At 61.8% G+C, this 111,355-nt stretch carries 113 protein-coding genes, 2 tRNA genes and 1 pseudogene (1 of these 116 cut by a window edge); 68 read left to right on the forward strand and 48 right to left on the reverse strand.

Annotated elements, in window-relative coordinates; all coding sequences use genetic code 11:
- The first annotated feature begins 235 nt into the window (after window positions 1–235).
- A complete protein-coding gene (gene dinB / locus HU736_RS19995) occupies window positions 236–1,294 on the forward strand; it encodes a DNA polymerase IV (RefSeq protein WP_186697884.1) in 1,059 nt (352 codons plus the stop codon).
- A 43-nt stretch (window positions 1,295–1,337) separates the two neighbouring features.
- Here dinB and HU736_RS20000 read toward each other — a convergent pair whose 3' ends face one another.
- From HU736_RS20000 to HU736_RS20010, 3 genes are all read right to left on the reverse strand, one after another.
- Window positions 1,338–2,291: a hypothetical protein gene (locus HU736_RS20000; RefSeq protein WP_186697738.1), complete on the reverse strand. Its 954-nt coding sequence runs from the start codon at window positions 2,289–2,291 to the stop codon at window positions 1,338–1,340.
- A 21-nt stretch (window positions 2,292–2,312) separates the two neighbouring features.
- Window positions 2,313–4,028 (reverse strand): proline--tRNA ligase, encoded by a 1,716-nt coding sequence (locus HU736_RS20005; RefSeq protein WP_101317387.1) that lies wholly within the window; start codon window positions 4,026–4,028, stop codon window positions 2,313–2,315.
- Between the two features lie 159 nt (window positions 4,029–4,187).
- Window positions 4,188–5,468 carry an OprD family porin gene (locus tag HU736_RS20010; RefSeq protein ID WP_186697740.1) on the reverse strand — a complete coding sequence of 427 codons (1,281 nt, stop codon included), beginning with the start codon at window positions 5,466–5,468 and terminating at the stop codon, window positions 4,188–4,190.
- 733 nt (window positions 5,469–6,201) lie between these two features.
- Here HU736_RS20010 and HU736_RS20015 point away from each other — a divergent pair.
- Window positions 6,202–6,624, forward strand: coding sequence for an HIT family protein (locus HU736_RS20015; protein WP_103436364.1), 423 nt, complete (start codon window positions 6,202–6,204; stop codon window positions 6,622–6,624).
- A 4-nt stretch (window positions 6,625–6,628) separates the two neighbouring features.
- A complete protein-coding gene (locus tag HU736_RS20020) occupies window positions 6,629–6,835 on the forward strand; it encodes a SlyX family protein (protein ID WP_101317393.1) in 207 nt (68 codons plus the stop codon).
- Between the two features lie 45 nt (window positions 6,836–6,880).
- Here HU736_RS20020 and HU736_RS21980 read toward each other — a convergent pair whose 3' ends face one another.
- Complete coding sequence (locus tag HU736_RS21980) at window positions 6,881–7,474, reverse strand: cold shock domain-containing protein (RefSeq protein ID WP_189691566.1); 594 nt, start codon at window positions 7,472–7,474, stop codon at window positions 6,881–6,883.
- A gap of 283 nt (window positions 7,475–7,757) precedes the next feature.
- Here HU736_RS21980 and HU736_RS20030 point away from each other — a divergent pair, with 283 nt between their 5' ends.
- The 18 genes from HU736_RS20030 (at window position 7,758) to HU736_RS20115 (ending at window position 21,260) form a co-directional block, all read left to right on the forward strand.
- Window positions 7,758–8,231: a Dps family protein gene (locus HU736_RS20030; RefSeq protein ID WP_103436366.1), complete on the forward strand. Its 474-nt coding sequence runs from the start codon at window positions 7,758–7,760 to the stop codon at window positions 8,229–8,231.
- Between the two features lie 176 nt (window positions 8,232–8,407).
- Complete coding sequence (locus HU736_RS20035; protein WP_411564968.1) at window positions 8,408–8,734, forward strand: ribbon-helix-helix domain-containing protein; 327 nt, start codon at window positions 8,408–8,410, stop codon at window positions 8,732–8,734.
- Window positions 8,735–8,826: 92 nt separating this feature from the next.
- A complete protein-coding gene (locus HU736_RS20040) occupies window positions 8,827–9,048 on the forward strand; it encodes an FmdB family zinc ribbon protein (RefSeq protein ID WP_101317401.1) in 222 nt (73 codons plus the stop codon).
- A gap of 93 nt (window positions 9,049–9,141) precedes the next feature.
- Window positions 9,142–10,917, forward strand: a complete 1,776-nt coding sequence (aspS, locus tag HU736_RS20045; protein ID WP_103436368.1) for an aspartate--tRNA ligase — start codon at window positions 9,142–9,144, stop codon at window positions 10,915–10,917.
- Between the two features lie 98 nt (window positions 10,918–11,015).
- On the forward strand, window positions 11,016–11,762 hold the full coding sequence (locus HU736_RS20050; RefSeq protein WP_101317405.1) for a YebC/PmpR family DNA-binding transcriptional regulator: 747 nt from the start codon (window positions 11,016–11,018) through the stop codon (window positions 11,760–11,762).
- 68 nt (window positions 11,763–11,830) lie between these two features.
- Window positions 11,831–12,355, forward strand: a complete 525-nt coding sequence (gene ruvC / locus HU736_RS20055) for a crossover junction endodeoxyribonuclease RuvC (RefSeq protein ID WP_101317407.1) — start codon at window positions 11,831–11,833, stop codon at window positions 12,353–12,355.
- A gap of 108 nt (window positions 12,356–12,463) precedes the next feature.
- The gene (gene ruvA, locus HU736_RS20060) at window positions 12,464–13,081 is read left to right on the forward strand and encodes a Holliday junction branch migration protein RuvA (protein ID WP_101317410.1); all 618 of its coding nucleotides are present in this window, start codon (window positions 12,464–12,466) and stop codon (window positions 13,079–13,081) included.
- Window positions 13,078–14,124 (forward strand): Holliday junction branch migration DNA helicase RuvB, encoded by a 1,047-nt coding sequence (ruvB, locus tag HU736_RS20065; protein ID WP_103436370.1) that lies wholly within the window; start codon window positions 13,078–13,080, stop codon window positions 14,122–14,124. Before ruvA ends, ruvB begins: the two co-directional genes overlap by 4 nt.
- Before the next feature lie 125 nt (window positions 14,125–14,249).
- Window positions 14,250–14,702 carry a tol-pal system-associated acyl-CoA thioesterase gene (gene ybgC, locus HU736_RS20070; RefSeq protein ID WP_101317414.1) on the forward strand — a complete coding sequence of 151 codons (453 nt, stop codon included), beginning with the start codon at window positions 14,250–14,252 and terminating at the stop codon, window positions 14,700–14,702.
- 2 nt (window positions 14,703–14,704) lie between these two features.
- On the forward strand, window positions 14,705–15,400 hold the full coding sequence (gene tolQ / locus HU736_RS20075; protein ID WP_103436371.1) for a protein TolQ: 696 nt from the start codon (window positions 14,705–14,707) through the stop codon (window positions 15,398–15,400).
- A gap of 14 nt (window positions 15,401–15,414) precedes the next feature.
- Entirely contained in the window at window positions 15,415–15,867 is a 453-nt protein-coding gene (gene tolR / locus HU736_RS20080) for a protein TolR (protein ID WP_186697744.1), read from the forward strand.
- Window positions 15,867–16,943: a cell envelope integrity protein TolA gene (gene tolA / locus HU736_RS20085; protein WP_103436372.1), complete on the forward strand. Its 1,077-nt coding sequence runs from the start codon at window positions 15,867–15,869 to the stop codon at window positions 16,941–16,943. The genes tolR and tolA overlap by 1 nt, the downstream gene beginning before the upstream one ends.
- Before the next feature lie 26 nt (window positions 16,944–16,969).
- On the forward strand, window positions 16,970–18,241 hold the full coding sequence (gene tolB / locus HU736_RS20090) for a Tol-Pal system beta propeller repeat protein TolB (protein WP_189691595.1): 1,272 nt from the start codon (window positions 16,970–16,972) through the stop codon (window positions 18,239–18,241).
- 54 nt (window positions 18,242–18,295) lie between these two features.
- Entirely contained in the window at window positions 18,296–18,796 is a 501-nt protein-coding gene (gene pal / locus HU736_RS20095; protein WP_043201913.1) for a peptidoglycan-associated lipoprotein Pal, read from the forward strand.
- Between the two features lie 5 nt (window positions 18,797–18,801).
- A complete protein-coding gene (ybgF, locus tag HU736_RS20100) occupies window positions 18,802–19,617 on the forward strand; it encodes a tol-pal system protein YbgF (RefSeq protein WP_101317426.1) in 816 nt (271 codons plus the stop codon).
- A 159-nt stretch (window positions 19,618–19,776) separates the two neighbouring features.
- Complete coding sequence (gene queE / locus HU736_RS20105) at window positions 19,777–20,424, forward strand: 7-carboxy-7-deazaguanine synthase QueE (protein WP_103438711.1); 648 nt, start codon at window positions 19,777–19,779, stop codon at window positions 20,422–20,424.
- 23 nt (window positions 20,425–20,447) lie between these two features.
- Window positions 20,448–21,122, forward strand: a complete 675-nt coding sequence (gene queC, locus HU736_RS20110; RefSeq protein ID WP_186697746.1) for a 7-cyano-7-deazaguanine synthase QueC — start codon at window positions 20,448–20,450, stop codon at window positions 21,120–21,122.
- Window positions 21,123–21,184: 62 nt separating this feature from the next.
- A tRNA-Lys gene (locus HU736_RS20115) sits at window positions 21,185–21,260 on the forward strand.
- A gap of 177 nt (window positions 21,261–21,437) precedes the next feature.
- On the opposite strand, the gene HU736_RS20120 is transcribed toward HU736_RS20115, so the two are convergent.
- Genes HU736_RS20120 through HU736_RS20130 form a run of 3 tightly spaced genes read right to left on the reverse strand, consistent with a single transcriptional unit; the run spans window position 21,438 to window position 23,762 of the window.
- Window positions 21,438–22,001, reverse strand: a complete 564-nt coding sequence (locus tag HU736_RS20120) for a methylated-DNA--[protein]-cysteine S-methyltransferase (RefSeq protein ID WP_186697749.1) — start codon at window positions 21,999–22,001, stop codon at window positions 21,438–21,440.
- Window positions 22,002–22,061: 60 nt separating this feature from the next.
- Window positions 22,062–23,108 carry an LLM class oxidoreductase gene (locus tag HU736_RS20125; RefSeq protein WP_186697751.1) on the reverse strand — a complete coding sequence of 349 codons (1,047 nt, stop codon included), beginning with the start codon at window positions 23,106–23,108 and terminating at the stop codon, window positions 22,062–22,064.
- A gap of 24 nt (window positions 23,109–23,132) precedes the next feature.
- Window positions 23,133–23,762: a glutathione S-transferase family protein gene (locus HU736_RS20130; protein WP_367615301.1), complete on the reverse strand. Its 630-nt coding sequence runs from the start codon at window positions 23,760–23,762 to the stop codon at window positions 23,133–23,135.
- A gap of 134 nt (window positions 23,763–23,896) precedes the next feature.
- On the opposite strand from HU736_RS20130, the gene gcvA reads away from it, so the two are divergent.
- Window positions 23,897–24,799: a transcriptional regulator GcvA gene (gene gcvA, locus HU736_RS20135; protein WP_186697755.1), complete on the forward strand. Its 903-nt coding sequence runs from the start codon at window positions 23,897–23,899 to the stop codon at window positions 24,797–24,799.
- A 32-nt stretch (window positions 24,800–24,831) separates the two neighbouring features.
- Here the strand turns inward: gcvA and HU736_RS20140 are convergent, their stop codons facing one another.
- Window positions 24,832–26,337 (reverse strand): efflux transporter outer membrane subunit, encoded by a 1,506-nt coding sequence (locus HU736_RS20140; protein ID WP_186697757.1) that lies wholly within the window; start codon window positions 26,335–26,337, stop codon window positions 24,832–24,834.
- Window positions 26,338–26,356: 19 nt separating this feature from the next.
- On the reverse strand, window positions 26,357–28,027 hold the full coding sequence (locus HU736_RS20145; RefSeq protein WP_202883878.1) for an efflux RND transporter permease subunit: 1,671 nt from the start codon (window positions 28,025–28,027) through the stop codon (window positions 26,357–26,359).
- Window positions 28,028–28,087: 60 nt separating this feature from the next.
- On the opposite strand from HU736_RS20145, the gene HU736_RS20150 reads away from it, so the two are divergent.
- Window positions 28,088–28,390 carry a LysR substrate-binding domain-containing protein gene (locus HU736_RS20150; RefSeq protein WP_367615302.1) on the forward strand — a complete coding sequence of 101 codons (303 nt, stop codon included), beginning with the start codon at window positions 28,088–28,090 and terminating at the stop codon, window positions 28,388–28,390.
- A gap of 27 nt (window positions 28,391–28,417) precedes the next feature.
- Here the strand turns inward: HU736_RS20150 and HU736_RS20155 are convergent, their stop codons facing one another.
- The 4 genes and pseudogenes from HU736_RS20155 to HU736_RS20165 form a co-directional block, all read right to left on the reverse strand.
- Window positions 28,418–29,377: a cation diffusion facilitator family transporter gene (locus HU736_RS20155; RefSeq protein WP_103436375.1), complete on the reverse strand. Its 960-nt coding sequence runs from the start codon at window positions 29,375–29,377 to the stop codon at window positions 28,418–28,420.
- Between the two features lie 69 nt (window positions 29,378–29,446).
- Entirely contained in the window at window positions 29,447–30,202 is a 756-nt protein-coding gene (locus HU736_RS22295; protein WP_427117824.1) for a methyl-accepting chemotaxis protein, read from the reverse strand.
- A gap of 102 nt (window positions 30,203–30,304) precedes the next feature.
- Window positions 30,305–31,573: pseudogene (locus tag HU736_RS22300) on the reverse strand (methyl-accepting chemotaxis protein); the annotation flags it as partial.
- 58 nt (window positions 31,574–31,631) lie between these two features.
- Entirely contained in the window at window positions 31,632–32,978 is a 1,347-nt protein-coding gene (locus HU736_RS20165; RefSeq protein ID WP_186697761.1) for an APC family permease, read from the reverse strand.
- A gap of 526 nt (window positions 32,979–33,504) precedes the next feature.
- Here HU736_RS20165 and HU736_RS20170 point away from each other — a divergent pair.
- Complete coding sequence (locus HU736_RS20170; RefSeq protein ID WP_186697763.1) at window positions 33,505–35,022, forward strand: YdgA family protein; 1,518 nt, start codon at window positions 33,505–33,507, stop codon at window positions 35,020–35,022.
- A 284-nt stretch (window positions 35,023–35,306) separates the two neighbouring features.
- Window positions 35,307–36,365 carry a quinolinate synthase NadA gene (nadA, locus tag HU736_RS20175; RefSeq protein ID WP_103436379.1) on the forward strand — a complete coding sequence of 353 codons (1,059 nt, stop codon included), beginning with the start codon at window positions 35,307–35,309 and terminating at the stop codon, window positions 36,363–36,365.
- 48 nt (window positions 36,366–36,413) lie between these two features.
- Here the strand turns inward: nadA and HU736_RS20180 are convergent, their stop codons facing one another.
- Window positions 36,414–37,847 (reverse strand): M48 family metalloprotease, encoded by a 1,434-nt coding sequence (locus HU736_RS20180; protein WP_101317440.1) that lies wholly within the window; start codon window positions 37,845–37,847, stop codon window positions 36,414–36,416.
- 121 nt (window positions 37,848–37,968) lie between these two features.
- On the opposite strand from HU736_RS20180, the gene HU736_RS20185 reads away from it, so the two are divergent.
- Window positions 37,969–38,208, forward strand: coding sequence for a sulfurtransferase TusA family protein (locus HU736_RS20185; RefSeq protein WP_103436380.1), 240 nt, complete (start codon window positions 37,969–37,971; stop codon window positions 38,206–38,208).
- Between the two features lie 22 nt (window positions 38,209–38,230).
- Window positions 38,231–39,301, forward strand: a complete 1,071-nt coding sequence (locus HU736_RS20190; protein WP_186697765.1) for an AI-2E family transporter — start codon at window positions 38,231–38,233, stop codon at window positions 39,299–39,301.
- 35 nt (window positions 39,302–39,336) lie between these two features.
- Here the strand turns inward: HU736_RS20190 and HU736_RS20195 are convergent, their stop codons facing one another.
- Complete coding sequence (locus tag HU736_RS20195; protein ID WP_103436382.1) at window positions 39,337–39,810, reverse strand: peroxiredoxin; 474 nt, start codon at window positions 39,808–39,810, stop codon at window positions 39,337–39,339.
- 10 nt (window positions 39,811–39,820) lie between these two features.
- Window positions 39,821–40,381 (reverse strand): glycine cleavage system transcriptional repressor, encoded by a 561-nt coding sequence (locus HU736_RS20200; protein WP_101317448.1) that lies wholly within the window; start codon window positions 40,379–40,381, stop codon window positions 39,821–39,823.
- Window positions 40,382–40,640: 259 nt separating this feature from the next.
- Here HU736_RS20200 and dapA point away from each other — a divergent pair, with 259 nt between their 5' ends.
- From dapA to HU736_RS20225, 5 genes are all read left to right on the forward strand, one after another.
- Window positions 40,641–41,519: a 4-hydroxy-tetrahydrodipicolinate synthase gene (gene dapA / locus HU736_RS20205; protein ID WP_101317450.1), complete on the forward strand. Its 879-nt coding sequence runs from the start codon at window positions 40,641–40,643 to the stop codon at window positions 41,517–41,519.
- Window positions 41,520–41,536: 17 nt separating this feature from the next.
- Window positions 41,537–42,652, forward strand: coding sequence for an NlpB/DapX family lipoprotein (gene bamC / locus HU736_RS20210; RefSeq protein WP_186697767.1), 1,116 nt, complete (start codon window positions 41,537–41,539; stop codon window positions 42,650–42,652).
- Complete coding sequence (locus tag HU736_RS20215) at window positions 42,653–43,411, forward strand: MBL fold metallo-hydrolase (RefSeq protein ID WP_186697769.1); 759 nt, start codon at window positions 42,653–42,655, stop codon at window positions 43,409–43,411. It begins immediately after the preceding gene.
- 29 nt (window positions 43,412–43,440) lie between these two features.
- Window positions 43,441–44,151: a phosphoribosylaminoimidazolesuccinocarboxamide synthase gene (gene purC, locus HU736_RS20220; protein WP_103436385.1), complete on the forward strand. Its 711-nt coding sequence runs from the start codon at window positions 43,441–43,443 to the stop codon at window positions 44,149–44,151.
- A gap of 92 nt (window positions 44,152–44,243) precedes the next feature.
- A tRNA-Ser gene (locus HU736_RS20225) sits at window positions 44,244–44,333 on the forward strand.
- A gap of 103 nt (window positions 44,334–44,436) precedes the next feature.
- On the opposite strand, the gene HU736_RS20230 is transcribed toward HU736_RS20225, so the two are convergent.
- The gene (locus tag HU736_RS20230) at window positions 44,437–44,889 is read right to left on the reverse strand and encodes a hypothetical protein (RefSeq protein ID WP_186697771.1); all 453 of its coding nucleotides are present in this window, start codon (window positions 44,887–44,889) and stop codon (window positions 44,437–44,439) included.
- A gap of 14 nt (window positions 44,890–44,903) precedes the next feature.
- Here HU736_RS20230 and HU736_RS20235 point away from each other — a divergent pair, with 14 nt between their 5' ends.
- Both HU736_RS20235 and mqo read left to right on the forward strand, forming a co-directional pair.
- Window positions 44,904–45,095, forward strand: coding sequence for a DUF4223 family protein (locus tag HU736_RS20235; RefSeq protein WP_101317458.1), 192 nt, complete (start codon window positions 44,904–44,906; stop codon window positions 45,093–45,095).
- A gap of 347 nt (window positions 45,096–45,442) precedes the next feature.
- A complete protein-coding gene (mqo, locus tag HU736_RS20240; protein ID WP_186697773.1) occupies window positions 45,443–47,080 on the forward strand; it encodes a malate dehydrogenase (quinone) in 1,638 nt (545 codons plus the stop codon).
- A 105-nt stretch (window positions 47,081–47,185) separates the two neighbouring features.
- Here mqo and HU736_RS20245 read toward each other — a convergent pair whose 3' ends face one another.
- The 4 genes from HU736_RS20245 to HU736_RS20260 all read right to left on the reverse strand — a co-directional run bounded on the left by HU736_RS20245 (window position 47,186) and on the right by HU736_RS20260 (window position 51,179).
- Window positions 47,186–48,307, reverse strand: coding sequence for a beta-glucosidase (locus tag HU736_RS20245; RefSeq protein ID WP_186697775.1), 1,122 nt, complete (start codon window positions 48,305–48,307; stop codon window positions 47,186–47,188).
- Complete coding sequence (glf, locus tag HU736_RS20250; RefSeq protein ID WP_103436462.1) at window positions 48,304–49,476, reverse strand: UDP-galactopyranose mutase; 1,173 nt, start codon at window positions 49,474–49,476, stop codon at window positions 48,304–48,306. Before glf ends, HU736_RS20245 begins: the two co-directional genes overlap by 4 nt.
- Window positions 49,464–50,642 (reverse strand): glycosyltransferase family 1 protein, encoded by a 1,179-nt coding sequence (locus HU736_RS20255; protein ID WP_186697777.1) that lies wholly within the window; start codon window positions 50,640–50,642, stop codon window positions 49,464–49,466. The genes glf and HU736_RS20255 overlap by 13 nt, the downstream gene beginning before the upstream one ends.
- 201 nt (window positions 50,643–50,843) lie before the next feature.
- On the reverse strand, window positions 50,844–51,179 hold the full coding sequence (locus HU736_RS20260) for an ArsR/SmtB family transcription factor (protein ID WP_101317462.1): 336 nt from the start codon (window positions 51,177–51,179) through the stop codon (window positions 50,844–50,846).
- 50 nt (window positions 51,180–51,229) lie between these two features.
- On the opposite strand from HU736_RS20260, the gene xenA reads away from it, so the two are divergent.
- Window positions 51,230–52,321 carry a xenobiotic reductase XenA gene (gene xenA, locus HU736_RS20265; RefSeq protein WP_186697778.1) on the forward strand — a complete coding sequence of 364 codons (1,092 nt, stop codon included), beginning with the start codon at window positions 51,230–51,232 and terminating at the stop codon, window positions 52,319–52,321.
- Between the two features lie 97 nt (window positions 52,322–52,418).
- On the opposite strand, the gene HU736_RS20270 is transcribed toward xenA, so the two are convergent.
- The 4 genes from HU736_RS20270 to HU736_RS20285 form a co-directional block, all read right to left on the reverse strand.
- Window positions 52,419–53,303 (reverse strand): LysR family transcriptional regulator, encoded by an 885-nt coding sequence (locus HU736_RS20270; protein ID WP_103436465.1) that lies wholly within the window; start codon window positions 53,301–53,303, stop codon window positions 52,419–52,421.
- 81 nt (window positions 53,304–53,384) lie between these two features.
- Window positions 53,385–54,284 (reverse strand): bestrophin family protein, encoded by a 900-nt coding sequence (locus HU736_RS20275; RefSeq protein WP_186697780.1) that lies wholly within the window; start codon window positions 54,282–54,284, stop codon window positions 53,385–53,387.
- A 21-nt stretch (window positions 54,285–54,305) separates the two neighbouring features.
- Window positions 54,306–55,310 carry a GTP 3',8-cyclase MoaA gene (gene moaA, locus HU736_RS20280; RefSeq protein ID WP_186697782.1) on the reverse strand — a complete coding sequence of 335 codons (1,005 nt, stop codon included), beginning with the start codon at window positions 55,308–55,310 and terminating at the stop codon, window positions 54,306–54,308.
- 146 nt (window positions 55,311–55,456) lie between these two features.
- Window positions 55,457–55,915, reverse strand: a complete 459-nt coding sequence (locus HU736_RS20285; protein WP_101317474.1) for an Lrp/AsnC family transcriptional regulator — start codon at window positions 55,913–55,915, stop codon at window positions 55,457–55,459.
- Between the two features lie 157 nt (window positions 55,916–56,072).
- On the opposite strand from HU736_RS20285, the gene HU736_RS20290 reads away from it, so the two are divergent.
- Window positions 56,073–57,254 (forward strand): trans-sulfuration enzyme family protein, encoded by a 1,182-nt coding sequence (locus tag HU736_RS20290; RefSeq protein WP_186697893.1) that lies wholly within the window; start codon window positions 56,073–56,075, stop codon window positions 57,252–57,254.
- Between the two features lie 64 nt (window positions 57,255–57,318).
- Here the strand turns inward: HU736_RS20290 and HU736_RS20295 are convergent, their stop codons facing one another.
- Window positions 57,319–57,555, reverse strand: coding sequence for an HP1242/YdcH family protein (locus tag HU736_RS20295; RefSeq protein ID WP_186697784.1), 237 nt, complete (start codon window positions 57,553–57,555; stop codon window positions 57,319–57,321).
- A gap of 262 nt (window positions 57,556–57,817) precedes the next feature.
- Here HU736_RS20295 and HU736_RS20300 point away from each other — a divergent pair, with 262 nt between their 5' ends.
- The 4 genes from HU736_RS20300 (at window position 57,818) to HU736_RS20315 (ending at window position 61,981) form a co-directional block, all read left to right on the forward strand.
- Window positions 57,818–59,458, forward strand: coding sequence for a phosphoethanolamine transferase (locus tag HU736_RS20300; protein WP_186697786.1), 1,641 nt, complete (start codon window positions 57,818–57,820; stop codon window positions 59,456–59,458).
- 85 nt (window positions 59,459–59,543) lie between these two features.
- Entirely contained in the window at window positions 59,544–60,677 is a 1,134-nt protein-coding gene (gene rnd / locus HU736_RS20305) for a ribonuclease D (RefSeq protein WP_150571481.1), read from the forward strand.
- Window positions 60,674–60,967, forward strand: coding sequence for a YcgL domain-containing protein (locus HU736_RS20310; RefSeq protein WP_103436472.1), 294 nt, complete (start codon window positions 60,674–60,676; stop codon window positions 60,965–60,967). Before rnd ends, HU736_RS20310 begins: the two co-directional genes overlap by 4 nt.
- A gap of 81 nt (window positions 60,968–61,048) precedes the next feature.
- The gene (locus HU736_RS20315; protein WP_186697789.1) at window positions 61,049–61,981 is read left to right on the forward strand and encodes a D-2-hydroxyacid dehydrogenase; all 933 of its coding nucleotides are present in this window, start codon (window positions 61,049–61,051) and stop codon (window positions 61,979–61,981) included.
- 49 nt (window positions 61,982–62,030) lie between these two features.
- On the opposite strand, the gene HU736_RS20320 is transcribed toward HU736_RS20315, so the two are convergent.
- Window positions 62,031–62,624, reverse strand: a complete 594-nt coding sequence (locus HU736_RS20320) for a nitroreductase family protein (RefSeq protein WP_186697791.1) — start codon at window positions 62,622–62,624, stop codon at window positions 62,031–62,033.
- Window positions 62,625–62,769: 145 nt separating this feature from the next.
- Between HU736_RS20320 and HU736_RS20325 the strand changes: the two genes are divergently transcribed.
- On the forward strand, window positions 62,770–63,219 hold the full coding sequence (locus HU736_RS20325; protein ID WP_103436475.1) for a YcgN family cysteine cluster protein: 450 nt from the start codon (window positions 62,770–62,772) through the stop codon (window positions 63,217–63,219).
- Between the two features lie 41 nt (window positions 63,220–63,260).
- Window positions 63,261–64,469: a M61 metallopeptidase family protein gene (locus HU736_RS20330; RefSeq protein WP_186697793.1), complete on the forward strand. Its 1,209-nt coding sequence runs from the start codon at window positions 63,261–63,263 to the stop codon at window positions 64,467–64,469.
- Between the two features lie 144 nt (window positions 64,470–64,613).
- On the opposite strand, the gene HU736_RS20335 is transcribed toward HU736_RS20330, so the two are convergent.
- The 3 genes from HU736_RS20335 to HU736_RS20345 all read right to left on the reverse strand — a co-directional run bounded on the left by HU736_RS20335 (window position 64,614) and on the right by HU736_RS20345 (window position 65,941).
- Complete coding sequence (locus HU736_RS20335; protein ID WP_103436477.1) at window positions 64,614–64,961, reverse strand: DUF2892 domain-containing protein; 348 nt, start codon at window positions 64,959–64,961, stop codon at window positions 64,614–64,616.
- A gap of 84 nt (window positions 64,962–65,045) precedes the next feature.
- A complete protein-coding gene (locus HU736_RS20340; RefSeq protein ID WP_103436478.1) occupies window positions 65,046–65,516 on the reverse strand; it encodes an RNA methyltransferase in 471 nt (156 codons plus the stop codon).
- 59 nt (window positions 65,517–65,575) lie between these two features.
- Window positions 65,576–65,941 (reverse strand): YajD family HNH nuclease, encoded by a 366-nt coding sequence (locus HU736_RS20345; protein ID WP_101317496.1) that lies wholly within the window; start codon window positions 65,939–65,941, stop codon window positions 65,576–65,578.
- A gap of 132 nt (window positions 65,942–66,073) precedes the next feature.
- On the opposite strand from HU736_RS20345, the gene HU736_RS20350 reads away from it, so the two are divergent.
- Window positions 66,074–66,352, forward strand: coding sequence for a hypothetical protein (locus HU736_RS20350; RefSeq protein WP_103436479.1), 279 nt, complete (start codon window positions 66,074–66,076; stop codon window positions 66,350–66,352).
- Here HU736_RS20350 and HU736_RS20355 read toward each other — a convergent pair.
- Together HU736_RS20355 and HU736_RS20360 are read right to left on the reverse strand one after the other, a co-directional pair.
- On the reverse strand, window positions 66,349–66,816 hold the full coding sequence (locus tag HU736_RS20355) for a cyclic nucleotide-binding domain-containing protein (RefSeq protein ID WP_103438717.1): 468 nt from the start codon (window positions 66,814–66,816) through the stop codon (window positions 66,349–66,351). The two genes, HU736_RS20350 and HU736_RS20355, sit on opposite strands and share 4 nt — an antisense overlap.
- A gap of 91 nt (window positions 66,817–66,907) precedes the next feature.
- The gene (locus HU736_RS20360; RefSeq protein WP_186697795.1) at window positions 66,908–68,947 is read right to left on the reverse strand and encodes a S9 family peptidase; all 2,040 of its coding nucleotides are present in this window, start codon (window positions 68,945–68,947) and stop codon (window positions 66,908–66,910) included.
- Window positions 68,948–69,071: 124 nt separating this feature from the next.
- On the opposite strand from HU736_RS20360, the gene HU736_RS20365 reads away from it, so the two are divergent.
- From HU736_RS20365 to HU736_RS20390, 6 genes are read left to right on the forward strand one after another with little or no spacing between them, the layout of a single operon-like run.
- A complete protein-coding gene (locus HU736_RS20365) occupies window positions 69,072–69,569 on the forward strand; it encodes an MFS transporter (protein WP_186697797.1) in 498 nt (165 codons plus the stop codon).
- Between the two features lie 15 nt (window positions 69,570–69,584).
- Window positions 69,585–70,358, forward strand: coding sequence for a class II glutamine amidotransferase (locus HU736_RS20370; protein ID WP_101317504.1), 774 nt, complete (start codon window positions 69,585–69,587; stop codon window positions 70,356–70,358).
- A 9-nt stretch (window positions 70,359–70,367) separates the two neighbouring features.
- The gene (locus HU736_RS20375; RefSeq protein ID WP_101317506.1) at window positions 70,368–70,889 is read left to right on the forward strand and encodes a DUF2937 family protein; all 522 of its coding nucleotides are present in this window, start codon (window positions 70,368–70,370) and stop codon (window positions 70,887–70,889) included.
- Between the two features lie 59 nt (window positions 70,890–70,948).
- Window positions 70,949–71,701, forward strand: coding sequence for a 5-oxoprolinase subunit PxpA (locus tag HU736_RS20380; RefSeq protein WP_186697799.1), 753 nt, complete (start codon window positions 70,949–70,951; stop codon window positions 71,699–71,701).
- Window positions 71,698–72,393, forward strand: coding sequence for a 5-oxoprolinase subunit PxpB (gene pxpB, locus HU736_RS20385; RefSeq protein WP_186697801.1), 696 nt, complete (start codon window positions 71,698–71,700; stop codon window positions 72,391–72,393). The genes HU736_RS20380 and pxpB overlap by 4 nt, the downstream gene beginning before the upstream one ends.
- Window positions 72,390–73,304 (forward strand): 5-oxoprolinase subunit C family protein, encoded by a 915-nt coding sequence (locus HU736_RS20390; protein WP_186697803.1) that lies wholly within the window; start codon window positions 72,390–72,392, stop codon window positions 73,302–73,304. The genes pxpB and HU736_RS20390 overlap by 4 nt, the downstream gene beginning before the upstream one ends.
- A 15-nt stretch (window positions 73,305–73,319) precedes the next feature.
- On the opposite strand, the gene HU736_RS20395 is transcribed toward HU736_RS20390, so the two are convergent.
- The 3 genes from HU736_RS20395 to HU736_RS20405 all read right to left on the reverse strand — a co-directional run bounded on the left by HU736_RS20395 (window position 73,320) and on the right by HU736_RS20405 (window position 76,564).
- Window positions 73,320–74,498 carry a vWA domain-containing protein gene (locus tag HU736_RS20395; protein WP_186697805.1) on the reverse strand — a complete coding sequence of 393 codons (1,179 nt, stop codon included), beginning with the start codon at window positions 74,496–74,498 and terminating at the stop codon, window positions 73,320–73,322.
- A gap of 12 nt (window positions 74,499–74,510) precedes the next feature.
- The gene (locus tag HU736_RS20400; RefSeq protein ID WP_101317515.1) at window positions 74,511–75,356 is read right to left on the reverse strand and encodes an AAA family ATPase; all 846 of its coding nucleotides are present in this window, start codon (window positions 75,354–75,356) and stop codon (window positions 74,511–74,513) included.
- 134 nt (window positions 75,357–75,490) lie between these two features.
- The gene (locus HU736_RS20405; RefSeq protein ID WP_103436486.1) at window positions 75,491–76,564 is read right to left on the reverse strand and encodes a DUF748 domain-containing protein; all 1,074 of its coding nucleotides are present in this window, start codon (window positions 76,562–76,564) and stop codon (window positions 75,491–75,493) included.
- 125 nt (window positions 76,565–76,689) lie between these two features.
- On the opposite strand from HU736_RS20405, the gene cysK reads away from it, so the two are divergent.
- Window positions 76,690–77,664, forward strand: a complete 975-nt coding sequence (gene cysK, locus HU736_RS20410; RefSeq protein ID WP_103436487.1) for a cysteine synthase A — start codon at window positions 76,690–76,692, stop codon at window positions 77,662–77,664.
- 229 nt (window positions 77,665–77,893) lie between these two features.
- On the forward strand, window positions 77,894–78,829 hold the full coding sequence (locus tag HU736_RS20415; RefSeq protein WP_103436488.1) for an aspartyl/asparaginyl beta-hydroxylase domain-containing protein: 936 nt from the start codon (window positions 77,894–77,896) through the stop codon (window positions 78,827–78,829).
- 1 nt (window position 78,830) lies between these two features.
- On the opposite strand, the gene HU736_RS20420 is transcribed toward HU736_RS20415, so the two are convergent.
- Window positions 78,831–79,301 (reverse strand): DUF4265 domain-containing protein, encoded by a 471-nt coding sequence (locus HU736_RS20420; RefSeq protein ID WP_103436489.1) that lies wholly within the window; start codon window positions 79,299–79,301, stop codon window positions 78,831–78,833.
- Window positions 79,298–80,194: a DMT family transporter gene (locus HU736_RS20425; protein ID WP_186697807.1), complete on the reverse strand. Its 897-nt coding sequence runs from the start codon at window positions 80,192–80,194 to the stop codon at window positions 79,298–79,300. Before HU736_RS20425 ends, HU736_RS20420 begins: the two co-directional genes overlap by 4 nt.
- A gap of 114 nt (window positions 80,195–80,308) precedes the next feature.
- On the opposite strand from HU736_RS20425, the gene aceK reads away from it, so the two are divergent.
- Window positions 80,309–82,027 carry a bifunctional isocitrate dehydrogenase kinase/phosphatase gene (gene aceK, locus HU736_RS20430; RefSeq protein WP_186697809.1) on the forward strand — a complete coding sequence of 573 codons (1,719 nt, stop codon included), beginning with the start codon at window positions 80,309–80,311 and terminating at the stop codon, window positions 82,025–82,027.
- Between the two features lie 3 nt (window positions 82,028–82,030).
- Here the strand turns inward: aceK and HU736_RS20435 are convergent, their stop codons facing one another.
- Complete coding sequence (locus HU736_RS20435; protein ID WP_103436492.1) at window positions 82,031–82,900, reverse strand: DUF6279 family lipoprotein; 870 nt, start codon at window positions 82,898–82,900, stop codon at window positions 82,031–82,033.
- 129 nt (window positions 82,901–83,029) lie between these two features.
- Between HU736_RS20435 and HU736_RS20440 the strand changes: the two genes are divergently transcribed.
- Window positions 83,030–83,866: a CvfB family protein gene (locus HU736_RS20440; protein ID WP_103436493.1), complete on the forward strand. Its 837-nt coding sequence runs from the start codon at window positions 83,030–83,032 to the stop codon at window positions 83,864–83,866.
- Here the strand turns inward: HU736_RS20440 and HU736_RS20445 are convergent, their stop codons facing one another.
- Entirely contained in the window at window positions 83,867–84,247 is a 381-nt protein-coding gene (locus HU736_RS20445) for a hypothetical protein (RefSeq protein WP_103436494.1), read from the reverse strand.
- A gap of 255 nt (window positions 84,248–84,502) precedes the next feature.
- On the opposite strand from HU736_RS20445, the gene HU736_RS20450 reads away from it, so the two are divergent.
- From HU736_RS20450 to def, 3 genes are all read left to right on the forward strand, one after another.
- Window positions 84,503–84,682 (forward strand): CsbD family protein, encoded by a 180-nt coding sequence (locus HU736_RS20450; protein ID WP_101317536.1) that lies wholly within the window; start codon window positions 84,503–84,505, stop codon window positions 84,680–84,682.
- A 165-nt stretch (window positions 84,683–84,847) separates the two neighbouring features.
- Entirely contained in the window at window positions 84,848–85,804 is a 957-nt protein-coding gene (locus tag HU736_RS20455; RefSeq protein WP_186697811.1) for a YihY/virulence factor BrkB family protein, read from the forward strand.
- On the forward strand, window positions 85,804–86,340 hold the full coding sequence (def, locus tag HU736_RS20460) for a peptide deformylase (RefSeq protein WP_101317540.1): 537 nt from the start codon (window positions 85,804–85,806) through the stop codon (window positions 86,338–86,340). Before HU736_RS20455 ends, def begins: the two co-directional genes overlap by 1 nt.
- Here def and HU736_RS20465 read toward each other — a convergent pair.
- Window positions 86,295–86,744 (reverse strand): GNAT family N-acetyltransferase, encoded by a 450-nt coding sequence (locus HU736_RS20465; RefSeq protein ID WP_367615300.1) that lies wholly within the window; start codon window positions 86,742–86,744, stop codon window positions 86,295–86,297. The genes def and HU736_RS20465 overlap by 46 nt on opposite strands.
- 252 nt (window positions 86,745–86,996) lie before the next feature.
- Between HU736_RS20465 and HU736_RS20470 the strand changes: the two genes are divergently transcribed.
- Window positions 86,997–87,254 (forward strand): DUF2790 domain-containing protein, encoded by a 258-nt coding sequence (locus tag HU736_RS20470; protein ID WP_103436496.1) that lies wholly within the window; start codon window positions 86,997–86,999, stop codon window positions 87,252–87,254.
- On the opposite strand, the gene HU736_RS20475 is transcribed toward HU736_RS20470, so the two are convergent.
- On the reverse strand, window positions 87,255–88,616 hold the full coding sequence (locus tag HU736_RS20475) for an aminotransferase-like domain-containing protein (RefSeq protein ID WP_225913102.1): 1,362 nt from the start codon (window positions 88,614–88,616) through the stop codon (window positions 87,255–87,257).
- A gap of 74 nt (window positions 88,617–88,690) precedes the next feature.
- On the opposite strand from HU736_RS20475, the gene HU736_RS20480 reads away from it, so the two are divergent.
- Together HU736_RS20480 and HU736_RS20485 are read left to right on the forward strand one after the other, a co-directional pair.
- Entirely contained in the window at window positions 88,691–89,644 is a 954-nt protein-coding gene (locus HU736_RS20480; RefSeq protein ID WP_186697814.1) for a threonine dehydratase, read from the forward strand.
- Window positions 89,645–89,784: 140 nt separating this feature from the next.
- Window positions 89,785–90,423: a LysE family translocator gene (locus tag HU736_RS20485; RefSeq protein WP_186697816.1), complete on the forward strand. Its 639-nt coding sequence runs from the start codon at window positions 89,785–89,787 to the stop codon at window positions 90,421–90,423.
- Here the strand turns inward: HU736_RS20485 and HU736_RS20490 are convergent.
- The gene (locus HU736_RS20490) at window positions 90,393–91,184 is read right to left on the reverse strand and encodes an AraC family transcriptional regulator (protein WP_186697818.1); all 792 of its coding nucleotides are present in this window, start codon (window positions 91,182–91,184) and stop codon (window positions 90,393–90,395) included. The two genes, HU736_RS20485 and HU736_RS20490, sit on opposite strands and share 31 nt — an antisense overlap.
- Window positions 91,185–91,343: 159 nt before the next feature.
- Here HU736_RS20490 and HU736_RS20495 point away from each other — a divergent pair, with 159 nt between their 5' ends.
- The 4 genes from HU736_RS20495 to HU736_RS20510 are packed head-to-tail and all read left to right on the forward strand — an operon-like array spanning window position 91,344 to window position 93,919.
- On the forward strand, window positions 91,344–91,769 hold the full coding sequence (locus tag HU736_RS20495) for a YybH family protein (protein ID WP_181088226.1): 426 nt from the start codon (window positions 91,344–91,346) through the stop codon (window positions 91,767–91,769).
- A gap of 57 nt (window positions 91,770–91,826) precedes the next feature.
- Window positions 91,827–92,171, forward strand: coding sequence for a YciI family protein (locus tag HU736_RS20500; protein WP_186697820.1), 345 nt, complete (start codon window positions 91,827–91,829; stop codon window positions 92,169–92,171).
- 18 nt (window positions 92,172–92,189) lie between these two features.
- Window positions 92,190–92,681: an SRPBCC family protein gene (locus tag HU736_RS20505; protein ID WP_186697822.1), complete on the forward strand. Its 492-nt coding sequence runs from the start codon at window positions 92,190–92,192 to the stop codon at window positions 92,679–92,681.
- Entirely contained in the window at window positions 92,681–93,919 is a 1,239-nt protein-coding gene (locus HU736_RS20510) for an RNA polymerase sigma factor (protein WP_186697824.1), read from the forward strand. Before HU736_RS20505 ends, HU736_RS20510 begins: the two co-directional genes overlap by 1 nt.
- A 3-nt stretch (window positions 93,920–93,922) precedes the next feature.
- On the opposite strand, the gene HU736_RS20515 is transcribed toward HU736_RS20510, so the two are convergent.
- Together HU736_RS20515 and HU736_RS20520 are read right to left on the reverse strand one after the other, a co-directional pair.
- Complete coding sequence (locus HU736_RS20515) at window positions 93,923–94,408, reverse strand: MaoC family dehydratase (RefSeq protein ID WP_103436503.1); 486 nt, start codon at window positions 94,406–94,408, stop codon at window positions 93,923–93,925.
- A gap of 34 nt (window positions 94,409–94,442) precedes the next feature.
- On the reverse strand, window positions 94,443–95,387 hold the full coding sequence (locus HU736_RS20520; protein ID WP_103436504.1) for an alpha/beta hydrolase: 945 nt from the start codon (window positions 95,385–95,387) through the stop codon (window positions 94,443–94,445).
- A gap of 202 nt (window positions 95,388–95,589) precedes the next feature.
- Between HU736_RS20520 and fadD2 the strand changes: the two genes are divergently transcribed.
- Together fadD2 and fadD1 are read left to right on the forward strand one after the other, a co-directional pair.
- Complete coding sequence (gene fadD2, locus HU736_RS20525) at window positions 95,590–97,278, forward strand: long-chain-fatty-acid--CoA ligase FadD2 (RefSeq protein WP_186697826.1); 1,689 nt, start codon at window positions 95,590–95,592, stop codon at window positions 97,276–97,278.
- 314 nt (window positions 97,279–97,592) lie between these two features.
- Window positions 97,593–99,290, forward strand: a complete 1,698-nt coding sequence (gene fadD1 / locus HU736_RS20530) for a long-chain-fatty-acid--CoA ligase FadD1 (protein ID WP_186697828.1) — start codon at window positions 97,593–97,595, stop codon at window positions 99,288–99,290.
- Between the two features lie 52 nt (window positions 99,291–99,342).
- On the opposite strand, the gene HU736_RS20535 is transcribed toward fadD1, so the two are convergent.
- The gene (locus tag HU736_RS20535) at window positions 99,343–100,650 is read right to left on the reverse strand and encodes an NAD(P)/FAD-dependent oxidoreductase (protein WP_186697829.1); all 1,308 of its coding nucleotides are present in this window, start codon (window positions 100,648–100,650) and stop codon (window positions 99,343–99,345) included.
- A gap of 30 nt (window positions 100,651–100,680) precedes the next feature.
- Entirely contained in the window at window positions 100,681–102,045 is a 1,365-nt protein-coding gene (locus HU736_RS20540) for a glutamine synthetase family protein (RefSeq protein ID WP_103436508.1), read from the reverse strand.
- A gap of 478 nt (window positions 102,046–102,523) precedes the next feature.
- On the opposite strand from HU736_RS20540, the gene hrpA reads away from it, so the two are divergent.
- Complete coding sequence (gene hrpA, locus HU736_RS20545; protein ID WP_186697831.1) at window positions 102,524–106,429, forward strand: ATP-dependent RNA helicase HrpA; 3,906 nt, start codon at window positions 102,524–102,526, stop codon at window positions 106,427–106,429.
- 228 nt (window positions 106,430–106,657) lie between these two features.
- Window positions 106,658–107,779 (forward strand): beta-ketoacyl-ACP synthase III, encoded by a 1,122-nt coding sequence (locus tag HU736_RS20550; RefSeq protein ID WP_101317571.1) that lies wholly within the window; start codon window positions 106,658–106,660, stop codon window positions 107,777–107,779.
- A gap of 128 nt (window positions 107,780–107,907) precedes the next feature.
- Here the strand turns inward: HU736_RS20550 and HU736_RS20555 are convergent, their stop codons facing one another.
- Window positions 107,908–109,152 (reverse strand): putative porin, encoded by a 1,245-nt coding sequence (locus HU736_RS20555; protein ID WP_103436510.1) that lies wholly within the window; start codon window positions 109,150–109,152, stop codon window positions 107,908–107,910.
- A 240-nt stretch (window positions 109,153–109,392) separates the two neighbouring features.
- On the opposite strand from HU736_RS20555, the gene HU736_RS20560 reads away from it, so the two are divergent.
- Window positions 109,393–110,520, forward strand: a complete 1,128-nt coding sequence (locus tag HU736_RS20560; protein ID WP_186697834.1) for a GNAT family N-acetyltransferase — start codon at window positions 109,393–109,395, stop codon at window positions 110,518–110,520.
- 51 nt (window positions 110,521–110,571) lie between these two features.
- Here the strand turns inward: HU736_RS20560 and HU736_RS20565 are convergent, their stop codons facing one another.
- Window positions 110,572–111,355 carry the 3' portion of an ABC transporter ATP-binding protein gene (locus tag HU736_RS20565; protein WP_186697899.1) on the reverse strand. 1,049 nt of this gene lie beyond the right edge of the window, so only the last 784 of its 1,833 coding nucleotides appear in the window; its start codon lies beyond the right edge, outside the window; the stop codon is at window positions 110,572–110,574.

Consider the following 111,355-nt stretch of genomic DNA (forward strand, 5'->3'; position numbering starts at 1 on the left):
GACTGCTCCATCCCGCGTCTGTGGGGTGGATTCTACTCCCTGGCGCTGCGCAGTCAAGCTATTTCTCAGGGAAATCCTTTTCTGTTCAATCTGTTAGCGTGTCAATTAAGTGCCGGGCTCAGCAACGGCGGGCATTCCAGGCCAATTATCGAATAGCGCGGTGTGCACGGTGTCAGCGCGTGGCGGTTACGGTAATATCTGTATGAATTTACAGTACTGACGGTCATCCATGTCCTTGCGCAAGATCATCCATGTCGACTGCGACTGCTTCTACGCTGCGATCGAAATGCGTGACGACCCGAGCCTGGCTGGCCGGCCGATGGCGGTGGGTGGCTCGGCGGAGCGGCGCGGGGTGATTGCCACCTGCAACTATGAAGCGCGCGCCTATGGGGTACGCTCGGCAATGTCCTCGCGCCACGCGCTTAAACTCTGCCCTGACCTGTTGATCGTCAAGCCGCGTTTCGAGGCCTACCGCGAAGCCTCGCGCGAGATCCAGGCGATCTTTCGCGACTACACCGAGCTGATCGAGCCGCTGTCACTGGATGAAGCCTATCTGGATGTCAGCGACAGCTCCTGGTACGGCGGTAGCGCCACGCGGATTGCTGAGGATATCCGCCAGCGCGTCGCCAAGTCCTTGCACATCACGGTTTCAGCAGGGGTTGCGCCAAACAAGTTCCTGGCCAAGATCGCCAGCGACTGGCGCAAACCCAATGGATTGTTTGTGATAACCCCGGGCGAGGTGGAGGCGTTTGTTGCCGCGCTGCCGGTGGCTCGCCTGCATGGCGTGGGCAAGGTCACAGCCGACAAGCTGACCCGGCTGGGTATCGAGACCTGCATGGACATGCGCGAATGGTCAAAGCTGGCGCTGGTGCGCGAGTTTGGCAGTTTTGGCGAGCGTTTGTGGGGGCTGGCTCGTGGCGTGGATGAGCGGGCTGTACAGAATGACAGCCGGCGTCAGTCAGTCAGTGTCGAAAACACCTACGATACCGATCTGCCTGACCTGAACAGTTGCCTGGCCAAATTGCCTGAGTTGCTTGATAGCCTTAATGAGCGGGTCGCGCGGATGGACAGCAGCTATAAAGCCGACAAGCCATTCGTCAAGGTCAAGTTCCATGACTTTAGCCAGACGACCATGGAGCAGGCGGGTGCCGGGCGCGATCTGGAGAGTTACCGACAGTTGCTGAGTCAGGCGTTTGCCCGTGGCGGCAAGCCGGTGCGCTTGCTTGGGGTGGGGGTGCGCTTGCGCGATCTGCGCGGGGCGCATGAGCAGCTGGAGTTGTTTGCGCCAACGTGACGGTGCGTCAGCAAGGCCGCCAGGCGGCCTGTGACGAAGGCGGTTATTGTCCGCCTGGATCTGCTACCAGTCGCCCGGTCTGCTTGGTCAGTGCCTGCAAGAATTCCTGCTGCAATTCAGGATCATTGCGGGTCAGTTCAATCAGGCTCTGCTCAAGCTCACTGGCTTCTTCTTCCAGCCCCAGCTCGGACAGCCGCTTGACCCGGTGAACCCACTGGCTGACATCGTCGTCTTCAAGGTCATCGAAGATCAGGTGCCGTGCTTCGACCAGTTTGTTGCGCAGCGTGCCGCTGACCAGCAGGCTGGCGTCGCCGCGAATGCCGTTGTCCTCGTCGACCACCTGCAGGTGCAGGGTGCCTACGCGGCCGAGATTCTGCTCGGAAAACGGCACATCCAGCAGGTTCAGCCGCAGTACGCCATTACGGTCGGTGGTCAGCTCATGGTTGAGCTTGCCAGCCTTGACCTCGACCAGGCGCTCGCTCCAGGGCAGGTTGGTGGATTCTTCGCGCTTGGCTTTCTCCACCTCGCTGATGCCCGCCAGGTTCTGCTGGGCACGGCCGTTGGATTGCACGTTCATGAATGGATTGAGCCCGGCAACGCCATAGCTCAGCCAGTCATGAGTGATGCTCTGCGGCAGGTTGCCCAAGGCGAACACATTGACCACATTGGCACCGACTCCAGCCACCACCGCGACCGCGCCCAGCGGGATCTCGTAGATCTCCCGCCAGGGCTGGTAGGGGGTGTAGCGGTCGTAGCGGCGGGTCACTTCGAACTCGGTGACTTCGAAGCGCTGCTGCTCGTGGACGCGCACGCGCCGTTGCGGAAGCTCCATTACCTTGGGCTCGCCAACGTCGATCTGCAGACTGTGCTCGAGCAACTTGCGCTCGACGCGTTCTTCATGCTCGCTGCGCTGGGACATCTGATTGGCGCAGCCGCTGACGAACAGGGCGCCGCAGAGTGCGGCGCCCCCCAGGGTAAAGGTACTTCGCTTGTACATGTTCACTCGCGCATTGAGCTATCAGCGACGGATGCGGGCTTGCAGGAAGGTCAGCACTTCATTGACCGGCAGCGCCTGGGCGTCCTGCTCGGTGCGGTGCTTGTATTCCAGATTGCCATCGGCCAGGCCGCGGTCACTGACCACGATCCGGTGCGGGATGCCGATCAGTTCCATATCGGCAAACTTGTTGCCTGGGCTGGTCTTCTTGTCACGGTCATCGAGCAGCACTTCGAAGCCTGCAGCGGTCAGTTCGGCGTAGAGCTTGTCGGTCGCCTCACGCACCACCTCGGTTTCGTAGCGCAGCGGTACCAGAGCGATCTGGAACGGCGCCAGGGCATCATTCCAGATGATCCCTTTGTCGTCGTAGCTCTGCTCGATGGCAGCAGCAACCACGCGCGAAACGCCGATGCCGTAGCAACCCATCGACAGTACTACTGGCTTGCCGTTCTCGCCGAGTACCTGGCACTTGAGCGCCTCGCTGTACTTGGTGCCGAGCTGGAAGATATGCCCGACTTCGATGCCGCGCTTGATCACCAGGGTGCCTTGGCCATCTGGGCTTGGGTCACCGGCAACCACGTTGCGAAGGTCAGCTACTTCAGGCACTGGCAGGTCACGCTCCCAGTTGACGCCGAAGTAGTGCTTGTCGTCGATGTTGGCGCCGATGCCAAAGTCGCTCATCAGGGCCACCGAGCGGTCGATGATGATCTCCAGCGGCAGGTTCAGCGGGCCCAGCGAGCCTGCACCGGCGCCAATTGCGTCACGCAGCTCGGCGTCGCTGGCCATGACCAGCGGTTCGGCAACCTGAGGGAGCTTGGCGGCCTTGATTTCGTTGAGTTCGTGATCGCCGCGCACGATCAGGGCAATCAGCTTGCCTTCTTCAGCGCCGCGCACGATCAGGGTCTTGACCGTCTTCTCGATTGGCAGGCCATGGTTTTCGACCAGTTGGGCGATGGTCTTGGCGTGCGGAGTATCGACCAGGCGCAACTCTTCGGTTGGCGCCGGGCGCACGCTTTCGCGTGGGATGGCTTCGGCTTTTTCGATGTTGGCGGCGTAGTCGGAGCTGTCGCTGAAGATCACGTCGTCTTCACCGGTAGCGGCCAGGACGTGGAATTCGTGCGAGTAGTTGCCACCGATCGAGCCGGTATCAGCCTGCACTGGGCGGAAGTTCAAGCCCAGGCGGGTAAAGATGTTGCTGTACGCCTGATGCATGCGGTCGTAGGTTTCCTGCAGGGAAGCCTGATCGGCATGGAACGAGTAGGCGTCCTTCATGATGAACTCGCGGCCGCGCATCAAACCGAAGCGTGGGCGGATCTCATCGCGGAATTTGGTCTGGATCTGGTACAGATTGAGCGGCAGCTGTTTATAGCTGGACAGCTCGTTGCGAACCATGTCGGTGATCACTTCTTCGTGAGTCGGGCCAACACAGAAATCGCGGTTGTGCCGGTCTTTCAGGCGCAGCAGCTCTGGGCCGTACTGTTCCCAGCGGCCAGATTCCTGCCACAGCTCGGCTGGCTGGATGCTCGGCATCAGCACTTCAAGCGCGCCGGCGGCGTTCATTTCTTCGCGGACCACGGCTTCGACCTTGCGCATTACCCGCAGGCCCATCGGCAGCCAGGTGTACAGGCCGGAGGCCAGCTTGCGGATCATGCCGGCGCGCAGCATGAGCTGATGGCTGATGACCACTGCATCGGCAGGGGTTTCTTTTTGGGTGGCGAGCAAATATTGACTGGTGCGCATGGGGGGCCGTGTCGATTGCCTAAGACGTTGAAATGACCCCGCATTCTACGGGGGCGAAACGAAAGCGTACAGGATGCCGCAGCGCAGGCCAGTTGTCAGCCAAGAAAAAGCCCGGCGTGGTCGCCGGGCTTTTCAAGTGCGGGGCACTGCAAGCCAGGCTTACAGGATGCTCAGCGGGTACTCGACGATCAGACGCAGTTCGTCCAGAGAGTTGGAGTAAACGGCGTCGGACGAGCGATAAGTTGCCTGACGAACACGGAAGCTCAGGTCCTTGGCGGGGCCCTCCTGAAGCACGTATTTGACGTCGATGTCACGTTCCCACTCGGTTCCGTTGTTGGTGCCTTCCACTTTCGCATCCGTACCGCGTACGTAGCGAGTCATGAAGGTCAGGCCAGGAATACCGAACTCGGCAAAGTTCAGGTCATAACGTGCTTGCCAAGACTTCTCGCCTTCAGCATTGAAGTCGGAGCGGGCAATGGAGTTTGCCAGGAAAATGGTGCCATTGCCGTCGACGCCATACTGATAGCCACCGTCGCCGGTCATCTTCTGATACGCGACGGTGAAAGTGTGCGCGCCAATGCTATAGGCGCCGGACAAGCTGAATGCGCGGCTGTCAATCTTGTCACCATCATAGGCTCGAGCTTCGCCGCTGCCACTGCTCTTGGTGTCGTACACGTTGAAGTCGAACACCAGGCCTTGAGTGTCAGAGATCGGCAGAGCCCAGTTGACGTTGGCGTAGTATTTGCGCCAGTAGTCTTCAACCTTGGAGTAGTAAAGGCTGGTGCTGAGGCTGTCGGTGAAGGCATACGTGCCGCCGGCAACGTCGGCTTTTTTCAGGCGGAAGTTGTCACGGTTGGTCTGTTCCTGACCGGTCAGGCTGGTGAAGCGACCCGCATTCAGGGTGAGGCCTTTGATTTCGCTACTGGTGATCAATGTGCCTTGGGCCATCTCAGGCAGCAAGCGGCTGTCGTCGGTGGCGAATACAGGCAGCGATACGAATTGGTCGCCAGCCTTGAGTACGGTGTCGGAAATGCGGAACTTGACCGCCGCGCCACCCTTGGAGTAGTCGTCCTGGGAACGGCCATCTGAACCGGTGGGGAACAGGCCCGTGCCGGAGAAGCCACGACCGCTGTCCAGCTTGAGGCCGAGCATGCCGATGGCGTCGACACCTACACCGACGGTGCCTTGGGTGAAGCCCGATTCAAAGGTACCGATGAAGCCTTGGCCCCATTCACGCTGGTCATGACGCAGGCCGGCTGTGCGGTTAGCGGCCGACTCCTGGTTACGATAGTCACGGCTGAAGTACAGGTTGCGCAACTTGACTGACAGCTGGCTGTCTTCAATAAAGCCTTTGGAATCATCCTGCGAAGAGGCGATGGCCATTTGCGAGGTGCCTGCCGCAACGGCCAGGGCGATCATGCTCCACTTCATCACGCGCATCGTGATTTGCTCCTTTGGTTTTTAGGAAGAGTACCGCTGCGCCCGGGGTTTTAATTATATGGGGCAGCTCTTTCTTGTTGTGTCGGCGCGAAGGTATATCACGCTGACTCTTTATTTGGCGATATGCATAAAGCAACTTTTCACAAACTTTATAGCGTGTCGCTTATAACTAATTCGATGTCGCAAATTACGCGACGAACAGCGGACATATATCCCAGCATTTTGCTCCGTCATCCGTTAACCCAGCGACGGTACCCCTCGGTAGTGCCTCAGCGCTGTGGTCCATCGACAGCTTCCGCTCACTGCAGGTGTCGTGCCGACTTGGCGTTGAGGCAATGCAACAAGCGTGCTCATTTTCACATTGAGTTGATGAATTTTTCACATCTGCCTGATCGCTTGCTGGCAAACCTCCGAAAATAAAGGGTTCGGTCTGTCTGATGGTGTGCCAAAATTCTACGGTCGATGCAACTGTAAGGTTGCTAACTAAACCAATGTGTTACCGCCGATTGTTCATCTTGAGTAGTTTTACTGGGAACCGCCGTCAGCACCGTGACGGACGGCTCTATTTTGGTGCGAAAAGTAGCGCTCTGTTACCGTGGCGGTGCAGGGCAGGCGTGCAAGCCAGCTAAAGTGTAGCTGGAGCGCCCGATTTCATGCCTGTTGCGGCTAGGCAGGGTATCCTCCGCGCACCATGCCTGCGTTGCGCAGGCGATCTGATTGAAGGAGATTTGCCGTGTTTGTCCTGGATCCGCGTTTGCAGCAGGATTGCCTGGTGTTGGGAGATTTCCCGCTGTGTCGGCTGCTGTTGAGCAAAGACGCCAATTATCCGTGGTTCATTCTGGTGCCGCGGCAAGCCGACGTTAGTGAGCTGTTCGACCTCACGGCAGCCGACCAGCAGCAGCTGTGGCAAGAAACCACCTGCCTGGCCAATTCGCTCAAACAGGAATTTGCTGCCGACAAGATGAACGTGGCGACCTTGGGCAACGTGGTCAGCCAACTGCACATGCACGTGATCGTGCGCCACCGCAACGATGCTGCCTGGCCTGCGCCAGTGTGGGGCAAGGTGGCGGCTGCCGAGTACCGCGAGGAGCAACTCGCACAGCTTCGCCAGCGCCTGCGCTCGGCGTTGAACAACAATGACTTCAAGGAGGCGTGAGCTGATGTCTCTGGAATCGCAAATCATCGATCTGGAAACCCGTCAGGCGTTTCAGGATGACGCGCTGCAGGAGCTCAATGATGTGGTGGTCGAGCAGGGGAGGGTGATCAATCGTCTGCAACTGCAGATGGCCGAGCTGATCAAGCGTTACGAGGAGATGGTCGGGCAGTACGGCAGCGAAGGTGAAGAAGCGCCGCCGCCTCATTACTGAGGGTGGGTACCTTGCGGGTGCATAGCGCCCGCAAGGCCTTTGCTGTCAGCGGCGCGAGACCGCGATCACGTCTTCTGCCTGCAGGCCCTTGTCGCGGTGCATGACCGAGAACTCCACGCGTTGGCCTTCGACCAGCACGCGGTGGCCGTCGCCACGGATGGCGCGAAAGTGTACGAAGATATCGTCGCCGGAGTCGCGCGAGATAAAGCCGAAGCCTTTCGAGGTGTTGAACCACTTGACGGTGCCGGTATCGCGCTTGCTGCCTTCCTGGGCAGCGCCGCCAATATTGCGCGAGCGGCCGCTGCTGCGGCTGAAGCCGGCAACCAGGTGTGCCAGAACTGCCAGAGCAGCGCACAGCAGTGCAGGCAGGTTGCCCAGCTCAGGCCGTACCAGCACGGTTACTGTCTGCAGGACAACCGCCAGCACCAGCAAAGCGCTGGCCAGGTATTGCAGTTGCAGGCGCGCACCGCGGTAATAAAGCGGCACGACCGGCGCCAGCAGGAGGTTGAGCAGGCCGAGCAAGGCCAGGTACACGGCCTCCGGTTGCTGCAGGAAGGGAATTGCCTCGGTGCGAAGGCTTGGTATGAGCGACAGCAGCAAGGCTGCTACGCCCGTCACCAGATGGACGATCTTGAACATTTGGGTTGGCTCACGTTTATAAGGTCAATCACAGGAAGAGCGGGCAGCACGGTGCGCATGAGAGAGAAAGCGCGGTCACGCAGCTGGCCTGCCTATGCATCCGGCATTAACAATCCGCACGGATGGCACCCTGCCTATTTAACAGCAAAGGCGCGGTGAGCTCAAACCGGGCGGCTGATGGGTGTGATCGATTGCCCTGGGTCACATGCAGGCGCAGGCAAGTCTTGTTACAGTGCCCCTTCATCCGCTTGACTACCCAAGCCACATGAAAAAGGGGAGCTTCATGGCAATCGATATCGGTATCAGTGAAGAAGATCGCAAGTCCATCGTCGATGGGCTGTCCCGTTTGTTGTCGGATACCTATGTGTTGTATCTGAAAACTCATAACTTTCATTGGAACGTTACTGGTCCGGCGTTCCGTACCCTGCACCTGATGTTCGAAGAGCAGTACAACGAGCTGGCCCTGGCGGTTGACTCGATCGCCGAGCGGATCCGCGCGCTGGGCTTCCCGGCGCCTGGTTCCTACGCGTTCTATGCCCGCCACTCGTCGATCAAGGAAGAGGAGGGTGTGCCGCCTGCTGATGAGATGATCCGCCAGTTGGTCGAGGGGCAGGAGGCGGTCACGCGTACCGCACGCAGTATTTTCCCGGTGGTCGACAAGGTCAGTGACGAGCCAACAGCGGATCTGCTGACCCAGCGTATGCAGGTTCACGAGAAGACCGCGTGGATGCTGCGCTCGTTGCTCGAAGGTAAATAAGCTGTCCAGGCCGCCCTGCGCGTGAAGCGCAGGGCGGTGGTGAACTGCCCGCGCAGGCGGAAAATTTTGCCGCTGCTCATGCCCCGCCTCGCGGCGCTTCATTACACGCCATGGTTCATGTCTCCAGCACATGAATGGATCCCCTTGGCGATGGAGTGGCAGCAGTGGACATCAGGGTGCAGAGCAGCAAACGCAATGTGTGTCAGGGACATTGGCCAGGCAAGGCCTGTGTCGATCCCTTCGCAGCGGACTTCGACATGCTGCAGGTGCAGCCAGTGTCGCGGTCGGTCAGGCTTAATGGATTTGCCACCTGCCTGCGTCTGGAGGATGTGTATTGGCAGATATTGCAGCATATTGCCGAGGCCAATCAGTGCTCGGTCAGCGCGGTGTTGTCCTACATTGACCGCGAAGTTCACCTGCGCCACGGCGGGGTGCGCAACTTCAGCGGCCTGGTCCGGGTGATCTGCGTTGCCTGGCTACGCGATCCGCCAAGCGAGCGTTGAGTGCCGGGCGGGCTGCACTGACCTCTCTAACCATATATAATGCCGGTTTTTGCTGCCCCGGCAGCCAGCGTTATGGTTTGCGAGAGATCCCCGTGCCCCTTTACGACTATCAATGTGCAGCCTGCAACCATCAGCTTGAGGCGTTGCAGAAGATCAGCGCCGCGCCGTTGACTGATTGTCCGGCCTGCCAGGCGCCGGAATTGAAGAAGCAATTGTCCGTTCCAGGTTTTCGCCTCAGTGGCACTGGCTGGTACGAAACCGACTTCAAGACCGGGGCAAAAAAGAATCTGGCAGGCGGCGACAAGGCCGACTGAGTTGAATTGCAACGTCCGGGTCTTGCAGTATTAGCCCTCTGGGCGGCCAAGGCCTCCATCGAATACACGAATCACGAGAAGCGAACCACCATCATGATGCGCAGCCAATATTGCGGCCAACTGAACGAGAGCCTGGACGGCCAGGAAGTCACCCTTTGCGGCTGGGTCCATCGTCGCCGCGACCACGGCGGGGTGATTTTCCTCGATATCCGTGACCGCGAAGGCATGGCCCAGGTCGTGTTCGACCCGGATCGCGCCGAAACCTTCGCCGCCGCCGACCGCGTGCGCAGCGAATACGTCGTGCAGATCACCGGTAAAGTGCGCAAGCGTCCCGAAGGTGCAGTCAACGCCAACATGGCGTCGGGCGGCATCGAAGTACTGGGTTACGAGCTGACCGTACTCAACGAAGCCGAAACCCCGCCGTTCCCGTTGAACGAATACTCCGACGTTGGCGAAGAAACCCGCCTGCGTTATCGCTTCATCGACCTGCGTCGTCCGGAAATGGCCGAGAAGCTGCGTCTGCGTTCGCGCATCACCACCAGCATCCGCCGCTTCCTCGACGAAAACGGCTTCCTCGACGTCGAAACACCGATCCTGACCCGTGCCACCCCAGAAGGTGCACGTGACTATCTGGTGCCAAGCCGTACCCACGCCGGCAGCTTCTTCGCCCTGCCGCAATCGCCGCAGCTGTTCAAGCAGTTGCTGATGGTGGCCGGCTTCGACCGTTACTACCAGATCGCCAAGTGCTTCCGCGACGAAGACCTGCGTGCCGACCGCCAGCCGGAATTCACCCAGATCGACATCGAGACCAGCTTCCTCGACGAGTCCGAGATCATGGGCCTCACCGAGAGCATGATCCGCAAGCTGTTCAAGGAAGTGCTGGACCTGGAGTTCGGTGAATTCCCGCACATGACCTTCGAAGAGGCCATGCGCCGCTACGGTTCCGACAAGCCAGACCTGCGTAACCCGCTGGAACTGGTTGACGTTGCCGACCAGCTGAAAGATGTCGACTTCAAGGTCTTCGCCGGCCCGGCCAACGATCCGAAGTGCCGCGTCACCGCCCTGCGCCTGCCAGGCGGCGCAAGCATGCCGCGTAGCAAGATCGACGAGTACACCAAGTTCGTTGGCATCTATGGTGCCAAGGGCCTGGCCTACATCAAGGTCAACGAGCGCGCCAAGGGCGTCGAAGGCCTGCAGTCGCCGATCGTCAAGAACATCCCTGAGGCCAACCTCAACGTGATCCTCGATCGCGTCGGTGCGGTTGATGGCGACATCGTGTTCTTCGGTGCCGACAAGTTCAAAGTGGTCAGCGAAGCCTTGGGTGCGCTGCGGATCAAGGTCGGCAACGACTTCAACCTGCTGACCTGCGAATGGGCACCGATGTGGGTTGTCGACTTCCCGATGTTCGACGAGAACGAAGACGGCAGCTTCAGCGCCTTGCACCACCCGTTCACTGCACCCAAGTGCACCCCGGAAGAGCTCGAGGCCAATCCGGCCACCGCGCTGTCGCGTGCCTATGACATGGTGCTCAACGGCACCGAGCTGGGTGGCGGTTCGATCCGTATTCACCGCAAAGAGATGCAGCAGGCGGTGTTCCGCCTGCTTGGTATCGAAGCGGCGGAACAGGAAGAGAAGTTTGGCTTCCTGCTCGACGCGCTGAAGTTCGGTGCACCGCCGCACGGCGGCCTGGCCTTTGGTCTGGACCGTCTGGTAATGCTGATGACCGGCGCCCAGTCGATTCGTGAAGTGATCGCCTTCCCGAAAACCCAGAGCGCTGCCTGCGTCATGACCCAGGCTCCGGGCCTGGTCGATGCCAAGGCACTGCGTGAGCTGCACATCCGTCTGCGCGAGCAGACCAAGGTCGAGTAACACCGACCCGGGCGCGCCCGTGAGGTCGCGCCCTCGAATTTATCGCGTTCCGCCCTTCGGGGCGGAACCTGTTTGTGGATCAAGGATTCGGAGTCGATATGGCTGGTCATTCCAAGTGGGCGAACATCAAGCACCGCAAAGAGCGCCAGGATGCCAAGAGAGGCAAGGTCTTCACCAAGTGGATCCGCGAGCTGACGGTCGCGGCCAAGCAGGGCGGCGCCGATCCAGCGTCGAACCCGCGCTTGCGACTGGCGCTGGACAAGGCACTTGGTGCCAACATGAGCCGCGACATCATTGATCGGGCAGTTGCCCGCGGCGCCGGCACCAACGAAAGCGACAACGTCGAAGAGCTCAGCTATGAGGGTTACGGCCCCGGCGGCGTGGCGATCATGGTCGAAACCATGACCGACAACCGCAACCGTACCGCAGCGGCTGTGCGCCATGCCTTCACCAAATGCGGCGGCAACCTTGGCACCGACGGTTCAGTTGCTTATCTGTTCGAGCGCAAGGGCCAGATCAGCTTTGCCCCTGGCGTTGACGAAGACGCCTTGATGGAAGCGGCCATGGAGGCCGACGCCGATGATGTGGTCAGCAATGACGACGGCTCGTTCGAAGTGTTCACTTCGTTCAACAGCTTTTATGCCGTGCGCAACGCGCTGGAAGAAGCTGGGTTCAAGGCCGCCGACGCCGAAATCGTGATGCAGCCGACCACCAGTGCCGAGCTTGATCGCGATGGCGCTGAAAAAGTCCTCAAGCTGATCGACATGCTCGAAGACCTGGACGACGTGCAAAACGTCTATTCCAATGCGCAGATCTCCGATGAGGTCCTTGAGCAGCTAGGCTGATGCCAGCGCTTCAAGCCATCAGGGCCTGACTGCTCCAAGCGTGTTTTCATTTTCAACTTGCAGGCCCTATGACTCTGATTCTTGGTATCGACCCCGGTTCGCGCATCACCGGTTTTGGCGTGGTCCGCCAGACCGCCCGGGGCTGCGAATATGTGGCGTCGGGGTGTATTCGTACGGGCGCCGGGGAGTTGTCCGAGCGCCTGCAGATCATTTTCCGTGGCGTCAGCGAGATCATTCGCCAGCACGGCCCGGTTACCATGGGCATCGAACGGGTGTTCATGGCGCGCAATCCGGATTCGGCGCTCAAGCTCGGCCAGGCCCGTGGTGCAGCCATCGTGGCCGGTGCCGAAGCTGGCCTGGAGATCGCCGAATACAGCGCCACCCAGGTCAAACAGGCGGTGGCTGGCACCGGTGCGGCCAACAAAGACCAGGTGATGCTGATGGTCATGCACCTGCTCAAGCTGACGCAAAAGCCGCAGATCGACGCCTCTGACGCCTTGGCTATCGCCCTCTGTCATGCGCATACCCGCTCCAGCCTGATCCCCCACGGCTTGACCACTGCGCGCAAGCGCGGCGGACGCTTGCGTCTGTAACCGCTTCATGCGCTGATACACATTTTGGCCGGGTGAAACGTTCACTCGACGCATTTGCTGATAGGGTTGACCGGTCTGTGGCCGGCGCTCGAAAGGAAGGATCGAAACGTGATTGGACGTTTGCGCGGCACCCTGGCGGAAAAACAACCGCCGCACCTGATTATCGACGTCAACGGCCTGGGCTATGAGCTCGAAGTGCCGATGACCACCCTGTATCGCCTGCCCAAGGTTGGCGAGCCGGTTACCCTGCATACCCACCTGGTGGTGCGTGAAGACGCCCACCTGCTCTACGGCTTTGGCGAGAAGCGCGAGCGCGAGCTGTTCCGTGAGCTGATCCGTCTCAATGGCGTCGGCCCCAAGCTGGCGCTGGCACTGATGTCCGGGCTTGAAATCGACGAGTTGGTGCGCTGCGTGCAAGCGCAGGATGCCTCGGTGCTGGTGCGCGTACCCGGGGTTGGCAAGAAGACTGCCGAGCGCCTGCTGGTCGAGCTCAAGGACCGCTTCAAAGCTTGGGAAACGTCCTCGTCGATGTTCACCCTGGTATCCGACGGTCCGGCGCCGGTCGGTGGCGCGTCCACCGCCGAAGCCGACGCGGTCAGTGCGCTGGTGTCGCTGGGCTACAAGCCTCAGGAAGCCAGCAAGGCTATCTCGCTGATCAAGGACAAGGCCGGCCTGAGCAGCGAAGACCTGATCCGCCGCAGCCTGCAAGGGATGATTAGCAAGTGATCGAAACCGACCGCCTGATCGCCGCTTCCGGACGCGACCGCGAAGAAGTCCAGGACCGCGCGATTCGCCCGCTGAGCCTTGATGAGTACATCGGCCAGCCGGTGGTGCGCGACCAGATGGGCCTGTTCATCCAGGCCGCGCGTGGCCGCAACGAGTCGCTCGATCACACCCTGATCTTCGGTCCGCCGGGCCTGGGCAAGACCACCCTGGCCAATATCATCGCCCATGAGATGGGCGTTTCGGTGAAGAGCACGTCAGGGCCAATTCTGGAGCGGCCCGGTGATCTGGCGGCAATGCTGACCAATCTCGAGCCGCACGATGTGCTGTTCATCGACGAAATTCACCGGCTCTCGCCGATTGTCGAAGAAGTGCTGTACCCGGCAATGGAAGACTTCCAGCTCGACATCATGATCGGTGAGGGGCCAGCCGCGCGTTCGATCAAGCTCGATCTGCCGCCGTTCACCCTGGTCGGCGCGACCACCCGAGCGGGCATGCTGACCAACCCCTTGCGCGACCGTTTCGGCATCGTCCAGCGCCTGGAGTTCTACAGCGACAAGGACCTGGCCACCATCGTTACCCGTTCGGCGGGCATTCTTGGCCTGGTCATCGATGATTTGGGCGCCTTCGAGATTGCCCGGCGTGCACGCGGTACGCCGCGGATTGCCAACCGCCTGCTGCGCCGGGTGCGCGACTACGCACAGGTACGCGGCAAGGGCGAGATCACCAAGGCGGTGGCGGACCTGGCGCTGAATCTGCTGGATGTCGACGAGCGCGGCTTCGATCACTCCGACCGGCGTTTGCTGCTGACCATGATCGAGAAGTTCGATGGCGGTCCGGTCGGCGTGGACAACCTTGCCGCTGCCATCAGCGAAGAGCGCCATACCATCGAAGACGTGCTCGAGCCGTACCTGATCCAGCAGGGCTACATCATGCGTACGCCGCGTGGCCGCGTGGTGACGCGGCACGCCTACCTGCACTTTGGCTTGAACCTGCCCGGGCGTTTGGCCGACCCGGCGGATTTTTCCGATGTTGTCGATGAATGACAGATCAAAAGGCAGTTTCCGTGGTCCTACCGCTGGCATGCCCATGGCGCGCTGGCACTAAGACATTACCGAATGCAAAAACACTTGCCGGGCGGATTGGCAAGCCGAGGAGTAAGCACTAGAGTATGCGCGCGCAAAATGGGCTTGAATCGTTCGCACACCGCTGTCGCGTCTATTACGAAGATACCGACGCAGGCGGCGTGGTGTATTACGTCAACTACCTGAAATTCATGGAGCGTGCGCGCACCGAGCGGTTGCGTCACCTGGGTTTCTCCCAGCATCAACTGGCCGGGGAGAATCTGCTGTTCGTGGTTCACTCCACCGAGGCGCGCTACCACGCGCCGGCGCGCCTGGATGATGAGTTGCGGGTAACCGCAGAAGTCGTCGAGGTGAACCGCGCCAGCCTGCGCTTCGTGCAGCAGGTGTGGCGAGAACAAGATGCAAAACTGCTCTGTGAGGGGCAGTTTCTGGTGGCCGCTGTGCGCGCCGACACTTTCAAACCCCGAGCCATCCCCCCAGCGCTGCGCGACGCCTTCCTGGCGGGCGGCCCGGGTACTCAATCGAATGCAGGAGAATAAGCGTGGAAGCTAACGTCGTCGACCATACCTCCATGTGGAGTCTGGTCAGCAATGCCAGCATCGTGGTGCAGCTGGTAATGCTGATTCTGGTGGCCGCCTCGGTCACTTCATGGATCATGATCTTTCAGCGCAGCAGCATGCTGCGCGCCGGTCGTCGTGCGCTGGATGCCTTCGAGGAGCGCTTCTGGTCGGGCATTGATTTGTCCAAGCTGTACCGTCAGGCAGGTAGCAACCCGGACCCGGATTCGGGTGTGGAGCAGGTGTTCCGTGCCGGCTTCAAGGAATTCTCGCGTCTGCGTCAGCAGCAGGGCGTAGACCCGGATGCAGTCATGGAAGGCGTTGGCCGAGCCATGCGCGTAGCCATCTCGCGTGAAGAAGAAAAGCTCGAGCAGAGCCTGCCGTTTCTCGCTACCGTAGGCTCGACCAGCCCGTACATCGGCCTGTTCGGTACTGTCTGGGGCATCATGAACTCGTTCCGCGGCCTGGCTTCTGCCCAGCAGGCAACCCTGGCCACCGTTGCGCCGGGCATCGCCGAAGCATTGATTGCCACTGCGATCGGCCTGTTCGCCGCGATCCCGGCCGTTATCGCCTACAACCGTTTCGCCGCACGCAGCGAAACGCTGATCAGTCGTTACTACACCTTCGCCGACGAGTTCCAGGCGATCCTGCACCGCAAAGTGCACACCAGCGAAGAGTAATCAGGTAGAAACCCATGGCCCGAGTTCGCCACAAACGCAAGCCCGTCGCCGAGATGAACGTGGTGCCCTACATCGACGTGATGCTGGTGCTGCTGGTCATCTTCATGGTGACGGCCCCGATGCTCAACCAGGGGGTCAAGGTCGACCTGCCCAAGGTTTCCAGCGAAGCCTTGCCGCAGGACAACAACGTCCAGATCCTTACCATCTCGATCAAGGCCGACAAGACCTACTACTGGAACCTTGGCAGCGAGGTCGATACCGACAAACAGATGGACAAGGCCATGACCTTGCCAGACATGACCAGCGCCGTGACCAAGATCATTGCCGCCGGTCGCGACCAGGGCAAGCAGACCCAGGTCTTCATCCGTGGCGACAAGTCCGTCGATTACGGCTCGGTCATGGGCGCCATGGGCGGGTTGCAGAAGGCCGGTGTCGGTAACGTTGGCCTGATTACCGAGGCGCCCTGATGCAACAGCGAGAGCCATCTGCCTCGGAAAGCTACTTCTGGCCCAGTGTCTGGGCCATTGGCTTGCATGTCGTGGTGTTTGCGATGCTGTTCGTCAGCTTCGCCATGACCCCTGAGCTGCCGCCGTCCAAGCCGATCGTTCAGGCTACGCTGTACCAGCTCAAGTCCAAGAGTCAGGCCACTACTCAGACCAATCAGAAGATTGCCGGGGAAGCGAAGAAAACCGCTTCGCGCCAGACTGAAGTCGAACAGCTGGAACAGAAGAAGGTCGAACAGGAGGCCGTGAAGGCCGCGGAACAAAAGAAAGCCGACGCGGATCAAAAGGCCGAAGCTGCTCGTGAAGCGGCAGAAGCCAAAAAAGCCGAAGAAGCTGCCAAGACTGCTGAAGCCAAGAAGGCCGCCGAGGCCAAGAAAGCCGAAGAGGCGAAGAAAGCCAGCGAAAAACAGCAGGCTGATATCGCCAAGAAAAAGGCGGAAGAAGAGGCCAAGAAAAAGGCCGACGAAGAAGCCAAGAAAGACGCAGCTGAAGAGGCGAAGAAGAAAGCCGCCGAAGAAGCCAAGAAAAAAGCTGCCGAGGATGCCAAGAAGAAAACGGCAGCCGAGGAAGCGAAGAAGAAAGCAGCTGAAGAGGCCAAGAAGAAGGCCGCTGCAGATGCCCAGAAGAAAAAAGCCCAGGATGCAGCCCGCAAGGCGGCAGAAGACAAGAAAGCCCAGGCCTTGGCCGAGCTGTTGTCTGATACCACCGAGCGCCAGCAGGCTCTGGCTGACGAGCAGGGCGACCAGGTAGCCGGTGATTTCGACGACCTGATCCGCATGCGCGCTGCAGAAGGTTGGGCCCGTCCGCCTTCGGCACGCAAAGGCATGACGGTCGTGCTGCAGATCAACATGCTGCCCGATGGCACCATCACCAGCGTCAGTGTGGCCCGCGCCAGTGGCGACGGTCCGTTTGATGCTTCGGCGGTGGCAGCGGTGAAGAACATTGGTCGACTGACCGAAATGCAGGGCTTGAAGCCGAGTGATTTCAATGCGTATCGCTCGTTCAAGATGACATTTACACCTGAGGATCTAGCGCTGTGATTAAACTCTTTCGAGGGCTGCTGGTCATGCTCTGCTGCGTGGCAGGTATGGCCGTAGCAGAGGAAAAGAACATCCTGGTCACCAGCGGTAGCGATCGGGCCACGCCCATCGCGGTAGTACCGTTCGGCCTGCAGGGTGGCAGCGTGCTGCCAGAAGACATGGCCGACATCATCGGCAATGACCTGCGCAACTCTGGCTACTACTCGCCGATTCCAAAGCAGAACATGATCAGCCAGCCAAGCCAGGCCAGCGAAGTCATCTTCCGCGACTGGAAAGCCCTGGGCGCCCAGTACGTCATGGTCGGTAGCATCGTGCCGTCCGGTGGCCGTCTGCAGGTGCAGTACGCGCTGTTCAATGTGGCCACCGAGCAGCAAGTGCTGACTGGCAGCGTTGCCGGTACTGTCGACCAGTTGCGCGACATGTCGCACTACATCGCCGACCAGTCATTCGAGAAGCTCACCGGCATCAAGGGTGCGTTCTCCACTCGTATGCTGTACGTGACTGCCGAGCGCTTCTCTGCCAACAACACTCGCTATACCCTGCAGCGTTCGGACTACGACGGTGCCCGTGCAGTGACCCTGCTGCAGTCGCGTGAGCCGATTCTGTCGCCACGCTTCGCACCGGATGGCAAGCGCATCGCCTATGTGTCGTTCGAGCAGCGTCGCCCACGTATCTTTGTCCAGCACATCGACACCGGTCGCCGTGAGCAGATCACCAACTTCGAAGGCCTCAACGGCGCGCCAGCCTGGTCGCCGGATGGTTCGCGCCTGGCGTTCGTACTGTCCAAGGACGGCAACCCGGACATCTATGTGATGAACATGGGTTCGCGCGCGATCAGTCGCGTAACTGCCGGCCCTGGTATCAACACCGAACCGTTCTGGGGTAAAGACGGCAACACGCTTTACTTCACCTCCGACCGTGGCGGCAAGCCGCAGATCTACAAAACTTCGGTCAGTGGCGGTTCCGCCGAGCGTGTAACGTTCGTGGGTAACTACAATGCCAACCCCAAACTTTCGGCGGACGAGAAGACCCTGGTGATGATTCATCGCCAACAGGGCTTCACCAACTTCAAAGTGGCGGCTCAGGACTTGCAACGTGGAAGTGTAAAGATTCTCTCAGAGACCAGTCTTGACGAGTCCCCCACTGTTGCGCCCAACGGCACCATGCTAATCTACGCCACCCGCCAGCAGGGCCGGGGAGTCTTGATGCTCGTCTCTCTCAACGGACGCGTGAGGCTCCCGCTTCCTACCGCGCAAGGCGAAGTCAGAGAACCGTCCTGGTCCCCTTACCTGAACTGATGCGGCGTTACACCGTTTTGCTTAACACACTGGGGTTTCATTAGGAGTTTCACGATGGAAATGCTGAAGTTTGGTAAATTCGCTGCGCTGGCTCTGGCCATGGCTGTAGCTGTAGGTTGCTCTTCCAAAGGTGGCGACAACGCCGGCGAAGGCGCTGCTGTAGATCCTAACGCTGGTTACGGTGCCAACACTGGCGCTGTTGACGGCAGCCTGAGCGAAGAAGCCGCCCTGCGCGCAATCACCACCTTCTACTTCGAATACGACAGCTCGGACCTGAAGCCAGAAGCCATGCGCGCTCTGGATGTTCATGCCAAGGACCTGAAGTCCAACGGCAGCCGTGTTGTTCTGGAAGGCAACACCGACGAGCGTGGTACTCGCGAGTACAACATGGCTCTGGGTGAGCGTCGCGCCAAGGCCGTACAGCGTTACCTGGTTCTGCAGGGCGTTTCCCCTGCACAGCTGGAACTGGTTTCCTACGGTGAAGAGCGTCCAGTTGCCACCGGCAACGACGAGCAATCCTGGGCTCAGAACCGTCGCGTAGAACTGCGTAAGTAAGTCCTATGCGTACGTGCCGCCGTGCTTTGACCGTCCTCGCACTCAGCCTGCCCTTTACGGCGTGGGCTGCAGTCCCTGTAGTAGATGACAACGCGAGCAGTTATCCGCCCGCGGGTTATGGCACGAGCGGCGCCTATGCCGGAGCAGGGGCTTCAACCCCTGCTTCTGCACAGGGTCAGTTGTTCATGCAGCTGCAACAGATGCAGGATCAGATTTCCCGCCAGCAAGGCATCATCGAAGAGTTGCAAAACGATGTGTCGCGCATGAAGCAGGAAAACCTGGAGCGATACCAGGATCTGGATCGTCGCATCTCAAGTGGTGCCGCGCCTGCCGCGACTCCCGATAATTCTTCAACCGGTGGCGCATCCGATGCCGCTGCCGGTGCAGCAGCCGGCGCCGCTGGCGCTGCTGCGCAACAACCGGCCGCAGGTAGCGAGCCGGCTGATCCGGCGAAAGAAAAGCTCTACTATGATGCTGCTTTCGACCTGATCAAGCAGAAGGACTTCGACAAGGCCAGCCAGGCGTTTACCGCCTTCCTGCGCAAATACCCTAACAGCCAGTATGCCGGCAACGCGCAATACTGGCTGGGTGAGGTGAACCTGGCCAAGGGCGACCTGCAAGGTGCAGCTCAGGCGTTTGCCAAGGTCAGCCAGTCGTATCCCAAGCACAGCAAAGTGCCTGATTCCTTGTACAAGCTGGCCGACGTCGAACGTCGCCTGGGCCGTACCGACAAGGTCAAAGGCATTCTGCAGCAAGTAGTTACCCAGTACCCCGGCACTTCCGCCGCGCAACTGGCGCAACGCGACCTGCAAAAGCTCTAAGCAGCCCGTTTGTGAGAAAACCCGCGCCTGGCGCGGGTTTTTTCGTTAGACTCTTGGCCCTTTTACGTAAACACGCTGCTGCGGATAACGCCTTGTCGAGTCCGCGACAGTGCCTGAAGGAGGCGGACAGCCTGTTTAGCTGTCACGCCCGTGGCGATCATGCAAGATACCTTACGCATCACCGAAGTCTTTTACTCGTTGCAGGGTGAAACGCGCACGGCTGGCCTGCCTACCGTGTTCGTCCGCCTGACTGGCTGCCCGTTGCGCTGCCAGTACTGTGACAGCGCCTATGCCTTTACCGGCGGTACGATTCGCAGCCTGGATTCGATCATGGAGCAGGTGGCGGGCTTTCGTCCGCGGTATATCTGCGTTACCGGTGGCGAGCCATTGGCTCAGCCCAACGCGTTGCCACTGCTCGAGCGTTTGTGCGATGCAGGCTACGAGGTGTCGCTGGAAACCAGCGGCGCGCTGGATATTTCCAAAGTCGACAACCGCGTCAGCCGTGTGGTCGATCTGAAGACCCCGGCCTCGGAAGAATCGCACCGCAACCGCTACGAGAACATCGAGCTGCTGACCCGCAATGACCAGGTCAAGTTCGTCATCTGTTCGCGCGAAGACTACGACTGGGCTGTCTCCAAGCTGATCCAGTACAACCTCGATCAGCGCGCAGGCGAAGTACTGTTCTCGCCTAGCCATCATCAGGTCAGTGCCAGTGATCTGGCTGACTGGATCGTTGCCGACAACCTTCCGGTGCGCTTCCAGTTGCAGCTGCACAAGCTGCTGTGGAACGACGAACCCGGCCGCTGAAACCCAAGGACAAGGACCAAGACATGACTGACAAACGCGCGGTAATCCTGCTTTCCGGTGGCCTCGATTCGGCCACCGTGGTCGCCATGGCCCAGGCCGATGGCTACAGCTGCTACACCATGAGTTTTGACTACGGCCAGCGTCATCGCGCCGAGCTCGACGCAGCCGCCCGGGTGGCCCGCGACATGGGAGTAGTCGAGCACAAGGTGATCGGTCTCAACCTGGATGGCATCGGTGGCTCGGCGTTGACCGACAGTAGCATCGACGTGCCTGAGGCGCTTGGCGAAGGCATTCCGGTCACCTACGTGCCGGCGCGCAACACCGTGTTCCTGTCGCTGGCCCTGGGTTGGGCCGAAGTACTGCAGGCGCGCGATATCTTCATCGGCGTCAATGCGGTGGATTACTCGGGCTACCCGGACTGCCGTCCTGAGTTCGTCGAAGCATTCGAACGCATGGCCAACCTGGCCACCAAGGCCGGTGTTGAAGGGCAGGGCTTCCGCATTCAGGCGCCGCTGCAGAACATGAGCAAGGCGCAGATCGTCCAGGCCGGGATTGCCCGCGGCGTTGATTACAGCCTGACCGTGTCCTGCTACCAGGCCGATGATCAGGGCCGTGCCTGCCGCAAGTGCGACAGCTGCCGCTTGCGCGCGGACGGCTTCATGGCGGTCGGTGTGGAAGATCCGACCCGTTACTTTTAAGCCTTTTTACTGATGGGGTGTTGATTTCTCGTTAGAAATCAGTATTATACGCGCCATCAAAAGGGTCGTTAGCTCAGTTGGTAGAGCAGTTGGCTTTTAACCAATTGGTCGTAGGTTCGAATCCTACACGACCCACCATCTTTACAGCGGTCTGTGATGTACCAGGGACTAGTCTCGCGGTAATGCATCCGTACAGAGCAAGCCTCAAGCTAGTTCCAGTGTGAAATCAAGATGAAAAGCCCGCCTCTCATGGCGGGCTTTTTCGTTCTGGGCGCTCGGATTTCGGCTTACACCACTGGCGTAGCGGTTGGTCATCTACAGCATCGACTTGTCAGGCTCTGTCCAGCTGTTGCCTATCTGAAAAAGATCCTCGCGTGAATGCTCGGCCTCAAGGGTCAAAAGGCCGCGTTTTTTGTCGATCCCGCCGCTGTAGCCGCTGAGTGTTCCATTGGCAGCAATCACGCGGTGGCAGGGCACGATGATCGAAATCGGGTTGATGGCATTGGCCATGCCAATGGCTCTGGCTGCGCCAGGTTTGCCCAGGGTTCTGGCCAGCTCACCGTAGGTCGTGACTGTGCCATAGGGGATCTGGGCGAGCAGTGCCCAGGCCTGTTTCAGAAAGGGGCTGCCGCGCGGTGCCATGGGTAGCGAGAAGTCACGGCGGGCGCCGCTGAAATACTCAAGTAACTGCTGCCTGACATCGGCAACCGCATCCTGGGCTTCACGTGCTTGCGCGTACTCGCTGCCTGGTCCGGCAGCATCCCGCATACGGAAATCCACGCGCAGCAATGCGCCGCGGTGATCGACCAGCATGTCGATGCGCCCAAGTCGAGTATCCAGATGGCCGCGGGCCTCCTGCGGCACAATGAGCGTAGCCATGACGAGTTCCTTCAGGGTCGCCCGCGCGCAGTCGCGCGGGCGGGCGGCTGGGCGTTGGTGCTACCAGTGCTGGGCCAGGGGGGTGGGGCCTGGCAACGAAGGGAACAGCGGCAGTACCTCGCTGGCTAGTTCATCGATGATGTCGGCAGGTGGTCGTTGCGCCATGTGCATGCCCAGTGCGGCATGGTTGACGCCGGCCTCCTGCCATTCTTGCAGCAGCGCGATCAAGCCTTTGCGCCCGGTCTTCAATACATAGCCGCCATGCAGCGGTGTGCGCGGGAAGTCCGGATTCTCATCGAGGTCGATCCATTCGTTGGTGACGTGCGGGCGGAAGCCCTGGTCAGGAATCATGGCGCGCCATGCTCGGACTTTTTCGGCCAGGCGCTTGGGTCCAAGGCTGTTCTGGGTAGACTCCGGATAGGTCAGCCATCCATCTGCGTGGGTACCCAGCCACTGCGGGGATTGCCTGGAGGAGCCGGTTACCAGCAGCGGGATGCGGCCGGTTGCCGGCCTCGGCAGCAGCCGCGCATTGTCCAACTGCCCCAGCGAGGAGTTGATCGGTGAGCCATCGCCTTGCGTCAATTGCCGGAAGTAGTCGACCGCCTCGACAAAGCGTTCGCCTCGACTCGCATGCTCGATGCCATAGGCTGGAAATTCGACGGGCCGATCGCCGGAGGCGATGCCCATTACCAGTCGCCCGCCAGACAGCTGGTCGATGCTGGTGGCAGCCTTGGCCAGGTCGATGGGGTGGCGCAAGCTGAATATTGCGCTGCCGGTAGCCAGGCTGATGTGGCGAGTCTGCCCGGCTAGAAATGCCAGGTAGGTAAAGGGATCGAACAGCTGCCCTGCATCGCCGAAATAAGGGTCGAACAACGGCACATCGCGTACCCAGGTGGCTGCAAAACCGCGAGCGTCCAGCCGTTGGACCAGTTCGGCCTGGCCGGCCAACACGTTCATATCGCCTTCATAAAAGCGCAGCGGGAGAAAGATGCCGAGGGTCAGTTGACCCTCGGCAAACATCCGCCGGTATCCGGGATGACTGGCAAATGCCGGTGCGCTGGCCCCGGTAGTGGTAAATGTTGGGTTTTCGATCACGGGCTGGTTCATGTCGGGTTCCTTCCAGGGGCATGTTCAGGGGCCGGTGGCGGGGTGGGGCAGGCTGATACCGCGCTGCACTGCAGGGCGTTCGGTCATGCGTTGGTACCAGGTGCTCAAGTGGCTGAACTGGTTGAAATCGAAAGCGATCAAGCGGGCGATGTGCATCCAGCCGAACGTGGCGATGTCGGCAATGCTGTAGGTATCGCCGGCCAGCCAGTGGTTGTCCTTGAGTTGGTTGTCCAGGGTCGCGAACGCTTGCTCGGTCAGCGTTCGAAAACGTCGCGCTACAGCCGGGTCAGATTGCTTGTCGAAAATCTCGTAATGCACCCGTTGCCCAAGAATAGGGCCGGTGCTGGAAGCATGGAACATCAGCCAGGTGATGGCTGCCCAGCGTTGCTGCGGCGCGTCAGGAAGCAGCCGCTGGGTTTTCTCAGCTAGGTACAGCAGGATCGCGGCGGATTCAAACAGCACGATGTTGCTGCCTTGGTCGACCAGCACTGGGATGCGTCCGTGCGGGTTGAGCCGAAGAAATTCAGTCAGGCGATGCTCACCTTGTTCAATGCGAACGTGCCGCAACTCGTAAGGCAAACCCAACTCCTCCAGTGCCACAGTTATCTTGAAGCCATTAGGTGAGCTATCGGTATAAAGAATCAGGTCCGGCACTTTCATTTGCGTTCAACCTTCTATTCTGGGCTTTCTGTCAAATGTGTGTAGCGCTATCCTAGAACTGCTGAGTACCTATGAGAAACGATGAATTCTTCATTCTCGAGTTAGAAAATCTAAATAATGAGGTCCCTATGGGCGCTGTACTGCCGTTACTTGCTTTGCGGGCATTCACCGAAACAGGGCGCTTGGGGAGTTTGAAAGCCGCTGCCGAGAGCCTGGGTGTAACGCCTGGGGCAGTCAGCCAGCAGATCCGCCTGCTCGAGGATCGCATTGGCGTGCCGCTGTTCGTCCGCGCGCGCCACGGTGTCTACCTCACCGAAGCCGGTGCGCGGGTGCACCCGGGATTGCTCCGTGGGTTCGACCAGATAGAAAAGTCTCTGTCGACCTTGCAATCGCTGGCGTCGGAAAAGGCCATAACGATCAGTACCGTGCCCTCGTTTGCCTCGGCCTGGCTGGTGCCGCGGCTCGGGCGCTTTCATGAGCTGCATCCACATATCGAGGTGCGTGTCGAGGCATCTGCCAAGATTGTCGATTTCAAGCGCGACCGGATCGACGTCGCCCTGCGCCACGGGCTGGGCCATTACCCGGGCCTGGAATCCATCCGGTTGATGGCACCCGTGCTGCTACCTGTGGCAAGCCCGGCGCTGCTGGCCAAGGGGCGTCCTATCAAGAACCCGCTGGACTGCCTCGACTACCCGCTGTTGCAGGATGCCGACCGGGCTGACTGGACGCTCTGGCTGCAGGCCCTCGGGGTGGACGCGGGCGAGCAGGCCAAGCGCGGTGCCAGTTTCGAGGAAGACCTGCTGCTACTGCGCGCTGCAGCAGCAGGACAGGGTATCGCGCTGGTGCAAGATACCCACGCTCAGGAAGACATCGACTCAGGCAGGCTGGTGGTGGCCCTTGACAAGCCATGGCCATCGCGCTTTGCCTACTACATCGTGTGCCGTCAGGAGTCGTTGCAACGGGCCGAAGTGCAGGCATTCATTAGCTGGATCAAAGACGAAGCGGCAGTTGATGCCGACATGCCCGCCTAGCGGGCGAAGGCCGGCGCCCGCAGGCAAAAGTGCTAGTCGCGCTCGGCCAGCAGCCTGCCTTGCTGTTCGGCTGCAAGTTGCCAACCGCCGCCCAGGGCCCTGATCAGTTTCACGGTGGAACGGGCTTTTTCTGCCTCCAGACGCGCTGTTGCCAGTTGCTGGGTCAGCAAGGTGCGGTCCGCGTCGATCGTATCGAGTTGGCTGTGGCTGCCTTCACGGTATTGCAGGTGAGAAAGCTGAGCCGCCCGCTCGGCAGTATCCAGGGCAATGCGCTGGGCACGCGACTGTTCGGCGATGATACGCAGCCCGGCCAGTTTGTCCTCGACTTCGGCAAACGCCTTCAGCACTACCTCCCGGTACCGGGCGACATCTTCTTCGTACGCTGCCCGCGAGTACGCGACCGTAGCCTTGCGCCGGCCACCGTCGAACAGTGGCAGCGTCATCACCGCACCCGCCAGCGGGCCGAGCAGGAAGGCACGATTGGACCACTCGAACAGGTTGCCCAGCTCTCGCGATTCAAAGCCGCCGGTGGCAGTCAACTGCAGCCTGGGGAAATATGCCGCTTTGGCGATACCGATCCGGTAGTTGGCTGCAGCCATTGCATGTTCTGCGGCCGCGATGTCCGGTCGCCGTTCAAGCAGCGCCGAGGGCAGTCCGGCGGGGATGCGTATGTCGCGCAGGGCAAGGCGCTGTGGCTGGAGACTGAACTGCGCGGGTGGCAAGCCAAGCAGCGTTGCCAGTGCATGCTCTGCCAGCAGCCGGTTGTGTTCGATTCCCAGTGCTTCAACTCGGGCGGCTTCCAGTTCGCTCTGCGCTCGCACCTGATCAAGTTCACCCGCGTCGCCATTGTCGTACCGGTGTTTGATCAGCCTGTAAGTATCGCTGCGCAAGGCCAGGGTTCCTCGGTACACCTCCATCTGTGTGTCCAGTTCGCGCACGGTGAAGTACAGCTCTGCAACGTCGGCCTGCAATGCCATCAGCACGCTGCGGTACAGCGCTCCGCTGTTGTCCAGCTCGGCACTTGCCGCCCCCACCTCGGCATCGATTCTGCTAGCCAGGTCTGCTTCGTAGCTTATGCCCAGCTCTGCCCGCCAAAACCCGAATGTGTTGGCTGCCTGCTCGCCATGCAGGCCTTGCGCAGCGGCAGATTCGCGTTGGCGCATCGGGCCGAATGCTGCATCCAGGCGGGGTAACGTGTCAGCTTTTGCGCTGCGCTGCAGCGCGCGCGCCTGCTTGAGCCTGGCTGCAGCAATTTCCAGGCCCGGGTTGGCTTGTATTGCCTGAGCCTCCAGAGTATCCAAGTGCGGGTCGTTGAATATTGTCCACCACTCGCCGCGCATTTGTGCTTCGCCAGGCTCGGCAGATTTCCAGGAGGTTTCGGCTGCCGTTGTCTGACTCTCCTTGAACAGCCAATGCTGCGGTTCGTCCGGACGGAGGTGCTGGGGGACTTGCGAACAGCCTGCCAGCATTACCAGAAGCAAAGGTGTCAGCCTTGCCTTGTGCGCAGTGAAATAGCGTGGGGCTTTGAAGATGATCATGGGATGTCCTTTCCACGGCTCAGATGGGATTGCTGACCGGTTGTGCAACTGCACCTGCCGGGTCGTGCTGCGGGCTCAGCTGTCGGCCAAAACGGGCATAGATGGCGGGCAATACAAACAAGGTGAATAACGTGCCGACCAGCAACCCTGAGATGAGTACCACCGCCAATGCACTTTGGCTGCCTGCACCTGCTCCGCTGGCAAACAGCAGCGGCAGCAGGCCACCGACCATTGCCGCCGTCGTCATGAGGATCGGACGGATACGCGTGCGCGCTGCAGCTTGTGCTGCCTGCTGGCGGTCAAGGCCTTGCTTGCGCTGAGCCATGTTGGCGAACTCGACGATGAGGATGCCGTGCTTGGCGATGAGGCCGACCAGTGTCACCAGGCCGATCTGGGTGTAGATGTTGAGTGTGGCGAAGCCAAAGAACAGAGCCGCCAAGGCACCGCAGGCAGCCAGTGGCACGGTGGTCAGAATCAGTAACGGGTCACGCACGCTTTCGAACTGAGCAGCCAGTACCAGGAAGATGAACGCCAGCGCGAACGCGAAGGTGATTGCGAAGCCGCCTTGCTCCTGCAGGTACTGGCGCGACTCACCGAGGAAGTCGTGCTGATAGCCAGCAGGCAGCTCGCTGGCTTGTTGCTGCAGGAACGCCACGGCCTGGCCCAAGGTAACGTCAGGTGCCGGGATTGCCACCAGGGTCGAGCTGTTCAGCTGGTTGTACTGGGTCAGCGCGTTGGCCTCAACGCCACGCTCCAGGCTCACTACTGTCGACATCGGCACCTGGGTGCCACTGGCTGTGCGCAGGTAATATTGCTCCAGCAGTTCCGGAGTCAGGCGCTGGTTCCTCGGCGCCTGTGGGATGACGTCATACGCCCGCCCTTGAGCGCCAAAGCGATTGACATAGGACTCGCCGACCAGCCGGGCGAAGGTGTCACCTATCTCTTTCATGTCCAGACCGAGGTCGTGTGCTTTGGAGCGGTCTACGCGCACCAGCACGGTAGGGTTGGTAAAGGTCAGGTCCGAGTCGATGAAGGCAAACAGGCCACTGCTGCGAGCCGCGGACTTGAGCGTCTCCATGGCCTGGAATACGTCTTCGTGCTTGAGCGAGGACGTCAGCACCATCTGCACCGGAAAGCCGCCTACCGAACCCGGGAGCGGCGCGAGCAGGAATGCGGAGCCAACTATGCCCTCGACCGAAGCCAATTGTTCCTGTAGCTCGCCCATGATGTCTTCGGCGCTGCGTGAACGTTGATCCCAAGGCTTGAGCATCACCCCGGCCCAGCCCTTGTTCAGCGAGGCGCCGACGCCTGTTACACGATATACGGTGCCCGTTTCCGGAATCGCCAGCAGCAGGTCCTCGACGCGCTTTGATTGCTCTTCCAGAAACTCCAGGTTACTTGCCTGGGGTGCTTTCATATCGACCACGATTTCACCCTGGTCCTCGGCTGGCGCCAGCTCTGATTGCAGGCCGTTGAACAGGATCGGCAGGCTGAGCAGTGCGCCTGCACCGATTACCAATGCCAGGCGGGTGTCCTTGAGAACATGGCCAAGTAGCCGGTCGTAGCGCTCGACCAGGTTGTTGGTGACGCGTTCGACAGCGGAGGCAAAGCGCCCAGGGCGAGGGGCTGACGGGCGCGCTTTGCCGCTTCCTGGCTGGTGCCCCGCCTTGGGCGCTTTACAGAGCAACACCCCGATATCGAGGTGCGGGTTGAGGCGACTTCTTCATTGGTGGATTTGCGCAAGCACCCTGTGGACATAGCCTTGCGCCATGGGCTGGGCTATTACCCAGGCGATGACTCGCGTGCGCAGCGTGGCACCAGTTTTGAAGATGACCTGTTACTTATGAAGGCTGCCGAAGCGGGGCAGGGCCTGGCATTGGTGGCGCAGGAGCTTGTCAGGCCAGAAATTGAGGCCAGACGGTTGGTGCAGGCGTTGGATCACCCATGGCCGATGCGTTTTTCCTACTACCTGCTGCATCAGAAGGAAGACGCCGAGCGTGCAGAAATCAAGGCCTTTACCGAATGGGTGTTGGAGGAGATGGAGCAAACCTGAATCCCCCTGAGCGGCATGCCGAACAGCCTATTCCGCCCACTCCGGATCCCCGGTAAACACCACCGTGATCCACCGATCCGGCCCTTCGCCGCCCACCGCATCGCCGATTTCGTTACGCAGGGCGTCCCACTCGGCGATGGTCCGTGCCGCCATGTCGGCAGGCACGATGAAGTACAGCTCGATCTCGCGCGAGCGCCCGACCTTGGCCACATACGCCCGGAACGACTGCAGGCCATGCTTGTGCACGAAGGCCTGGGCGACGCTGTCGACGTGTTGCTTGAGGTCGCTCGGCGTAACCAGAAATATATCCGCCAAAGCCTGGCGTACCACCGACAACGGCAGCGGAATGATCACCAGACACACCAGCCCGAGCACCGCCGGGTCGATGTACGGTGATATCCACTGCCACTGCGTGCCCTGAATCGCCAGGCCAACGCAGAAGGCAATCAACAGCGCGGCGGTAATGCTCGCCGACATGACCCAGCCCTTGACGTCCATGCGCACGAAGTCGGAGTTGAGCGTGCGGTTGGCGCGGGCCTCGACCACGGCGATGGTGACGCAGGCAATCACGGTCAGTACGGCGTAGATCAGGGCGAGGCCGAATTCGAGGTCGCGGCCGCCTTCAAGCAGGCTGCTGACCGCGTTGATCAGGGCGTAGATGGCCACGCCGCTGAGCAGAATGCCATTGAGTGCCAGCACCATCGGTTCAAGGTGCCAGAAGCCCATGCTGAAGCGTTCGCGCAACTTGCGCGACATCTGCGCGCTGCTGACGTGGGCGGTGATCAGCTTGACCACCACCAGCGACAAGCCGCTCATGCTGGCGTCGACCAGCGAATAGACGCCGTCGAACACAATCGAGAACGAGCCCGAAGCCAGGCCGAAGGCGATACCGATGGTGGCGATGAAGAGAGTGACTGCGATCGAGGTGCGCAGTAGGCCCTGCTCGCAGGTCAGGTCGAAAAAAGCCGGTTTGGGTGAGATCTGCATAACTGAAACTCTTGTACGGCGGTAAATGCCGGGGGATAGCGGCCTCGGCATTGCCGAGGTCAGTACAGACTAGACGCGAAACTGCGCCATCAATGCTTGTTGCTGATTGGCCAGATGGTTCAGCGCCTGGCTGATGCGTGCCGATTCGTCTGCCTGGCCGGCGAGCGAGTCGGTGACGTCGCGAATGCCGGCCACATTGCGGTTAACTTCTTCGGCCACGGCGCTTTGCTCTTCGGCAGCCGAGGCGATCTGCAGGTTCATGTCGGTGATCACTGCGACGGCCTCGCCAATGCGCTGCAGCGCGGGCATCGCCTGCTCCATCTGCTGCGCACTGTCCTGCGCCTGGCGCTGGCCGGCCTGCATGGTGCCGACCACGGTTTCGCTGCCTTGCTGCAGGCCTTCGATCACCTGGCGGATCTCCTCGACTGATACCTGGGTACGCTGGGCCAGGCTGCGCACCTCATCGGCCACCACCGCGAAACCGCGCCCGGCTTCGCCGGCGCGGGCTGCTTCGATGGCGGCGTTGAGTGCAAGCAGGTTGGTCTGCTCGGCAATGGCGCGGATCACCTCCAGCACCGAGCCGATCTGCTCGCTGCGGCTCTCCAACGCTTTCGCCTGGCCCATCGCCGCATCCATGTCGCTGGCCAGTTGGGCGATTGCCCTGCGGGTGTCGGCTACCCGCTGCAGGCCTTCGCGGCTGGCCTGATCGGCGCCGCGTGCCGCCTGGGCGGCTTGCGCGGCGTTGTGAGCGACGTCCTGCGCGGTAGCGCTCATCTCATTGGCGGCGGTTGCTACCTGCTCGATCTCGCGTTGCTGCTGTTGCATGCCGTTGCTGGTCTGGCTGGCGATGGCGGCGGACTGGTCCGCCGTAGTGCGTGCGTCCTGTAGCGAGGCCTTTACCTGGGCAATCACCGGTTGCAGCTTGTCGAGAAAACGGTTGAACCAGCCGGTCAACTGGCCCAGTTCATCATCGCGGGCGTAGTCCAGCCGGCGGGTCAGGTCGCCTTCGCCGCTGGCGATGTCTTGCAGACGCCGGGCTACCATGAGGATTGGCCGGGTGACGCCACGCGCGGTCAGCCAGACCAGCAGCAAGCCCAGCACCGCTGCAAACAGGCCGATGGCCAGGCTGATCAGGTTGGCGTCCTGGTTGTGCCCGGCCAGGCGTTGGTTCAGCGCTACTGCCGGCGCCTGCAGCACAGCCTCGGGCAGCTCCAGCAGAACTTGCCACGGGGCGGCGTCAGGGATAGGCGCAAATGGCTGCGAGACGCGCATCTGGCCGTGATCCAGGCGCCGCACTGGCTGCCCGGCAAGCAAGCTGGGCAGCAGCTCGCGGGCCGGGCCGCTGAGCACTTGTTCGAGCGGTTTGCTCAGTTGCGCGGCATCGGCGCTGTGGCCGGCGAGCAAGCCCGCCGGGCTGACAATGCTGACCTGGCCTTGGCCATCGAACAGCTCCTGACGGCCGCTCAGGCTCAACTGCTGGAGGTTGTCCAGGCTGATGTCCAGGCCGACTACGGCGATGACCTTGCCGTTATCCATGATTGGCAGGGCGATGCTGGTAATCAGCACCTGCTGGCCGTTGATTTCGTCGAAGTAGGGATCGACCACGCAAGCCTTGGCGGTTTGCTCCGGGCAGGTCAGCCAGCGGTTGTAGGGCGAGCCGTTGGCGCCAATGCTGCTGTCGGCAAGCATCGCCTCGGGCATGGCTTCGGCGGTCAGCGTGCCAGACTGTGCTTGCGACCAGTACAGCGAGAAGCGCCCGCTGTCGTTGCTGCCATCCTGGGGCTGGTTGATGAAGCGCGCATCCTGTCTGTCGAGGGCGTTCGGTTGGAACACCAGATACAAGCCGATCAGGCCAGGATTGCCCACCAGCGCCGCGCGTGCCTGTGCGCTCAATGATGCGCGTAGATCGCTGTCGCCGCGCTGCCTGAGCACCTGCACCAGGCGGCTGAAACCGCTGCCGTATTGGTAGGCATCCATGAAGTAGCGCTGAATGCGCAGTGCCTGGGTTTCGGCCTGAGCCTGCAGGCGCAGGCGGGCGCTGTGGTCGAGCAGTTCGCTGTTGGCGCTGAACACCTGTGCTGCGCTGCGGCGCGCCTGGGTCAGCGAGGTGGCCACCAGCAGGGCAACAATGACCAGCAGGCACAGGCCGGCGAGAAGGGTGATCTTCCACTGGATGGAAAGGCGGCGCAGGAGCATGGGTTTTCCTTCTCGAGCAGAGCGACGCCCGCATCAAGCGGGCGTCGGTGGGGGAGGCTCAGTCAGCGATACAGTTGGGCGGCGCGATGCGAAACGCCTTGGTCAGCCAGCCGAGGTAGATCAGCCCGGCCAGTGCCCAGGCGCCGCCAAACAGCAGCGAGTGCTGATTCAGGTCCAGCCACAGCGAGACGATGATGCAAAAGCCAATGGTCGGCAGCACCAGATACTTGAAGGTCTGGGCCAGGCTCTTGCGACCCTTCTCGCGCAGGTAGCAGTGGTTGATCACCGCCAGATTGACGAAGCTGAACGCAACCAATGCGCCGAAGTTGATCACCGAGGTGGCTGTGACCAGATCAAAGAAGATCGCGGACAATGCCACCAGGCCGACCACGGCAATGTTCAGCACCGGCGTCTTGTAACGAGGGTGCAGGCGGGCGAATACCCGAGTCGGGATCACCCCGTCGCGGCCCATCACATACAGCAGCCGTGACACGCTGGTCTGCGAGGCTAGGCCCGAGGCGATGGTGTTGATCACCGTGCAGGCGATAAACACCGACTGGAACAACTTGCCACCGACATACAGGGCGATTTCCGGCAGCGCCGCTTCCTGGTCATGGAAGCGCTGCATGGTCGGGAAATAGGCCTGGATGAAGTAGGACACAAGAATGAACACCACACCGCCGATCAAGGCGGTGAGGAAGATCGCCCGCGGAATGGTCTTGCCCGGATCGCGAGTTTCTTCCGACAGGCAGGTCACCGCATCGAAACCCAGGAACGAGAAGCACAGAATGGTCGCACCGGCGGCCAGCGCGCTGAACTGCACCTGTGGGTCGACAAACGGGATCAGGCTCCAGGCCGTGCCCAGGCCCTCGCCATGCTCAAGGCCACGTGCGCAGAGGTAGATGAACACACTGATGATTGCCACCTGCACGGCAACGAACAGAGCATTGAAGTGGGCCACCAGGTTGACGCTGCGCATGTTGACCAGGCTGATCAGGGTGACGAAGCCGGCCACCCAGATCCACTGCGGCACCTCCGGAAACATCGCCGACAGGTACAACTTGGCCAGCAGGGCGTTGACCATTGGCAGCAGCAGGTAATCAAGCAGCGATGACCAGCCAACCAGAAAACCCACGTGTGGATTGATCGCCCGCTGGGTGTAGGTGTATGCCGAGCCAGACTGCGGAAAACGCCGTACCAGCGTGCCGTAGCTCACCGCGGTGAACAGCACGCCCAGCAGCGCCAGGATGTAGGCACTGGGCACATGCCCGGCAGTAATCCCGGAAACGATGCCAAAGGTGTCGAAGACGGTCATCGGCGTCAGGTAAGCCAGACCGATGATCACCACATGCCACAGGCGCAGCGATTTGCGGAACTGGCCGCTGTTGCTTGGTTCAGGCTGCATGCGCGCGATGCTCCTGAGTCTGAACGGTGGGCGAGTGGGCAGGCGGGCACAGCCAGGTCGTGCGGATGAGCTCCATGTTGTTCACCTTTATGTCGGAGCGAGGGCGGGCGCATGCGAGGCGCCTGTGGCATGGCTGACAGTGCCGCAGCGAAGTTCAAGGCGCGCAGAGTCCCTTGTGGGGCGAGTAAGCGCGCTGCGGTTGTTCTTCGTTGTTAGGCGCTGAAGCGAGGTGGTTAAAATAAAGAACGATGCGGGGTGGGGTGTCAAGTTAAACATGACAGAATGTAACTGAAATCGAGATTTTATCGGGTTTTTGCCGCTTGCGCCCCAAGGTAAGTGCGAATATTCATTCAAAGGCGGATTTTAATGTCCGTAAAAATTTACGATCACTGATTGCCAAACACATCTTCAGCAAATTTTTGCCGGCTGAGCCCGGCGCATCCGACAGGCGTCAGTGGTACCCTTCGTGCCCAGCGCGACGGTGTCGCACCCAGTCCCCCCTTATGGAAAGCAATCGGTTCAATTCATGAAGAAATCAGTAGGCATTCTCTCCGGCCTGGCCGTCGCCATCGCCATCGCAGCCACCGCTGGCGCTTGGTACACCGGCAAGCAACTGCCCGCCGAGTTGCAGGCTTCGGTCACTCGTGCCAACGAAGAACTGCTCAAGGCCACTGCCGGTACCGGCGGCAGCATGAGCCTGGAACTGACATCGCTGGAGCAGCACCTGTACAGCAGCACCGCGCACTACCGGCTCAAGGCCAAGGATGTGTGGTTGGGCGAAGGCCAGGCGCTGAACTTCGATGTCGGCATCACTGATCAGCTTGAGCACGGGCCATTCCCGTGGTCGCGGGTCAAGGCGCTGAAACTGATGCCGGTGATGGTCTCGAGCAACAGCGTGCTCGACAAGGACGAAGCCACAGCCAAGTGGTACAGCGCTGCGGGCGAGCAATCGCCGATCACCGCCAATGTCGATGTCGGTTATGGCGGTCACATCGACAGCGATGTTCGCTTTGCGCCGATCAAGCTCAATGAGGTAGACGGCAACAGCGTCGACTTCTCCGGCATGCAGGTGTTGCTCAGCGGCGACCGTGAAGGCAAGGCTGTGAAGATTCACGCCAACGCTGATCGTCTGCAGATGAAACTGGTGGGTGCAGACCATCCGCCAGCGACCTTCACCCTGGACAAGTTCAAGGTAGGCGGCAACCTGGCCAGCACCGACCACGACATGGTCTATGTCGGCAACGTCGATGTTCTGCTTGGCCAACTGGAGGCTGTGCTTGGGCCAAAGCAGGAAGTGATGCTGCTCAAAGACCTGGAGCAAACCAACCTGTACACCGCCGAAGGTGCTGACAAGATCGGTGCGCGAATCGCGTACAAGGTTGGCGACATCAACTACGCCAACCGCGCCGTCGGCAGCGGCAAGATGGTCGTGACCATGAACTCGGTCGACGTACCGGCCCTGCAGTCGCTGGCCGAGTGGTACCAGACCAAGCTGCCTGAGGTGCAGGCCATGCAAGCGGCCACTGCTGCTGGCGAGCCAATGCCGTCGTTCAACATGAGCGAGGAAGAGAAGGTCAAGGTTCAGGCAGACCTGCAGAAGATGCTTGCCGCCAAACCAAAGCTGGCCCTGGAGGAGTTGTCGTTCAAGACTGCCAATGGCCAGAGTCACTTCAAGCTGGCGCTGGACTTCGCCGCGCCGAGCTCGTTCGACCTGCCGCCTGATCAACTGGCCAAGCAACTGATCAGCCAGCTCAACGGCGAACTGCTGGTGTCCAAGCCGATGGTCGGCGACCTCACTGCCTTGCAGGCCCTGCTCGAAGGCCAGACCGACCCTCAGGCGATTGCCCAGCAGTCCAGTCAGGCCGGTGAAATGCTCGGCATGATGGCGCTGCAGAGCGGCATGGCCACGGTCAAGGGCGACAACGTCGTGTCCAACCTGCACTACGCCGATGGCATGGTCGACTTCAACGGCAAGAAAATGACCGTCGAAGAGTTCGCCATGATCTTCGCTGCGCACCTGGCGGCGCTGTCGCCGCAGGGCTGACGTTTTGCTGGCGGGGCTGTAGTGATGGCGGGGCAAGCCCGCGCTCGCTCGGTCCCGCAGGTGGCAGTGCTTGCGCGCCGTCGGGCCAGTTACGTTGGCCTGATTGGCACGCGCAGAAATCGCTTTTGCAAAGACCTGATTGGCTGTAGCCTTCGGCGCGATAATAATCCGCGCCCGCAGAAGGCCGTGATGGCCTGTCTGGCCGTCCGGCGTCATTAGCCTGACTGCCAGGGCTCGGTGATACTCTTGACTGACGCGCACGCGCGCCCGCAGGTCCAGCGATCATGACCCAGATTTCCGAACGGCTGTTGGTTCAAGCTCACCTTGATGCCAAGCAACCCCATCCCCTGACGCCCGCGCAGGAGGCCGAATACCGTGCGGCCATCGCTGCCGAGCTCAAGGCCCAGAATGCTGTGCTGGTTGCGCATTTCTATTGTGACCCGGTAATCCAGGCCTTGGCCGAAGAAACCGGCGGCTGTGTTTCCGACTCGCTGGAAATGGCCCGCTTCGGCAAGAACCACCCGGCCGACACCGTGATTGTCGCCGGCGTGCGCTTCATGGGCGAAACGGCAAAGATCCTCACCCCGGAAAAACGCATCCTGATGCCAACCTTGGAAGCGACCTGCTCGCTCGACCTGGGTTGTCCAGTAGAAGAGTTTTCGGCGTTTTGTGACAAGCACCCCGAGCGAACCGTGGTGGTGTATGCCAACACGTCGGCTGCGGTCAAGGCACGTGCCGACTGGGTAGTGACCTCCAGTTGCGCGCTGGAAATCGTCGAAACCCTGATGGATAACGGCGAAAAAATCATCTGGGGGCCGGACCAGCACCTGGGCCGCTATATCCAGAAGAAGACCGGCGCCGACATGCTGCTGTGGGACGGTGCCTGCATCGTCCATGAGGAGTTCAAGTCGCGCCAGCTCGCCGACATGAAAGCGCTGCATCCGGATGCGGCAATTCTGGTCCACCCGGAGTCGCCTGAGTCGGTGATCGAACTGGCCGATGCGGTAGGCTCGACCAGCCAGCTGATCAAGGCGGCGCAGACACTGCCGAACAAGACCTTCATCGTCGCCACCGACAGCGGCATCTTCTACAAGATGCAGCAGTTGTGCCCGGACAAGGTCTTTGTCGCCGCGCCTACCGCGGGCAATGGCGCCGCCTGCCGCAGCTGTGCGCACTGCCCGTGGATGGCGATGAATACCCTCGAGCGCACCCTCGACTGCCTGCGTACCGGCAGCAACGAGATCCTAGTCGACCCCGCCTTGATCCCGCGCGCGATCAAACCGCTCAATCGCATGCTCGACTTCACTCAGGCGGCCCGCCTGAAGTTGTCCGGCAACGCCTGATCCGCAGCTTGGGCGACGCCGGACAAACCGGCGCCGCCTGAACGCTGCTTAACGCATCATGTCCTTGACCATCCGCTGCTGCTCGAGAATCTGCCGCTGACGGGCGTCGATCTGCGACGCCAGCGGGAAGTTGCTGCCCGCGCGGCGTTTGGCGAAGTCGAGCTGCTGCACTGCCTGGTCAAAATCACCGACCAGCGTGAAGTACTCGGCGCGTGCCCGGTGCAGGCCAATGGTATTGCCCGACAGCCCGCGCACTTCAGCCACTTCGTACCAGACGTCCGGGTCGTCCGGGCGCTTCTTGACCAGGTCATCCAGCACTTTCTCAGCCTCAGCCGGCTTGCCCTGCTTGATCAACAAGTCGGCGCGCGCCTGCTGCAGCGGATAATTGTTCGGATACAGGCTGCGTAGCCGCTCGACCCGCTGCTGCGCGTCGGCCAGGCGATTGTTGGTGATCTCCAGGTCGATCTGCGCCAGGTTGTAGGTGATGTCGTTGGGCGCCTTGGCCAGCAGTTGCTTGAGGTTGTCCCGCGCTTCGTTGAGGCTGCCGCCCTTGATCTGCGCCAAGGCAAGGCCGTAGCGGGCAGCATCCAGCTTGGGGTCATCCGCGAGTTGATCGCGGAAGCGCTTGGCCGCAAGCCCTGGCGTACCTTCGTAGGTCAAGGCGACGCGGGCGCGAATCAGCTGATAACGCAGGCTGTCCTCGACGCCGCCTTTGGGCATCTGTTCGGCGCGGTTACGGGTGTCGGCGATACGCGATTCGGTCACCGGGTGAGTCAGGAGAAACTCCGGCGGCTTGGCGCCGTAGCGGTACTGCCGGGCCAGGCGCTCGAACATGCTCGGCATGGTGCGTGGGTCGAAGCCGGCTTTTTCCAGGTTCTGGATGCCGATGCGGTCGGCTTCCTGCTCGTTCTGCCGCGAGAAGCGCCGTTGCTCCTGAATCGCCGCTGCCTGGGTGCCGGCAATCAGACCAATACCGGCATCGCCGCCACCACCGGCTGCCAGTACGATGCCGGCCAACAGTGCGGCCATCATCGGCACCTGCATGCGCTGCTGAGCTTCTATCCCTCGGGCAAAGTGGCGTTGCGACAAGTGGGCCAGTTCGTGGGCCAGTACCGAGGCGTATTCACCTTCAGTCTGGGCATTGAGGAACAGCCCGCCGTTGACCCCGACAATTCCCCCGGGAGCCGCGAAGGCGTTCAGCTCGCGGCTGTCGATAAGCACGAATTCCAACCGGCGGTCCTGCAGCTGGCTGGTCTCGGCCAGGCGATAGACGCTGGTTTCGACGTAGTCCTTGAGCTGCGGATCATTCAGCTGGCGCACTTGCCCGCGCAGCAGGCTGAGCCAGGCGCGGCCGAGTTCATGTTCTTGCTGCGGAGAAACGATTGCAGAACTGGCATCGCCCAGCGACGGCAGGTCATCGGCATGCCCGGGCAGGGCCATCAGGCAGGCCAGCGTCAGCAGGGTAGGGCGCAGTAGATTCATGCACGAAGCTCGCGTCGGATCAAAGACCCGTACTGTAGCCCGCTCACACCTTGGCGACCAGTGGCGGTATCCTACCAGGCTTGTCTGCCATGCACCGTTGCCACCGCCAGGAGCCCCTTGGATGATCGATACCCTGACCTGCGACGCCGAAGTCGATGCCAGCGGGCTGAACTGCCCATTGCCGCTGCTCAAGGCAAAAATGCAGCTTAACCAGATGGCAGCGGGCGCAGTGCTCAAGGTGATTTCCACCGACGCCGGCTCGCAGCGCGACTTCAGCACTTTCGCCCGTTTGTCCGGTCATAGCCTGCTGCAACAAAGCGCCGAAGCCGGCGTGTATACCTACTGGCTGCGCAAGGCCTGAGTACTCCGCCCAAGGATCGTCAATGTTCAAAGTGCTTCGTGACTGGATGCAGCGCTACTTCTCCGATGAAGAAGCCGTAGTCCTGACAGTCCTGCTGGTTCTGGCCTTTACTGCCGTGCTCACCCTCGGCGGCATGCTCGCGCCGGTGCTGGCGGGGATGGTCTTGGCGTATCTGATGCAGGGCCTGGTCAACGCCCTGGAGCGGATGCGGGTGCCCAGTGGCGTTGCCGTGGGGCTGGTGTTCGCCTTGTTCATGGGCGCGCTGGGGGTGTTCCTGCTGGTGCTGGTGCCGCTGCTCTGGCACCAGTTGATCACCCTGTTGAACGAGCTGCCGGGAATGCTCGGTAAATGGCAGTCGCTGCTGTTGCTGCTGCCTGAGCGCTATCCGCATCTGGTCTCTGACGAGCAGGTGCTGCGCGCCATCGAATCGGTGCGCGGTGAGATCGGCAAGTTTGGCCAATGGGCGCTGACCTTCTCGCTGTCGAGCCTGCCGCTGCTGGTCAGCGCCATGATCTACCTGGTGCTGGTGCCGATTCTGGTGTTCTTCTTCCTCAAGGACCGCGAGTTGATCGGGCGCTGGGTCAGCGGCTACTTGCCGCGTGAACGCAGGCTGCTGACCCGGGTCGGTGACGAGATGAACCGGCAGATCGCCAATTACATTCGCGGCAAGGGCATCGAGATTCTCATCTGCGGGATCTCCACCTACATCGCCTTCATCAGCCTGGGGCTCAACTACGCCGCGCTGCTGGCGCTGTTGGTCGGGCTGTCGGTGGTGGTGCCGTACGTGGGGGCGGTGGTGGTCACCGTGCCGGTCACCTTGATCGCGCTGTTCCAGTGGGGCTGGGGCGATCAGTTCATCTACCTGATGGCGGTATACGCGATCATTCAGGCGCTGGACGGCAACGTGCTGGTGCCGTTGCTGTTCTCTGAGGCGGTCAGCCTGCATCCAGTCGCGATCATCTGCGCGGTGCTGCTGTTTGGCGGGCTGTGGGGCTTCTGGGGGATCTTCTTCGCCATCCCGCTGGCGACCCTGTTCAAGGCCGTGCTGGATGCCTGGCCACGTCAGGAACCGCCGGTGGCGCCACTGCTGTAACGAAATCGGGGCCGCGCAATGCGGCCCCGATCGTTTCAGCCCTTGTTCAGGGCCTGAGCCGCTGCAAGCACGGCATCGACATGGCCTGGCACTTTCACGCCGCGCCATTCCTGACGCAGAACACCGTCCTTGTCGATCAGGAAGGTGCTGCGGTCAACACCCATGTATTCCTTGCCGTAGAGCTTCTTCAGCTTGATCACGTCGAACAGTTGGCAGAGCGCCTCGTCCTTGTCGCTGATCAGCTCGAAGGTGAAGCCTTGCTTGGCCTTGAAGTTCTCGTGCGACTTCAGGCCGTCACGCGAGACGCCGAACACCACGGTGTTGGCCGCGGCAAACGCGTCGAGTTGATCGCGAAAGCCCTGGCCCTGAGTGGTGCAGCCGGGGGTGCTGTCCTTGGGGTAGAAATACAGCACCACCTGCTTGCCTTTGAGCTCAGCCAGGCTGACGCTCTGGCCGCTGGTGGCCTGGGCCTGGAAGTCGGCGACAGGTTGATCGAGGGTTACCGCCATGTGAGGCTCCTTACACCGGGTTTTGAGGGCGCCATGGTTCGATCAGGGCATCCAGATTCAGTGCATCGGCAAAGTCCAGGAACTGATCGCGCAGCCAGCTGATCTGGGTGCCAGCCGGCAGTACCACGGTGAACTGGGCGTTGAGCATGCTGCTGCCGGTCTGCGGCGCCAGATAGGTATCGCAGGTCATGGCTTCGAGCTCGACGTTGTGGTCGAGGAAGAACTGGCACAGCTCGTTGATGATGTCCGGGCGATAGGCGGCGCTGACATAGGCCACATAAGGCAGGGCCTGCGGGCGCACTTCCTGATCGGCGCTGCGCACCACATCAAGGGTCAGGCCGTGCTTCTTGCCCAGGCCTGGCAGGGTGGCTTCAAGACGGGCAAGGGCATCCCAGCTGCCACCGACCTGCAACACCAAGGCGCTGGTTTCGCCGTGGCGCGACAGGCGCGAGGTGACTACCGCGCAACGATTGTCGACGGCGGCGCGGCTGAGAACGTTGGCCAGCTCCATGGGATTGGGGCCCAGGGCACTGATGACAAGGAATTGTTCGCGGACTGTGGGGGTGGACATGCAGCATTCCTAAAACGATGAGCGGTCGGTGCAGGACCTGGGACAGCCTCCATTACACGAGGTTCTGAGCCGATTGCAGCGGCTGTAGACACCCGCGGGAGGCACTGTCGACGGCCCGGCGGGCCGCTCTGCACTGATCAAAGGATCAAGGGTAGCGAAAAGCAGCGCCGAGGGGAATGCTCCGCCCGCCAGCTTTGCTTGTGCAAGGCCGATGGCGCCAGTACCATTACCGCTCTCTTTTTCCGGCAGGAGCAGTTACATGATTGCGGGCAGTATGGTGGCACTGGTCACTCCCATGGATGCACAAGGGCGTCTGGACTGGGACAGCCTCGGCAAGCTTGTAGACTTCCACCTGGAAAAAGGCACTCATGCGATCGTCGCCGTCGGTACCACCGGCGAGTCGGCAACCCTCGATGTCGAAGAGCACATCCAGGTCATCGAATTTGTAGTCAAGCGTGTCAACGGCCGTATTCCGGTCATTGCCGGCACCGGTGCCAACTCCACCTCCGAAGCCGTGCACCTGACCCAGAACGCCAAGAACGCCGGTGCCGACGCCTGCCTGCTGGTGGTGCCGTACTACAACAAGCCGACCCAGGAAGGCCTGTATCAGCACTTCAAACTGATCGCCGAGTCGGTCGACATCCCGCAGATTCTGTACAACGTGCCCGGCCGCACCTCCTGCGACATGCAGGCCGAGACCGTGATCCGTCTGTCCACCGTGCCGAACATCATCGGTATCAAGGAAGCCACCGGCGACCTGGTCCGGGCCAAGGCCATCCTCGATGGCGTCAGCAGCGACTTCATCGTGCTGTCGGGTGATGATCCGACCGCGGTCGAGCTGATCCTGCTTGGCGGCAAGGGCAATATCTCCGTTACCGCCAACGTCGCCCCGCGCGAAATGGCCGATCTGTGCGAGGCCGCGCTGGCCGGCGATGCCGACAAGGCCCGCGCAATCAACGAACAACTGATGCCGCTGCACAAAGACCTGTTCTGCGAAGCCAACCCGATTCCGGTGAAGTGGGCGCTCGTGGAAATGGGCCTGATGCACAAAGGCATTCGCCTGCCACTGACCTGGCTGAGCGAGAACTGTCACGAAAAAGTCCGTACTGCCTTGAGCAAGTCCGGCGTACTGGTTTAATCGAGGAAGTACACCGCATGAAGCGATTGGCTGGTCTATCCGCCCTTGCCCTGATCATTTCCAGCACCAGCGGCTGCGGCTGGCTGTGGGGCGACGAGGGTTATTTCCGCGACCGCGGTAGCGATTACCTGCAGGCGCAACCGACCGCGCCGATGCAGCTGCCGGCAGACGTGGCCAACGTCAAACGCCTCGATCCGCTGTTGCCGATCCCGCGTAACGTTGCCGACGACACCGCCACTGGCGAATACGAAGTGCCGCGTCCGCAGCCGCTGTCGGCTGCTGCCGACATCAGCGACTTTACCCTGCAGCGCAGCGGTAACAGCCGTTGGGTGCTGGCCCAGCGTTCGCCTGCCGAAACCTGGCCGGTGGCGCATCAGTTCTTTGAAGACAACGGCTTCCGCATCGCTGAAGAGCGCCCGCAGACCGGCGAATTCACCACCACCTGGCAGCGCTTCGACGAACTGTCGGCTTCGCTTGGCCAGCGCCTGGCCAGCTCGGCCAGCAGCGCCGAGAGTGAAGTACGTGTTCGCGTACGCATGGAACCCGGCGTGCAGCGCAACACCTCCGAGGTGTTCGTGGTCAGCGTCGAGCGTCCGGCTGGCAGCACTGCCCAAACCGATTTCCCGAGCAACTCGACCAACACCGGCGTCGATGCGCTGCTGGTCGACGAGATGCTCGCCAGCATGAACCGTAGCGCCGAGAAGGGCGGTTCGGTTTCGCTGCTGGCTGAGCGCGACTTCGATGCCCCGAGCCGGGTCAGCCTGAGCGAAGACGGCAGCGGCAACCCGGTGCTCAACGTCGGTTCCGACCTCGACCGCGCCTGGTCTGGCGTCGGCCGTGCGCTGGAGCAGGGCGAATGGCGCGTTGAAGACATCAACCGCAGCCTGGGCCTGTACTACATCAACTTGTCCGAGAAACCCGAAGACAAGAACAACCAGCCCGGCTTCTTCAGCCGCCTGTTCGGCAGCGAGCCGACCCAGGAAGAGCGTGAAGAGCGCGCCGAGCGTTATCAGGTACGCCTGAGCAAGGTTGGCGAGAGCGTGCAGGTAACGGTCGAGAAAAACATCAACACCGTGGCCCCGGCCGATGTCGCCCGCCGCGTGCTGAGCGCCATTCAGGACCGTTTGGGTTAAGTGCGCTTCGCAGTACTTGGAAGCGGCAGCCAGGGCAACGGCACGCTGATCGCCAGTGGTGACACGTACATCCTGGTCGATTGCGGGTTTTCCCTGCGGGAAACAGAGCGGCGCCTGGCGCTGCTCGGGGTCTCGCCAGCACAGCTGAGCGCGGTGCTGGTCACCCACGAACATGCCGACCACGTGCATGGCGTGGGTTTGCTGTCGCGGCGCTACAATGTACCGGTCTACCTCAGCCAGGGCACCTTGCGCGGCTTGCGCAAGCCGGTCGAGGTCGCCGGTTTTCTGGGTTGTGGTGACAGCATCAGCATCGGCGCGCTGCAGGTCAGCGCGGCGCGGGTCGAGCACGACGCCCATGAGCCGCTGCAGTACGTGGTCAGCGATGGTCGCCGGCGCTTCGGCATGCTCACCGACCTGGGCTGCTACGACGCCCGGCTGCTGGAGCGCTATCAAGGGCTGGATGCCCTGCTGATCGAAGCCAACCATTGCCGCGACTTGCTTGCCCGCGGTCACTACCCGCACTTCCTGAAGTTGCGCGTAGGCGGCAGCCAAGGACATTTGAACAACCACCAGGCCGCCAACCTAGTGGCCGAGCTGGGCTGGCAGCACCTGCAACACCTGGTGCTGGCGCATCTCAGCAGCAAGAACAACCTGCCACAGCTGGCCCGTCAGTGCTTTGTCGACGCCCTAGGGTGCGACCCGGACTGGCTGCAAGTGGCGAATCAGGAACATGGGCTCGACTGGCGCGAAATCGCCTAGCCCACCAACTCAAGCAAGCGGAGCCCATCATGGAAAAACGCGACGAACTCTACCGCGGCAAGGCCAAATCGGTTTACAAGACCGACGACGCCGACCGCTTGATCCTGCTGTTTCGTAACGACACCTCGGCGTTCGACGGCAAGCGCATCGAACAGCTCGACCGCAAAGGCACGGTGAACAACAAGTTCAACGCCTTCATCATGCAAAAGCTTGAAGAAGCCGGCATCCCGACTCAGTTCGACAAGCTGCTGGGCGACAACGAGTGCCTGGTGAAGAAGCTCGACATGATCCCGGTTGAGTGCGTCGTGCGTAACTACGCCGCCGGCAGCCTGGTCAAGCGTCTGGGCGTGGAAGAGGGCATCAAGCTCGAACCATCGACCTTCGAACTGTTCCTCAAGAACGACGAAAAGGGCGACCCGTTCATAAACGAATCCCACGTTGTGGCTTTCGGCTGGGGCACCGCCGAGCAGCTGGTCGAGATGAAGAAGCTGTCGCTCAAGGTCAACGAAGTGCTGAACAAGCTGTTCGATGACGCCGGCCTGCTGCTGGTCGACTTCAAGCTCGAATTCGGCGTATTCCACGGCCAGATCGTCCTCGGCGACGAGTTCAGCCCGGACGGCTGCCGCCTGTGGGACAAAGAAACCCGTAAGAAGATGGACAAGGACCGCTTCCGCCAGGGTCTGGGCGACGTGATCGAAGCCTACGAAGAAGTTGCCAAGCGTCTGGGCGTGCCGCTGTAAGGCCGGCTGTGACGCAAGCGTTTGATACCACGCGAATTTTTTTCAGATAAAGGTTTGCCTTTTACGAAATCGCTGGTATGATGCGCGCCATTGGAGAGATGCCGGAGTGGTCGAACGGGACGGATTCGAAATCCGTTGTACTGGCAACAGTACCTAGGGTTCAAATCCCTATCTCTCCGCCATACATCGAAAAGCCCCGCAGATGAAAGTCTGCGGGGTTTTTTGTTTTTTGCGTTGTCTGAAATGTGCGCAGGTATGGTGTTACCGTCTTTGCTGATTTCATTTTCATAAGTGGTATGAGAAGACCTTCGCTAGTGAGCCCTGCTTGCTCTCATGCACCAAACTAATATGCCGCGTATGCGTGACTTGAATCAGTAAATTTAGTTGCTTTTTTACTTGCATGAAAATCGCCGTTTGAACCACTGGCTTACCCCCGTTGCATAAAAGACCGCGATCAGCTCTGCTGATGCTGGTCGGCATTGGCTGCTGCGCCGTCAACGGCTGGGCAGGTTCAAGATTACGGTTCGGAAAGGGATTACAAGAATGCAAACTGTGTGAATTCGATATGTTGAGATTGGTTTTATTGGTGTAGGTTAGCGTCAGAAGCGTTAGGCCTTTTCGTTTGCTCGCCAGATGTCGCTCAAGCCTCACTAAGTTCACTAACACGGTATTTGACTTGGATCCAATGCCCAGAAACTGTATGATCCCGCCGCCGTCAGTACGATGGCGCATGATCATTTAAAGGACTTAGTATGAAAAAGCTGTTCAAAGCTACCGTCGCTGTAGCCGTCGTATCGGGTGTTGCACTGCTGTCGGGTTGCACCGGCCAGGTCTACAACCAGCAAAAGAATTGCTCTTACGACTACCTGTTCCACCCTTCGGTTTCGGTCTCCAAGATCATTGGCGGTTGCGGCCCGATCGACAAGCTGCCACAGCAGCAGTAATTCCAGATCGTTGATGGGGCTGTTCGCGGCCCCGTCCAAGACCCTCGGCCATCCACGTGGCCGGGGGTTTTTGTTGCCTGGCGTTTACTTGGCCAAGACCAGCCCGCGACATTCGGCCACTGAGACATCCCGTCACCTTGCCTGCCACTTGCGAATTTGTTTGTGCTGGCATTTCGGTTACAATCGGAAAAACGTTTCAGCCCTGGCCGGTCAATTCGACCTTAGGCTGGCGTCCCTGTTTCTCAAGCTGCTGAATCCAATGATCAATAAAAAGCGCGCGCTGAAGGACATGGATAAACGAGGCCCTGCCTAGGCCTTCCTTACGTGCTATCGATTGGAATTGATCAATGTTCAAGAAAGCTGGCAAGACCCTGCTGGGTCTGGCTGTCGCGGCGAGCCTGATGCAGGCGCACGCCGATGAAGCGAAGAAAGTAGACGTGCTGCTGGTTGGCGGCGGCATCATGAGTTCGACCCTGGCGGTCTGGCTCAATGAGCTGGAGCCGAGCTGGTCGATGGAGATGGTCGAGCGCCTGGATGGCGTCGCTGAAGAAAGCTCCAACGGCTGGAACAACGCCGGTACCGGTCACTCTGCGCTGGCCGAGCTGAACTACACGCCAATGGATAAAGACGGCACCGTCAATATCTCCAAGGCCATCGAGATCAACGAATCGTTCCAGATCTCCCGCCAGTTCTGGTCGTGGCAGGTCCGTCAGGGCGTGTTGAACAACCCGCGTTCGTTCATCAACACCACGCCGCACATGAGCTTCGTGTGGGGCGACGACAACATCAAGTTCCTCAAGAAGCGTTACGACGCGCTGCAGGCCAGCCCGCTGTTCCGTCCGATGCAGTACTCGGAAGACAACGCGCAGATCGCCAAGTGGGTCCCGCTGATGATGGAAGGGCGAGATCCTTCGCAGAAGCTGGCCGTGACCTGGACGCCGCTCGGCACCGACGTCAACTTCGGCGAGATCACCCGTCAGTTCGTCAAGCACCTGCAAACCCGGGAAAACTTCGACCTGAAGCTGTCCACCGAAGTGCAGGACATCACGCGTAACGAAGACGGCTCCTGGCACGTTGAGTACAAAAACCTCAAGGACGGCAGCAAGTCGGCCACCGACGCCAAGTTCCTGTTCATTGGTGCTGGCGGCGGCGCGCTGAAGCTGCTGCAGAAGTCGGGCATCCCGGAAGCCAAGGAATACGCAGGCTTCCCGGTCGGCGGCTCGTTCCTGGTGACCGAGAACCCTACCGTGGCCATGCAGCATATGGCCAAGGCTTACGGCATTGCCTCCACCGGCGCGCCGCCCATGTCGGTACCGCACCTGGATACCCGCGTGCTGGATGGCAAGCGCGTGATTCTGTTTGGCCCGTTCGCCACCTTCTCGACCAAGTTCCTCAAGAACGGCTCGTACCTCGACCTGCTGAGCAGCACCACGCTGCACAACGTCTGGCCGATGACCAAGGTAGGTGTTGATCAGTATCCGCTGGTCGAGTACCTCGCTGGCCAGCTGATGCTGTCTGACGATGATCGTTTCGCGGCGCTGCAGACCTACTTCCCGAACGCCAAGAAAGAAGACTGGCGCTTGTGGCAAGCCGGTCAGCGCGTGCAGATCATCAAGCGCGACGAAGAAAAAGGCGGCGTGCTCAAGCTGGGTACTGAAGTCGTGACCTCGCAGGACCGCAGCATTGCCGGTCTGCTGGGCGCTTCGCCAGGCGCTTCGACCGCGGCACCGATCATGCTCACCGTGCTCGAAACCGTGTTCAAGGAAAAGGTCGCAACGCCTGAGTGGCAAGCCAAGTTGCACGAAATCGTGCCAAGTTACGGCACCAAGCTGAACGATTCGGCTGCTGCTGTGCAGAAAGAGTGGGACTACACCGCTGAAGTGCTGCAACTGGAAAAACCACCGGTTATCGATCAGAGCGTTGGCACTGATACAACCGTGAGCAAGCCAGTTGAAAGCAACCCTGCGAGCGACATGGCGCTGTAATCAGGCTTCAGCTGCGCGGTAACCATTTACCGCTTCGGCAACCAGCCCATAAAAAACCACGAGGTGCTGCCTCGTGGTTTTTTTATGCCTGCGGTTTGCGGATTGTCAGGGCTGCCCAGCGAAGCGTGCGGCGACGGTCTGGAGTTCGCTGTACAGCGGATGAAACGGCGCGCGCGAACCTCGGTTGTCGGCATAGCCGAATACACCGCTGGGGCAGTAGCGGTCGTTGTCCCAGCCGGGGTAGTCGAGAAACGGATACCAGCACAGGCCTTCGATAGTGACGCCACGTTCTTGCGCCAACTGCAGTTGCTCGGCGATGTAGCGCAGCCAAGGTACGCGGTCGCAGTCTTCGGCGCCGGTTTCGGACAATAGAATCGGCCGTTGATAGCGTTGGTGCAGCTCGCGCAGCATGCCTGCCAAGGGCCGAAAGTGCGGGTCGCCGAACGGAATCTTGCTGCCATGGTGATACCACTGGTTCTGCGGGTAGAAGTTGGCGCCGATGATATCCAGGTACTCTTCACGCCCGCCAAGGCCCGGCCAGCGGCGGCCGGTGAGCAGGTCCCAGGCTTCGAACTGCGACTGGCGATAGGCTTCGGCGGCATCGACATCATCCGCACGTTTGCTCGGCGGCAAGACGTTGATCAGCGGGTCGCCCTGAATAAACCGCGCAGCCGGGGCAACTTCGCGGATTGCCTCGATGGCGGCGATACTGGCGCGGACCAGCTGATGCTTGAGTTCCAGGCCGCGATGGCGGGCACAGGGATTGAAATAGGCTACGTCGCCACCGGCCCAGCTCCAGAAGGAAATCTCGTTGATGGGCGAAATCAACGGCACGTCGAGGCCGCGCTCTACCAGTAACCGGGCGAAAGCTGCGGCAAAGCGGGCGAAGCGCTCGACGAACAGCGGCCGCCAGATATCCAGATCGTCTGGATAGCCGTAATGGCACAAATCCCAGATCACTTGCACGTCCTGGCGCCGCGCAGCATCGATCATCGGCACCACGCTCGACCATTCGTAGCGATAGGGCTGGCGCTCGATCAAGTGCCAGCGCAGGCCGTCGCGGGCGCTGCGAATGCCCAATGCCGCGAGTTGCTGGTAGTCCTGCTCAGCCCAGCGGGCATGGCCGGTGCACTCCTGCATATCCAGGCGACGCCCGTCGCAACGGCGCTGCGAGGCGCATTCATAACCGGCCATGACGAAGCTGTTGAACAGCCCCGTGCCGCTCATCCGGGCTCAGCGACGTGCTGCTCCACCTCGACCCCGGCTTCGCGGGCGATGCGCTGGTACAAGGCCAGTGCCTGACCGACCACCTGATCCATGTTGTAGTACTTATAGGTACCGAGCCTGCCGAGGAAAGTAACGCCAGGAGTCTGATCGGCGAGGGCTCTGTAACGCTTGTACAGCTCGGCGTTTTCCGGGCGTGGAATGGGGTAATACGGGTCGCCATCGGCGCACGGGAACTCATAGCTGATGCTAGTCAGCGGATGCGTCTGGCCGGTCAGGTGCTTGTATTCGGTGATCCGCGTGTACGGCACGGCGGGGTGCGGATAATTGACGACGGCTACGGGCTGGAAACACTCATGATCGTGCGTCTCGTGCTGGAAGCGCAACGAGCGATACGGCAACTTGCCGTAACAATGGCCGAAGTACTCATCGATAGGGCCGCAGTACACCAGCTCGCGATAACGCAGCAGCTCGCGCACTGTGCTGAAGTCAGTTGCCAGCAGCACGTCGATGGCCGGGTGTTCGAGCATGCGCTCGAACATCTGCGTATAGCCATGCAACGGCATGATCTGGAAGGCATCGGTGAAATAGCGGTCGTCGGTGGTGGTGCGGGTCGGCACCCGCGCGGTCACCGATTTATCCAGCTCGCTCGGGTCCAGGCCCCATTGCTTGCGGGTGTAGCCGCGGAAGAACTTCTCGTACAGTTCGCGGCCGACCTGGTTGATCACCACATCTTCGGAGGTGTGGATCGTCGCCACCGGCTCGGCACGGCTGGCCAGAAACGCTTCGGCCTGGGCCTCGTTCATCGACTGCGCGTAGAGGATATTCAATGTGGTCAGGTTGATCGGAATCGGCAGCAAGTGCCCATCGACCTGCGCCAGCACGCGGTGCTCGTAGGGGCGCCATTCTGTGAAGCGCGAGAGGTAATCGACGATACGCTGGGCGTTGGTGTGAAAGATATGCGGACCGTAACGGTGCACCAGCACCCCGGCAGCATCAAGGTGGTCGTAGGCGTTGCCGCCGATGTGCTCGCGGCGGTCGATCAGCAATATCCGTTTGCCCAGGCCGGCACTCAGGCGCTCGGCGAGCACGCTGCCGGCGAACCCTGCGCCGACGATCAGGTAGTCATAGGGCTGTGCCGCCAGCGCCGTCTGCAGGGTTATCGTTGGCATTCGATCAACTCCTTCATGTCGGCGCAGGTCTTGTCCCACGACATGCCATCCAGCGCTCGATCCGCGCGTTTGGTGACCACTCCGCTCTGCTTGCGCAGGGCCAGGGCAGCGTCGATGGCGCTGATAAAGTCCGCCGCGTTACTGGCAATGCTGACCACGCCGCTGTGCGCATAGCCATTGACCACATCACGCACCGGCGTCGACACCACCGGGCAGCCGCCGGCGAGGTATTCCGGGGTTTTGGTGGGGCTGATGAAGCGCGTCGACTCATTGATGGCGAAGGGCATCAGGGCGACATCCCAGCCGGCCAGGTAAGCAGGCAACTGCTCGTACTGCCTGGCGCCGAGATAGTGGATATTGGCCAGCCGCGGCAGCAGTTCGGGGTCGATCTTGACCACCGGGCCGATCAGCACGATCTGCCAGTCGGGCCGCTGCTCAGCGATGTCGGTCACCAACTGGATATCGAAGCGTTCGTCGATCACGCCGAAAAAGCCCAGGCGTGGATGGCCAATCGCAGCCTGATCAGCAGGTTCTGTCAGCGCTGTGCGGGCCTGACCGAAATGCGCTATGTCTACGCTGCTGGGCATGGCGTGGGCATTGGCGTGGTGCTCGCGCTTGGCCTCCCACAGGCTGTGGCCGCCGGTAAACACCACGTCGGCGCGGCTGAGCAGGCGTTGCTCCATTTCCAGCATGGCCGGCGGTGCGAACTTGAACGCGGACAGCTCGTCCATGCAGTCGTAGATCACCACCTGGCCTTGCAGATGGTCGGTAAACCCCAGGCTCATCGGCGTCCAGTACCACAGCAGCAGCTCGCCGCCGTTGTGGGCTGCCAGCCAGGTGTCGAGCAGCTGGCGCTGGGCCGCGATGACCTGCTGCTCATCCAGCCCGGTCGGCAGCAGCGGCACCAGCACGGTCAAGCCGTCGCTGACCGCGTGTGGTTGCAGCAGCGGCGTTTGCTGTGGCTCGAAGATCGGCTCTTCGAGAAACAGCACATCGTAATCCTTGGCCAGCCGCGACATCACATGTTGCGGCCGTTGGTAGACAAACCCCCAGCGCAGATGCGACAGGCACAGCAAGGTCGGGCGTAGGCCGATGGCCTGTAGCGGGACTGCCGACAATTCGCTGGAATGCGGCTGCAGATCAGGCTCGAGCTGAATTTGAGTCATGCGAAGTACCTTGTCTGGTGTCTGAATTCAAACCTGCGCGATCGACAGATCTGCGGCTTGCCACCAAGGCCCCGCTGGACGGCGCATGCTGTGCCTTGTGATCAGTAGAGAGGGGTGCTTCGAGCGGCGTTCATTACGCCTGCTGCGCGAGCCGATGAAGGGTGCATAGGGCTGCGCAGGCGGAGGGGCTGCGGCGGTTACTCAGCGCTGGCGCAGGATGCACTCGAGCAGGCCGGGGAAGCGGCTGTCGAGCATTTCACTGCGCAGCGAATTCATGTGCGTGGTGCCGACATTGCGCGTCTGCACCAGGCCTGCATCACGCAACACGCGAAAGTGATGGGACATGCTCGACTTGGGTCGGCCGCCATCCAGCTCGCCACAAGTGGCTTCGGTGACACCCGCCAGATGGCGCACGATGGCCATGCGCACGGGGTCGCTCAAGGCGTACAGCACGCGTTCGAGGATGAGGTCTTCACAGCTTGGATGTTTGTAGGCTCGCATGGTCGACATGATAACGGGGCTTTCATTAATTGCCATAGTTCGATTATGATCGAACTATCGTATGCCCAACCTGCTGGAGCTGGCTCATGTCTGCATTGTTCGAACCCTACACCCTCAAAGACGTCACCTTGCGCAACCGCATTGCCATTCCACCGATGTGCCAGTACATGGCCGAAGACGGCATGATCAACGACTGGCACCACGTGCATCTGACGGGTATGGCCCGCGGCGGCGCCGGCTTGCTGGTGGTCGAAGCCACTGCTGTATCGCCAGAAGGACGCATTACCCCAGGCTGCGCCGGGATCTGGAGCGACGCCCACGCCGAAGCGTTCTTGCCGGTGGTGAAGGCGATCAAGGCGGCCGGTTCCGTACCCGGCATCCAGATCGCCCACGCCGGGCGTAAGGCCAGCGCCAATCGCCCATGGGAAGGTGACGACCATATCGCCGCTGACGACGCCCGCGGCTGGGACACCCTGGCACCGTCGGCAATTGCCTTTGGCGCCAACCTGCCGAAAGTGCCAAAGGCGATGACCCTGGGCGATATCGCTCGGGTCAAACAAGACTTTGTCGACGCTGCGCGCCGCGCCCGTGACGCCGGTTTCGAGTGGATCGAGCTGCACTTCGCCCACGGCTACCTCGGTCAGAGCTTCTTCTCCGAGCACTCCAACCAGCGTACTGATGCTTACGGCGGCAGCTTCGAAAACCGCAGCCGCTTCCTCCTCGAAACGCTGGCGGCCGTGCGTGAAGTCTGGCCTGAGCATCTGCCGCTGACCGCCCGCTTCGGTGTGCTGGAATATGATGGCCGCGACGAGCAGACCCTGGTCGAGTCGATCGAACTGGCCCGTCAGTTCAAGGCCGGTGGCCTCGACCTGTTGAGCGTCAGCGTTGGTTTCACCATCCCCGACACCAATATCCCGTGGGGCCCGGCCTTCATGGGCCCGATTGCCGAGCGCGTGCGCCGCGAAGCAGGCCTGCCGGTGACGTCGGCATGGGGCTTCGGCACGCCGCAGCTGGCTGAAGGCGCGCTGCAAGCGGGTCAGCTGGATCTGGTTTCGGTAGGCCGTGCGCACCTGGCTGACCCACATTGGGCCTACTTCGCCGCCAAAGAGTTGGGCGTGGACAAAGCCTCGTGGACCCTGCCAGCGCCGTATGCGCATTGGCTGGAACGCTATCGTTAAGGCTCGCCCTAACGCCAGCCAGCACCGTTAACCACGCGGGGCCAGTCCGAGCAGCACAGCGCTGCGAGACTGGCCCAGCGTTTTTTGTGGCTAGCAGTTACTGGCCAAACACTATCCGAGCCTGGTTAAAGCACTGCTCGGCAATCGCCGACCTCGGCTCGCTGCGGCGCAGCAGCAAGCCAACCGGGCTGAGCACGCTGGCCTCGCTGATGGGGGTGATGCGCATGTGTTCGCTCAAATCCTCCAGCCCGCAGTTGAGCGGCATCACTGCGCAGCACATGCCGCTGGTGATGGCCTGGATCAGCTGGAAGGTCGAGTCGCTTTCCAGCACTGCCAGTGGCGCAAGGCCGCGGCTGCGAAAGCTCAGGTCCAGCGACTGGCGGTAGTGCATGCCCTTGCTGAGCAGCCCCAACGGCAGGTCCCCCAGCTCATCCCAGGCCAGCTCGCTTTGCTCGAACTGATAATGGCGGGTGTCGTGCAGCAGGCCCATGGTGGTGGTGCCCAGTTCGATCACGTCGAAAAAGCTTGAGTTGACCTGATCCAGATAGCAGATCCCCAGGTCGAGCTGGTTGCGGCTGAGGCCATCGACGATCTGCTCGGAGGTACTCGAGCTGAGCTGAAACTGCAGCTCGGGAAACTTCTCCCGCAGCGGCAGCAGCAGCGCCATTGGATTGAAACTGGCCAACGGCACGCTGCCCAGGCGCAGGCTGCCGACCACTTGGCCGCGGCAGCTGGCCGCTTCGGCCTGGAGGCCGTCATGTGCGGCCAGCAGTGTCCGCGCCCAAGCCAGAATGCGTTCGCCGGCCTCGGTGAAACCCTCGAAGCGCTGGCCACGTTCGACCAGCACCAGGTCAAGTTCTTCTTCCAGATTACGCAGGCGCATCGACAAGGTCGGCTGGGTGATATGGCACAGCGCAGCGGCCTGACCGAAGTGCCGAGTCTGGTCCAGGGCGATAAGAAACTTGAGCTGCTTGATGTCCATGGGGCGGCCTGCGCAATCGGAATGCGTTGACCTTAACCAAGTTGAGCGGGGCTAGCCATTGTTTAGTCGCCGCCGCCCGGTTCAGCTGAGCACGTGATCGACCGGCATCAGCGCGGGCGGCAACGGCTCGTGGCCAAGCGCCGCAAGCACGTCGCGCTCCAAGGTGCGCACCAATGAGTCGGTGGGCAGGTCGTTTTCGTCGCGGCCAAACGGATCTTCCAGCTCGTTGCCGATCGCATCCAGGCCAAAGAACGTGTAGCTGACGATGGTGGTGAACAGCGGCGCCAGCCAGCCCAAGGGTTCTGCCAGGGCGAACGGCAGCAGCAGGCAGAAGATATAGATGGTCCGGTGCAACAGCAGGGTGTAAGGGAAGGGTAGCGGCGTGCCCTTGATCCGTTCACAGGTCGCCTGCACTTCGGCCAGGCCAACCAGACGCTGTTCGAGCAGGGTGTAGCGCCATTCGCTGATCTGTTGCGTCTGCGCCAGCTCCGAGCAGCGCTGGCCGATGTTACGCAGGATGCCGTCGCAGACGTTGTGCGGGCTGAGTGAATGCGCCGGGTTCAGCCACGGCTGCGCCGCGCCGAGGGCATCCTCACCGCGCAATCCAGCGTTCAAGGCATGGGCAAAGCCGCACAGGCTGCGCAGTAACTCGCGGCGCAGCTCGGGGTCGGCAATCGCCACGCTCTCGCGCACGAACGAGCGCACCTCGATGAGCATCCGCCCCCAGGCCTTGCGGCCCTCCCACCAGCGGTCATAACAGGCCGTGTTGCGAAAACTCATGAAAATCGACAGCGACAGGCCGAGCAAGGTGAAGGGCGTGGCGCTGACCGGCGAGAACATCTCTGGATAATGCCGCTCGACCAGCACGATCAACGCCGCCAGCAAGGTAACCAGCAGGCAGCGCCAGGCAATGCGCTTGACGATCGAGCCTTTCAGGGTGAACAGCACACGCAGCACATCGGGCCGGGAATGGACGATCATGGGGATCCAGAGGCGGTTGGGTCAGCCGCCAGTCATGTTCATGAAGCGCAGGATCTGCACCTCGCCGCCTACTTCGAAGTGGTGGCGGTAAGGCTTGAGCTGCACCGCTTCGCGGATGGCATGCTCGAGGCGCTCGGCGTCGCCTGGGTGCGCACGCAGCACCTGTTTCAGGTCCAGCGAATGCTCGTTGCCCAGGCACAGTAGCAAGCGGCCCTCGACGGTCAGGCGGACACGGTTGCAGGTGGCGCAGAAGTTGTGGCTGTGCGGCGAGATGAAGCCGACCCGGGTCTGCGCTGCCTCGGCCAGGCGCCAGTAGCGCGCCGGGCCCTGCGATGATTCGGCAGATTCGATCAGGCTGAAGTGCTCCGCGAGGCGGTCGCGCACGTCATCGCTGGAATAGAACGACTCGCCGCGCTGATGCTCGCTGATCACGCCTAGCGGCATCTCTTCGATGAAGGTGATGTCCAGCTCACGGTCGATGGCAAAGCGCACCAGATCGACCAGTTCGTCATCGTTGCGACCCTTGAGCACCACGCAGTTGAGTTTGATCCGCTTGAAGCCGGCGCGGCGCGCGGCGTCGATACCGGCGATGACCTGGGCCAGATCGCCGGTGCGGGTGAGCTGGCGAAAGCGCTCCGGGTCGAGGCTGTCGAGGCTGATATTGAGGCGGCTGAGGCCGGCGTCGAACAGCGGCTGCGCCAGCCGGTCGAGCTGCGAGCCGTTACTGGTCATGCACAGTTCACGCAGGCCGGGCAGGGCGGCAATGCGCCGACATAGTTCGACGATGCCCTGGCGCACCAGTGGCTCGCCGCCGGTCAGGCGGATCTTGCGCGTGCCGAGGGCGACGAAGCGTTCGGCAACCTGATACAGCTCTTCAAGGCTGAGGATCTGCTGGCGCGGCAAGAATTGCATGTCTTCGGCCATGCAATAGACACAACGAAAATCACAGCGGTCGGTGACCGACATCCGCAGGTAGTCGATTTTTCGGTTGTAGCCGTCGATCAGGGCCTGGCCGTTGAGTTCCACAATCGCGCTCGCGTCTAAGGAGGGTCGGCCGGTTGGCCGCAGGGCAGTAAGCCCACGCTATAACCTGTGCCCGGTGCCGTCAAATTGCTTTATCCACTCGGTTGATCAGTACGGTCTATCGGTCGTTCAGAGCGATTGATCGACGCTCAGCGATGCACCGGATAGGCCGTGGTGTATTTCATCTGTTCCATGGCAAAGCTGGAGGTGATGTTCGACAGGCCATCGGTGCGGGTGATCAGCTTCTTGTAGAAGCGGTCGTAAGCGGCAATATCGCTGACCACCACCCGCAGCATGTAATCCCAGTCGCCCGACATGCGGTAGAACTCCATGACCTCCTCGAAGCCGCTGACGGTGGCGGCAAATTGCTCGAGCCAGGCATTGTCGTGGCGCTGGGTCTTGAGCTGGACGAACACGGTCAGACCCAGGCCCAGGCGTTGCGGATCAAGCAGCGCGACGCGGCCGAGAATGTAGCCATCATCCTGCAGGCGCTTGACCCGCTTCCAGCATGGGGTGGTGGTGAGGTTGACCGCTTCGGCCAGCTCCTTGAGCGAGGTGGAGGCGTCGCGTTGGAGCAGGGTGAGGATGTGCTGGTCGAAACTGTCCATGCCGGTGCGTCGCCTTGCCGAGAAAAATATGCTCCAGACTAGCCGTTAACGAGCACGAATAGAATGCTTGTGCCGGGGTATCGCCCGCTTCCGCCTGCGCTCGGCCAATCGCGGCGGATATGCGATAGTGACGGCCACCAACCCCGCCTTCCAGTCACTGGGCCCGATCATGTCCGACAAACCGCGCAACTTCGCCACGCGTACCATCCACGCCGGCGAGCAATTCAGCGTTGCCGACAACGCCATCTTCCCGCCGATCTACACCGCCAGCTCGTACATCAAGCGCGGCCTCGACGATAACCCCGAGTACGCCTACAGCCGCGTTGCCAATCCGACCCGGCATGCCTACGAGAGCTGCGTTGCGGCGTTGGAAGAAGGGCTTGGTGCGGTCGCCTGTGCTTCCGGCGTCAGCGCCTCTTCGACAGTGCTTGAGTTGCTCGACAAGGACGCTCACGTGGTGGTGATGAATGGCGTCTACGGCGGCACCTTCCGCCTGCTCGAAGACTACCGCAGCCGCACCTCCGGGCTGACCACCACGTATGTCGACCTGAATGACCTGGACGCCCTGGCGGCGGCGATTCGCCCGGACACGCAGCTGATCTGGATCGAGTCGCCGACCAATCCGCTGCTGCACCTGGTCGATATCGAAGCAGTGTGCAGCCTGGCCCGTGCCCGCAATATCCTCACCTGCATCGACAACACCTTCTGCTCGCCGTGGAATCAGCAGCCGATCACCCTCGGCGTGGATCTGGTGATGCACTCGGCGAGCAAGTACATCGGTGGCCACTCCGACCTCACCGGCGGAGTGGTGGTGGCGGCGAGCGCCGAGTTGCTGGCGCGCCTGCGCAAGATCAGCATGGCCGTCGGTGCCGTGCAGGGCCCGTTCGATTGCTACCTGGCCCTGCGCGGGCTGAAGACCCTGGACGTGCGCATGGAGCGCCAAAGTGCCAATGCCCTGCGGGTGGCACAGTTCCTCGAGAGCCATCCGCTGGTCGGCAAGGTGTTCTATCCAGGTCTGCCCAGCCACCCGCAACATGAGCTGTGCAAGCGCCAGATGCGCACCGGCGGCGCGGTGGTGACCTTGCAGCTGAAGGGTGATCGCGAGGCGCTCAAGCGCTTTGTCGACGCGCTGTCGATCTTTGTCCTGGCCGATTCGCTGGGCGGCGTCGAAAGCATGATCAACCATTCCTGGAGCATGTCGCACAACTCGCTGAGCCCGGAGCAGAAAGGCGTGATGGGGATTACCGAGGGCCTGTTGCGGCTGTCGCTGGGGATCGAGGACTGCCGCGATCTGATCGATGATCTGCAAGGCGCGTTGCAAGCCAGCGCCGCAGTCTGAGGCTTTGTTGATCGCCATCGCAGGCTTGCCCCGCGATGGCGGTTTTGCAGTTATTGCAGCCGGGTCAGGACTTGGCTGGATGAATGATTCGTTCGATCTTGTCCTTGATCAGCAGCCGCTCCTTGCGCAATAGCGTGACGGTGTCATCGGTGGCGGCGGTGCGTTCAGCGACGTCCACCTCTTTGTCCTTGGCGTTGTAGTCCTTGTACAGCTTGAGCAGCTCGGGGTCCTTTGCGCTCAATGCGTGAAAGTCGTCAGCCTGGATGCTGAGGTCTGCGAACAGATCATGCGGTACGGGCATTTCTTCACCTCCGTCAGGGGTTGGCCACTGGTGCAGAACCTTGAGGATAGCCGCGTTTGCCAAAGACGTGGGTGGGGATGGTCCGGCAGAGGTTGGCTGAACGTCGGCTGAATGAAAGGTAAACAAGTGTGATTGTTGCTGGATGTTAGAGTTTGTTGGCGGGTTTTTCACAAAAAAACGATGGTCTGCTTCCCACAATCCGCTTCGAATTGCCACGCGCTGAATCGCGCCTGGGCCAACATCAAACTCGATGGCGAAGACCATGCTGAAACTCGACAATCTGCGGACCGAATGGGTCACGTTACTGGCCAGCCTGTACCTGTTGATTGGCTTCAACAGCCTGCTCTGGAGTCACCTCCAGGCGGTGGTGCCGCCAGGGTTGACGGGGCTTTGGCTGATGCTGGCGTTTGCCCTGCTGATGCTGTTTGCGTTCAACCTGGTGTTGACCTTGATTGCCTTCAAGTATGTGTTTAAGCCGGTCTTGATGGTGCTGTTTGTCAGCGGTGCGGCAGTGGCTTACTTCATGAATCAGTACGGTGTGCTGATTGATGCAGGCATGTTCCGCAACGTTGCCGAGACCAACATCAGTGAAGTGCGTGATCTGCTCTCGTTGAAGTTCATCGGCTATATCGTGCTGCTGGGTTTGCTGCCTGCCGCACTTGTGTGGAAGGCGCCGATCGCCTATCGCCCTTGGCACCGCGAGGTGTTCGGCAAGCTGCTGGTCGGTGGTGCCTGTGCGGTGGCGTTGGGCGCGGTGGCCCTGGCCAACTATCAGGGCCTGTCTTCGCTGTTGCGCAACCACCACGAAATCCGTCTGATGCTCACCCCAAGCAACATTGTTGGCGCCTCGTTTGGCTATGCCAGCGAGCGGTTGGGCAGTGCGGCCGCGCCGTTTCAGCGCTACGGCGAAGACGCCCGCCGCGATGCCGCTGCCTGGCAGCAGCACAAGCGCAAGTCGTTGACGGTGTTGGTAGTGGGTGAAAGCGCCCGCGCGGAAAACTTTGGCGTGCTCGGTTATGGCCGCGATACAACCCCGCGCCTGAGCAAGGAAGACGGCCTGCTGGGCTTCACCGATGTGCATTCGTGCGGCACCGAAACCGCTGTCTCGGTGCCGTGCATGTTCTCCGGCATGCCGCGCAAGAACTACGATGCCAGCGTCGCCCGCAACCGGGAGGGGCTGCTGGACATGCTCCAGCGCGCCGGCCTGGCGGTGCAGTGGCGCGACAATCAATCAGGCTGCAAGGGCACCTGCGACCGCGTGCAGTTCGTCGACGTCAGCAACCTCAAGGACCCCGCCCTGTGTGCCGGCGGCGAGTGCCACGACGAAATCCTCCTGCAAGGCCTGGCCGAGCTGCTCGACAGCCTCGACCAGGACACCGTGCTGGTCCTGCACCAGATGGGTAGCCACGGCCCTGATTACTACAAGCGTTATCCGCAAGCGTTCGAGCGATTCACCCCGGTGTGCCACAGCAACGCCCTGAACCAGTGCGATCAGCAGGCAATCATCAATAGCTACGACAACACCCTGGGTTACACCGACCACGTGCTGGCCTCGCTGATCGACCTGTTGCGCAGCCGTCAGGACAAAGTCGACACCGCCATGCTGTACCTGTCCGACCACGGCGAATCGCTGGGTGAGTACAACCTCTATCTGCATGGCACGCCGTACATGCTGGCGCCCGAGCAGCAACGCCATGTGCCGATGCTGGCGTGGTTCTCCGACAGTTACCGGCAGGACTTTGGCCTCGACAACGACTGCCTGGCGCGCCTGCGGGATGCCCCGCTGAGCCAGGACAACCTGTTCCACTCGATGCTCGGCCTGCTGCAGGTGCACAGCGCGGTCTACCAGCAATCACTGGACCTGTTTGCCGGTTGCCGGCCGTGGCTGGCGGCTGGCCGCTGACAGAAGCGCCGGGCGATGGTCGCCATGTTTCGCGTGCGCGGCCCACGGCGTATATACTGCGCGCCACTGTTTGTGGGAGAGCCTCGTGGCCAACGAAATACACTGGATCTGTGACGACCAGAGCCTGGCCGAGCACTGCCGGACCTGGCGCGAATTGCCCTTCGTAGCGCTCGATACCGAATTCATGCGGGTAGACACCTTCTACCCCAAGGCCGGGCTGCTGCAGGTTGGCGACGGTCAAAAAGCCTTTCTTATCGACCCGTTGCGGGTTCGTGACTGGCAGCCTTTGGCTGACCTGCTCGAAGACCCGCAAGTGGTCAAAGTGGTGCATGCCTGCAGTGAGGACCTTGAAGTTCTCCTGCGCCTGACGGGCAAACTGCCACAGCCGTTGTTCGACACCCAGTTGGCCGCAGGTTACCTCAACATCGGTTTCTCGATGGGGTACTCGCGCCTGGTGCAGGACGTGCTCGGGCTCGATCTGCCCAAGGGCGAAACCCGCTCTGACTGGCTGCAGCGCCCTCTGTCGGAAACCCAGGTCAGCTACGCCGCCGAAGACGCCGTACACCTCGCCGAGCTGTTCACCGCGCTGCGCCCGCGGCTGTCCGATGACAAGTACGCCTGGGTGTTGGAAGACGGTGCCGAGCTGGTTGCGCAGATGCGCCGTGAAGTTGAGCCGCAGCTGCTCTACCGTGAGGTCAAGCTGGCCTGGAAGCTGTCGCGTCAGCAGCTGGCAGTCCTGCGTGAGCTGTCGGCCTGGCGCGAGCTTGAAGCACGCCGCCGCGACCTGCCGCGCAACCGCGTACTGCGGGAGCATTCGCTGTGGCCGATCGCCAAGACCCAGCCAGACAGCCTCTCGGCCTTGGCCAAGATCGATGACATGCACCCGCGCACCCTGCGTCAGGACGGCGAGTTCCTCCTGCAATTGATCAAGCAGGCCGGCAGTGTGCCGGCTGAGCAGTATCCGCCAGCGCTGCCTGAGCCATTGCCGATCGAAGCCTCGGCCATCCTCAAGCGCCTGCGCGCCATCGGCCAGGCCGAAGGTGAGCGGCTGGGCATCGCCCCGGAGCTGATGCTGCGCAAGAAAACCCTCGAGGCGCTGCTCAAGAGCGGCTACCCCAATGGGCCCTATCAACTGCCCGATTCGCTGCGCGGCTGGCGTCGCGAGCGGATGGGCCAGGCGCTGCTGGATGATCTGGCCGCGCTCGGAGAATCTTCATGAAACGCATCTGCTCGATCTACAAGAGCCCGCGCAAAAGCGAAATGTACCTGTACGTGCTTAAGGCCGATGGCCTGGAGCGAGTCCCAGCCGGTTTGCTGCCGGCCTTCGGTACGCCGATTCATGCCTTCGATCTGGTGCTGTCGCCGGAGCGCAAGCTGGCCCGGGAAGACATCGAACAGGTGCTGAACAACCTCGAGACCCAGGGCTATCACCTGCAGATGCCGCCGCTCGAAGACGAGTACATCGAGCACTTGCCTGAAGAGCTGCTGCGCCGCAACGACCCAGTCTGATCGGCCCGCGCTGCCCATCGTTCGCCCAAGCGGCCCGCTACCCGGGCCGTTTTCCGTTATCTGCCAAGGTTGTCTTTTGAGATGCGCGTTCTGATCGCTGAACAGGATCATGCCAACTATGCCGGCCTGCTGGCCGCTGCCGCCCCCGACCTTGAAGTGCTGACCAGCGGTAACTCCGCCGAGTTGGCGCTTTTGGCGCCGCAATGCCAGGTGTGGCTGGGTCAGCCAGACCTTTTGGCGACCCTGCTGCGCCAAGGCAATAAGCCAGAATGGGCGCAGTCGACCTGGGCGGGGATTACCCCGCTGCTGGCCGACGGCCTGACGCGTGATTATCGCCTGACCCGCGCTGTCGGCATTTTTGGCCAGGTCATGGCCGAATACATGCTGACCTACATGCTTGGCCACGAGCGCGAGGTGTTGTCGCGCCTGGTCAGCCAGGTCGAGCGGCGCTGGGATGAGCGCCCTGGGCACAGCCTGCAAGGGCGCCAGGTGCTGATCGTTGGCACTGGCGATATCGGCCAGCGTGTGGCGGAGTTTCTCGTGCCATTCGGCGTGACCCTGTACGGCGTTGCCAGCAGCGCGCGTCAGCAGGCGCCGTTTGTTGAAGTGGTTGGGCTCGATCAACTGCCACAGCGAGTCGAGCAGGCTGATTACGTAATCAACCTGTTGCCTGATACCCCGGCCACCCATGACCTGTACAACGCCGCGCTGTTCAAACGCTTCAAGCCCAGTGCGCTGTTGATCAACGCTGGTCGCGGTGTTTCGGTGGTGGATGCCGACCTGGTCGCAGCGTTGAAGGAAGGCCATCTGGCCGGCGCCGTGATCGACGTATGCCGGCAGGAGCCGCTGCCGCAACAACATCCGTTCTGGACGGCGTGGGGTTTACTGCTGACCGGGCACAGCTCCGCGCCGACCTCGCCTACGGCGATGGTGCGTTTGTTTGTCGAGAATCTGCGGGACTATTTAGCGGGGCAGGCACTGCGCGGCGAGGTGGATTTCCAGCGCGGTTATTGATGTGTAGCGCGGGGCGTCTGTAGCAAGCGTCGCCACGCGCTGCGGTAGATCAGAGGCTGAAATCGCCTTCTGCGGCCAGCTCGGCCAGTGGCTTGCGCGGGCTAGGTACTTCACGGGCCTGCAGGCCCTCGGCGAGAGTGGCCTTGTCGCCCAGCTTGCCGATCGCGACCATCGCCTGCAGCTCATAGCCTTCGGGGATCTTCAGTTGTTCGCGGGCCATCGCCTGGTCAAAGCCGGCCATGCCGTGGGTGTGCCAACCGCTGAGGCTCGCTTGCAGCGCCAGGTGGCCCCAGGCCGAACCGGTATCAAATGCGTGCCACAATGCTGGCGACTCTTCGCTGGCACCGGGTGCGATAAAGCTGGTCTTGGAAATCACCAGCACCAGCGCCGAGGCGTACTGGGCCCAGCTGCGGTTGAACGGTACCAGCAGCTCCAGGTAGCGCTGCCAGTTTGGCGTGTCGCGACGGGCATAAAGGAACCGCCACGGCTGCGAGTTGTAGGCCGATGGCGCCCAGCGCGCCGCTTCGAAGAAGCTCAGCAGGGTTTCTTCGCTGATCGGCTCGGGGCTGAATGCGCGGGGCGACCAGCGATTGATGAACTGCTCGTTGATGGCGTAATCGGCAACGCGTGGGTTGGCGCTCATGACAGCTCCTGCAAGACACAAGGGGAAGCCGGCACGCTACTGCGTCTGGACACCCCTGACAAGCGGTCTGGCTTTGCCCAAGGCCAGGCTCTAGACTGGCGCCGCCGCCTGCTGCGGCCCAAGAACAACTGCGAGAAACCGTGTGATGATGGCCCAGACTGCGCCCTTCTGGCAGCGCAAGACGCTCGATCAACTCGACCCGCAAGAGTGGGAATCACTCTGCGACGGCTGCGGCATGTGCTGCCTGCAGAAACTCGAGGACGAGGACGACAACAGCGTCTACTACACCCGCATTGCCTGCAAACTGCTCGATCTAAACAGTTGCCAGTGCAGCGACTACCCTAATCGCTTCAAACACGTGCCTGACTGCATCCAGCTCACCCCGGGCAAGGCCGATCAGTTCAAATGGTTGCCGCCGACCTGTGGCTATCGGCTGGTCAGCGAAGGCAAGGACCTGCCCGCCTGGCATCATCTGGTCTGTGGCGACCGCAGCCAGGTGCATGAGCAACGTATTTCGCAGTCCGGGCGCATGCTCAGCGAGAACGATGTGGCTGAAGACGATTGGGAAGACCATTTGATTTTCCGCGCCGGCTGAGCCATGCGGTGACTGGCCTGTGCCGAACAAGGAGTTTGTCTATGCGTTGCACTTTGCTGCTTGTTCTGGCGCTGGCGGCTTGCTCGCCAGCCTGGGCCAAGAAGGTCGATCTGGATTACCAGGTGCGCCTGCTGCCCAACAGTGGCCAGGCCGAAGTACGCCTGACCCTGGCTGATGGCAGCGCGGTGCGTAGCCTGGATTTTGCCTTGGGCAAGGCCAATGACTACAGCGGTTTTCAGGCCGATGGCCAGTGGTCACAGCAGGGTGAGCGTGGCGTGTGGCGCCCGGCTGCGGGCAAGACCAGCCTCAGTTACCGCGTACGGCTCGACAGTGCTGCGTCGGGTGGTGCCTTCGAGAGCCGCATGACCGCGCATTGGGCGGTGTTCCGTGGCGATCAGTTGGTGCCGCCGGCACGTCTTGATCAACAGGATGGCACCGAGTTGGTAGCGCGCCTGGCAGTCGAGCTGCCGCCGGGCTGGAAGAGCGTGGAAACGGCCTGGCCGCGGATCGGCCAGCACAAGTTTCGTATCGATGATGTTTCGCGCCTGTTCGATCGGCCGACGGGCTGGATGCTCGCCGGTAACCTCGGCAGCCGCCGCGCGCGCCTGGGCGAAACCGACGTCACCGTGGCGGCGCCGCAAGGGCAGGGCATGCGCCGGATGGATACGCTGACGTTGCTGACGTTCGTCTGGCCTCAGTTGCAAGCGGTGTTCCCGCGCAATCCACCCAAGTTGTTGCTGGTTGGCGCACGCGATCAGATGTGGCGGGGCGTGCGTGGCGAGCACAACTCATTGTTCATCCACAGCAACCGCGCCTTGATCAGCGAGAACGGCAGCAGCCCACTGCTGCGTGAGCTGGTCCAGCTGTTTGCGCAGATCAAGGTGCGCGATGACAGCGACTGGATCAGTGAAAGCCTGACTGACTACTACGCCACCGAACTGCTGCGCCGGGCCGGCGGCATCAGTGATGATCGCTATGATGCCTGGCAGGCACGCCTGCACAAGCAGGGCGCCAAGGTCACTCGGCTGGTGGCCAGGCAGGCTAACGCTGGGCAGATCGCGCGAGGCGTGCAGGTGTTGCAGGCATTGGATCGGGAGATCCGCCTGCACACCCAGAATAAACGCTCACTGGACGACGTCACCCAGGCGTTGATGCGCATGCCGAGTGTGAATACTGCAGAGTTCATCCAGATCAGCGAGAGCGTGCTTGGGCGCAGTTCAGACGTGCTTCAGAGCAAATTGCTGCGCTAACCCTGCGTACAGACGCTTTGCGTAGGAGCGGCCTTGTGTCGCGAAAGGGTCGCATAGCGACCCCAGCGATCTTGCGGTGTGGCATACATCCTGGGGCCGCTGCGCGACCCTTTCGCGACACAAGGCCGCTCCTACACAGGCGTGTTACAGCTTCGGGGTATGGACGCCGTCGTCACCGGTTACGGTTACGCCGCGGGTAGCAGCGTCGGCACTGGCGCGAAGCACTTCCAGCTCGGCGGCGCCACGGTCAATGTCACCCTTCAGACGCTGGTATTCCTGACGATGACGCAGCCACCAGGCCTTGGTCGCACAACGGCCCTTGACCCCGCGTGCCAGCGCCAAGCCGCCAACGGCAACCTGCAGCAGGCCGATCACGCCGCCATGGCGCATACCTTTGCTGATCATCAGGGCGCCACCGGCCAAGGAACTGGCGCGTTCCCAGCCATGCACGTTCTTTTCCTCGGTATGGGCATTGGAATCTAGATCAAGCATGAGCAAAGCCTCCAGGTAGGTTGGTAAATAACTGACCCTGGCGGTTGTAGCGCCGTTCATTTCATATGCCCAGCGGCCTGCCTGTTACTTGAATTTAGGCCCCGAGCGGGTGTTCAGGCCCTTGGCCAGGCGGTCGTAAAGCACCACGTTGACGGTTGCCGCAAGGTTCATGCAGCCTTCGGTGGGGATATAGATGGTTTCTTCGCACCAGGCGCGCACGTTCTCGTCGAGGCTGCCGTCTTCCGGGCCGAAGATATAGATGGCGCGATCAGGGTGGGTGTATTCAGGCAGGGGGCGGGCGCCCTCGACCAACTCCACCGCCACCGGCGTGCAGCCCAGCGGGATGATGCGTTGCAGGTCGTCGATGCCGATCAGCGGAATGTCGTAATGCACCCGCTTGGTGTCGGTGACGAAATCACGCGCGCGCTCATACCGCTTGCCGGTGTAGAACACCGAACTGACGCCGTAACAACCCGCAGCGCGCATCACCGAACCGACGTTCTCTGCAGACTTGGGGTTGAACAGGCCGATGCAACTGTACCGTTTGTTCGCCACGTGCCGGGGCCCTTCGCAAAAAAAACGCGATTATACGGGGTTGCCCGGCCGCTGTGGGGTCAGTCTTTCTTGAGCAGACCGGCCAGCCCGGCGAACGGGTTGTGGGTAGCCTTGGCGATGCTCGGGGTGGCCGTCGAGCCTTCGCTGAAGTACTGCTGATCGGTGTAGCGCGAGTGCTCGTTGTCGTGGCAGTACAGGCACAGCAGCTCCCAGTTGGAGCCGTCCTGGGGGTTGTTGTCGTGGTTGTGGTCGCGGTGGTGCACGGTCAGTTCGCTCAGGCGCTTGCCGGCGAACTCACGGGCGCAGCGGCCGCAGACGTGCGGGTACATCTTCAGGGCCTTGTCGCGGTAGCCCATTTCCTTGTCGCGCTTGGCGTCGGCGATGATGCGGTCCAGGCGGGCGGTGGCGGAGAGGGTGGAACTCATGGTGTGACCTTTCTTGTAATCAGGCTGATGACGGTTATGGCGTTGAGTCTAGCGTGGTTACAGGCCAGGCGGACAGGCAAAAACCCGTAGATGGGCGTAGCCTGTAGATGAATTTTCGACAGGAGGTTGCCGATGCTCCACGCGATCCTCAGCGCACTGATCCTGCTGGCCGCGCCGCTGGCCGACGCTGCCGGGCAACAGCCACGCATTACTACGCCGGTGCCCGGTGCTCCGGGTACCGCCACGCCCACGCCCTATCCGCAGATCACCCCGAGCGTGCCACCCAGAGCCTACGACAATCAACCCGGTGGGCCGCTGTTGCCACCGATGCCGCTGCCTAGCCCGCGCCGGGACGAGCCGCTGCCCGGCTTGCAGCAGGGCGCGCCCAGGCCGCAGGGCAAAGACGACTAGACCTGCGCCAGGCGCTGGCCGTCCTGCATGCGCAGGCGTTTGGACAGCGCCACGGCCAGTGCGCGAATGATCCGCGCAGCGATGCGCGGCGCTTCGTTGAGCATCTTCTCCAGCGAATCCTTGCCTAGGGTCAGCAGCTGGCATTCGCTGGCGGCCACGCAACTGGCTGAGCGCCGCTCGCCGTCGAGCACCGCCATTTCGCCAAAGGCGCCACGGCGCAATACGGCGATTTCGACGGCCTGGCCACTGCTGTCGGTCTTGCGCACCGAAACCTGGCCGCGGTGCAGAATGCACATGAAGGTGCCGGCGTCGCCCTCGGCAAAGATAGTCTCGCCGGCGCTCATGTTGCTCAGGCTGAAATACCCGGCAGCGACAGCAAATTCGCTGGCCTGCAAGGTGTCGAACAGGCCGCAATCCATGAGCATGTCGCGGATTTCGGCGTTGAGGTGAGAATGGTCGGACATGGTCTGGTCTTCTGCGCTTGGCGTGGCCGCGTTGATCACGCGGCCACGCAAGATTGTTCACGGTTGTGCATAGGACAACAGAAAAGCCGGTTTACACCACGCCCAGCTCATTGAGAACGAACGCATATTCCAGCGCCACATCGCGCAGCCCCTGATAGCGGCCGCTCATGCCACCATGGCCTGCACCCATCTCGGTCTTGAGCAGCAGCAGGTTGTTATCGGTCTTGAGCGTGCGCAGGCGTGCTACCCACTTGGCTGCTTCCCAATACTGCACACGGCTGTCGTTGTAGCCGGCCACTACCAGCATAGCCGGGTAGGCCTGAGCCTTGACGTTTTCATAGGGCGCGTAAGCCTTGATCCTTGCATGCGCCTCGGGTTCTTCAGGGTTGCCCCACTCGTCGTACTCGGTCACGGTCAGCGGCAGTTCAGGGTCGAGCATGGTGTTGAGCACATCGACGAACGGCACCTCGGCAATCGCGCAGCGGAACAGCTGCGGGCGCAGGTTGAGCACCGCGCCGATCAGCAATCCACCGGCGCTGCCGCCGCTGATCGCCAGTTGTTCCGGGCGGCTGACACCGGTTGCGATCAGGTGCTCGGCGCAGGCGATGAAGTCGTCGAAGGTGTTCTGTTTGTGCTCTTGCTTGCCGGCGCGGTACCAGGCCTCACCCAGCTCGCCACCGCCGCGCACATGGGCAATGGCAAAGGCCACGCCGCGCTCGAGCAGGCTTAGCCGCGCATGGGAGAACCACGGGTCGAGGCTCTCGCCATAAGCGCCATAGCCATAGAGGTAGAGCGGCACCATCTTGCCGACGTCGTCGCGGCGGCGTACCAGGCTGATCGGCACTTGGGTGCCGTCGTTGGCGGTGGCCCACAGGCGTTCGCTGACGTAGGCGTCGGCGTCAAAGGCACCGAGCACCGGGGTCTGCTTGAGCACTGTCTGCGCACCGCTGGCCAGCTCCAACTGGCGCACCTGCGCCGGGCGATTGAGCGCCTCGTAGCGCAGGCGGATACGCGTGCTGGCAAATTCCAGGCTGTCTTGCACATACAGGCTGTAGGCCGCATCCGGCAGCTCGACACGATAGGGCGCCAGGCCTTGCGGGCGTACTTCAATGATGGGCAGGCCGCCTTCACGCAGGCTCAGCGCCAAGGCCCTGGCATTCAGGCTGAGGCCTTCGAGCATTATGTTGTCGCGGTGGGCTACCAGCACCTGCCACTGTGCACGGCTGGGCACTGCCGCAGAGGGCGCCTGATACAGGGCGAAGTTGATGCCGTCCTGGTTGCTGCGGATAAACCAGCGCCAGTCGCCATCGAGCTGGCCGTGATCGGGGAAGTATTCATGACCTTCTTCGCGTGCAGCCAGGCAGGTGAACTCGGCCAACGGCGTCTCCGCATCCAGCACCCAGGCTTCGCTGGTGGTCTTGCTGTTGAGCAGCAGGATCAGCTGGCGCTCGGAGCTGGCTCGGTAGCAGTGCAGAAAGAAACGCCCGTCGTCTTCTTCGAACACCGTATGCGCATCAGCCTCGCCCAGGCTGAACCGGCGCAGGCGGCAGGGGCGATGGGTGTCGTCGAGTTCGGCGAAGAACAGCGTGCGGCTGTCGTTGGCCCAGGTCATGCTGCCGTCGCAGTCCTCGAAGGGCAGGGTGGTGATGGCGCCAGTGGCCAGGTCCTTGACATACAGCGTGTAGGTTTCTTCGCCATTGGTGTCGAGACTGTAGGCCAGCAGCTGGTGGTCGGGGCTTACATTGAACGCGCCGAGCGACAGGAAGCCGCCGGCCGCCAGCTCGTTCGGGTCAAGCAAAAGCTGTTCGGCGCTGGCGTCGACGGTGTTGGAATCATCTGCCGGGCGTGGGCAGCGGTAGTGGCGCGGGTACTCATCACCAGCAGTGGTGCGGGTGTAGTACAGCCATGGCCCCCACGGCGAGGGCAGCGACAGGTCGGTTTCCAGAATGCGCCCTTTGATTTCCTCGAACAGCTGCTCGCGCAACGGCGCCTGATCGGCCAGGCAGGCCTCCTGATAAGCGTTTTCGGCCTGCAGGTAGGCGAGCACTTCGGCGCTGTCGCGCTGCTGCAGCCAGGCGTAAGGGTCGTTACCGGGGGCTTGCTGGGCGATCGGGGCAGTAATAGCGGGCATGTATGGTCTCTGGCGAAAGCGAATAGGGCTGGGCGACAGTGGCACCGGTGATCACGGGCAGACAGGCGCCTGTGCCTAAAAGTGTTTATCATAGGCATCTCTTCGCCTGGCTTGCACGAACACCATGACCGAGAACGACTATACCCTTGCCTGGGGCCTGTATGCGGTGGCCGCCATCGGCTGCCTGCTGGTGACCTTCAAGCTGACTGGCTGGATGTGGCGCTGGCTGCGCGAACCGCTGCGGGTGCTGGTTGCGGTGCTGCTGCTGACGCCGACGATTGTCGACCCGGTCAAGGAAAGCTTCGCCCCGGCCATTGCCATCAGCGCGCTGGATATCGCCTTCAAGGTTGGCAACAACGCCTGGCGCGCGGCGTCCGATCTGGCCATGTACGGCATGATCGCCTTTGCTTTGTATCTGTTGTTCGTGCTGTTGCGCTGGCCGCTGGAAAAACGCGCCCGTGAGCGCCGCGAGCAAGCCGATGCAGCTGCCAAGCGGCAAGCCGCAGAAGACAGCGAAGTGCTGGTCGAGGCGCCGGTTACCGCCGATCGCCACGACCGTTACCGCAATGATCCGCCGGCACCGGCCGCGCCTGGCCGTGGCCGGGTCGAGCCACGTCTCTGAGGGGAGCTGCAAGGCATGTGCGAACTGCTCGGCATGAGCGCCAACGTCCCCACTGATATCGTTTTCAGTTTTTCCGGGCTGATGCAGCGCGGCGGCCGCACCGGGCCGCACCGCGATGGCTGGGGCATCGGCTTTTACGAAGGGCGCGGCCTGCGCGTGTTTCAGGACCCGGCAGCGAGCAGCGAGTCGGAAGTCGCCAAGCTGGTGCAGCGCTACCCGATCAAGAGCGAAGTGGTGATCGGCCACATCCGCCAGGCCAACGTCGGCAAGGTCTGCCTGAGCAACACCCACCCGTTCGTGCGTGAGTTGTGGGGGCATAATTGGTGCTTCGCCCACAACGGCCAGCTGCCGCAGTTCAGCGGTCAGCGCACCTTCTACCGGCCGGTCGGTGATACCGACAGCGAAGCGGCCTTCTGCGACCTGCTCAACCGCGTGCGCGATGCCTTCCCCGAGCCGGTCGAGGTCGAGCAACTGCTGCCGGTGCTGGTCGAGGCCTGCGCCGAGCACCGCAGCAAGGGCGTGTTCAACTGCCTGCTGAGCAACGGCGACTGGCTGTTCTGCTTCTGCTCGACCAAGCTGGTGCACATTACCCGCCGCGCGCCGTTTGGCCCGGCCCGGCTCAAGGACGTCGACATGATCGTCGACTTCCAGGCCGAAACCACGCCCAATGATGTGGTCACGGTGATCGCCACCGAGGCCTTGACCGAGAACGAAACCTGGAACCGCTACGAGCCCGGACAATGGGCCTTGTGGCGGCATGGCGAATGTATCGCCCACGGGCAAAGCTAAGGACGCGGCATGTTCAGAAGTTATCTGCGGTTGCTGTTGTTCACCTGCGGCCTGCTGGCGGGCATTCAGGTCCCCGGCCTGGTCAAGGATTACGGCCAGCGCGTCGAGGCCCGTGTGCTCGAGTCGCGCGAGGCCTTGTCCGGCTTCCAGGAAACTGCCCAGCGTTTCTTCAAAGGCGACCTGCAAGCGCTGCTGCAGCATTACCGCACCAGCGAGGATCCGGTATTCATCAGCGATGCCAACAGCATCGAGAGCCTGCTGGTCCGCAACCAGTTGCTGGAAAACGAGTGGCAGGCCATGCAGGGCTCGTGGCTGAGCCAGAGCTGGCACGTGCTGGCGCAGGCTGACCCGCAATTGCGCGAAGAGACCTTGAACAGCTACAGCTACCAGATTCTGCTGGTGCCCGAAGCCATCGGCTGGGGTCTGAGCGCAGGCTTTGTGCTGGCGTTCGTGGTCGAAAGCGTGCTGGTGCTGCTGGGCTGGGTCATCCTTGGCGGGCGGCGCAAGGTGGTCAAGGAAAGCTGGCGCTAAGCCGGCTGACCGCCTCGGCGCCGCCGTACTCTGTTCTAGTCGATTCAGGAGTCCGCCAGATGCAAACCCTGCTTCTCAACTGCGACATGGGTGAAAGTTACGGTAGCTGGCGCATGGGCCTGGATGCCGAGGTCATGCCCTACATCGACTGCGCCAATATCGCCTGTGGTTACCACGCGGGCGACCCGAGCATCATGCGCCGCACCGTGGGCCTGGCCCTGCAGCATGGTGTGACCATTGGCGCGCATCCGGCCTATCCGGATCTGGTCGGCTTTGGTCGCCGCTCGATGGCCTGCAGCAATGAAGAAATCCGCGATCTGCTGCACTACCAGATCGGTGCACTGGACGGCATCTGCAAGGTCCAGGGCGGGCGCGTGGCCTACGTCAAACCGCACGGCGCGTTGTACAACGACATGATGGCCGACCCAGTGAAATTGCGCGCCGTGCTCGAAGCCGTAGCCGCCTACGACAGCAGCCTGCCGCTGATGCTGATGGCAACTGCCGATGATTATGCGGCGCAGCAGATGGGTGATGAGCTGGGTGTGACGCTGTGGTTCGAGGCGTTTGCCGACCGTGGCTACACGGCCAGCGGCCACCTGCTGTCGCGGCGCCTGCCAGGGGCGGTGCACCACGAGCCGGCGTTGATCATCGAGCAGGCGCTGCGCCTGGCCCGTGGCAAGACGTTGCTGGCAGACGACGGCAGCGCGCTGCGACTGAACGCCAGCACCTTGTGCGTGCACGGCGACAACGACAGCTCGCTGGCGGCGGTGCGGCAGATTCGCCAGGCCCTCGATGCGCTGGTGCAGCCATGAACCTGCGCATCGAGGCGGTAGCCATCGACAGCCTGATGGTGCGCCTGTTCGACCGCATAGATGAAGCCAACATGCCATGGATCCTCGCTGCCAGCCAGCACCTGAGCAGTGCCTTCGGCGCCGATCTGGTTGACCTGGTGCCGTCCTATACCACCGTGATGGTGCAGTTTCGGCAGTCACCGACTGCGGCGCGAGGGCTGATTATCGAAGCGCTGCAAAACCTGCAGCCGGATGCAGGCGCGGCGGGGCGCAGGCACGAAATTGCCGTGTGGTATGACCCCAGTGTCGGCCCCGAATTGCCATTGCTGGCAGCGCGCAGTGGGCTGTCCAAGGCCGAGGTGGTGCGCCTGCACAGTGAACGCGAATACCCGGTATTTGCCCTCGGCTTTGCCCCAGGGTTCGGCTTTATGGGGCTGGTCGATGAACGCCTGGCCACGCCACGGCTGAGCACCCCGCGCAAGCGCGTGGCCGCTGGCAGCGTCGGCATTGCCGAGCGCCAAACAGCGGCCTACCCAGCAGTGTCGCCGGGCGGCTGGAACCTGATAGGGCGCACGCCAGTACGTCTGTTTGACCGCGAGCGCGAGGGCTACAGCTTGTTGCAGCCGGGTGACCGTGTGTGTTTCGTCGCGGTGGACCACGCCGAATTCATCAGCCTGGGTGGCGACGACAGCCCGCTGGAGGGCCAGGCATGAGTCTGTTGATCGAGGCCAGCACGCCGCTGTGTCAGCTGCAGGATGGCGGGCGCTTTGGCGTGCGCCATCTCGGCGTGACCCAGGGCGGGGCACTGGATTGGGTAGCGCTACACTGGGCCAACTGGCTGCTGGATAACGCCTTGCAGGCGCCGGTGGTGGAAATTCCCTTGGGTGGTTTCAGCGTGCTCGCCCAGCGCGACTGCTGCCTGGCCTTGGCGGGCGCTGACCTGGATGCACGAATCGATGGCCAGCCGCTCAAGCCCTGGCGCAGTCTTCATCTGCGTGCGGGGCAGCGCCTGAGCTTTACCCAGCCTCTGGCGGGTGCTCGCACTTATCTCGCTGCGCTCGGTGGTTTTCAGGCCGAGGCGGTGCTGGGCAGTTGCGCCACGGTTGTCCGCGAACAGCTGGGCGGGCTTGATGGCCAAGGTTCGGCGCTGATCAAGGGGCAGTTGCTGGTATGCGCCGAGGGCCTGCCGGCCGAGCGCGAGGTGCCAGCACAATCAAGGCCGGTGTATGCCGCCAAGCCTGCGCTGGATCTGGTCATGGGCGCACAACTGGGGCAGTTCAGCGGCACCAGCCTGTTCGAGGCGTTCAACCGGGACTGGACCCTGGACAGCCGCGCTGACCGCATGGGCATGCGCCTGCTCGGGCCGCAACTGGTGTACCAAGGCGAGCCGATGATCTCGGAGGGTATCCCACTGGGCGCCGTGCAGGTGCCACCGGATGGCCAGCCAATCGTGTTGTTGAACGACCGGCAGACCATTGGTGGCTACCCGCGGCTAGGTGCATTGACGCCCTTGGCGCTGGCCCAGTTGGCCCAGTGCCTGCCGGGGGGGCAGGTGCGCTTCAGGGCGGTGCTGCAGGAGTTCGCCTGGCAGGAGCAGCAGGCTTACCTGCAACGCTGGAGCTGATCTGAACGGCCGGGGTTACTTGGCCAGGTACTTCATGGCGTCTTCCAAACCTTGCAAGGTCAGCGGGTACATCTTGTCTTCGATCAGCTCGCGGATCAGGTGGGTCGACGTGGTGTGCTCCCAGGCCTGTTTGGGATACGGATTGATCCACACCACCTTCTTGAATTTTTCCTTGATCCGCCGCACCCAGACATACCCGGCTTCCTCGTTCCAGTGCTCGACACTGCCGCCGGGCTGGGTAATTTCATACGGCGCCATGGCCGCGTCGCCGACGAACACCACCTTGTAGTCATCGCCGTACTTGTGCAGCAGGTCGACGGTGGCGAAGCGCTCGGCGTTGCGCCGCAGGTTGTTCTTCCACACCGACTCATACACGCAGTTATGGAAGTAGTAATACTCCAGGTGCTTGAACTCGGTCTTGCACGCTGAAAACAACTCCTCGCAAATGCGTACGTGGGCATCCATCGAGCCGCCGATGTCGAACAGCAACAGCAGCTTTACGGTATTGCGCCGCTCCGGGCGCATCTGGATATTGAGCAGGCCGGCATCGCGGGCGGTGTGGTCGATGGTGCCGTCGATGTCGAGCTCTTCGGCCGCGCCCTGGCGAGCGAACTTGCGCAGGCGGCGCAGGGCCAGCTTGATGTTGCGCGTGCCCAACTCGACCTGATCATCGAGGTTCCTGTACTCGCGCTGCTCCCAGACCTTGACCGCCTTGCCGCGGCGCTCGCCGGCGTCGCCAACGCGAATGCCTTCAGGGTTGTAGCCGCCTGAGCCGAACGGGCTGGTGCCGCCGGTGCCGATCCACTTGTTGCCACCGGCATGGCGTTTTTTCTGTTCTTCGAGGCGTTTCTTGAACTCTTCGATGAGCTTGTCCAAACCGCCCAGCGACTGGATCTGCGCGCGTTCCTCATCGGTCAGCGAACGCTCGAACTCCTTGCGCAGCCAGTCTTCAGGGATCAGCGCCTCAAGGTGCCGGTCGAGGTTTTCCAGACCTTGGAAGTACGCTGAAAAAGCCCGGTCGAACTTGTCGAAGTGGCGTTCATCCTTGACCAGAATGGTCCGCGCCAGAAAGTAGAACTCGTCCATGTCGGCGAACACCACCCGCTGCTGCAGGGCATTGAGCAGGTCGAGCAGTTCACGCACCGACACCGGCACCTTGGCCGCGCGCATTTCGTTGAACAGGTTGAGCAGCATGACTGGCTCCTGTCAGCGATTACCGCGCCGGCTCATGAACGCCAGGCGCTCAAGCAACTGCACGTCCTGCTCGTTCTTGACCAAGGCGCCGGCCAGCGGCGGGATGGCCTTGGTCGGGTCACGCTCGCGCAGAACCGCTTCGCCGATGTTGTCGGCCATCAGCAGCTTGAGCCAATCGACCAGCTCGGAGGTCGAGGGTTTTTTCTTCAGGCCTGGCACCTTGCGCACATCGAAGAACACATCCAGCGCCTCGCTGACCAGCGACTGCTTGATGTTCGGGTAGTGCACATCGACGATCTTCTGCAGGGTGTCGCGATCAGGGAAGGCGATGTAGTGGAAGAAGCAGCGGCGCAGAAACGCATCCGGCAGCTCTTTTTCGTTGTTGGAGGTAATGATGATGATCGGGCGCTGCTTGGCCTTGATGGTCTCGTCGATTTCGTAGACGTAGAACTCCATCTTGTCGAGTTCTTGCAGCAGGTCATTGGGAAACTCGATGTCGGCCTTGTCGATCTCGTCGATCAGCAGAATGACCCGCTCTTCAGCCTCGAAGGCTTCCCACAACTTGCCCTTTTTAAGGTAGTTGCGCACATCGTGGACCTTGTCCACACCCAGCTGCGAGTCGCGCAGGCGGCTGACCGCATCGTACTCGTAGAGGCCTTGATGGGCTTTGGTGGTGGATTTGATGTGCCAGGTGATCAGCTTCGCGCCAAACGATGCCGCCAGTTGTTCGGCGAGCATGGTCTTGCCGGTGCCGGGCTCGCCTTTGATCAGTAGCGGGCGTTCGAGGGTAACTGCCGCATTGACCGCCAGTTTCAGATCATCGGTGGCGACGTAGTCGCGAGTGCCTTCGAACTTCATCAACCAATCCTCTGCAAGTGTCTGGGCCGGCCCAGGCAAGGCTATCTAAATGTGTACTGGACTATACGCCGCACCTGGGCAGCTGCAAACGCAGACCGGGTATTCAGTCTCTGAATGGTGCGTCGCGCCGCCTTTCATTCAGTGTCAGGCGCGGGCCTTTCATAGCGCGCACTGAACGCCTGGATGAAGCCATTGCGCAGGATCTGCAGAAACGCCTCGAAGCCGTTGATGTTCTGCTGATGCACACTGCCGCTGAGCTCGACGCGGGTGGCGAACTGGTTTTCCGGCTGGTTCTTCAGCACGGTTTCGGTAGCGCCGACCACCGCTTCCCAGATCGAACGGAAAAAGCTCTTGTCTTTGTTCTCGACGTCTTGCTGCCAGTTGAATACTTCCACATTGCGCAGCAGCGGTTTGATGTAGCCCTTGAGTCGGCCTTTTTCGGCCTGAGCCTCGATCACCACGTCGCCGTTGCCGGCATTGAAGTCGAACTTGCCATAGGCACTGGCGAAGTCATTCATCTTGCGCAGTTCAATGCCGGTGGCGCGCAGGCGGAACTCGAAATCATCGAAGTCGCTGAACGGGTCAAAGGTCGCCTTGCTCTCGACCCTGGCATCGCCGAGCAGGCGCGCTGTGCCCTCGAAGCTGGCGTCGCGGCGGCCCTCGGCATCACGCACATTGGTCAGGTTGCGGATGCTCGCCTGCAACTGCGTGGCCTTGAGCGTTACCGGCGGCTTGGAGTTGAAGTTGCGGAAGGTCAGCGTACCGTCATCGATGCGCACTTCGTTGAGGGTGATCGGCAGCAGTTTTTCCAGCTGTTGGCGCCAGTCGGTGCCTTGACCGGTCTGCGAGTTCTGCTTGTTGCCACCGTCGACGAAGTTAAGCTCCGGGCGCAGGAAGGTCACCTCGGCCACCACTGCGTGGTCGTACCACAAGGAATGCCAGCTCACCGAAAAGTCGATTTTCGGCGCATCAACGAAAGGCACTGGCACCTTGCCGGTGGTCTTGACGATCTTCAGGCCGTTGATCTGGTAGGCGCCGCGCCACCACGCCAGGTCGACGTCGCTGATCTGGCCGCGGTAGTCACCCATGTCGGCCAGTTTTTCGTTCAAATAGTCGCGGATCAGGTAGGGCAGGGCCAGGTGCACGGCAAGCAGTATCACAAGCAGGCTGACCAGGGCGACCAGTGGCCGGCGATAGCGGGCTGTCATGAGGGCTCTCCAAAGCAGGTTGAGCGGTTGACCGCAGGCATCGCCGGGGAGTTCGACCGGGCTTTACGCTGCTTGCGGGCAGGCTTACCCTTGAGGCTTTCCCCGCTCGGTTAAGGACCCTGCCAATGAGCCGTATCTACGCAGACAACGCCCATTCCATCGGCAACACGCCGCTGGTGCAGATCAACCGCATCGCCCCGCGCGGGGTGACCATCCTGGCCAAGATCGAGGGGCGTAACCCCGGCTACTCGGTCAAATGCCGGATCGGCGCGAACATGGTCTGGGACGCCGAAGGCAGTGGCAAACTCAAGCCGGGCATGACCCTGGTCGAGCCGACTTCGGGCAACACCGGTATCGGCCTGGCCTTCGTTGCCGCCGCCCGTGGCTACAAGCTGCTGCTGACCATGCCCGCTTCAATGAGCCTGGAGCGGCGCAAGGTGCTCAAGGCGCTGGGCGCCGAGCTGGTGCTGACCGAGCCTGCGCTGGGCATGAAAGGCGCCATCGACAAGGCCAACGAAATCGTTGCTTCGGACCCGCAGATGTATTTCCAGCCTGGCCAGTTCGACAACCCGGCCAACCCGGCTATCCATGAAAAAACCACCGGCCCGGAAATCTGGAACGACACCGACGGCGCGGTTGACGTGCTGGTTGCAGGCGTCGGCACGGGCGGCACCATCACTGGTATTTCCCGCTACATCAAGCACACCCAGGGCAAGCCGATCCTGTCAGTAGCGGTCGAGCCGGTGGCCTCGCCCCTGATCACCCAAGCGCTGGCCGGCCAGGAGCTCAAGCCCAGCCCGCACAAGATCCAGGGCATTGGCGCCGGGTTCATCCCGAAGAACCTTGATCTGTCGATTGTCGACCAGGTCGAGACGGTCAGCGATGACGAAGCCAAGGCCATGGCCCTGCGCCTGATGCAGGAAGAGGGTATTCTCTGCGGTATCTCCTGTGGTGCAGCGATGGCTGCGGCCGTGCGCCTGGCCGAAAAGCCAGAGATGACCGGCAAGACCATCGTGGTGATCCTGCCCGACTCGGGCGAGCGCTATCTGTCGAGCATGCTCTTCTCTGACCTGTTCACCGAGCAGGAAAACCAGCAGTAAAATCCCGTGTCATGGCGGCTCTTGAGCAAACCGAGAGCCGCTTTGGATTCCCGGCGCAGGGCGTGTACCGCGCAATTGCCTGACCCCGCGCAATACCCCGCGAAAGCCTTTATTACAAAATCTTCAACATTGCTATCCGGCGCAAGCTGTTTTTACTGCGGGCGGATGGGTTTATGATGTTCGGCTATCTGCAAGTGATGGCCTGATTTCCTACTCCAAGGAGTGTTGCATGAGCTTTTCCTTTGTCGCCAAGGCGGGTGTCCTGCTGGTGTTCTTCGGCAGCGTGCTGTACGTCCATTTGCGCGGCAAGGCGCGCTTGCCCGTGCTGCGTCAGTTCGTCAACCATTCGGCGCTGTTCGCCCCCTACAACAGCCTGATGTATCTGTTCTCCGGCGTGCCGTCCAAGCCCTACCTGGATCGCCAGCGCTTCCCTGAGCTGGATGTGCTCAAGGACAACTGGCCGGTGATTCGTGAAGAGGCCATGCGCCTGTTCGACGAGGGCTACATCCGCGCCGCCGAAAAAGACAACGACGCAGGCTTTGGCTCGTTCTTCAAGAAGGGCTGGAAGCGCTTTTACCTGAAGTGGTACGACAAACCACTGCCGTCGGCCGAGGCGCTGTGCCCGAAGACCGTCGAGCTGGTCAGCAGCATCCCCAGCGTCAAGGGCGCGATGTTTGCCCTGCTGCCAGGTGGTAGCCACCTGAACCCACACCGCGATCCGTTCGCCGGTTCGTTGCGCTATCACCTCGGGCTGTCCACACCCAACTCCGACAACTGCCGCATCTACGTCGACGGCGAGCCGTATGCCTGGCGTGACGGGGAAGACGTGATGTTCGACGAGACCTTTGTGCACTGGGTCAAGAACGAGACCGACGTCACTCGGGTGATCCTGTTCTGTGACATCGAGCGGCCGCTGACCAGCCCGCTGATGACCCGTATCAACCGTAAGGTCAGTGCCTTTCTCGGCCGTGCTACTGCACCGCAGAACACCGATGACGAGCGCGTCGGCGGGATCAACCAGGCCTATGCCTGGAGCAAGCGTTTCAGCAACAAGATCAGCACCCGGGTCAAACAGTTCAAGCGCTCCAACCCCAAGGCCTACCGCATTCTGCGGCCGATCCTGGCCGTACTGGTGGCTTACCTGCTGTATCGCTGGTTGTTCTGACTCAACGAAACTCTGCGGGGATGGCGTGGCGTAACACGCCTTCCTCGAACTCCAGCGTCCCAGCTTCGCGCTGGGTCAGCAAGTAATAGAGCAAGGTGTCGAGCGACTGCGTCGGCGGCACCTGCACCGCCAGCATCTTCACCGCCTGCTCCACTTCGCTGGGGCAACCGAACTCGCTCAGCGCTGCGCGCACCGGCTCCAACGCCCCAGATAACTTGACCAGCACGCGAAACACGCTGGCGCCGCCACTGTTGCTCAACGCCGCAAACCACGCCTGGCCATCGGCTTCGCTGACGCTGATCAGGTCGCCGGGGGCGATGCCGTAGGCGTAGAACGGGATGCTGTCGATCAGGTAGCCAGCCTCTGTCTGCTGCGCCCACAGGCCTTCCACCGAAGCCGGAGGGTAGCCTTGCGCATCCTGCTCTAGGCGGAACAGGACCTTTTTGAACACCGGCGAGTGCTCCGTGCTCATGAGCGCGCCTGCGTCAGCGCGCGCGGTGCAGGCCTGAGTACCAGCCACAGCGCGACGCCGATCAGCAGCCCGCCGTACAGGTGGCCCATCGACAGCGACTCATCCAGCAACCAGGCGCCCCACAGCACGCCGAAGACCGGGATCAGGAAGGTCACGGTACTGGCCTTGACCGGGCCGATTTCGGCCAGCAGGCGGAAGTACAGGATGTAGGCAAAAGCCGTGCACAGCAGGCCCAGTCCGAGCAACGACAGCCACACCTGCCAGCCGCCCCAACTGGCAGGTGGCTGGCTGAGGGCGCTCCAGGCGAACAGTGGGCTCAACAGCATGGTTGCGCCGAGCATGCTGCCCAGGGCCGACAGGCGGCTGTCCAGGCCGCTGATCCAGCGCCGTGCGAGATAGCCGGCAAAGCCGTAGCAGGTGGTCGCGGCCAGGCACGCCAGCGCGCCTTGCACCAGGGCCAGGTCCAGTGCCACCGGGCCGGCGCCACTGAGGATGCCGACGCCGAGCAGGCCAAGAAAAATTCCCGCCAGCTTGCTGACTGTCATCGGCTCGTGGAAGAACAGCGCGCCGATCACCACGCCCATCAGCGGCGTGGTGGCGTTGAAGATCGCCGAGTAACCCGCAGGCAGCACCTGCGCGGCCACCGAGTAGAACGTCGCCGGGATGCCCGAGTTGATCATGCCCAGCAGCAGGCAGGCACCGAGCTTGCCGTTGAACTGCCATGGCACCCGCCCCACGGCCAGGATCGCGATCAAGCCCAGGCACGCGATCGAAACCCGGAAAAATGCCGTCGGCACGGTGCCGAGCTCCGGGGCGATGATGCGCATGAACAGGAAACTGGCCCCCCAGACAGCGGCAAGGGTCAGCAGGCGGGCGAGGGCGATGGGGCTCACGGGGGTCTCCAGAATCAGGGCAGGGTGGGAGTGTACGTGAGTGCGCTGGGCAGGTTCTTGTCCTTTCTTGCGCCGCTACTAAGCTGAGCGCTTGAATCCTGCAGAGGCATCGGTATGTCCCAGCACTGGCCCGCCAGCGAAATCGCCCGCAGGGTGCTCGATGGCTTCGATAACTACCGCGAGCACTTCCGGCAGATAACCCTGGGTGCGCGCGAGCGATTCGAGCGCGCTGACTGGCACGACAGCCAGCGGGCGGCAGCTGCGCGGATCAGCTTGTATGAGGAGAAGGTCGTCGAGGTCAACGGCTGGCTGCGCAAGGGATTTGCCGAGGCGCTATTGCTCGATGTCGCACAATGGCCGTTGGTCAAGAGCGCCTACATTGGGCTGATTGACCCGCGGCTGGACGATGAGCTGGCCGAGACCTGGTACAACTCGCTGTTCTGCAGCCTGTTCAGCCATGACCTGATCAGCGACAGCTGCATGTTCATCCACACCACCCGGCCGGCCCTGCGCGACCATCAGCGCGCTGCGCAGACGCGCATTTATCAGGCCAACGGTAGCTTGAGCGGGTTGTTGCACCGGGTGTTTGCCGATTACCCGTTCAGTGTCGACTATGCGGACTTGCCCAGCGACGTCAGCCGCCTTGAACAGCAACTGCGCAGCAGCTTGCCCGACTGGGTGTGCAAGGACCCGAGCCTGGCACTGGAGCTGTTTGCGCCCGTGCTGTATCGCAACAAAGGTGCGTATCTGGTAGGCCGTTTGTATACCCGGGATGAGCAGTGGCCGCTGGTAATTCCACTGCTGCACCGCGAAGGTCATGGCCTGGAGGCGGACGCCGTGATCACCGACGAAGCCGAGGTGTCGATCATTTTCTCTTTCACCCGCTCCTATTTCATGGTCGATGTGCCGGCGCCGGCGGAGTTCGTCAGCTTTCTCAAACGTATCCTGCCCGGCAAACATGTGGCCGAGCTGTATACCTCGATTGGCTTCTACAAGCATGGCAAGTCGGAGTTCTATCGGGCACTGATCAATCATCTGGCCAGCAGCGACGACCGCTTCGTCATGGCGCCGGGTGTGCGTGGCATGGTCATGAGCGTATTTACCCTGCCGGGCTTCACCACGGTGTTCAAGATCATCAAGGACCGTTTTGCACCATCAAAAACAGTCGACCGTGCTACGGTGATCGACAAATACCGCCTGGTAAAAAGCGTCGATCGGGTCGGGCGCATGGCCGACACCCAGGAGTTCGCTGACTTTCGCTTCCCGCGGGAAAAGTTCGAGGCCGCGTGCCTGGCCGAGTTGCTGGAAGTGGCCCCGTCCACCGTGGTGCTGGAGGGCGATACGGTGCTGATCCGCCACTGCTGGACCGAACGGCGGATGACGCCGCTGAATCTGTATCTGGAACAGGCCAGCGACGCCCAGGTGCTGGAGGCGCTGGAAGATTACGGCCTGGCGATCAAGCAGCTGGCGGCGGCCAATATCTTCCCCGGTGACATGCTGCTGAAGAACTTCGGCGTAACCCGCCATGGGCGGGTGGTGTTTTACGATTACGACGAAATCTGCTTTCTCGATGAGGTCAACTTTCGCCATATCCCGCCGCCGCGCTATCCCGAGGACGAGATGTCAGGTGAGCCGTGGTATTCGATTGGCATCCATGATGTGTTCCCGGAAGAATTCCCACCGTTTCTGTTCGCCGATATCGGCCAGCGCCGCCTGTTCAGCAAGCTGCATGGGGAGTTATACGACGCCGATTACTGGAAAGGGCTGCAGGCGGCCATTGCCGGCGGCAAGGTCATCGATGTGTTCCCTTACCGACGTCAGCCGCGCGAATGACCGTCAGCCCTTGAGGCATTTCAGTTCACTGAAGCTGGTGCGCACCTTGCTCAGGCGCTCTTGCAGAAACTGACGCTGGGCGGGTGTGCTGTCCTTGATCAGGTCGACCAGCAGGCCGCGCGCCTGGAGTTCGGTGTTGTTGAACGCTTTGCGATAGTCCTGCGTCCACAGGCTTTCTTTGTGCTGCAGCAGCTGTGCGACGCGCGGTTCGAAGCTGGGCGTCACACGTTGCTGCATGGCCAGCAGCAACTGTTGCTGCCAGTGCGCGCGGTTGGCGATCCACTGACGGTTCTGGTCGCCCAAGGCTTGCGACCAGGTTTGCACGCGCAGGCGCTGGGCGGCGTTGAGTTCGCCGAGCCAGGGCTTGATGCGTTTCTCCATACGTTCGGCGCGTTTGCTGATCTGCTTGGCCAGAGGCGTGTCGACGTAGGTGCGCTGGCGCTCGCGGATGTCATCCGCGAATGCCTGGCGCATCTCTTCGACCTGCTGATCATCCATGCCGCGCAGCAGTTCGACGGCGGACGGGGTGATTGCTTCGGTGACCCGGGCAATCGCCTCGCGGGCCTCTGCTGTGCGCTGCTGCAAGGCCTGATCGGTGACTTGATCCTCGGCGACCATCGCACGCATGCGGTCGAGCCAGTCGAGGTAGCCGGGCAGCTGTGTGGTGCAGTGCCAGGCCAGGTGCGCCTGGAGACGCTGGTCGAGCCAGTTTTTCTGCTCGCGGTTCATGTCCAGATAATCGCCCAGCGACCACGGCACCAGCGTGTCGAGGTTGCGATAGGCAAGGTCGATGCGGCTGCAGCCGAGCAGGGTGGCGGCGCAGAGCAGGACGACAAAGCTGAAGCGCAGGGCGTTGGTCAGGCAGACAGGCATGAGCGAATCCTTGCAAGAGCGTGCCAGCAATAGACGCAGCGGCGGGTTTGCAGTTCAGTCGAACCAGCGGTCGGGCGAGGCGGCGGGTTCAGGTGTAGAATAGCCGCCTTGTCTTGAGGAACATCGGAAATGGCTCTACTTGGGCGTTACAACAGTTTGCAAATCGTCAAGCACGTCGAATTCGGCCTGTACCTGGATGGCGGCGCCGACGGCGAAATCCTCCTGCCGCGGCGTTACATCCCCAAGGATACGCCCACCGAGCTCGATGACTGGCTCAACGTGTTCATCTACCTGGACAGCGAAGACCAGCTGATCGCCACCACCGAGAAGCCCAAGGTGCAGGTCGGCGAGTTCGCCAGCCTGAAGGTAAAAGATATCAATGGGGCTGGTATCTTCCTCGACTGGGGCCTGAGCAAAGACTTGCTGATGCCCTACTCGGAAGAGAAACGCTCGCTGAAGATTGGCGATTACTGTGTTGTCCATGTCTACCTGGACAAACGCACCCGCCGTATCACCGCCACCGCGCGGCTGGACCGCTACCTCGACCTGACCCCGGCCGCGTACACCGCAGGCCAGCCAGTTGAGCTGCTGGTGGCCGATGAAACCGATCTCGGCTTCAAGGCGATCATCAACAACCGCCATTGGGGATTGATTCACAAGAACGAGATATTCAAGTTCCTGCGTTCGGGCATGCACGAGAAGGGCTTCATCAAGGAAGTGCGCCAGGACGGCAAGATCGCCCTGAGCCTGCAGCCGGTTGGTCAGGCCCTGGCCGATGGCCTGCAAGAGCAGATCATGGCCAAGCTGGAAGCTGCTGGCGGTACTCTGGCAGTGTGTGACAAGAGTGATCCGCAGGTGATCAGCGGCCTGTTCAACGTCAGCAAGGGCAACTTCAAGAAAGCCATTGGCGCGTTGTTCAAGGCCGGCCGTATCGTCATCCTTGACGATCGCATCGAGCGGGTCTGATCAGTCCTGGACGAAGGTGCGGAAGTCCAGCTGCTCGCCGCCCGGCCGGGTGTCGCGCAGCAGCGAATCGCGGTCAGCGCTGAGGGCCAGACTGATGGTCGAACGGCGCTTGCCGGCGTTGCGCACCTCCAGTTGCTCCTGGTGCGCACGCAGGTAGTTGATCGGCACTTTCAGGTGCTCCAGCTCGTCTGACTCCGGGCTGTGCAGCAGCAGGTTGACCCAGTCGGGCTGGCCTTTGACCAGCAGCCGCATCGGGATGTCGAACCACCACAGGTTGCGCTTGGGGTCGAGGATGGCGAACAGGCAGTTGTCGCTGGTCAGCACCGGCCGGGCCAGCGCTTGGTTGCGCCGGGCGATGGCGGCGGGTTTGTCGAGTTTCATGCAGGTTCCTGCGGGTTGACGCTTGAGATGACCTGACATTGTGCGGGGTGGCGCGCGGGCGAGCAAGGCTTGCACACCCTGATGTCGCTTTACCCGGCTGCCTGCAAGGGGGCGGCTGTTTGCCGATGTTTCAGCGCCTGATGGTTTTGCGCGCAAGGCAATGATCGAGAAAAAATGAAACTCTTGGCAAAAGCCACCGGTCGATTCGTATGTCGACGCGGTTATCTCGCGTCTTTGCCTAAAAGGAACTTCCCCATGAGTGGCACCAAAGACAAAGCGAAAGGCTTGGCCAACGAAGCGGTAGGTAACATCAAGCAAGGTGTCGGCAAGGTCACCGACAACGACAAGCTGCGTGCAGAAGGCAAGGCGCAGGAAGTCAAAGGCGAAGCACAGCAGAAAGTCGGCGATGTCAAAGACGCTGTTAAAAAGCCATAAGCGCTGATTACGTAGGAAAACGGCTGCCCAAGGGTGGCCGTTTTCTTTAATGAGGCATTGAGCAGCAACGCTCCTGGCGTGGTCTATTAGACTTGCATGCATACCATAAGGCCTGTCGCATCGTCGGCCGGCAGCCAAGATGATCGAGCGGCGAAAGGAGACGCTATGATTTTTAACGCCCTGCAGGGCCTCCCCCTGCACCGTGTGCTGGTGCGCACCGTCAGTGAGTTTCTCGATGACGAGATGTCCACCTACGCGTCGGCTCTGGCCTACCAGATGCTGTTTTCGCTGTTCCCGTTCCTGCTGTTCCTGATTGCCCTGATCGGTTTCCTGCACCTGCCTGACTTCTTCTCCTGGCTGCGCTTGCAGTCCGAGCTGGTGCTGCCGCCGCAGGCACTGGAACAGGTCAATCCGGTGATCGACCAATTGCAGCAGTCCAAGGGTGGCCTGCTCTCGGTGGGTATCGTGATTGCCCTGTGGACTGCCTCGGCCGGTGTGCGCTTGATGATGAGTGCGATGAACGCCGCTTACGACGTTCCGGAAGGGCGCCCGGTGTGGAAGCGCATCCCGCTTTCGATCTTCTACACCATCGGCATCGCTGGCATGCTCCTGGCAGCGGCGGCGTTGATGGTATTGGGCCCACAGGTAATGGAGTGGATTGCGGCGCAGGTGGGCATGCAGGAGTTCATCGTTACTCTGTGGACGATCGTGCGCTGGCCGGCAATCGTTGTGCTGATGATGGTCGCGGTGGCGTTGATCTACTACGTCATGCCGGACGTGAAACAGAAATTCAAGTTCATTACCCCAGGCTCGGTGCTGGCGGTGGTGGTGTGGATCATCGCCTCGCTGGGCTTTGGTTATTACGTCAAGACCTTCGCCGACTACAACGCCATGTACGGCAGCATCGGGGCAATTATCGTGCTGCTGCTGTACTTCTATATTTCAGCCGCCGTACTCTTGCTCGGCGCCGAGATGAACGCGGTGATCGAGCACATGTCCGCCGAGGGTAAAGACCCAGGCGAGAAGGACTTTGACGGCGACAAGCCGAAGGAGACTGTGTCTGTGCTGGGTCATGAGCGTCCGGTGGCGACCGAACCCCCGAGCCCAGAGCCGAACCGCTGATGATCCGTGACATCCTGAAAATGGGCGATGAGCGCCTGCTGCGCATCGCCCCGCCTGTTCCCGAACACCTGCTTGGCAGCGCCGAACTACAGCAGTTGATCACCGATATGTTCGAGACCATGCACCACGTCGGTGGCGTTGGCCTGGCCGCGCCGCAGATCGGCGTCGACCTGCAACTGGTGATCTTCGGCTTCGAGCACAGCGAGCGCTACCCAGACGCCGAGGCAGTGCCGCAGACCATTCTGCTCAACCCGGTCATTACACCGCTGTCGAGTGAGACCGAGGAGGGCTGGGAGGGCTGTCTGTCGGTGCCGGGCTTGCGCGGTGTGGTGCCGCGGTTCACGCGCATCAGCTACAGCGGCATCGACCCTGAGGGCAACTTGATCGAGCGCGTCGCTGAAGGCTTCCATGCACGGGTCGTGCAGCATGAGTGTGATCATCTGATCGGTCGCCTGTATCCATCGCGGATCCAGGACTTCTCCCGGTTTGGCTACACCGAGGTGTTGTTCCCTGGGCTGGACATCGGCGACGACTGATCACGACCAAGCGCGACCAGGTTTTTGCTGCGCTGATAGCGCGCCAGACGCATGCTCAGCGCCTCGGGCAGATCATGCGCGGGGCCAAAGCCCAATCGCTGATAGAACGGCAGTAGCTCCGGGTGGCAGAACAGCCACACGGGGCCCGCTGCAGTTGCCAGCGAGGCCTCAATCAACTGCCCAGCAATGCCACGCCCACGCCACTGTGGGTCGACCAGCAGCCCGGTCAGCCACTGGCCGTGGGCTACCGGGCTCAAGCTCATCCCCGCAACGATTGCGCCGGCACGCGCTACCCACAGCGCGCCGCCGGCTGCCGAGCGCATGCGCGAGCCTTGCTGGCGATAGAAGTGATCAAGCAGGCGTTGCTCCAGTCCGCAGAGGGACGCGTAGGTCAGGGCAGTCATCGTGTGTTCCAGTTCAGCGGTAGCGGGCGCCGGGGGTTGTCGCAGACTGTTGCACATTGCGCAAGGCTGTATGTCCTACCGTGGGGTTCAAGTATTGCGTAACAGGCGTAAAATTGTCTCATCCCCCTCAGCAGTACGACAAAGCGGGACCGGTAGTTCGTGCCATCGGTGCACTCGATGACAACTTCTGCGCGCCAATGACGGCGGACTGAAGTCAATCGCTCAGCTTGATCGCCTCAAAGGCCAACTCTCATGAAAGCTCTACTGATTCTTGCACTCGTCGGTGTGTCCTCGTTCGCCTTCGCAAAAGAGGCTCAACCGGTGTCCAGTCCACCTGTGGCGGTGCAATATGAATACGGCACCAACCTCGACATCAAGCGCGTGATCAGCCTGTCGACCCTGCCCAATGTCTGCGATGTGGTGCCTGCCACCATGACTTACGAGGATCATCAGGGCCAGGTCCATACCCTGCAGTACCGGGCGATGGGTGAGGGTTGCAGCCAGGGCTGATCAGGCCTCGGCCAGGGCCTGACGGACGGCCTCCAGGCCTTGTTTGAGCTGTGCTCGGCTGGTGGCTGCCGACAGGCTGATCCGCACGGCCTTGACCTCATCCACACCAATCGCGAAAACGTTGCCGGGAACGACCTCGACCCCGCGCCTGCGGCAATCAGCGGCCAGCGCCTCGGCGCCGGCCGGTGCCGCTAACCATACGTGCGGTGAGGCCTGCCGGTCGTCGAGCAACGCCGCGCCCAATACACTGCGGGCCAGTCGCCAGCGCTCGGCAGTCTCCTGGCGGTTCCAGGCCAGGCGGCGGACGGCAGTACCGTCGGCGATCCACTGGCAGGCGATATGCAGATCCAGCGGCGAGACCGACCAGTGACTCGCCTGGCTGTGCGGCTCGATCTGCGCGAGCAGGGACGGCTGGGCCACGATCCAACCCACGCGCAAGCCGGCGGCAACCGTTTTCGACAGGCTGGTTACCAGAATCCCGCGACCCTCAAGCAGGGGGTACAGCGGCGGCTGCTCGCTCAGTGCGCCGTACACATCATCTTCGATCACCAACAGCTGATGACGTTTGACCACCTCGGCGATGGCCTGGCGGCGCGCCGCGTCCATGCAGGTTGAGGTCGGGTTGTGCAGGGTCGGGGTGATCACTAGCACGCGGGCGCCGCTGGCACGCGTGACGCGGTCCAGCTCATCCGGACGCAGGCCGTGCTCATCCAGCGCCACGCCGTGCACTGGCAAACGCAATTGCCGGCACGCCGCTTTGATCCCAGGCGCCGTCAGCGCCTCGACCATCACCGCTTCACCGTCCTCGCACACTGACTGCAACACGCAGTTCAGCGCGTATTGCGCGCCGGCACACAGCAGCAGCTCGTCGGTCGCGAGAGTCAAGCCGCGTTCGGCCAGCCAGCGTGCCCCGTGTACGCGCCCCGCCAGCAATTGCTCAGGCCCCAGGTAATGCTCGAGCAAGCCAGACTGCTCGAGTTCGAGCAGCCTGTGCAGGCTGGCCTGCAGATCTCGGTTGTCGGGATCGACCACTGGCACGTTGGTCGACAGGTCGATCACCGCTTGTTCTGCATCGTGGCGCTTGAGGCGGAACAGGGTGGCTTCCTTGCTGCCCGCCAGCACATAGGTACCACGGCCCACCGCGCCAGCGACCAGATGACGGGCAGCGGCTTCGCGGTAGGCTTGCTGGGTGGTGCTTGGGTTGAGCCCGAGCGCCCACGCCAGGCGCCGCTGCGGCGGCAGGCGCTGGCCAACCTTGAGCTCACCGCGCTCGATGGCGTCGGCGATGGTATCGACCAGCGCCAGATAACGCGGCTGATCGCTGGCAGTCAGCGTCGGGATCCACATGAAATTGCCACCCATGCAATATATCGATTTACCCATACAATGCCCCGCGCCTAGGATCAAGACAACTCACACGATGAAGGAAGATCGTCATGTTCGACCTGGCCGCACTGCGCGAAGCTGCTGATTTCGTCCACCAACACCTGCCCGCAACGCCGCAGCATGTCTGGCCGCTGCTGGCCGAGCGGGCCGGCTGCGAAGTGTGGGTCAAACACGAAAATCACGCCCCGACCGGCGCGTTCAAGGTGCGCGGTGGCCTGGTCTACGTGCGTTCGTTACTGGCGCACGGGCAGCCGCCGAAAGGGCTGGTCACGGCCACCCGCGGCAACCACGGCCAGAGCATGGCGTTGGCAGCGCGCCAGGCGGGTATCCCGCTGGTGATCGTCGTTCCGCAAGGCAACTCGCGGGAGAAAAACGCGGCCATGCGGGCCTTGGGCGCCGAGCTGATCGAGCATGGTGCCGACTTCGATCTGGCCCGCGAGGAAGCCGCGCGGTTGGCCAACGAGCTGGGCTACCAGATGGTGCCGTCGTTTCACCCGGAGCTGGTGCGCGGCGTGGCGACCTATGCCCTGGAGCTGTTCGATGCGGTCGCCACGCTGGACTGCGTGTACGTGCCGATCGGCATGGGCTCGGGTATCTGCGGGTTGATTCAGGCGCGCAACCTCCTTGGGCTCAAGACCGAAATCGTCGGCGTGGTCTCGACTGCCGCCGACGCCTACGCGCAGAGCTTCGAACAGGGCCGCATCGTCACCACCGCCACGGCCAACACCTTTGCCGATGGCATGGCCTGTCGGATGCCGCACCCGGATGCCTTTGCCCTGATCCATCAGCATGCCGCGCGGATCGTGCGGGTGACCGATGACGAGATCGCCGAGGCCATGCGCATTTACCACGAAACCACTCACAACACTTCTGAAGGTGCAGGCGCTGCAGGTTTGGCTGCGCTGCTGCAAGAACGTGAGCGCCAGCAGGGCAAGCGCGTGGCGGTGGTGCTCAGTGGCGCGAATATCGATCGTCAGCGTTATGGGCAGGTCTTGAGCGGCTGAATACCCAGACAGCGCTGGCGTACGTTGAGACGGGTAAGTGAAGATCGGTGCAGCCGGGGAGCAGGCAATTTCTTCCAATACCGGCGCCGTTGGCCTGTGGCTTAATCAGCGCCACCTGATCTGTCGCGTAGCCATTACCCATGCCTTTTTCCAACGGATTTCTACTGAGCCTGTCGCTGTGTCTGGACATCGGCATCGCCAATATCGCCATGATCACCCTGGCCATGCAGCGTGGTTTTCTTCAGGGATTCTGGTTAGGCCTGGGCACCTGCGTAGGTGACCTGATCTACGCCATCGCTGCGTTGGCGGGGATGACCGTGCTGCTGCAGTTCGAGAGTGTGCGCTGGGTGCTGTGGCTTGGTGGTTCGGCGTTGTTGATCTGGTTTGCGCTGAAGATGCTGCTGGCCGCCTGGCGCGGTGGGCATCTCGATGAGCGCGCCGAGGTGGTGGTCGAGTCGGGCTGGCGCGAGTTTGCGCGAGGCGTGTTTCTGGCGATGTCATCGCCAAGCGCGATTCTCTGGTTCGCTGCGGTCGGCGGTGTGCTGATCTCCCGCTCGGGCGCTGGCAGCTTGCTCGACGCGGTTGTGTTTCTCGGCGGTTTCTTCGCGGCCGGCCTGCTCTGGTGCGTGAGCTTGTGCGGTATTGCCAGCCACGGCGGGCGCTTGCTCGGTGACCGCTTGCTGACCTGGTCTTACCTGCTGTCGGCAGCGATTTTCTGCTACTTCGCGGTGTACGTGATCGTTTCGGGCTACCGCGAATTCATTCTTGCCGCCGCGTAATGTTGCGGCGTCACGCCATGTACCCGGCGAAACGCTGTGATGAAGTGGCTCTGGTCATAGAAACCCAGGTCCAGCGCCACGTCCTGTGCGTGTTGGCCAAGACGTAACCGGCGCCGCGCTTCGATCAGGCGCAGTTGCATGTGGTACTGCAACGGGCCCAGGCCGGTGGCCTTTTTGAAGCAGCGTACGAAGTGATATTTGCTCAAGCCGGCGACCTGCGCCAGCTGCTCGAGAGGCAGCCGTTGCTGCAGATGCTCACGCATGAATGCCTGGCTGGTAGCGACGGCCGCTGACTGCTCATGGGCGGCGCTGGCGGGTTGCTCCAGCAATTGCACGAGCAACAACAGCTCGGCCTGTTCGCGTTGCTCGTCACTGGCCCGGGCCAGCTCCAGCAACGCAGCAAACAGCTGCGGCCGCTGCAGCACGCCTTGCTGCAAACTCGGGGCAGTAGCGGTCGAGCGCAGATTGTCGGCGCTGATCAGTTGCGTGATCGCCGCTGGCGCCAGGTGCAGGCTGATGTATTCCACACCTGTCGCGGCAAATTCCGAACCCTGCACGGCCAGCGGGTTGTACAAGGTGATTTGGCCTGGCGCCACCTCCAGCTCGCGGCCATCGAGCCAAATCCGCTCCTGGCCACTGAGATTGGCGCCGATCACGTACTCGTCATGGGTATGCCGCGGGAAGCTGGCACCGCCTTGCGCGCGCACCCAGCTCAGCTCGAAATGCGGGCTGGCAGGCAGGGTTTCGCTGGTCAAAGGCATGGCAATACCCATAGGCGGCAGCAGGAGTGCAGTGGCCAATGGTACCCGTCGATCAGGCTCAAAAAAATATTTTTCAGTGCCTGTCGATTTCGCCTCTCGCCATTCGACTAGTCATGAAGGCGCTGGATGATCCTGCGCTGCCCTGGCCGAGAGCCCAATATGACTACCTCAACCGAATCGCAACTGCGTCAACAGATCGACAGCTGGATGCAGGCCGTGCGCGAGCGTGACATCGATGCAATCGTTGCTCCCTACGCCGAAGACGTCGTCGCCTTTGACGCCATTCAGGCCCTGCACTTCAAGGGCAAGGCCGCCTACCGTGCGCACTGGGAAATGTGCATGGGCATGTGCTCGGGCGAGATGGTGTTCGAGATCCATCAACTGACCCTGCATGTCGATGACAACCTCGCCCTGGCCCACTGGCTCAATCGCTGCGGGCCGGCAGATGACGACAGCCAATGCGGCTTCATGCGCGTTACGGTCGGCTATCGTCGCAGTGGCGCGCAGTGGCAGGTCATCCACGAGCACTGGTCGGCGCCGTTCGACATGCAAACCCAGAAGGCGCTGTTCAACCTGCAACCTTGAGCTGAGCACGCCTGCTGTTATCGCCAAATGCATTGTCCACTGACGTTGGAGGCAATCATGAAATACCTGTGCCTGGTCTATTGTGACGAGGGGCTGCTGCACAGCTTGCCCGACAGCCCCGCCGATGCCGAATGCCAGGCTTATGCGCAGGTACTGGAGGGCAGCGGCCGCGTGCTCGCCGCGCAGGCGCTGCAGTCTGTCCAGGCCGCGACCACGGTGCGCGTACGCAATGGCCAGATGAGCCTGACCGACGGGCCATTCGCCGAAACCAAGGAACAGCTCGCCGGTTTCTATCTGATCGAAGCGCGCGACCTCAATGAAGCGTTGAACATCGCCAAAGGCATCCCCGCCGCCCGAGTCGGCAGCGTCGAGGTCCGCCCGGTGCGCGAACTACAACCTTGAACGTGGAGCACAACAACAATGACGCACGCACACGCAGGCTCTGCAGTGGCCGAACATGAACTGTCCATCACTCGCCTGATCGACGCCCCACCGGCGAAGGTATTCCGCACCTGGAGCGAACCGCAATGGCTGATGAAATGGTGGGGGCCGCACGGCATGACCACCCCGGAATGCGAAATGCAGCTGTGGGTTGGCGGCCTGTTCCGGACCTTGATGCGCACTGCGGACGGCACCGAATACAATAACCAGGGTGTCTTCCTGGAAATCGTGGCGCCACGTCGGCTGGTCTTCACCGATGCGTTTCGGCCGGGCTGGGTCCCCGCCGCCAAGGCCTTCATGACCGCAGTGGTGACCTTCGATGATGAACACGGCAAGACCCGCTATACCGCCCGCGCGCTGCACTGGAATGCCGAGGATTGCCGCGCCCATGAAGAAATGGGCTTTCACCAGGGTTGGGGACAAAGCCTGGACCGCCTGGTGGAGGTAGTCACTCAGCAGATGCCTGACTGATGCTCGGCGAGCAGCTGCGTGAGGTGGTAGATGAGCTCTACCGACGAGACTCGCGGCGCATTCTGGCCACGTTGATTCGCTTGCTGGGGGATTTCGACCTGGCCGAGGAGGCCATGCACGAGGCGTTTTTCATCGCGGTCGAGCGCTGGCAGCGTGATGGCATCCCCAGCAATCCACGGGCCTGGCTGGTGTCGACCGGGCGCTTCAAGGCCATCGATCTGTTGCGCAGACATGCCCGTTTCGATCATGCCCAGGCGGATCTGATCATGCTTGTGCCCAGCGATGACGACCCCGGTGATGAAGCGCTACTCGGCGATGACCGCTTGCGCCTGATCTTCACCTGCTGCCACCCCGCGCTAGCTGCGGATGTCCAGGTGCCGCTGACCCTGCGTGAAGTCTGTGGCCTCAGCACCGAGCAGATTGCCAATGCCTTTGTCCAGCGTCCAGCAACCATTGCCCAGCGCATCGTCCGCGCCAAGGCGAAGATCCGCGATGCCGGTATCGCCTATCAGGTCCCCGAGCAGGCCGAGCTGGCAGAGCGTCTGGATAGTGTCCTGCGGGTGATTTACCTGGTCTTCAACGAAGGCTATTCAGCAAGCTCGGGTGAAGCGGTGGTGCGCCGTGAGCTGTGTGATGAGGCGATTCGGCTTGGTCGACTGCTGCTGCAACTGCTGCCGGCCCCGCAGGTAACAGGCCTGTTGGCACTGATGCTGCTGCAAGCTTCCCGGCAAGCAGCGCGCAGTGACCTTGACGGTAACCTGGTACTGCTCGATCAACAGGATCGCCGCCTGTGGAATCACCAGCAGATCGCCGAAGGCTGCCAGTTGGCCGAACAGGCGCTGCGCGCTGGCCCGGCCGGTATCTACAGCCTGCAAGCGGCGATCGCGGCGCTGCATGCAGAAGCGCTACGCCCGGAGGATACCGACTGGGCGCAGATCATTGGTTTGTACGATGTATTGCAGCGCCACTGGCCATCACCGGTGATCGAACTCAATCGCGCCGCAGCCCTTGCCAGACGCGATGGCCCGCAGGCGGGCTTGGTGCTGATCGAAGCGCTGTTGCAGCGCGGCGAACTGCTCGACTATCACCTGGCGCACGCCGCCTGCGCAGAACTGCACGGCCAACTGGGCCAGACCGAGCAGGCTCGCGCAGCGTGGCAGCGAGCCCTGATACTGACTCAACAAGGGCCGGAGCGGCGCTACATCGAGCAGCGCCTGGGCGACTTGCAGGGCCGCTAGAAGTCAGGCTTCGGCAACGCTCGGCTCGAAGGTCGGCGGCGTCACCAGCTGCACGGTCTGCTGCTTGCGCGGCGCGAGAATCTCGGCTTCGCCGGCAATCACCAGCTCATTGTTCTGGTTGTAGACATTTGTGGCGATACGCACCTTGAACTTGGGCAGCTTTTCGAGGATTTCCAGGCGCACGGTCAGTGTGTCGCCGATTTTTACCGGCTTCTGGAAACTCATCTGCTGGCCCAGATACACCGTGCCTGGGCCGGGCAGGTTGCAGGCCACTGCCGCGCTGATCAAGGCGCCGGTGAACATGCCGTGGGCAATCCGCTCGCGGAAGATGGTCTTGGCAGCGTACTCGGCATCGAGGTGGACGGGGTTGTGGTCACCGGACATGGCGGCGAAGAGCTGGATGTCGCGCTCTTCAACGCGCTTTACGAACTCTTCATTTTTCTGACCCACTTCGAGGGCTTCGTAGGGGGTGTTGGTGACCTGGGTCATCAGGGCTTCCTTATTGGCGGACGGGGCCTGGCTATCATTCACTGCGAGCGGGGCGGCCAAGGGCCAGCGCCTGCTCGAGCCAGCCGAGAATGTCGGCGGTAACCTCGTCGCGATTGGTTTCATTGAGCAGTTCGTGGCGCGCCTGCGGGTACAGGCGCAACTGCACATGCCGGTTGCCGGTCGCGCTCAAAGCGACGGCCAGATCACTGAGACGCTTGCCGGCACTCACCGGATCACATTCACCGCCAATTATCAGTATCGGCAGGTTCGGATCGACCTGGGCAAGGTTGCTCGGCCGGCTGATTTGCGCCAGGCCCCGGAGCAGATCGAGCCACAACTGATTGCTGCAGCGAAACCCGCACAGCGGGTCGGCGATGTACTTGTCTACTTCGGCTGCGTCGCGGCTTAGCCAGTCGAATGGCGTCCGGGTGGGCTTGAAGGCATTGTTGAAGCTGCCGAACGAAAGCTTGTCGATCAGCGCACTGCTGGCGCCGGCGCCCTGGCGCCAGGCTTCGGCGCGGACGATCAGGGCCGCGGCGCGATACAGCCTGGGCGGCTGCAGGTTGGAGCCGCTGAGAATAGCTCCGTGCACGCTGGCGCTGTGGTGCAGCAGGTAAGCCTGGACGATGTAACTGCCCATGCTGTGGCCGAACAAGAACAGTGGCGTGCCAGGAAAGCGCTGGCCGATGTGCTGGCTGAGTAGGCCGAGATCGTTGACCACGGCATTCCAGCCATCCTTGCGGGCAAACAGGCCCAGACGACCGTTCTCGGCGGTCCGGCCATGGCCACGCTGATCAGGCGCGAGCAGGGCAAAGCCGGCGGCGCTCAGCGCCTGGCCCAAGCGCTGATAGCGCCCGCCATGCTCGGCCATGCCATGCGCCAGCAGCACCACGGCCTTGACCGGTGTGGCCGGCAGCCATTGGTGCAGGTACAGGTTGCTGTGCTCACTGGCGGCAACCCAGAGCGCATCGTAAGCCATGACCGCGTCCTTTTCTGTGCATGTTCCCCGACAGTGTACGCACTACCACTGAAATTGCAGGGCGGGCACAAATAAGATTCACAATGTTAATGGCGGCCCTTGGCGTGTTTGCCACCTTCCACTTACCTGCTAACGTCGGCTCAACGCCTGTCGCCCCGTGCAGCAGGTCAAGGACGCTCCAGGCCAAGAGGAACAATAATAAATGCATGCCGACTTCTGGAATGACAAACGCCCGGCGGGCGTGCCTTCCTCCATCGATATCAATGCCTACCGCAGCGTGGTCGATGTGTTCGAGCGCTCCTGCAAGCGCTTCGCCGACCGCCCGGCCTTCAGCAACCTCGGCGTGACCTTGAGTTATGGCGAGCTCGAACGCCACTCGGCGGCCTTCGCCGCATGGCTGCAGGCCAATACCGACCTGGCACCCGGCGATCGTATTGCCGTGCAGATGCCCAACGTGCTGCAGTACCCGATTGCGGTGTTCGGTGCGCTGCGGGCCGGGCTGATCGTGGTCAACACCAACCCGCTGTACACCGAACGGGAAATGCGCCACCAGTTCAAGGATTCGGGCGCGCGTGCGCTGGTGTACCTGAACATGTTTGGCAGAAGGGTGCAGGAGGTGCTGCCCGATACCGGCCTTGAATACCTGATCGAAGCGAAGATGGGGGATCTGCTGCCTACCGCCAAAGGCTGGCTGGTCAATACCCTGGTCGACAAGGTCAAGAAGATGGTCCCGGCCTTCGATCTGCCGCAGGCAAAGTCGTTCAAGCAGGTGCTGCGCGAGGGCAGGGCGTTGAGCCACACACCGGTGCCGCGCAGCCTTGATGATGTCGCCGTGCTGCAGTACACCGGCGGCACCACCGGCTTGGCCAAGGGCGCCATGCTGACCCATGCCAATCTGGTCGCCAACATGCTGCAGGTACTGGCGTGCTTCTCCCAGCACGGCGCCGACGGCCAGAAGATGATCAAGGACGGCCAGGAGGTGATGATCGCGCCGCTGCCGCTGTACCACATCTATGCTTTTACGGCGAACTGCATGTGCATGATGGTCACCGGCAACCACAACGTGCTGATTACCAACCCACGTGATATCCCAGGCTTTATCAAGGAGCTGGGCAAGTGGCGTTTCTCGGGCTTGATTGGCCTGAATACGCTGTTCGTCGCGCTGATGGAGCACCCCGGTTTCAAGTCGCTGGATTTCTCGGCGTTGAAGGTCACCAACTCCGGTGGTACCGCTTTGGTCAAGGCCACCGCGGAGCGTTGGGAGAGCCTGACCAAGTGCCGCATCGTGGAAGGCTACGGCCTGACCGAAACCTCGCCTGTGGCCAGTACCAACCCTTATGGGCAGCTGGCGCGGCTGGGCACAGTAGGCATCCCGGTAGTGGCCACGGCGTTCAAGGTCATCGATGACGATGGCAACGAGTTGCCCTTGGGCGAGCGCGGCGAGCTGTGTATCCAGGGCCCGCAAGTGATGAAAGGCTACTGGCAGCAGCCCGAGGCAACGGCGCAGGCGCTCGACAGTGAAGGCTGGTTCAAGACGGGTGACATCGCCGTCATCGATCCCGATGGCTACACGCGGATTGTCGACCGCAAGAAAGACATGATCATCGTCTCGGGCTTCAACGTGTACCCGAACGAGATCGAGGATGTGGTCATGGCCCACCCGCAGGTCGCCAACTGCGCTGCAATCGGGGTACCGGACGAGCGTTCCGGCGAGGCGGTGAAGCTGTTTGTGGTGGCCCGGGAAGGGGGCGTCAGCGTTGAAGAGCTGAAGGCCTACTGCAAGGCCAACTTCACCGGTTACAAAGTGCCCAAGCACATCGTCCTGCGCGATTCGCTGCCAATGACGCCGGTCGGCAAGATCCTGCGGCGCGAGCTGCGCGACATCGCCTGACCCGTCTGGTCTAGGCACTGCAGAGGCAAGCAGCGGCGACGCGCTTGCCTCTCTTTATATGCATAGCCAGTAGATCAGCCCGCAGCAACCGGTTTGCGACATTTTGGCTAATTACTCTAAATATGACTTATATAATTCATTGAGTCATATTTGTGACCGTTTGGCCTGTTTTGGCCTCTAGGCGACCCTTGGCAAAGCTGATACTCTCGGCCCGCTTTCAGAGGATACGGTTTGCAATGAACCGGCGCCTTCTATCAATAATAAACGCATAAACGCGTATAAAGAATTCGCTGTTGCTCAAGGAGTTGGCTTCCATGATCGAAAATTTTTGGAAGGATAAGTACCCAGCCGGGGTAGCGGCGCAAATCAATCCTGATGAATTCCCCAATATCCAGGCGGTGCTCAAGCAATCCTGCCAGCGTTTTGCCGACAAGCCGGCCTTCAGCAACCTGGGCAAGACCCTGACCTATGGCGAGCTGTACAGGCTGTCCGGCGCGTTTGCCGCGTGGCTGCAGCAGCACACTGACCTCAAGCCGGGCGACCGCATCGCCGTGCAGCTGCCGAACGTGCTGCAGTACCCGGTGGCGGTATTCGGCGCCATGCGCGCTGGCCTGATCGTGGTCAACACCAACCCGCTGTACACCACGCGGGAAATGGAACACCAGTTCAACGACTCTGGCGCCAAGGCGCTGGTGTGCCTGGCCAACATGGCCCACCTGGCTGAAAAGGTGGTGCCCAAGACCCAGGTCAAACACGTCATCATCACCGAAGTGGCTGACCTGCTGCCGCCGCTGAAACGGCTGCTGATCAACAGCGTCATCAAATACGTGAAGAAGATGGTTCCGGCCTATCACCTGCCCAAGGCCGTACGTTTCAACGATGCCTTGGCCAAGGGGGCCGGCCAGCCGGTCAACGAAGCCAACCCGCAGGCCGATGATGTTGCCGTGCTGCAGTACACCGGCGGCACCACCGGGGTGGCCAAGGGCGCCATGCTCACCCACCGCAACCTGGTCGCCAACATGCTCCAGTGCCGTGCGTTGATGGGCGCCAACCTGCATGAAGGCTGCGAGATCCTGATCACGCCGCTGCCGCTGTACCACATCTATGCCTTTACCTTCCATTGCATGGCAATGATGCTGATCGGCAACCACAACGTGCTGATCAGCAACCCGCGCGACCTGCCAGCGATGGTCAAGGAACTCGGCAAGTGGAAGTTCAGCGGCTTTGTCGGCCTCAACACGCTGTTCGTTGCCCTGTGCAACAACGAAGGCTTCCGCGCTCTGGACTTCTCGGCACTGAAGATCACCCTGTCCGGCGGCATGGCCTTGCAGTTGAGCGTTGCCGAGCGCTGGAAAGCCGTGACCGGCTGCGCCATCTGCGAAGGCTACGGCATGACCGAGACCAGCCCGGTTGCTGCGGTCAATCCGGCTGAGGCCAACCAGGTCGGCACCATCGGCATCCCGGTGCCGTCGACGCTGTGCAAGATCATCGATGACAGCGGCCAGGAGCTTGCCCTGGGCGAGGTCGGCGAGCTGTGCGTCAAAGGCCCGCAGGTGATGAAAGGCTACTGGCTGCGCGAAGATGCTACCGCCGAGATTCTCGATGCCGATGGCTGGTTGAAGACCGGCGACATCGCCTTGATCCAGACCGATGGCTACATGCGTATCGTCGACCGCAAGAAGGACATGATTCTGGTGTCCGGCTTCAACGTCTACCCTAATGAACTCGAAGACGTGCTCGCCGGCTTGCCGGGTGTGCTGCAGTGCGCTGCGATCGGTGTGCCGGACGAGAAGTCGGGCGAGCTGATCAAGGTGTTCCTCGTGGTCAAGCCGGGCATGACCCTGACCAAGGAGCAGGTCATGGAGCATATGCGCGCCAACGTAACCGGCTACAAGGTGCCGCGTTATATCGAGTTCCGCGATGCCTTGCCAACCACCAACGTCGGCAAGATCCTGCGCCGCGAGCTGCGTGACGAAGAGCTGAAGAAGCAAGGTCTGAAAAAGACTGCCTGAGCAGGCGGCGACTGCGCGGCAGCCCATGCCCGCGCAGTTGCCACTGCAGCTGTCAGCGCAGTTTTTCCAGCATCTGGTAGTACCACATCCCCGCCGCCAGCAGCGGATTGCCGAGCAGCTCGCCCATTGGCACCTTGACGTGCTTGCAGCCGGCAAAGGTATCGAACTTCTCCAACGTTCCGGTCACCGCCTCAGCCATGATTTCACCCATGATGTGGCTGGTGGCAACGCCGTGCCCGGAATAACCCTGGCAGTACCAGACGTTCTCCGAGAGCTTGCCCAACTGCGGAATGCGGTTGACCACGATGCCCATCGCGCAGCTCCACTGGAACTCGATCGGCACGCCTTTGAGAGCGGGGAAGGTGCGCTCGATGCACGGCCGCAGCTCGCCGGCGATATCTCGTGAATCCTTGCCGGAGTAGTTGGCGCCGCCGCCGAACAGCAAGCGCTTGTCGGCGGTCAGGCGGTAGTAGTCGAGGACAAAGCGGCAGTCGTACACCGCCAGATCCTCCGGGTTGATCTGCTCGGCCAGTTCGCCCAGTGGCGCGGTGGTGACGATGCCGCCCATCGCCGGGAAGATCTTGCCCTTTAGCTGGCGCTTTTCCAGCTTGTGATAGACATCGCCGGCGAGCATCACTTGACGCGCCTCGATCCGGCCCTGGGCGGTGACTACCGCCGGGCGAGGGCCGTGAACGATGTCGAGTACCTCGGAATTCTCGAAAATCAAGGCGCCCATCGCGTGTGCCGCGCGCGCTTCGCCCAGACACAGGTTGAGCGGGTGCAGGTGCAGGTTGCGCATGTTCTTCAGGCCGCCCAGGTACAGCGGGCTCTGCAGGTAGCGGGCGACCCCGTTGCGATCGAGCAACTCGAGCTGATCACCCATGCCGCGGCGTTGGGCCTCAGCGTGAAAGCTCTGCAGCTCGGCCATGTGCGATGGCTTCATCGCGGTGTGCAGGTGGCCGCGCTTGAGGTCGCACTCGATGCCGTAGCGTTGCACCCGTTGCTCGATGATCTCGTGGCCGCGCCAGCGCAGTTGCCAGATGAAGTCATCGACCTCGCTGCCGAGGCGCGCGCTCATCTGCTGGCGCATCGCCTCGTCGCCGGACAGGCTGCCCGTCACCTGGCCGCCGTTGCGCCCGCTGGCGCCCCAGCCGATGCGATTGGTTTCGACAATGGCCACCTTGAGCCCACGTTCGGCCAGCTCGACCGCCGTGGCTACGCCGGTGAAACCGCCGCCGATGATCGCCACATCGACCTGGTGCGTACCCTGCAGGGTTGGGTACTGGCTATGGTCGTTGACAGTGGCGCTGTAGTAGGACGGCGCGCGCTGGGCCGAACCCTTGTTCAGTGCTGCGTTCATGCGAATTCCTTGAGATGAAAAGGGTAGGGCTCAGGCCTGATGCAGGTACCAGCGCCAGTCCTGCTCGCCGACTTCGGCCATGAACTGGCGGTACTCGGCGCGCTTGACCTTGAGGTATACCCCGAGAAAATCCTCGCCGAGAGCCTCTTTGGCCCAGGCCGACTGCTCCAGTGCATCGAGCACGGTCAGCCAGTCGGTGGGCAGGTGTTCGGTGGCCTGGGCATAACCGTTGCCCGTCACCGGCGCGCCGGGGTCGAGCTGTTCGCGCAGGCCCTGATGGGTGGCGGCGAGAATCGCCGCAGCCGCCAGGTACGGGTTGGCGTCGGCGCCGCAGATGCGGTGTTCGATGTGCCGGCTGTTGGCCGGGCCACCTGGCACGCGCAGGCTCACGGTGCGGTTGTCGACGCCCCAGGTCGGCGCCAGCGGCGCGTAGCTGTTGGCCTGGAAGCGGCGGAACGAGTTGGCGTTGGGGCAGAACAGCAACAGCGATTCATGCAGATGGCGGAGCATGCCGGCGACTGCCTGGCGCAGCAGCGGCGTGCCGGCCGGATCTTCACTGGCAAACAGGTTGCGACCCTCGGCGTCGGCCAGGCTCAGGTGCATGTGCATGCCGGTGCCGGCCAGTTCGGCGAACGGCTTGGCCATGAAGCACGCCTGCATCCCGTGGGCATGGGCAATGCCCTTGACCAGGCGCTTGTAGCGCACGGCCTGATCCATCGCCGCCAAGGCGTCGCCGTGTTCCAGAGTGATCTCGACCTGGCCTGCGGCGTACTCGGAAATCGCCGTGCGCGCAGGGATACCCTGGGCTTTGCAGGCGGCGTACAGGTCAGCCAGAAACGGCTCGATCTGCTCCAGTTCGCGCAGGCCATACACTTGGGTGGCACGCGGGCGGCCGCCGTCGTTGTCCAGCGCGGGCTGCGGCCGGCCGTGGGCATCGCGCTGCTGGTCGAGCAGGTAGAACTCCAGTTCGCAAGCCATCACCGGGTGATAGCCGTCGGCTTTGAGCGCTTCGATGGTGCGCAGCAGGACGTGACGGGGGTCGGCAACACTGGCCGGCAGGCCTTCACGCGGGTGCATGCTGACTTGCACCGCTGCGGTTGGCACCCGCCGCCACGGCAGGCGCACCAGACTGCCCTGCAGGGGATAAGCGCGGCAGTCGATATCGCCGACGTCCCACACCAGGCCGGAGTTTTCCACGTCGTCGCCATTGATGGTCAAGCCAAGAATGGTGCTCGGCAGCGGCCTGCCGCTTTGGTACACCGCCAGCAGTTCGTCACGGTGCAGCAGCTTGCCGCGGGGCACACCGTTGGCATCGAGAATGAACAGCTCGATCAGGTCGATATCGGGGTTATTGGCCAGAAACTGTTCGGCCTGCTCAAGGGGAGCAAAGTGCATGGTGGATTCGCTCGCGGCTCATTGCTGAGGCGCACGGACCTGCACGCAATGGGCGCCAGGCCGGACTGGGTAAACCGGCGCAGAGACGCCGGGTGTGGTCAGTGCAACGCGGGCGAAAGATCGGGCGGGCGAGCGTGGCGGCAATGCCACAGGGCCCAGAAGGCGAGGATGATGTGCACCAGCGGATTTTCGCCGACACAGGCCCGGGCCTTCGGCAGCGAAGGGCGGGACGGCGGGCGTGCGGTGCGGGTGGGGACGCTCATGGGTCGATACTCCCATGGGCAGTAAGGTTGATTAAATCAGCGAATGGCTACCTTAAGTTAGCTGCTCGCTAAACATTCGCGCCAGCCATGCTCGCTGAGGTTCACGCGACCCGCGCCCGGCGCTGAAAGCAAAGATTCGGCAAATCTGCGACAATCGCCCCTCTTCGAATGCCAATCATGTACCAGCAGGCTCACCTGCATCATTAAAAAGCCCCATGACTGATAACGCCATCGACCAGCTGCTGAACAATCTCGACCACGCCATGATCGCCGACCGTCATCGTCTGCGCCGGCAACTGCACGAGCTGCGCAAGCGCCCGGACGAGGCCAAGCTGGCCTTGTGGGCAGACAAGGTGCAAGCCTCGTTCGACAAAGTCAGCGCGCGCCAGGCGAGTGTGCCGAGTATCCGCTACGACGACAGCCTGCCGATTGCGGCCAAGCGTGACGAGATCAAAAAAGCCCTGAGCGAACACCAGGTGCTGATCATCGCCGGCGAAACCGGCTCTGGCAAAACCACCCAGCTGCCGAAAATCTGCCTGGAACTGGGCCGCGGCAGCCATGGCCAGATCGCCCACACTCAGCCGCGCCGGATCGCTGCACGCAGCGTGGCCGCGCGGGTTGCCGAAGAGCTCGGCACGCCGCTGGGAGCATTGGTCGGCTATCAAGTGCGCTTTGAAGATCAGAGCGATGCCAACACCTTGGTCAAGCTGATGACCGACGGCATCTTGCTGGCTGAAACCCAGCATGACCGCTTTCTTGAGCGCTACGACACGATCATCGTCGACGAAGCCCACGAACGCAGCCTGAACATCGACTTCCTGCTTGGCTACCTGAAGACCTTGCTGCACCGTCGGCCCGAGCTGAAGCTGATCATCACCTCGGCGACCATCGATCTGGAGCGCTTCTCCAAGCATTTCGACGATGCGCCGATCATCGAGGTGTCTGGCCGTACCTATCCGGTCGACACCTGGTACCGGCCGCTGACCAGCGAGCATGACGAGGAAGGCAACCAGGTCGAAGAAGACCTCAGCGTCGATCAGGCGATTCTGGCGACCCTCGACGAGATCGCTGCGCACGAGCGCAGTGCCGGCAAGGGGCCGGGCGACGTGCTGGTGTTTCTGCCGGGCGAGCGGGAGATCCGCGACGCCGCCGAAATGCTGCGCAAGGCGCAATTGCGCCACACCGAAATCCTGCCGCTGTATGCGCGGCTGTCGCCGGCTGAGCAGCAGAAAATCTTCCAGTCGCACCCGGGCCGTCGCGTGGTGCTGGCGACCAACGTCGCCGAGACCTCGCTGACCGTGCCGGGCATCCGCTACGTGATCGACAGCGGTACCGCGCGCATCAGCCGCTACAGCTACCGGGCAAAGGTCCAGCGCCTGCCGATCGAGGCGGTGTCGCAGGCCAGTGCCAACCAGCGCAAGGGCCGCTGTGGCCGGGTCGAGCCGGGCATCTGCATTCGCTTGTACAGCGAAGATGACTTCAATGGCCGGCCGGCGTTTACCGACCCGGAGATCCTGCGTACCAACCTCGCCGCGGTGATCCTGCAGATGCTGCATCTGCGCCTGGGCGATATCGATGCCTTCCCGTTCATCGAGCCACCTGATGGCAAGGCCATCAGCGACGGTTTCAACCTCTTGCAAGAGCTGTCGGCGGTCAACCGCGAGAACCAGCTGACCCCGCTCGGGCGGCAATTGGCACGCCTGCCGATCGACCCACGGCTGGGGCGCATGTTGCTTGAAGGCGCGCGCCTGGGCAGCCTACAGGAAGTACTGATCGTCACCAGTGCGCTGTCGGTGCAGGACCCGCGCGAGCGTCCACCGGAGCGTCAGCAGGCGGCCGATCAGGCTCATGCGCAATGGAAGGACGTCGACTCCGACTTCGCCGGGCTGGTCAATCTGTGGCGCGGTTTCGAAGAGCAGCGCCTGGCGCTGACCGCCAACCCGCTGCGCAACTGGTGCCGCAAGAACTTCCTCAACTACCTGCGCCTGCGCGAGTGGCGTGATGCCCATCGCCAGCTGGCGTTGATCTGCCGTGACCTGCAACTGACCGTGAACAAAGAGCCGGTCGATTATCAGCGCATGCACAAGGCTATCCTCAGCGGCCTGCTCAGCCAGATCGGGCAGAAGACCGAAGAGGGTGATTACCTCGGTGCGCGGCAGCGGCGCTTCTGGATTCATCCATCGTCCGGCATCGGTCGTAAGCGCCCGCAGTGGGTGATGGCCGCCGAGCTGGTCGAAACCACCAAGCTGTATGCGCGCATGGTCGCCAAGATCGAACCGGACTGGATTGAGCCGTTGGCCGGCCACCTGATCAAGAAGAACCACTTCGAGCCGCACTGGGAGAAGAAGCGTGGCCAGGTGGTCGCCTTCGAGCAGATCACCCTCTATGGGCTGATCCTGGTCGGTCGCCGCCCGGTGCATTACGGCCCGATCGATCCGGTGGTTTCGCGTGAGCTGTTTATCCGCGAAGGGCTGGTTGGCGGCGAAATTCAGTCGCGGGCCAAATGCCTGACGGCCAACAAGCGCCTGCTCGAGCAGCTCGACGAACTCGAGGCCAAGGCCCGCCGCCGGGATATTCTGGCCGACGAAGAAACCCTCTACGGTTTCTACGAAGCACGCCTGCCGGCAGAGATTCACCAGACCGCGACCTTCGATGCCTGGTACCGCATGACCAGCCAGAAGGACGCCAACCTGCTGATCATGCGCGAAGAGGACGTGCTCGCCCGCGAGGCCAGCGAAGTCACTGCCGCGCAGTATCCGGACACCTTGAAAATCGGTGATCTGAGCCTGTCGCTGAGCTATCACTTCGAGCCCAATCATCCACGCGACGGCGTCACCGTGCGGGTGCCGGCGCCGCTGCTGCCGAGCCTGCCGGGCGAGCGTCTGGAGTGGCTGGTGCCGGGCCTGCTCGAAGCCAAGTGCATTGCTTTGGTGCGCAGCCTGCCCAAGGCGCTGCGCAAGAACTTCGTGCCGGTGCCGGACTTCGTCAAGGCGGCGCTTTCGCGCATGACCTTTGGCCAGGGCAGCCTGCCTCAGGCCCTTGGCCAGGAGTTGCTGCGCATGACCGGTGCGCGCGTCTCGGACGAAGCCTGGGCCGAAGCCGTCGAGCTGGTCGAGAGCCATCTGCGGATGAACATCGAAGTGGTCGACGGCGAGGGCAAGTTCCTCGGCGAGGGCCGTGATCTGGCCGAGCTGACTGCACGCTTTGTTGCCGCCAGCCAGGCGGCGTTGGCCATGCCGCGCACCGAAAAATCCGACCAGCCAGTGCAGGCCAAGGCCTTTACCCCGGTAGCCGAGACCGCCCAGCAGAAGATCGCCGGGTTGTCGATGACGGTGTATCCGGCGCTGGTCGAGGACAAAGGCGCGGTGCGCGAAGGGCGTTTTTCGACCCATGCCGAGGCCGAGTTCCAGCACCGCCGGGCGTTGCAGCGGTTGCTCCTGCAGCAGTTGGCAGAGCCGGCCAAGTTCCTCCGCAGCAAGCTGCCGGGGCTGACCGAGCTGGGCTTGCTGTACCGCGACATGGGCCGGGTCGAGGCCCTGGTCGAGGATATTCTCCTGGCCAGCCTCGACAGCTGCATCCTCGACGGCGAGGCGCAGTTGCCGCGCGATGGCGCCGGACTGGCGTCGCTGGCCGAGCGCAAGCGCGGCAGCTGGGCGGAGCATGCCGAGCGGCTGGCGCGCCTGAGCCTGGAGATCCTCAAGCTGTGGCATGGCCTGCAAAAGCGCTTCAAGGGCAAGATCGACCTGAGTCAGGCGGTTTCGCTCAACGACATCAAGCAGCAGCTGGCCAACCTGGTCTATCCAGGGTTTATTCGAGAGACACCTGCGCAGTGGCTCAAAGAGCTGCCGCGTTACCTGAAGGCGATCGAGCTGCGCCTGGAAAAGCTGGGCAGTCAGGTGCAGAAGGACCGGGTCTGGAGTGGCGAGCTGGCCAATCTCTGGGCGCAGTACAAAACCCGTGCCGACAAGCACGCTCAGGAAGGCAAGCGCGATGAGCAGCTGGTGCTGTATCGCTGGTTGCTGGAAGAGTACCGGGTGTCGTTGTTCGCCCAGCAGTTGGGGACCAAGGTTGCGGTTTCGGACAAGCGCCTGAGCAAGCAGTGGAGCCAGGTAGAAGGTTAAATTGCTGAAGTTGTGGCAAACTCGCTGCAGGTTTCAGCGAGACCTGGCCAGGCCGGCATGGGCAGCAATGCGCCGATGCAGGTGTGGCCAGGCGCAACGTTCGAAGGCACAGCCTTCGGCCGTTTCAATGCAGACAATTACAGGTTCAACTTGGTACCAAGGTGCCATTAGCCAAACCCTATTTCGGCCAACGCCCCAGCGTGATGGCCTTCGACCAGAGGAACGATCGTGCATAACGTCGTGATCAGCGGCACCGGCCTGTTTACTCCGGCCCAGAGCATTTCCAATGAAGAACTGGTGGAGTCGTTCAACACCTGGGTGCAGCAGTTCAATGCCGACAACGCCGACGCCATCGAGCGTGGCGAGGTCGAGGCTCAGGCCGAATCCAATGCAGCCTTTATCGAAAAGGCTTCGGGCATCAAGAGCCGCTTCGTCATGGACAAGGCCGGCATCCTCGACCCGCAGCGGATGAAGCCGCTGCTGCCTGAGCGCAGCAACGAAGAACAGTCGATCCTCTGCGAGATGGCCGTGAGCGCGGCGCTGATGGCATTGCAACGCGCTGGCCGCACTGCGGCCGATGTCGATGGCGTGATCGTCGCCTGCTCCAACCTGCAGCGGCCATACCCGGCCATCGCCATCGAAGTGCAAGCTGCGTTGGGCATCCAGGGCTTTGCCTTCGACATGAACGTGGCCTGCTCCTCGGCGACTTTCGGCATCCAGACCGCCGCCAACAGCGTGCAGCTGGGGCAGGCGCGGGCGGTGCTGATGGTCAACCCGGAGGTGTGCACCGCGCACCTGAACTTCCGTGATCGCGACAGCCATTTCATCTTTGGTGACGGCGCCACGGCAGTGCTGATCGAGCGTGCCGACCTGGCGACCTCGGCGCACCAGTTCGAGATTGTCAGCAGCAAGTTGCTGACCCAGTTCTCCAACAACATCCGCAACAACTTTGGCTTCCTCAACCGCACTGCCGAAGACGGCGAAGGTGCTGCCGACAAGCTGTTCGTGCAGGAAGGCCGCAAGGTGTTCCGCGAAGTGTGCCCGATGGTGGCCGAGCTGATTGCTCAGCATTTGGCCGAGAACGATCTGCAGGCCAGTGACGTGCGCAGGTTCTGGCTGCATCAGGCCAACCTGAGCATGAACCATCTGATCGTGAAGAAGCTGGTCGGCCACGAGGTGGCTGAAGAGGATGCGCCGGTGATTCTTGATCGGTATGCCAATACCAGCTCGGCGGGCTCGGTGATTGCCCTGCATTTGTATCAGGATGATCTGCCCAAGGGCGCGTTGGGCGTACTGAGTTCGTTTGGGGCGGGGTATTCGATTGGCAGCGTGATCCTGCGCAAGCTGTGATCTAACAGCGAGGCTGCTTTGCAGCCCTTCGCGGGTGAACCCGCTCCCACAGGTTTCGGCGGCGCTGCAGATCCCTGTGGGAGCGGGCTTGCCCGCGAAGGGCTGCGTAGCAGCCCCAGATTACTCGGTTAGAACTTGGCTTCCAGATCCACCTGCAGGGTGTCGACATCGGCATTGCTGTTCGGCAGCTGCGACAGGTCGGTCTTGGCCATCAGATAAGCAGCGCCCACCGAGAAGTTCTTGTCGATTTCGTAACCGACCTTGAACTTGTGCCCACGCGAACCGGTGTAGCCGTTGCCGAAGTCAGAGTCGGTAAACAGGCTGACCACAGCGTTGCGTTGCACGTCGCGGTAGTTGTAATCCAGGCTCCAGGCGCCCAGCTTGGTCTTCAGACCCGCCAACCAGGCCTGATCTTCGCCATCGGTGCTGTCGGTGTTCTTCACGTACTGACCATAGGCCGAGAGTGGCAGCGCCAGGCCGGTCAGGTCGATCTGGCCAAAGCCTTCAACCAGGTTGAACTCGTTGGTGGTGTTGCCGAACGAGCGCAGGATGGTCGCTTCCTTGTCATTGTCGTAACCGTAGATGCTGGCGCCAACGGTGACCTTGAGCGTGTCTGCCGGAGCGAAGCGTGCACCCAGCTGGCCGTGGTAGACCTGTGCGTCATGCTTGTACTGCACGCCGTCGCCGTCGACGTTGTCCTTGAGAGTGTACTGACCGGCGCTGGCAAACACCTCGGCACCGCCCAGGTCGGTCTTGTAGGTAGCCGCCACGCCTTCCGGGTTGATGTCGCTGTCCCAGATGATGTCGCCCATGCTCACCCATGGCTGAGCCATTTTACCGCCGATCAAATGCAGGCCGGGCAGGGCAGTCGGGTGCCAGTCGAGGTAAGCCAGGTCGACCCACAGCGACTTCTTGTCGAAGTAGTTGTCCAGGCTCTGGTTGGTCGAACGGCGGTCGGCGCTGCTACCGGTGGCGATACGCACGCCTGCATCGACCTGTGGGTTGATCTCGCTGTAGAAGCCGACGCGAGCACGCACGCGCTGACGGTCCTGGTTGCCGCTGGAGGCGTTCGGGTCATCGACATTGACGTCTTCGTAACGCAGGCGCACATCGCCTTTGATCTGGGTCTTGGCCGCCCAGGCGACTTTCTGTTCGAAGGAGCTCATGCGTTCGGCCTGGGCTTTCTGCGTGGCTTTTTCCTTGGTTTCCTGAGACAGGTCGGCCTGCAGCTCGTTGTACTGTGCCTGGTTGATCGAACCATTGGCGCGCAGCATCTCGAGCAGCTTGGCGTCGACTGCAGCACTGGCTGGAGTACTCAGAGCCAGCATCAGACCGGTCAGGCTCACTCCAGTTAGTGTAGAAACAAGACGCATAAAGTTCTCCCGTGTTGAGCAATATGGGGAGGCTTGGACGCCCACCCCCGAGTTGGCAATTCTGCGCAAAGCGCCTGAATAGACAGGTCGCCGCGGTTTCGAAAACAGGCGCAAGTATTGCGGGGGGCAATGACAGAATAATGTCTATTTAGTGGCACTGCGGTTAAACAGTCCGCCTGGATTTGTCAGTGGCGCCATCCTTGCCGGATACTGGCGGCCACCTCGACGAGCGCTTATATCGTGATCAGCTTGTACAGCCTTGCCCACATCCGCGACCTGCCAGCCGCTAGCTGGGATGCACTGGTGCCCGCCGGCCAGCCGTTTTTGCGGCATGCGTTTCTCAGTGCCATGGAAGACAGCGGCAGTGTGGTACGGGCCACCGGCTGGGCCGCCGAGCACCTGGTGCTGGAGCGCGACGGCGAGGTGCGCGCGCTGTTGCCGGCCTATCGCAAGTGGCATTCTTTTGGCGAGTATGTGTTCGACCATGGCTGGGCGGATGCCTGTGCCCGGGCCGGTATCGCCTACTACCCCAAACTGCTCGGCGCGGTGCCGTTCAGCCCGGTCAGTGGCCCACGCTTGCTGATGCAGGACGCAGCCGACGGCTTGCTGTTGTTGCAGGCGTTGCCTGAATACCTGAACAAGGGCGGCTTGTCCGGCGCGCACATCAACTTCACCGACACCGCGCTGGATCAGACCATCGCCGGCTTGCCGGGATGGCTGGAGCGCCTCGGTTGTCAGTTTCACTGGCGCAACCGCGGCTATCGGGATTTCCAGGACTTTCTCGACACCCTCAGCTCACGCAAACGCAAGCAGATGCGCAAAGAGCGTGAGCAGGTGGTTGGCCACGGTATCGACTTCCAGTGGTACCGCGGTGATCAGCTTAGTGAGCTGCAGTGGGACTTTGTCTACCTGTGCTACGCCAACACCTACACCATCCGCGGGCGGGCGCCGTATCTGACCCGTGAGTTCTTCAGCCTGCTGGCCGAGCGCATGCCCGAGGCCATCCGCGTGGTAATTGCGCGTCAGGCCGGCCGCGATGTGGCCATGGCCTTGAGCCTGGCCGGCGGCGACAGCCTGTTCGGGCGCTACTGGGGCGGCCTGGATGAGTTCGACCGGCTGCACTTCGAGACCTGTTTTTACCAGGGCATGGACTTCGCTATCGCTGAAGGGCTGCAACGTTTTGATGCTGGCGCGCAGGGCGAGCACAAGCTGATTCGCGGCTTCGAGCCAGTCATCACTCGCTCGTGGCATTACCTGCTGCATCCAGGCTTGCGGGAGGCGGTTGCGGAGTTTCTGCAGCAGGAGGGGGAGGGGGTCAGAGCCTACGCCGAAGAGGCGCGGAGCCTGCTGCCTTATCGTCAGGAGTAAGGCGCAGCAAGGTATACGCCGAGCCTGTGCAGGCCCGGCGCGACAATGCTGTCAGTCGACCCCGACGAAGCCGCCCGTCTGGTGGTGCCACAAGCGTGCATACAAGCCCTGATGGGCGAGCAGTTCGGCGTGGGTGCCGGTCTCGACCACATGGCCTTGGTCAAGCACGACCAGTCGATCCATGCGTGCGATGGTCGACAGTCGGTGGGCAATGGCGATCACCGTCTTGCCTTGCATCAGCGTCTCCAGGCTCTCCTGAATAGCCGCTTCCACCTCTGAGTCGAGCGCCGAGGTGGCTTCGTCCATGATCAGGATCGGCGCGTTCTTCAGCAGTACCCGGGCAATCGCGATGCGCTGGCGCTGGCCACCCGAGAGCTTGACCCCGCGCTCGCCCACATGCGCATCGAAGCCGGTGCGGCCCTGCGAGTCGGACAACTGGCCGATGAAGTCATCGGCCCTGGCCCCGCGCACGGCAGCCCAGACTTCCTCGTCGCTCGCGTCGGGCCTGCCGTACAGCAGGTTGTCGCGGATCGAGCGGTGCAGCAACGAGGTATCCTGGGTGATCATGCCGATCTGTGCGCGCAAGCTGGCCTGGTTGACCTCGGCGATGTTCTGCCCATCGATCAGGATGCGCCCGCTTTCAACGTCGTACAGACGCAGCAGCAGGTTGACCAGAGTCGACTTGCCGGCGCCGGACGGGCCGATCAGGCCGATCTTCTCACCCGGACGAATATCCAGGTTCAGGCCATCGATGACCCTGCGACCCTTGCCATAGTTGAAGCCGACGTTGTCGAAGCGCACCGCGCCGCGCGTCACTTTAAGCGCTGGTGCCTGC

The sequence above is a fragment of the Pseudomonas shirazensis genome (assembly GCF_014268785.2).
GTDB classification, from domain to species: Bacteria; Pseudomonadota; Gammaproteobacteria; order Pseudomonadales; family Pseudomonadaceae; genus Aquipseudomonas; species Aquipseudomonas shirazensis.

Coding starts and splice junctions, on each gene's coding strand:
- HU736_RS20510 (WP_186697824.1), top strand. CDS start 92,681: ATGCTCGGCGAGCAGCTGCGTGAGGTGGTAGATGAGCTCTACCGACGA.
- HU736_RS20170 (WP_186697763.1), top strand. CDS start 33,505: ATGAAGAAATCAGTAGGCATTCTCTCCGGCCTGGCCGTCGCCATCGCC.
- ybgC (WP_101317414.1), top strand. CDS start 14,250: ATGCGCGCGCAAAATGGGCTTGAATCGTTCGCACACCGCTGTCGCGTC.
- HU736_RS20435 (WP_103436492.1), bottom strand. CDS start 82,900: ATGCCTGTCTGCCTGACCAACGCCCTGCGCTTCAGCTTTGTCGTCCTG.
- pal (WP_043201913.1), top strand. CDS start 18,296: ATGGAAATGCTGAAGTTTGGTAAATTCGCTGCGCTGGCTCTGGCCATG.
- HU736_RS20515 (WP_103436503.1), bottom strand. CDS start 94,408: ATGACCCAGGTCACCAACACCCCCTACGAAGCCCTCGAAGTGGGTCAG.
- HU736_RS20295 (WP_186697784.1), bottom strand. CDS start 57,555: ATGCCCGTACCGCATGATCTGTTCGCAGACCTCAGCATCCAGGCTGAC.
- HU736_RS20415 (WP_103436488.1), top strand. CDS start 77,894: ATGAGCTTTTCCTTTGTCGCCAAGGCGGGTGTCCTGCTGGTGTTCTTC.
- HU736_RS20165 (WP_186697761.1), bottom strand. CDS start 32,978: ATGCAGCCTGAACCAAGCAACAGCGGCCAGTTCCGCAAATCGCTGCGC.
- HU736_RS20260 (WP_101317462.1), bottom strand. CDS start 51,179: ATGGCAATTAATGAAAGCCCCGTTATCATGTCGACCATGCGAGCCTAC.
- HU736_RS20375 (WP_101317506.1), top strand. CDS start 70,368: ATGTTCAGAAGTTATCTGCGGTTGCTGTTGTTCACCTGCGGCCTGCTG.
- HU736_RS20275 (WP_186697780.1), bottom strand. CDS start 54,284: ATGATCGTCCATTCCCGGCCCGATGTGCTGCGTGTGCTGTTCACCCTG.
- tolR (WP_186697744.1), top strand. CDS start 15,415: ATGGCCCGAGTTCGCCACAAACGCAAGCCCGTCGCCGAGATGAACGTG.
- HU736_RS20400 (WP_101317515.1), bottom strand. CDS start 75,356: ATGAAGTTCGAAGGCACTCGCGACTACGTCGCCACCGATGATCTGAAA.
- HU736_RS20480 (WP_186697814.1), top strand. CDS start 88,691: ATGTTCGACCTGGCCGCACTGCGCGAAGCTGCTGATTTCGTCCACCAA.
- tolA (WP_103436372.1), top strand. CDS start 15,867: ATGCAACAGCGAGAGCCATCTGCCTCGGAAAGCTACTTCTGGCCCAGT.
- HU736_RS20050 (WP_101317405.1), top strand. CDS start 11,016: ATGGCTGGTCATTCCAAGTGGGCGAACATCAAGCACCGCAAAGAGCGC.
- HU736_RS20355 (WP_103438717.1), bottom strand. CDS start 66,816: ATGTCCGACCATTCTCACCTCAACGCCGAAATCCGCGACATGCTCATG.
- bamC (WP_186697767.1), top strand. CDS start 41,537: ATGAAGCGATTGGCTGGTCTATCCGCCCTTGCCCTGATCATTTCCAGC.
- hrpA (WP_186697831.1), top strand. CDS start 102,524: ATGACTGATAACGCCATCGACCAGCTGCTGAACAATCTCGACCACGCC.
- HU736_RS20455 (WP_186697811.1), top strand. CDS start 84,848: ATGATTTTTAACGCCCTGCAGGGCCTCCCCCTGCACCGTGTGCTGGTG.
- HU736_RS20485 (WP_186697816.1), top strand. CDS start 89,785: ATGCCTTTTTCCAACGGATTTCTACTGAGCCTGTCGCTGTGTCTGGAC.
- HU736_RS20185 (WP_103436380.1), top strand. CDS start 37,969: ATGATCGATACCCTGACCTGCGACGCCGAAGTCGATGCCAGCGGGCTG.
- HU736_RS20010 (WP_186697740.1), bottom strand. CDS start 5,468: ATGCGCGTGATGAAGTGGAGCATGATCGCCCTGGCCGTTGCGGCAGGC.
- HU736_RS20120 (WP_186697749.1), bottom strand. CDS start 22,001: ATGGCTACGCTCATTGTGCCGCAGGAGGCCCGCGGCCATCTGGATACT.
- nadA (WP_103436379.1), top strand. CDS start 35,307: ATGACCCAGATTTCCGAACGGCTGTTGGTTCAAGCTCACCTTGATGCC.
- HU736_RS20495 (WP_181088226.1), top strand. CDS start 91,344: ATGACTACCTCAACCGAATCGCAACTGCGTCAACAGATCGACAGCTGG.
- HU736_RS20540 (WP_103436508.1), bottom strand. CDS start 102,045: ATGCACTTTGCTCCCCTTGAGCAGGCCGAACAGTTTCTGGCCAATAAC.
- HU736_RS20490 (WP_186697818.1), bottom strand. CDS start 91,184: ATGCCTTTGACCAGCGAAACCCTGCCTGCCAGCCCGCATTTCGAGCTG.
- HU736_RS20505 (WP_186697822.1), top strand. CDS start 92,190: ATGACGCACGCACACGCAGGCTCTGCAGTGGCCGAACATGAACTGTCC.
- HU736_RS20235 (WP_101317458.1), top strand. CDS start 44,904: ATGAAAAAGCTGTTCAAAGCTACCGTCGCTGTAGCCGTCGTATCGGGT.
- HU736_RS20390 (WP_186697803.1), top strand. CDS start 72,390: ATGAGTCTGTTGATCGAGGCCAGCACGCCGCTGTGTCAGCTGCAGGAT.
- HU736_RS20315 (WP_186697789.1), top strand. CDS start 61,049: ATGCGCGTTCTGATCGCTGAACAGGATCATGCCAACTATGCCGGCCTG.
- HU736_RS20020 (WP_101317393.1), top strand. CDS start 6,629: ATGTCTCTGGAATCGCAAATCATCGATCTGGAAACCCGTCAGGCGTTT.
- HU736_RS20350 (WP_103436479.1), top strand. CDS start 66,074: ATGCTCCACGCGATCCTCAGCGCACTGATCCTGCTGGCCGCGCCGCTG.
- HU736_RS20300 (WP_186697786.1), top strand. CDS start 57,818: ATGCTGAAACTCGACAATCTGCGGACCGAATGGGTCACGTTACTGGCC.
- HU736_RS20475 (WP_225913102.1), bottom strand. CDS start 88,616: ATGGGTGGCAATTTCATGTGGATCCCGACGCTGACTGCCAGCGATCAG.
- HU736_RS20285 (WP_101317474.1), bottom strand. CDS start 55,915: ATGGACAGTTTCGACCAGCACATCCTCACCCTGCTCCAACGCGACGCC.
- HU736_RS20450 (WP_101317536.1), top strand. CDS start 84,503: ATGAGTGGCACCAAAGACAAAGCGAAAGGCTTGGCCAACGAAGCGGTA.
- gcvA (WP_186697755.1), top strand. CDS start 23,897: ATGGGCGCTGTACTGCCGTTACTTGCTTTGCGGGCATTCACCGAAACA.
- queE (WP_103438711.1), top strand. CDS start 19,777: ATGCAAGATACCTTACGCATCACCGAAGTCTTTTACTCGTTGCAGGGT.
- HU736_RS20365 (WP_186697797.1), top strand. CDS start 69,072: ATGACCGAGAACGACTATACCCTTGCCTGGGGCCTGTATGCGGTGGCC.
- HU736_RS20190 (WP_186697765.1), top strand. CDS start 38,231: ATGTTCAAAGTGCTTCGTGACTGGATGCAGCGCTACTTCTCCGATGAA.
- tolB (WP_189691595.1), top strand. CDS start 16,970: ATGCTCTGCTGCGTGGCAGGTATGGCCGTAGCAGAGGAAAAGAACATC.
- HU736_RS20345 (WP_101317496.1), bottom strand. CDS start 65,941: ATGAGTTCCACCCTCTCCGCCACCGCCCGCCTGGACCGCATCATCGCC.
- HU736_RS20360 (WP_186697795.1), bottom strand. CDS start 68,947: ATGCCCGCTATTACTGCCCCGATCGCCCAGCAAGCCCCCGGTAACGAC.
- ruvC (WP_101317407.1), top strand. CDS start 11,831: ATGACTCTGATTCTTGGTATCGACCCCGGTTCGCGCATCACCGGTTTT.
- HU736_RS20500 (WP_186697820.1), top strand. CDS start 91,827: ATGAAATACCTGTGCCTGGTCTATTGTGACGAGGGGCTGCTGCACAGC.
- xenA (WP_186697778.1), top strand. CDS start 51,230: ATGTCTGCATTGTTCGAACCCTACACCCTCAAAGACGTCACCTTGCGC.
- HU736_RS20330 (WP_186697793.1), top strand. CDS start 63,261: ATGCGTTGCACTTTGCTGCTTGTTCTGGCGCTGGCGGCTTGCTCGCCA.
- HU736_RS20320 (WP_186697791.1), bottom strand. CDS start 62,624: ATGAGCGCCAACCCACGCGTTGCCGATTACGCCATCAACGAGCAGTTC.
- HU736_RS20200 (WP_101317448.1), bottom strand. CDS start 40,381: ATGTCCACCCCCACAGTCCGCGAACAATTCCTTGTCATCAGTGCCCTG.
- fadD2 (WP_186697826.1), top strand. CDS start 95,590: ATGCATGCCGACTTCTGGAATGACAAACGCCCGGCGGGCGTGCCTTCC.
- HU736_RS20380 (WP_186697799.1), top strand. CDS start 70,949: ATGCAAACCCTGCTTCTCAACTGCGACATGGGTGAAAGTTACGGTAGC.
- HU736_RS20470 (WP_103436496.1), top strand. CDS start 86,997: ATGAAAGCTCTACTGATTCTTGCACTCGTCGGTGTGTCCTCGTTCGCC.
- HU736_RS20335 (WP_103436477.1), bottom strand. CDS start 64,961: ATGCTTGATCTAGATTCCAATGCCCATACCGAGGAAAAGAACGTGCAT.
- HU736_RS20180 (WP_101317440.1), bottom strand. CDS start 37,847: ATGAATCTACTGCGCCCTACCCTGCTGACGCTGGCCTGCCTGATGGCC.
- HU736_RS20445 (WP_103436494.1), bottom strand. CDS start 84,247: ATGAAACTCGACAAACCCGCCGCCATCGCCCGGCGCAACCAAGCGCTG.
- HU736_RS20440 (WP_103436493.1), top strand. CDS start 83,030: ATGGCTCTACTTGGGCGTTACAACAGTTTGCAAATCGTCAAGCACGTC.
- pxpB (WP_186697801.1), top strand. CDS start 71,698: ATGAACCTGCGCATCGAGGCGGTAGCCATCGACAGCCTGATGGTGCGC.
- HU736_RS20395 (WP_186697805.1), bottom strand. CDS start 74,498: ATGCTGCTCAACCTGTTCAACGAAATGCGCGCGGCCAAGGTGCCGGTG.
- HU736_RS20140 (WP_186697757.1), bottom strand. CDS start 26,337: ATGATCATCTTCAAAGCCCCACGCTATTTCACTGCGCACAAGGCAAGG.
- mqo (WP_186697773.1), top strand. CDS start 45,443: ATGTTCAAGAAAGCTGGCAAGACCCTGCTGGGTCTGGCTGTCGCGGCG.
- HU736_RS20325 (WP_103436475.1), top strand. CDS start 62,770: ATGATGGCCCAGACTGCGCCCTTCTGGCAGCGCAAGACGCTCGATCAA.
- HU736_RS20195 (WP_103436382.1), bottom strand. CDS start 39,810: ATGGCGGTAACCCTCGATCAACCTGTCGCCGACTTCCAGGCCCAGGCC.
- HU736_RS20420 (WP_103436489.1), bottom strand. CDS start 79,301: ATGAGCACGGAGCACTCGCCGGTGTTCAAAAAGGTCCTGTTCCGCCTA.
- aspS (WP_103436368.1), top strand. CDS start 9,142: ATGATGCGCAGCCAATATTGCGGCCAACTGAACGAGAGCCTGGACGGC.
- HU736_RS20000 (WP_186697738.1), bottom strand. CDS start 2,291: ATGTACAAGCGAAGTACCTTTACCCTGGGGGGCGCCGCACTCTGCGGC.
- HU736_RS20245 (WP_186697775.1), bottom strand. CDS start 48,307: ATGAGCGGCACGGGGCTGTTCAACAGCTTCGTCATGGCCGGTTATGAA.
- HU736_RS22295 (WP_427117824.1), bottom strand. CDS start 30,202: ATGCAACAGCAGCAACGCGAGATCGAGCAGGTAGCAACCGCCGCCAAT.
- HU736_RS20310 (WP_103436472.1), top strand. CDS start 60,674: ATGAAACGCATCTGCTCGATCTACAAGAGCCCGCGCAAAAGCGAAATG.
- def (WP_101317540.1), top strand. CDS start 85,804: ATGATCCGTGACATCCTGAAAATGGGCGATGAGCGCCTGCTGCGCATC.
- dapA (WP_101317450.1), top strand. CDS start 40,641: ATGATTGCGGGCAGTATGGTGGCACTGGTCACTCCCATGGATGCACAA.
- HU736_RS20030 (WP_103436366.1), top strand. CDS start 7,758: ATGGCAATCGATATCGGTATCAGTGAAGAAGATCGCAAGTCCATCGTC.
- HU736_RS20555 (WP_103436510.1), bottom strand. CDS start 109,152: ATGCGTCTTGTTTCTACACTAACTGGAGTGAGCCTGACCGGTCTGATG.
- HU736_RS20155 (WP_103436375.1), bottom strand. CDS start 29,377: ATGCAGATCTCACCCAAACCGGCTTTTTTCGACCTGACCTGCGAGCAG.
- HU736_RS20370 (WP_101317504.1), top strand. CDS start 69,585: ATGTGCGAACTGCTCGGCATGAGCGCCAACGTCCCCACTGATATCGTT.
- HU736_RS20270 (WP_103436465.1), bottom strand. CDS start 53,303: ATGGACATCAAGCAGCTCAAGTTTCTTATCGCCCTGGACCAGACTCGG.
- glf (WP_103436462.1), bottom strand. CDS start 49,476: ATGCCAACGATAACCCTGCAGACGGCGCTGGCGGCACAGCCCTATGAC.
- HU736_RS20520 (WP_103436504.1), bottom strand. CDS start 95,387: ATGGCTTACGATGCGCTCTGGGTTGCCGCCAGTGAGCACAGCAACCTG.
- HU736_RS21980 (WP_189691566.1), bottom strand. CDS start 7,474: ATGTTCAAGATCGTCCATCTGGTGACGGGCGTAGCAGCCTTGCTGCTG.
- HU736_RS20230 (WP_186697771.1), bottom strand. CDS start 44,889: ATGATCATGCGCCATCGTACTGACGGCGGCGGGATCATACAGTTTCTG.
- queC (WP_186697746.1), top strand. CDS start 20,448: ATGACTGACAAACGCGCGGTAATCCTGCTTTCCGGTGGCCTCGATTCG.
- HU736_RS20005 (WP_101317387.1), bottom strand. CDS start 4,028: ATGCGCACCAGTCAATATTTGCTCGCCACCCAAAAAGAAACCCCTGCC.
- purC (WP_103436385.1), top strand. CDS start 43,441: ATGGAAAAACGCGACGAACTCTACCGCGGCAAGGCCAAATCGGTTTAC.
- cysK (WP_103436487.1), top strand. CDS start 76,690: ATGAGCCGTATCTACGCAGACAACGCCCATTCCATCGGCAACACGCCG.
- HU736_RS20255 (WP_186697777.1), bottom strand. CDS start 50,642: ATGACTCAAATTCAGCTCGAGCCTGATCTGCAGCCGCATTCCAGCGAA.
- ybgF (WP_101317426.1), top strand. CDS start 18,802: ATGCGTACGTGCCGCCGTGCTTTGACCGTCCTCGCACTCAGCCTGCCC.
- HU736_RS20405 (WP_103436486.1), bottom strand. CDS start 76,564: ATGACAGCCCGCTATCGCCGGCCACTGGTCGCCCTGGTCAGCCTGCTT.
- HU736_RS20465 (WP_367615300.1), bottom strand. CDS start 86,744: ATGACTGCCCTGACCTACGCGTCCCTCTGCGGACTGGAGCAACGCCTG.
- aceK (WP_186697809.1), top strand. CDS start 80,309: ATGTCCCAGCACTGGCCCGCCAGCGAAATCGCCCGCAGGGTGCTCGAT.
- HU736_RS20125 (WP_186697751.1), bottom strand. CDS start 23,108: ATGAACCAGCCCGTGATCGAAAACCCAACATTTACCACTACCGGGGCC.
- fadD1 (WP_186697828.1), top strand. CDS start 97,593: ATGATCGAAAATTTTTGGAAGGATAAGTACCCAGCCGGGGTAGCGGCG.
- HU736_RS20535 (WP_186697829.1), bottom strand. CDS start 100,650: ATGAACGCAGCACTGAACAAGGGTTCGGCCCAGCGCGCGCCGTCCTAC.